This is a genomic window from Levilinea saccharolytica, assembly GCF_001306035.1.
Lineage (GTDB): Bacteria > Chloroflexota > Anaerolineae > Anaerolineales > Anaerolineaceae > Levilinea > Levilinea saccharolytica.
On the sequence record NZ_LGCM01000039.1, the window covers coordinates 115343 to 230685 of the forward strand.

Annotated in this window: 85 protein-coding genes and 1 tRNA gene (1 of these 86 cut by a window edge); 23 read left to right on the forward strand and 63 right to left on the reverse strand. The window is 61.0% G+C overall.

Features of this window, described 5'->3' with window-relative positions; translation table 11 throughout:
• From ADN01_RS11460 to ADN01_RS11470, 3 genes are all read right to left on the reverse strand, one after another.
• Positions 1–1190 carry the 5' portion of a C1 family peptidase gene (locus tag ADN01_RS11460; RefSeq protein WP_062417671.1) on the reverse strand. It extends 1690 nt beyond the left edge of the window, so 1190 of the gene's 2880 nt are visible here — the first part of the coding sequence; the start codon lies at positions 1188–1190; its stop codon lies off the left edge, out of view.
• A gap of 217 nt (positions 1191–1407) precedes the next feature.
• Positions 1408–4191 carry a S8 family peptidase gene (locus tag ADN01_RS11465; protein ID WP_062417670.1) on the reverse strand — a complete coding sequence of 928 codons (2784 nt, stop codon included), beginning with the start codon at positions 4189–4191 and terminating at the stop codon, positions 1408–1410.
• Positions 4192–4487: 296 nt separating this feature from the next.
• The gene (locus tag ADN01_RS11470; protein ID WP_062417669.1) at positions 4488–6842 is read right to left on the reverse strand and encodes a C1 family peptidase; all 2355 of its coding nucleotides are present in this window, start codon (positions 6840–6842) and stop codon (positions 4488–4490) included.
• A gap of 397 nt (positions 6843–7239) precedes the next feature.
• On the opposite strand from ADN01_RS11470, the gene ADN01_RS11475 reads away from it, so the two are divergent.
• From ADN01_RS11475 to ADN01_RS11505, 7 genes are all read left to right on the forward strand, one after another.
• Positions 7240–9066 carry an ABC transporter ATP-binding protein gene (locus ADN01_RS11475; RefSeq protein ID WP_062417668.1) on the forward strand — a complete coding sequence of 609 codons (1827 nt, stop codon included), beginning with the start codon at positions 7240–7242 and terminating at the stop codon, positions 9064–9066.
• Positions 9053–10891 carry an ABC transporter ATP-binding protein gene (locus ADN01_RS11480; RefSeq protein WP_082142689.1) on the forward strand — a complete coding sequence of 613 codons (1839 nt, stop codon included), beginning with the start codon at positions 9053–9055 and terminating at the stop codon, positions 10889–10891. The genes ADN01_RS11475 and ADN01_RS11480 overlap by 14 nt, the downstream gene beginning before the upstream one ends.
• 190 nt (positions 10892–11081) lie before the next feature.
• Entirely contained in the window at positions 11082–13292 is a 2211-nt protein-coding gene (locus ADN01_RS11485; RefSeq protein ID WP_062417667.1) for an AAA family ATPase, read from the forward strand.
• On the forward strand, positions 13289–16120 hold the full coding sequence (locus tag ADN01_RS11490; RefSeq protein WP_062417666.1) for a diguanylate cyclase: 2832 nt from the start codon (positions 13289–13291) through the stop codon (positions 16118–16120). The genes ADN01_RS11485 and ADN01_RS11490 overlap by 4 nt, the downstream gene beginning before the upstream one ends.
• Positions 16121–16129: 9 nt before the next feature.
• Complete coding sequence (locus ADN01_RS11495; RefSeq protein ID WP_062417665.1) at positions 16130–19306, forward strand: PAS domain-containing protein; 3177 nt, start codon at positions 16130–16132, stop codon at positions 19304–19306.
• A gap of 50 nt (positions 19307–19356) precedes the next feature.
• The gene (locus ADN01_RS11500; protein WP_082142687.1) at positions 19357–22074 is read left to right on the forward strand and encodes an HD domain-containing phosphohydrolase; all 2718 of its coding nucleotides are present in this window, start codon (positions 19357–19359) and stop codon (positions 22072–22074) included.
• Positions 22075–22353: 279 nt separating this feature from the next.
• Positions 22354–23742 (forward strand): sodium-dependent transporter, encoded by a 1389-nt coding sequence (locus ADN01_RS11505; RefSeq protein WP_062417663.1) that lies wholly within the window; start codon positions 22354–22356, stop codon positions 23740–23742.
• An 89-nt stretch (positions 23743–23831) separates the two neighbouring features.
• Here the strand turns inward: ADN01_RS11505 and ADN01_RS11510 are convergent, their stop codons facing one another.
• The gene (locus ADN01_RS11510; RefSeq protein ID WP_062417662.1) at positions 23832–25199 is read right to left on the reverse strand and encodes a UDP-glucose dehydrogenase family protein; all 1368 of its coding nucleotides are present in this window, start codon (positions 25197–25199) and stop codon (positions 23832–23834) included.
• A gap of 222 nt (positions 25200–25421) precedes the next feature.
• Between ADN01_RS11510 and ADN01_RS11515 the strand changes: the two genes are divergently transcribed.
• Entirely contained in the window at positions 25422–25880 is a 459-nt protein-coding gene (locus ADN01_RS11515; protein ID WP_062417661.1) for a GyrI-like domain-containing protein, read from the forward strand.
• Between the two features lie 74 nt (positions 25881–25954).
• Here ADN01_RS11515 and ADN01_RS11520 read toward each other — a convergent pair whose 3' ends face one another.
• The 6 genes from ADN01_RS11520 to ADN01_RS11550 all read right to left on the reverse strand — a co-directional run bounded on the left by ADN01_RS11520 (position 25955) and on the right by ADN01_RS11550 (position 37062).
• Entirely contained in the window at positions 25955–29530 is a 3576-nt protein-coding gene (locus ADN01_RS11520) for a glycoside hydrolase family 78 protein (protein ID WP_062417660.1), read from the reverse strand.
• A 287-nt stretch (positions 29531–29817) separates the two neighbouring features.
• Entirely contained in the window at positions 29818–32274 is a 2457-nt protein-coding gene (locus ADN01_RS11525; protein ID WP_062417659.1) for a GH36-type glycosyl hydrolase domain-containing protein, read from the reverse strand.
• Positions 32275–32450: 176 nt separating this feature from the next.
• Positions 32451–33293 (reverse strand): carbohydrate ABC transporter permease, encoded by an 843-nt coding sequence (locus ADN01_RS11530; protein ID WP_062417658.1) that lies wholly within the window; start codon positions 33291–33293, stop codon positions 32451–32453.
• A gap of 9 nt (positions 33294–33302) precedes the next feature.
• Positions 33303–34220: a carbohydrate ABC transporter permease gene (locus tag ADN01_RS11535; protein ID WP_062417657.1), complete on the reverse strand. Its 918-nt coding sequence runs from the start codon at positions 34218–34220 to the stop codon at positions 33303–33305.
• 67 nt (positions 34221–34287) lie between these two features.
• On the reverse strand, positions 34288–35766 hold the full coding sequence (locus tag ADN01_RS11540; protein WP_062417656.1) for an ABC transporter substrate-binding protein: 1479 nt from the start codon (positions 35764–35766) through the stop codon (positions 34288–34290).
• A 273-nt stretch (positions 35767–36039) separates the two neighbouring features.
• Positions 36040–37062, reverse strand: a complete 1023-nt coding sequence (locus tag ADN01_RS11550; RefSeq protein WP_062417655.1) for a LacI family DNA-binding transcriptional regulator — start codon at positions 37060–37062, stop codon at positions 36040–36042.
• 321 nt (positions 37063–37383) lie between these two features.
• On the opposite strand from ADN01_RS11550, the gene ADN01_RS11555 reads away from it, so the two are divergent.
• From ADN01_RS11555 to ADN01_RS11580, 6 genes are all read left to right on the forward strand, one after another.
• Positions 37384–37581 carry an HU family DNA-binding protein gene (locus ADN01_RS11555; protein ID WP_062417654.1) on the forward strand — a complete coding sequence of 66 codons (198 nt, stop codon included), beginning with the start codon at positions 37384–37386 and terminating at the stop codon, positions 37579–37581.
• A gap of 50 nt (positions 37582–37631) precedes the next feature.
• Positions 37632–38036: a DUF4332 domain-containing protein gene (locus tag ADN01_RS11560; protein ID WP_062417653.1), complete on the forward strand. Its 405-nt coding sequence runs from the start codon at positions 37632–37634 to the stop codon at positions 38034–38036.
• 101 nt (positions 38037–38137) lie between these two features.
• Entirely contained in the window at positions 38138–38572 is a 435-nt protein-coding gene (mscL, locus tag ADN01_RS11565) for a large conductance mechanosensitive channel protein MscL (protein WP_062417652.1), read from the forward strand.
• A gap of 109 nt (positions 38573–38681) precedes the next feature.
• Entirely contained in the window at positions 38682–39392 is a 711-nt protein-coding gene (locus ADN01_RS11570) for a class I SAM-dependent methyltransferase (RefSeq protein WP_062417651.1), read from the forward strand.
• Positions 39389–40276 (forward strand): DMT family transporter, encoded by an 888-nt coding sequence (locus tag ADN01_RS11575; protein ID WP_075071151.1) that lies wholly within the window; start codon positions 39389–39391, stop codon positions 40274–40276. Before ADN01_RS11570 ends, ADN01_RS11575 begins: the two co-directional genes overlap by 4 nt.
• A 226-nt stretch (positions 40277–40502) precedes the next feature.
• Complete coding sequence (locus ADN01_RS11580; protein ID WP_062417648.1) at positions 40503–41906, forward strand: ATP-binding protein; 1404 nt, start codon at positions 40503–40505, stop codon at positions 41904–41906.
• 30 nt (positions 41907–41936) lie between these two features.
• Here ADN01_RS11580 and ADN01_RS11585 read toward each other — a convergent pair whose 3' ends face one another.
• Entirely contained in the window at positions 41937–42911 is a 975-nt protein-coding gene (locus tag ADN01_RS11585; protein ID WP_201778675.1) for an alpha/beta fold hydrolase, read from the reverse strand.
• A complete protein-coding gene (locus tag ADN01_RS11590; protein ID WP_062417647.1) occupies positions 42908–43672 on the reverse strand; it encodes an alpha/beta fold hydrolase in 765 nt (254 codons plus the stop codon). Before ADN01_RS11590 ends, ADN01_RS11585 begins: the two co-directional genes overlap by 4 nt.
• Before the next feature lie 252 nt (positions 43673–43924).
• Here ADN01_RS11590 and ADN01_RS11595 point away from each other — a divergent pair, with 252 nt between their 5' ends.
• Positions 43925–44680: a class I SAM-dependent DNA methyltransferase gene (locus ADN01_RS11595; protein WP_062417646.1), complete on the forward strand. Its 756-nt coding sequence runs from the start codon at positions 43925–43927 to the stop codon at positions 44678–44680.
• A gap of 66 nt (positions 44681–44746) precedes the next feature.
• On the opposite strand, the gene ADN01_RS11600 is transcribed toward ADN01_RS11595, so the two are convergent.
• Both ADN01_RS11600 and ADN01_RS11605 read right to left on the reverse strand, forming a co-directional pair.
• A complete protein-coding gene (locus tag ADN01_RS11600; RefSeq protein WP_062417645.1) occupies positions 44747–45913 on the reverse strand; it encodes a DUF362 domain-containing protein in 1167 nt (388 codons plus the stop codon).
• Complete coding sequence (locus ADN01_RS11605) at positions 45903–46643, reverse strand: uracil-DNA glycosylase (RefSeq protein WP_062417644.1); 741 nt, start codon at positions 46641–46643, stop codon at positions 45903–45905. Before ADN01_RS11605 ends, ADN01_RS11600 begins: the two co-directional genes overlap by 11 nt.
• Before the next feature lie 124 nt (positions 46644–46767).
• Between ADN01_RS11605 and miaB the strand changes: the two genes are divergently transcribed.
• Positions 46768–48081: a tRNA (N6-isopentenyl adenosine(37)-C2)-methylthiotransferase MiaB gene (gene miaB, locus ADN01_RS11610; protein ID WP_062417643.1), complete on the forward strand. Its 1314-nt coding sequence runs from the start codon at positions 46768–46770 to the stop codon at positions 48079–48081.
• 14 nt (positions 48082–48095) lie between these two features.
• Here the strand turns inward: miaB and ADN01_RS11615 are convergent, their stop codons facing one another.
• Positions 48096–49991 (reverse strand): S9 family peptidase, encoded by a 1896-nt coding sequence (locus tag ADN01_RS11615; RefSeq protein WP_075071152.1) that lies wholly within the window; start codon positions 49989–49991, stop codon positions 48096–48098.
• 80 nt (positions 49992–50071) lie between these two features.
• Here ADN01_RS11615 and ADN01_RS11620 point away from each other — a divergent pair, with 80 nt between their 5' ends.
• Positions 50072–50875: a hypothetical protein gene (locus tag ADN01_RS11620; protein WP_062417641.1), complete on the forward strand. Its 804-nt coding sequence runs from the start codon at positions 50072–50074 to the stop codon at positions 50873–50875.
• A 14-nt stretch (positions 50876–50889) separates the two neighbouring features.
• Here ADN01_RS11620 and ADN01_RS11625 read toward each other — a convergent pair whose 3' ends face one another.
• Positions 50890–53106 (reverse strand): ArnT family glycosyltransferase, encoded by a 2217-nt coding sequence (locus tag ADN01_RS11625; RefSeq protein WP_062417640.1) that lies wholly within the window; start codon positions 53104–53106, stop codon positions 50890–50892.
• A 191-nt stretch (positions 53107–53297) separates the two neighbouring features.
• Here ADN01_RS11625 and ADN01_RS11630 point away from each other — a divergent pair, with 191 nt between their 5' ends.
• Both ADN01_RS11630 and pfkA read left to right on the forward strand, forming a co-directional pair.
• Entirely contained in the window at positions 53298–57158 is a 3861-nt protein-coding gene (locus ADN01_RS11630; RefSeq protein ID WP_075071153.1) for a DNA polymerase III subunit alpha, read from the forward strand.
• A gap of 45 nt (positions 57159–57203) precedes the next feature.
• The gene (gene pfkA / locus ADN01_RS11635; RefSeq protein WP_062417638.1) at positions 57204–58169 is read left to right on the forward strand and encodes a 6-phosphofructokinase; all 966 of its coding nucleotides are present in this window, start codon (positions 57204–57206) and stop codon (positions 58167–58169) included.
• An 82-nt stretch (positions 58170–58251) separates the two neighbouring features.
• On the opposite strand, the gene lysS is transcribed toward pfkA, so the two are convergent.
• Entirely contained in the window at positions 58252–59766 is a 1515-nt protein-coding gene (gene lysS / locus ADN01_RS11640) for a lysine--tRNA ligase (protein ID WP_062417637.1), read from the reverse strand.
• 86 nt (positions 59767–59852) lie between these two features.
• Positions 59853–60317 carry a transcription elongation factor GreA gene (gene greA / locus ADN01_RS11645; protein WP_062417636.1) on the reverse strand — a complete coding sequence of 155 codons (465 nt, stop codon included), beginning with the start codon at positions 60315–60317 and terminating at the stop codon, positions 59853–59855.
• A 315-nt stretch (positions 60318–60632) separates the two neighbouring features.
• On the opposite strand from greA, the gene ADN01_RS11650 reads away from it, so the two are divergent.
• Positions 60633–60704, forward strand: a tRNA-Met gene (locus tag ADN01_RS11650).
• A 6-nt stretch (positions 60705–60710) separates the two neighbouring features.
• Here ADN01_RS11650 and ADN01_RS11655 read toward each other — a convergent pair.
• Positions 60711–63083, reverse strand: coding sequence for a penicillin acylase family protein (locus ADN01_RS11655; RefSeq protein WP_062417635.1), 2373 nt, complete (start codon positions 63081–63083; stop codon positions 60711–60713).
• 221 nt (positions 63084–63304) lie between these two features.
• Between ADN01_RS11655 and ADN01_RS11660 the strand changes: the two genes are divergently transcribed.
• Both ADN01_RS11660 and ADN01_RS11665 read left to right on the forward strand, forming a co-directional pair.
• Positions 63305–64750: an ethanolamine ammonia-lyase reactivating factor EutA gene (locus ADN01_RS11660; RefSeq protein WP_075071154.1), complete on the forward strand. Its 1446-nt coding sequence runs from the start codon at positions 63305–63307 to the stop codon at positions 64748–64750.
• A gap of 7 nt (positions 64751–64757) precedes the next feature.
• Positions 64758–66125 (forward strand): ethanolamine ammonia-lyase subunit EutB, encoded by a 1368-nt coding sequence (locus ADN01_RS11665; protein WP_062417633.1) that lies wholly within the window; start codon positions 64758–64760, stop codon positions 66123–66125.
• A 376-nt stretch (positions 66126–66501) separates the two neighbouring features.
• Here ADN01_RS11665 and ADN01_RS11670 read toward each other — a convergent pair whose 3' ends face one another.
• The 36 genes from ADN01_RS11670 to ADN01_RS11845 form a co-directional block, all read right to left on the reverse strand.
• On the reverse strand, positions 66502–67689 hold the full coding sequence (locus ADN01_RS11670; RefSeq protein ID WP_147238936.1) for a glycosyltransferase: 1188 nt from the start codon (positions 67687–67689) through the stop codon (positions 66502–66504).
• 32 nt (positions 67690–67721) lie between these two features.
• Positions 67722–68822, reverse strand: coding sequence for a glycosyltransferase (locus ADN01_RS11675; RefSeq protein ID WP_062419835.1), 1101 nt, complete (start codon positions 68820–68822; stop codon positions 67722–67724).
• Between the two features lie 4 nt (positions 68823–68826).
• Positions 68827–70233: a polysaccharide deacetylase family protein gene (locus ADN01_RS11680; protein ID WP_062419836.1), complete on the reverse strand. Its 1407-nt coding sequence runs from the start codon at positions 70231–70233 to the stop codon at positions 68827–68829.
• 7 nt (positions 70234–70240) lie between these two features.
• Positions 70241–71041, reverse strand: a complete 801-nt coding sequence (locus ADN01_RS11685) for an ABC transporter ATP-binding protein (RefSeq protein WP_062419837.1) — start codon at positions 71039–71041, stop codon at positions 70241–70243.
• A gap of 13 nt (positions 71042–71054) precedes the next feature.
• Positions 71055–71873, reverse strand: a complete 819-nt coding sequence (locus ADN01_RS11690; protein ID WP_062419838.1) for an ABC transporter permease — start codon at positions 71871–71873, stop codon at positions 71055–71057.
• Positions 71874–71875: 2 nt separating this feature from the next.
• Entirely contained in the window at positions 71876–72661 is a 786-nt protein-coding gene (locus ADN01_RS11695; RefSeq protein WP_062419839.1) for an ABC transporter permease, read from the reverse strand.
• 6 nt (positions 72662–72667) lie between these two features.
• The gene (locus tag ADN01_RS11700; RefSeq protein ID WP_062419840.1) at positions 72668–73765 is read right to left on the reverse strand and encodes an ABC transporter substrate-binding protein; all 1098 of its coding nucleotides are present in this window, start codon (positions 73763–73765) and stop codon (positions 72668–72670) included.
• 183 nt (positions 73766–73948) lie between these two features.
• Positions 73949–74860: a selenium metabolism-associated LysR family transcriptional regulator gene (locus tag ADN01_RS11705; RefSeq protein WP_075071155.1), complete on the reverse strand. Its 912-nt coding sequence runs from the start codon at positions 74858–74860 to the stop codon at positions 73949–73951.
• Positions 74861–74893: 33 nt separating this feature from the next.
• Positions 74894–76138 carry a carboxylate--amine ligase gene (locus ADN01_RS11710; RefSeq protein ID WP_062419842.1) on the reverse strand — a complete coding sequence of 415 codons (1245 nt, stop codon included), beginning with the start codon at positions 76136–76138 and terminating at the stop codon, positions 74894–74896.
• Positions 76113–77333, reverse strand: coding sequence for a carboxylate--amine ligase (locus ADN01_RS11715; RefSeq protein WP_062419843.1), 1221 nt, complete (start codon positions 77331–77333; stop codon positions 76113–76115). Before ADN01_RS11715 ends, ADN01_RS11710 begins: the two co-directional genes overlap by 26 nt.
• 5 nt (positions 77334–77338) lie before the next feature.
• Positions 77339–78139, reverse strand: coding sequence for an ABC transporter ATP-binding protein (locus ADN01_RS11720; protein ID WP_062419844.1), 801 nt, complete (start codon positions 78137–78139; stop codon positions 77339–77341).
• A 2-nt stretch (positions 78140–78141) separates the two neighbouring features.
• Entirely contained in the window at positions 78142–78942 is an 801-nt protein-coding gene (locus ADN01_RS11725; protein WP_062419845.1) for an ABC transporter permease, read from the reverse strand.
• Positions 78943–79032: 90 nt separating this feature from the next.
• Positions 79033–80085: an ABC transporter substrate-binding protein gene (locus ADN01_RS11730; RefSeq protein WP_062419846.1), complete on the reverse strand. Its 1053-nt coding sequence runs from the start codon at positions 80083–80085 to the stop codon at positions 79033–79035.
• 183 nt (positions 80086–80268) lie between these two features.
• Positions 80269–81462: a carboxylate--amine ligase gene (locus ADN01_RS11735; protein ID WP_062419847.1), complete on the reverse strand. Its 1194-nt coding sequence runs from the start codon at positions 81460–81462 to the stop codon at positions 80269–80271.
• Positions 81463–81643: 181 nt separating this feature from the next.
• The gene (locus ADN01_RS11740; protein WP_062419848.1) at positions 81644–83017 is read right to left on the reverse strand and encodes a flippase; all 1374 of its coding nucleotides are present in this window, start codon (positions 83015–83017) and stop codon (positions 81644–81646) included.
• Positions 83018–83021: 4 nt separating this feature from the next.
• Positions 83022–84107 (reverse strand): hypothetical protein, encoded by a 1086-nt coding sequence (locus tag ADN01_RS11745; RefSeq protein WP_062419849.1) that lies wholly within the window; start codon positions 84105–84107, stop codon positions 83022–83024.
• Entirely contained in the window at positions 84104–85372 is a 1269-nt protein-coding gene (locus ADN01_RS11750) for a glycosyltransferase (RefSeq protein ID WP_082142986.1), read from the reverse strand. The genes ADN01_RS11745 and ADN01_RS11750 overlap by 4 nt, the downstream gene beginning before the upstream one ends.
• 259 nt (positions 85373–85631) lie before the next feature.
• Positions 85632–87212, reverse strand: coding sequence for a lipopolysaccharide biosynthesis protein (locus ADN01_RS11755; RefSeq protein WP_062419851.1), 1581 nt, complete (start codon positions 87210–87212; stop codon positions 85632–85634).
• An 11-nt stretch (positions 87213–87223) separates the two neighbouring features.
• A complete protein-coding gene (locus ADN01_RS11760; RefSeq protein WP_062419852.1) occupies positions 87224–88336 on the reverse strand; it encodes a glycosyltransferase in 1113 nt (370 codons plus the stop codon).
• Positions 88337–88345: 9 nt separating this feature from the next.
• Entirely contained in the window at positions 88346–89395 is a 1050-nt protein-coding gene (locus tag ADN01_RS11765; protein WP_062419853.1) for an ATP-grasp domain-containing protein, read from the reverse strand.
• 15 nt (positions 89396–89410) lie between these two features.
• Positions 89411–90424, reverse strand: a complete 1014-nt coding sequence (locus tag ADN01_RS11770) for an ATP-grasp domain-containing protein (protein WP_062419854.1) — start codon at positions 90422–90424, stop codon at positions 89411–89413.
• Between the two features lie 27 nt (positions 90425–90451).
• On the reverse strand, positions 90452–91216 hold the full coding sequence (locus ADN01_RS11775; protein ID WP_062419855.1) for a polysaccharide deacetylase family protein: 765 nt from the start codon (positions 91214–91216) through the stop codon (positions 90452–90454).
• Positions 91213–92313: an ATP-grasp domain-containing protein gene (locus ADN01_RS11780; RefSeq protein ID WP_062419856.1), complete on the reverse strand. Its 1101-nt coding sequence runs from the start codon at positions 92311–92313 to the stop codon at positions 91213–91215. Before ADN01_RS11780 ends, ADN01_RS11775 begins: the two co-directional genes overlap by 4 nt.
• Before the next feature lie 7 nt (positions 92314–92320).
• Positions 92321–93616, reverse strand: coding sequence for a carboxylate--amine ligase (locus tag ADN01_RS11785; protein WP_062419857.1), 1296 nt, complete (start codon positions 93614–93616; stop codon positions 92321–92323).
• The gene (locus tag ADN01_RS11790; protein WP_062419858.1) at positions 93613–94359 is read right to left on the reverse strand and encodes a polysaccharide deacetylase WbmS family protein; all 747 of its coding nucleotides are present in this window, start codon (positions 94357–94359) and stop codon (positions 93613–93615) included. The genes ADN01_RS11785 and ADN01_RS11790 overlap by 4 nt, the downstream gene beginning before the upstream one ends.
• Positions 94360–94369: 10 nt before the next feature.
• Positions 94370–95038, reverse strand: a complete 669-nt coding sequence (locus ADN01_RS11795; protein ID WP_075071156.1) for a NeuD/PglB/VioB family sugar acetyltransferase — start codon at positions 95036–95038, stop codon at positions 94370–94372.
• A complete protein-coding gene (locus ADN01_RS11800) occupies positions 95022–96158 on the reverse strand; it encodes a DegT/DnrJ/EryC1/StrS family aminotransferase (protein WP_062419860.1) in 1137 nt (378 codons plus the stop codon). Before ADN01_RS11800 ends, ADN01_RS11795 begins: the two co-directional genes overlap by 17 nt.
• 9 nt (positions 96159–96167) lie before the next feature.
• Positions 96168–97133 carry a dTDP-glucose 4,6-dehydratase gene (locus ADN01_RS11805; RefSeq protein WP_062419861.1) on the reverse strand — a complete coding sequence of 322 codons (966 nt, stop codon included), beginning with the start codon at positions 97131–97133 and terminating at the stop codon, positions 96168–96170.
• 18 nt (positions 97134–97151) lie between these two features.
• Positions 97152–98492 carry a nucleotide sugar dehydrogenase gene (locus ADN01_RS11810; RefSeq protein WP_062419862.1) on the reverse strand — a complete coding sequence of 447 codons (1341 nt, stop codon included), beginning with the start codon at positions 98490–98492 and terminating at the stop codon, positions 97152–97154.
• A gap of 124 nt (positions 98493–98616) precedes the next feature.
• The gene (locus ADN01_RS11815) at positions 98617–99615 is read right to left on the reverse strand and encodes a Gfo/Idh/MocA family protein (RefSeq protein WP_062419863.1); all 999 of its coding nucleotides are present in this window, start codon (positions 99613–99615) and stop codon (positions 98617–98619) included.
• Positions 99616–99618: 3 nt separating this feature from the next.
• The gene (locus tag ADN01_RS11820; RefSeq protein ID WP_062419864.1) at positions 99619–100698 is read right to left on the reverse strand and encodes a DegT/DnrJ/EryC1/StrS family aminotransferase; all 1080 of its coding nucleotides are present in this window, start codon (positions 100696–100698) and stop codon (positions 99619–99621) included.
• Positions 100695–101300: an acyltransferase gene (locus tag ADN01_RS11825; RefSeq protein WP_062419865.1), complete on the reverse strand. Its 606-nt coding sequence runs from the start codon at positions 101298–101300 to the stop codon at positions 100695–100697. Before ADN01_RS11825 ends, ADN01_RS11820 begins: the two co-directional genes overlap by 4 nt.
• Positions 101301–101424: 124 nt before the next feature.
• Complete coding sequence (locus ADN01_RS11830) at positions 101425–102558, reverse strand: glycosyltransferase family 4 protein (RefSeq protein WP_062419866.1); 1134 nt, start codon at positions 102556–102558, stop codon at positions 101425–101427.
• A gap of 6 nt (positions 102559–102564) precedes the next feature.
• Positions 102565–103524: a glycosyltransferase family 2 protein gene (locus ADN01_RS11835; protein ID WP_062419867.1), complete on the reverse strand. Its 960-nt coding sequence runs from the start codon at positions 103522–103524 to the stop codon at positions 102565–102567.
• Complete coding sequence (locus ADN01_RS11840; protein WP_062419868.1) at positions 103521–105395, reverse strand: glycosyltransferase family 39 protein; 1875 nt, start codon at positions 105393–105395, stop codon at positions 103521–103523. Before ADN01_RS11840 ends, ADN01_RS11835 begins: the two co-directional genes overlap by 4 nt.
• Positions 105373–106932, reverse strand: a complete 1560-nt coding sequence (locus ADN01_RS11845) for a hypothetical protein (protein WP_062419869.1) — start codon at positions 106930–106932, stop codon at positions 105373–105375. The genes ADN01_RS11840 and ADN01_RS11845 overlap by 23 nt, the downstream gene beginning before the upstream one ends.
• A gap of 230 nt (positions 106933–107162) precedes the next feature.
• Here ADN01_RS11845 and ADN01_RS11850 point away from each other — a divergent pair, with 230 nt between their 5' ends.
• Entirely contained in the window at positions 107163–110360 is a 3198-nt protein-coding gene (locus ADN01_RS11850) for a ligand-binding sensor domain-containing diguanylate cyclase (protein WP_062419870.1), read from the forward strand.
• A gap of 87 nt (positions 110361–110447) precedes the next feature.
• Here the strand turns inward: ADN01_RS11850 and ADN01_RS11855 are convergent, their stop codons facing one another.
• From ADN01_RS11855 to ADN01_RS11890, 8 genes are all read right to left on the reverse strand, one after another.
• On the reverse strand, positions 110448–110756 hold the full coding sequence (locus tag ADN01_RS11855) for a hypothetical protein (RefSeq protein WP_062419871.1): 309 nt from the start codon (positions 110754–110756) through the stop codon (positions 110448–110450).
• A gap of 52 nt (positions 110757–110808) precedes the next feature.
• Positions 110809–111246, reverse strand: coding sequence for a D-aminoacyl-tRNA deacylase (gene dtd, locus ADN01_RS11860; RefSeq protein ID WP_062419872.1), 438 nt, complete (start codon positions 111244–111246; stop codon positions 110809–110811).
• 4 nt (positions 111247–111250) lie between these two features.
• Complete coding sequence (locus ADN01_RS11865; protein WP_062419873.1) at positions 111251–112165, reverse strand: zinc ribbon domain-containing protein; 915 nt, start codon at positions 112163–112165, stop codon at positions 111251–111253.
• Between the two features lie 124 nt (positions 112166–112289).
• The gene (gene rimI / locus ADN01_RS11870) at positions 112290–112784 is read right to left on the reverse strand and encodes a ribosomal protein S18-alanine N-acetyltransferase (RefSeq protein ID WP_147238937.1); all 495 of its coding nucleotides are present in this window, start codon (positions 112782–112784) and stop codon (positions 112290–112292) included.
• A gap of 14 nt (positions 112785–112798) precedes the next feature.
• The gene (gene tsaB, locus ADN01_RS11875; RefSeq protein ID WP_062419875.1) at positions 112799–113467 is read right to left on the reverse strand and encodes a tRNA (adenosine(37)-N6)-threonylcarbamoyltransferase complex dimerization subunit type 1 TsaB; all 669 of its coding nucleotides are present in this window, start codon (positions 113465–113467) and stop codon (positions 112799–112801) included.
• 3 nt (positions 113468–113470) lie between these two features.
• Positions 113471–113965: a tRNA (adenosine(37)-N6)-threonylcarbamoyltransferase complex ATPase subunit type 1 TsaE gene (tsaE, locus tag ADN01_RS11880; RefSeq protein ID WP_062419876.1), complete on the reverse strand. Its 495-nt coding sequence runs from the start codon at positions 113963–113965 to the stop codon at positions 113471–113473.
• Positions 113952–115118 carry an MGDG synthase family glycosyltransferase gene (locus ADN01_RS11885; RefSeq protein ID WP_082142987.1) on the reverse strand — a complete coding sequence of 389 codons (1167 nt, stop codon included), beginning with the start codon at positions 115116–115118 and terminating at the stop codon, positions 113952–113954. The genes tsaE and ADN01_RS11885 overlap by 14 nt, the downstream gene beginning before the upstream one ends.
• Complete coding sequence (locus tag ADN01_RS11890; protein ID WP_201778676.1) at positions 115093–115305, reverse strand: DUF951 domain-containing protein; 213 nt, start codon at positions 115303–115305, stop codon at positions 115093–115095. The genes ADN01_RS11885 and ADN01_RS11890 overlap by 26 nt, the downstream gene beginning before the upstream one ends.
• Between the last annotated feature and the right edge of the window lie 38 nt (positions 115306–115343).

A 115343-nucleotide genomic window follows, 5' to 3' on the forward strand; every position in this document is an offset into this window, starting at 1 on the left:
GGCCCATAGCGGTAAATGGCTTCTTTAATTTGCTGCTGACTGGGCGTCACCGTCCAGTTGCCGCCCACGAAAAACCAGGCTGACTGCCGGTATGGGTGCGCATCCACTACCTTGCAGCTGCCGTTGCTGGCCGAATAAGGCATATTCGCCTCCAGCACCGCCCCCACGCTGCTTTGCTGGCGTCCTAATTCGTCCGTGTGATAGTCATGCGCGAACCAGTAGCCCCCGCCGCAGCCGTAACCGTCGCGGTTGCAGGAGATGAGGAACTGCTCCGAAAGGTCGGCTGCCGCCGCGCCCTTCTGCACCATCAGGGCCGATTCCATCACCCCCACCGTGCCAAAGGCCCAGCAGCTGCCGCAAGAGCCCTGGTCGCGCACCGGCGTAGTCTTGCCCAGCGCCAGCAGGCTGTAAGACGCGGGCAGTTGGGTGGCCTGCAGCGATCCTAAAACCGACTCGGGGGGCGGCACGTTCTCGCCCACTTCGGGGGTGGGCAGGGCTTCCAACGGGCTGCTCAAATCCACAGCTTCCATCCACTGCCCCATCTGCACGTTCAGCCGCGCCAACGGGGCCTGGCTCACCTCAAATGGGCGCTGGTACACCAGGCGCAGCACGGCTTCGCCGCTGACTGCCGCCTCCAGGTCAAAATGCACCTGGGCCGGCGCCCCTGGGTAACTGCCGCGGCTGGTCTGGTACGGCTCCGCCGTCAGGCGCAGGCCGCTTTCCTCCAGCCCCGCCAGAGTCCATTGGTATCCCGCCGCCGGGCGCGCTTCCAGGGTCAGGCTCAGGCGCTGACCCTGCTCGGCCCACCCGCTCAGTTGCACTTCCGCCGGGCCGCCCAGAAAATCAAAGCCGCCCGCTAAATCGGCAAACAACACTTCAGCCAGGACGGGGCCTTCCGGCGCTTCGCCCTGCGCGCTCACCTGTACCCACTCGCCCTGCGCGTCCGCCGCCCCCACCCCGGTGACAGCCGCTGCGCTGCCTTCCAGCCGTTCGGCCAGCGCCTGGCGCACAGCCTCTTGAGCGGTCTCATCCGCCTGCGGAACGCGCACCTGCATCTCCAGCTGCCAGCTCAGCCCCTGCGGGGCCTGGGCCTGTGCGGGCTGCCCGCCTCCCCAAAAGGAGAGGGCCAGTCCCAGGGCAGCTAGCCAATGAATTCCGCGGTGGAGTGCGCGTAGGGTTGATGATTTCATTCCAGTTCACCTCTAAGGTCGTGCTTTGAAAAAGTTGTGCAGCCAATGGCTACCATTTACCTCTACAATTGTAGCGGAAAAACGCCCCCTGCTCACCCCACCTTACAGAATTGTGGGCTTTGACGTAGGGCAGCGGCAGCCAAACGGGGCTGCCCGTTTGCTGCGGACAGCCCCGTCGTTTACTGGAAACAACTTTCAGCGCGTTAGGCGCGGGTGCTTACTTCACCGGGCAGTCTTCCTTGCCCGCCGCCTCACAAGCCGCCGCCTTCTGATCCCACAGCTCTTGAGTCATCGCCGGTTCCAGCGACATGCGCGCCTGGTACTCAGCCATGCTGATGAACGGCCCTGCCGGGCTGCCCGTCACCGAGGCCGGGTCGACCTCAACCGCTTGCGGCCAGAGCGCTTCGGCCCCCGCCCCACCAATGGGGATGGAGAGCGCTGCGCGGTCCACGTAGAAGTAATCATTGTAATCCCACCAATCCATCACAAACGAATGTACGCCGGTCACGCCGCTCTTGATGCCGTTTTGGGTTCCGGAGTACAGCAGCGTGCCGTTGATGTAGAAATTCATTACGCCGTTCACCCAGGTCACCCGTAGGGTGTTGTAACCCGTTGGATTGATGGCCGACGAATACGTCCAGCCCACCACCGGGCGCTCCGCGCCAGAAGCATAGCGCCAGATGGAGTAATACCCACCGTTGACGTAATTAAAGGCGTAGCCGCTGGACAAGCCGCCCCAGCGTTTGGCGTTCGTGGATCCGTGAATGAAGATCCCGTTGGAAGCATATGGATCCCCATTCCGATCCATGACGGCGGTGTAATCCAGATTGCCCTCAAAGGACGCGTGGTTGGCGCTGGCCCAGCTGTAATTCGGGCCGTACCAGGAGTAGAAATCCGTCGAACTCTGGAACCAGGCGCCGATGGAGGGCCTTCTCTCCAGCCAGCCGGTGTGATCGCCGTTGAACTCGGAGACGAAGCCGTTAAAGGCCACGTTGAAGGCCCCGTCCGCAGCCGGCCCATAGCCTAGCGGGTTCCACGGGGTAACGCGGTAGGTGTAGGAGCCCGCCAGGAAGGTCTTCGGCGCGGGGATGCTGCAGCCGCCCGGATTGCAGATCGCGGTGCGCAAATAGGTCTTGGTGAAGATCTTCGAGGTGCCTTTCCAGATCTCCAGCTTGTATTTGTCGCCCACTGGCGGTGCCGTGTAGCCCCAAATAAACTCCGGGCCCCAGTAGTTGTAATTCCCATTCGGGCTGATCAACCCCACGGCCGCGGGCAGGGTATTGGGTGTCGAGAAGGCTCCCGGAGCCGACTCTGGGCCAGACCCCGCCAGCGAAGCGGGCTTCACCGTCCAGGTGAAGCTGCCCGTGGGGAAAATCTTAGTGCCGTAATACCAGCACTGACCGCTCAATGGGTCGCACACATCGGAGGTGTTGACCGTCTTGCTGAAGACCGTCTTTGTGCCCTTCTTCACCGTGATTTTGTATTTGCTCGCCAAATCCACATGCGACCAGCCAAATTCGACCGCGGAATATTCCGTCATGATCCCACCCGTCGGCCAGTACAGCGTGGGCACCGCAGTCGGCTTCACAAATTTCCCAACCGCCCCGGCCAGATCTAAGCGCGGGGTTTTCTTGCCGTTGCGCCAGTCAGTAATCTTCTTACCCGTGCTGCGGAAGGCGCCCAGAGCTTCGCTGACCGAAGCCGAGGGGCGCGCCTGGCGGTACACCGCCCAGGCCCCCGCCACGTGCGGGGTGGCCATGGAGGTGCCGTCGTAGGAATCATAGGCGTTTCCGGGGACCGAGGAATAAATATCCACGCCCGGGGCCAGCAGCTTCAGCATCGAATCGTAATTGGAGAAACTCGCCACATAATCGAACTTATCCGTGGCGCCCACCGCCACCGCCGAGGAAATGCAAGAAGGCGAACCCATCCCATCCGTGAATCCATCATTGCCCGAGGCGATCACCGTGGCGATCTTGACCCCGCGCAGCTTGTCAATGGCGCGCTTCACCGCCGGTTTGGACGAATCGCAGTAGCTTTTATACTTTCCGCCGCCCAGGCTCATGTTCACCGAGGCGATGTTGTAGCTGGTGCGCAGCACGTACACACGCTCCAGACCCTTGACGTAGTCCGAATCCCAGGTGTAGGTTCCTCCATAATAATCCGAAAACACCTGGATAGCGATGATGCTGGCCCCAGGGGCCACGCCGTACAGCGGCAGGGAGGTATTCTTGCCCGCGGCGATGCCGGCCACGTGCGTCCCGTGGCTGCATTGGCCCATATAGCAGGGAACGCCGCTGCCTACCGCGGTGCTTTCCGGCACGCCCCCTGGGCACACCGAGGTGGCCACACCGTTAGCGCCCGAATAGCAGGCTTCCGAAACCACTTTGCCGCCCGCGAACATGGGGTGATTCTTGTCCACACCCGTGTCCAGGATCGCCACAGTCCAGCCCGTGCCGTCATAGCCCGCGCCCCAGGCTTCGGGCGCGCGCACGATCTTGGTGCTGTCGCTCAGGAAGGCTTCATTGATACCGTCTTCCTGCACCGCCGTCACCGCCGGGGAGGCCACCAGGGCGTCCAGCCCCGCAGCATCCACCGTCATGGCCATGAAGGGGAAGACTTCGAAGCGGGTCACATGCGTGGGGTTCTTATCCGCCAGCGCCTCCAACAGCAGGTCCTGGGCCTGAGCCACCACCTCGCGCTGAGCCGCCTCAGCGCTTACATCCCCTTCCTCGCCTTCCAAATCCGGCACGTCCAGCACCACCAACACGCGCACGGTGCCGTCCGCCGCAGCCTTGGCGGCCAGCGGGTCGTACCCATCCGCTACCTTGGCTTTAGCTTCTTTGCTCAAGCCCACACCGCGGGCGCTTTCGGCTTCCGCATTGGGCGGCTCGTCCTGGGCCTGCGCCGGGGACGCCGCAAAAAACAGACTGGACATCAGCACGCTGACCATCACCAGCGCGGAGACCATCCATTGCAGGGTCTTTCGTGGAACACTCATTTCTGCCTCCCTCAATTAGAAACTACTGTGGAAATGAAAGAAAAAACCTCACCCAAAGGGTGAGTGATGGCCCCCAAAAGCGGCCGTCGCCGGGAATTTCCCTTGGGGCAATAGGTATTACAATTTTGATCTACTTAATTTATTCTAATTTTATTATGGCATATTTTTAAACCATCAGCAACAAAATGTTGCACTATACAAGCATATTACAATGAAATTACAAGATAAATGCAACTTTTAAGAACAAAAAGGCGCTCCCCCTGAGGGGAGCGCCCAAAACAAAACCCTTGCGTCGTTTAGCGCGTGTAGGTCAGATTCCACATCATCAGGTACGGACCGCCGTAGGTCTGCGAGCCGAAGCCGATCCAATAGGTGCGTCCGCCCGTCAGGCCCCCTGGCCAGGTCTTGCCGGTCTCTGGGTCCGATTCGGGGACAACCTGAACCGTCTCGCCCGGCTCTACAACCCGCGGGAAGCCCGGCATCACCTGCCGTCCGCTGGTCACCCCGCTGGCATAATAGAACATGGTGATCTGCCAGGGATAAGTAGAGTTGTTGGTGATCGTCGCCGTACCCGACACATCTGGTTTGAATTTATACCACACGGTATGGTGCGGGTAGGTGGTCCACCAGCCGTTGTAATACCACTGGTAAAAGTCTTCGCGCGAGGTGGTCGCCTTGGAGATGTCCCAGAATTCCGTGTAACTGGTCACATCCGCCGGGATCTTGCGCGCAGCGCCGCGATTATTGTGCGGGGGGGCCTTGGGCTTAAAGTTCACCCGCGTGTACAGGTTTCCGCCACCCTCGTATTTGCTGGCCACTTCGATCCAATAGGTGGTGAGAGCCTTCACGCTGCGGGACATCTTGGAATACGTCTTCTTGCTGGAGACGTTATCGTGCAGGCCCATGCGCTTCAGCGTCCCATCCGGCATTTCTTTGTAAATCGCCAGCACGGTGTCGTAATCGCTGCCGATGGTGTCCACTTTCAGCACGCCGTTCACCCAGGGGGTCACCGTATACCACACGGTGTTGTACCCCTGGCCCAGCTTGGTGGAAAGGATCGGATCGTCCGCCGAAACGGTGGCCCCAGCGGTGGTTCCCGTCCAGGTGTAGTCTATTTGACCGCCCTGATCAGGAGGATAGTAGGCGGTGGCCATAGTGTCATTGGTCATAGCTTCCACCGGTTCAGAGAAGGCCGCATACGAAGCCCCCTGCCCCACCAGGTCGTAGCCGTAGCGGATGCGCATGTAGCCGCCTTCGCCCCAGGTGGGACCCCACGAGTTGCGCAGAATCCAGGAGCTGGTGGCGTCGTTCCAGCCCACCAGCACGATCTGATGGTTGGCCGCGCCGGAGCAGTAGGAAATACCCGCATCCACAGAATAGACGCCGCCGGTGTACGAGTACCAGCCCGGGTCCACGCACACGCCCGCCGTCACCGCACCGTATTTATAGATGGCGGCCTTAATTGCGTCCACGCTGGGCGCGCCGTAATCCCACCCGGAAACCAGATAGTTCCACTCCACCAGGGGTCCCTGCTGAATTTCGCGCGTGCAGGGCACATTGGTGCGCTTGGAGCTGCCGGTGTTGCCATCCATATAGGGCATGTCGCTTTCCAGCACTGGCCCCGGCATCAACTGGTTCTTGGCCTTGGTGTCGTAATAGTACTTGCTGGCGGTGAAGCCGCCCGTGCAGCCGTATTTGTCCTTATTGCAGGAGATCAGGAATTGCTCCGACAGGTCGCGGCTGTTGTTGTAGGACTTGGCAAAGTTAAATTCCGCCGCGCCTACCGTGCCAAACGCCCAGCAGGAACCGCAGTTTTCCTGGTCGCGAACGGCCGGTTCGGGCCAGGCTTCGGCGCGCGCGTCATACGAAGCGGGCAGTGCGCCCACCATTGGGGTTTCGCCCTCGCCCAGCGCCGCCACCGTGGGGGCTTGGGGCAGGCTCAAATCTTCCACATAGGGCTGAACCAGGCTGAACTCCGCCGGCATCTCCGCCGTGCTCAGGCGCACGGTATAGCGCGCCTCTTCCGCCTGCCAGGCTCGCCGGTAGGTCAGGCGCAGCTTGGCGTCGCCGCCCTGCAGGGCTTTGATCTGAAGGGTGTCCACCGAAGGCGCGCCCAGGGCTTTGCCCTTCTGCGCCACCATGTGCTCCACCACCTCAAAACGCCCATCGGGGTCGTCCAACTGCCAGCCGTAGCCGGTGGTCATGTTGCCGTCCAGCCGCACGGTCATCACAGCCTCCGCCGGCATGGCCGCCGCAATTTCCACGTCCATGGCCGCGCCCGCGAAGGGGAACAGGCCGCTCAAATTCTGGAAGACCACCTGCTGAAGCTGCTCCAGGCCGCCCGTGCCGCGCACCAGCACCTGAAAATTCGCAGCTTCCGCGCTCTGACCGGTAGGCTCCACCGCGAAGCTGGCGGCTTCGCCCAGCGCCTCGGTCAATTCGCCTTCCAAAGACGCACGGGCTGCTTCAGCCCCGCCCAGTGCGCTCACCTCACCCACCGGAACGCTGGTGACCAACACCAGCTCCCACTGGGTTTCCCCCGCCTGGGCCTTCACCGGCGTGGGGTTGACCATCACAAAAGCAGACAGAACCAGGCTGATCATCACCAGCGCAGATACTGCCCAGTGGACCGACTGACGCGTCGAAACCATAGGACCCTCCCTATTAAGTTTGGAGGCCCAGACCGTGAAGGTCTGAACCTTGAGAATAAAGTTGTCGGAACTCGAATTTCTAAATCCCCACCCGAAACGATAATGTAATCTGCGATGCTGCGTGAATTATGTCACGAATCCGGCCAATTCGCAAGAGGTCAGTCAGCCCGGCAGCCGCAGTCCTGGCCCTTTGACCAGGGGCAAAACTCCCCCGCAGGCCAGGCAAACTTACCCCATCCGCAGGTGAGATTTTGGTCGAATATCCGTTAAAGTAAGAGCATCGCCCTGGCTGTGCGCCAGAGCCTCTTTTTTTGTGCCCGGCGAGGCCTCCCAGAATCCGGGTTATAATGAAGTCCTTTGCCGTTACTGAAAGGCATGATTATCGAAGGAGCCCCCTTTGTCTGTCTCATCATCTGTGCTGAATTATGATCTAAAGAACGCCATCTCCAAGAACCGCCTCTTGGGTCTGTGGAGGTTGATGCACGGCTTTCAATGGAAATACATCATCGCCACCGTCTCCATCGGCTTTGCCGCTGTGGCCAAGACCTGCACCTACCTGCTGCTGCGCTACTTTGTGGATAACGCCTTCACCGAGGGCGGCACCAGCATCAACCTGCCCCTCATCGCCCTGGGATTCATCCTCCTGGCGGGGGCAGAGGGCGGTTTCACCTTCCTCAGCGGCCGTTTTGCCGCACAAACCGCCGAGGGCGTCACCCGCCGCCTGCGCAACTACCTCTTTGACCACATCCAGCACCTGTCCTTCACCTACCACTCGCAGACAGACACCGGCGAGCTGATCCAGCGCTCCACCTCCGACGTGGACGCCCTGCGCCGCTTTTATGCCGATCAGGCCATCGGCGCGGGCCGCATTTTCCTGCTCTTCGTGGTCAATTTCGTCGCCCTGCTCAGCCTCAACGTGACCCTGGGGTTGGTCTCGGTCATCATCGTGCCGTTGATGTTCTACGTCTCTATTCTCTTCTTCCGGCGCATTTCGAAGGCCTATGAATCCTATCAGGAACAGGAAGCCACCCTTTCCACCACCCTGCAGGAAAACCTCACCGGCGTGCGCGTGGTGAAGGCCTTCGCCCGCCAGCAGTTTGAGATGGATAAATTCGAGCGGGATAACTTTGAAAAATTTAACCGCGGCAAGAAACTGCTCACCATGCACTCCCTCTTTTGGCCCATCTCCGACACCCTGTGCGGTTTCCAGATGGTGGGCGGCTTCCTTCTGGCCTCCATCATGGCCGTCAATGGGCAGATCACCGTCGGTACCTATCTGGCGTACGTGGGCCTGGTGGTGTGGATCATTTTCCCCATCCGCGGTCTGGGGCGCATGATCGTGCAGATGTCCACCGGCATGGTCTCCTACAACCGCGTCATGGAAATCATCCGCCAGGAGCGCGAGCCGCTGGACGAAGGTGACTACACCCCCGCCGCGGGCACGCTGCGCGGTGACCTGGAATTCCAGAACGTGTCCTTCGCTTACGAAGACAACCCCACCCAAAAGGTGCTGGACGACATCACCTTCGCCTGCCAGCGCGGCCAGGTGGTGGCCCTGCTGGGTTCCACCGGCTCCGGCAAGACCTCGCTGGTGAATCTGCTGCCCCGCTTCTATGATTACACCGCCGGCAGTCTGCTCTTAGACGGAGTGGAGCTGCGCCGCTACACGCGCCGCTTCCTGCGCTCGCAGATCGGCATTGTGGAGCAGGAACCCTTCCTCTTCTCCCGCACCATCCGCGAGAACATCACCTACGGGGTGGGCCGCGAGGTCAGCGAAGAAGAAATTGTGGCTGCTGCCCAGGCTGCCGCCGTCCACGACGTGATCCTCACCTTCCCCCAGGCTTACAACACCCTGGTGGGCGAAAAGGGCGTCACCCTCTCCGGCGGTCAAAAGCAGCGTGTGGCCATCGCCCGCACCATCCTCAAGAACCCGCGCATCCTCATCCTGGATGATTCCACCTCCTCGGTGGACACCGAAACCGAAGGTGAAATTCGCCAGGCCCTGCAAAGCCTGATGCAGGACCGTACCACCTTTGTCATCGCCCACCGCATTCAGAGCATCATGAACGCCGATCTCATCCTGGTCATGGACGACGGCCGCATTGTGCAGCGCGGCCGCCACGAAGACCTGCTGGCCCAAGACGGCATCTACCGGCAAATCTTCAATATCCAGACGCGCATTGAAGACGAACTCGAAAAGGAGATCGCCAGTGTCAGTGAATAATTACTTCGAAGAAGAAGAGTTCAGCGCGCAGTTTAACGGCAAAACCCTGCGCCGCATTCTGGGCCTCACCGCCCCACATTGGAAGTGGGTGGCGGGATTCCTCATCAGCATCCTCATCGTCTCCGGCCTGGATGCCGTCTTCACCTACATCAGCAAGCTGGTGATTGATCAGGGCATCCTGGCGGCAGACCGCGCCCGCATTTACGAGCTTTTGGGTATGTACGCGGGCTTGCTGGTGGTTCAGGCCCTCTTCGTGCTGTGCTTCATTTATTTGGTCGGCATCCTCGGCGAGCGCATTCGCTACGACCTGCGCCAGAAGATGTTCAACCACCTGCAGAACCTGTCCCTATCTTATTTCAGCCGCACCCCTGTCGGCTGGATCATGTCGCGCGTCACCTCGGATTCGGACCGGGTGGCCGATCTGGTCACCTGGGGTATCCTCGACTCCACCTGGGCGGTCATGAACATCCTCACTTCGATGATCTTCATGTTCGTGATCAACTGGAAGCTGGCCCTCATCGTGCTCATCATCCTGCCCATCCTGCTGGTCATCGCTGTCGAATTCCGCAAGCGCATCCTGGTACAGTTCCGCAACGTGCGCAAGTTTAATTCCAAGATCACTGGCGCCTACAACGAGAATATCACCGGCGTGCGCGTGGTGAAGGCTCTGGGGCGCGAAGGCGAGAACATGCGCGAATTTGGCGGGCTGACCCAAGAAATGTACCGCTCCGGTTACCGCGCCGCCTGGCTCAGCGCTCTCTTCCTGCCCACCGTCCAGCTTGTTTCGGCCTTTGCGGTCGGCGCCGTCATCTGGTACGGCGGCCTGCAGGCCCAATTGGGCGGCATCTCCGCCGGCGGCATCCACGCCTTCGTTTCCTACATCACCTTCATGATGTGGCCCATTCAGGACCTGGCCCGCGTGTATGCCGAAATCCAGCACGCCATCGCCTCCGCCGAGCGCATGTTCTCGCTGATTGACACCGTGCCCGAAGTGGCCGACCGCGAGAACGCCGCCGACCCAGGCAGCATCTACGGCGATATTGAATTCGATCACGTCTCCTTCTGGTACGAGGATGAGAGCCAGCCGGTTCTCAAAGATTTCAGCCTCAAGGTCAAGCGCGGCGAAACTATCGCCCTGGTCGGCCCCACCGGCGGCGGCAAAACCACCACGGTGAACCTGCTGGCCCGCTTCTACGAACCGCGCAGCGGAGCCATCCGCATCGGCGGGCAGGATTACACCTCCTTCTCTCTGCACAGCATCCAATCGCGCATCGGCATCGTGCTGCAAACCCCGCACCTTTTCTCCGGCACCATCCGCGAGAACCTGCGCTACGGCCGCCTGGATTCCACCGACGCCGAGATCGAAGAGGCTGCCCGCCTGGTGGGCGCGCACGACTTCATTATGAAATACCCCAAGGGTTATGATGAACCCGTCGGTGAAAGCGGCAATCTGCTTTCCGTGGGTCAAAAACAGCTCATCAGCCTGGCGCGCGCCGTGTTGGCCCGGCCGGAGATCTTCATCATGGACGAAGCCACCTCCTCGGTGGATACCCTCACCGAAGCCCTCATCCAGCGCGGCATGCAGGCCATCATGCAGAAATGCACCAGCTTTGTGGTGGCGCACCGCCTGTCCACCATCAAGCGCGCCGACCGCATCCTGGTCATCGAGGACGGGCACATCTCTGAAATGGGCTCGCATAACGAGCTGCTGCGCCTGCGCGGCAAATATTACCAGCTTTACACCCGCCAATTCCGAGAGCAGATGACCCAGACTCTGGACGTCTTCCAAAGCAGCCCCGCCCAAGAGGCCCTGCCCGCCGACTGACCCTGAGGTTCACCGCCTTTCCACCGCCCTCCGCATTAACGCCGGGGGGCGGTTTCGTTGGGCGCCCAAGTGTTAACCTATAGCAAACTCAGAGTTCTTGACACACTCCAGAAACAAGGCATAATAAAAAAGGGTATCTTTTTTCTCCAACCCAATCGCCATTATCTGAATTCAGCTTTTTCGAGGCCCAATGACCGACACTCAACCGCAACCGCTTTCCGCCGCCGCCCAAAAATTTCAAGAAGCGGCCTTGAAAAAACAAAAAGAAAACCAGCACAGCCTGCTGGGCACACATCATTGGCTGTCTGTCCTCATGGACCGCTACCCCACCCTGATTGAGTCCCTGGTGCGCGGCCTGAAAATTTTTGATACCCGCAAACAGATCACCGAAAAGATGAAGCAGGGCGACCCCGGTGCTGCGCTGGATGGCGAGACGGTGGATCAACGCGCGTTGGAATACGCTGCAGCCCACGGCCAAAACCAGCCCTCCGAACGGGACGTCGCCGCCGCCATTCTGATCTCTGCCGGATACAGCCTGACCCAGCTCCCGGCCGATTCTCAGCCCCCGGCGGCTCCCCCGCAAACCGCGCCCGCCCAACCCGCCGAGTTGCAGCCCGGCGCCGCCGAGCCCAACCAGCCGGCCCTCAAAACCCTCACCACCCCCATGCTCAACCAGTTCGGCCGCGACCTGACCGAAGAGGCCAAAACCGGCAAGCTTTCTGCTCTGCTGGGGCGTGAAGCCGAAATTCAGCTCACCATCGAAACCCTCTGCCGCCGCACCAAGCGCAACCCCATCCTCGTGGGGCCAGCCGGCGTCGGTAAAACCGCCATTGTTGAAGGTCTGGCCCAGCGCATCGCCGCGGGGGATGTGCCCGCCATGCTCCAGGATCACCGCATCATCGCCCTGCAGCCCTCGGTGCTGGTGGCGGGTTCCTCCATGCACGGCCAGTTGGAGCAGCGCATTAAAGAAATCTTGCAGGAGGCGCGCCACCCCGGCATTTTGCTCTTCATTGATGAAATCCATTCCATCATGGGCGCGGGGGGCATGTTGGGCACCTCCGACCTGGCCTCCATCCTCAAGCCCGCCCTGGCCCGCGGCGACCTGGCCTGCATCGCCGCCACCACCGACGACGAATACCGCCGCTTCATCGAAACCGACGCCGCCCTCGAACGCCGCTTCCAGCCCATCCGCATCAACGAACTGACCCCCGCCCAGACTCTGCCCATCATGGAGAGCCTGGCGGAAGACCTCAGCCGCCACTACAATCTGACGGTGGATCCTAAGGTGCTGCCCTGGCTGGTGGATTTCGCCGACCGCTACCTGCGCAACCGCCACTTCCCCGATAAAGCTGTGGATTTGCTGGAACAGTGCTTCGCCCACGCCGCCACCCTCAACCAGACTGAAATCACCGAAGCAGATGCCAAAGAAGTGGCCCAGCGCCTCATCGGCATGCCCCTGGCCCTCGATCAGCGCATGAGTAACCTCACCGCCGCCCTGGATAAGCTCAACCTGTTCAACAAAGAAGACCGCGCCGCCCTCATCAACCGCCTGCAGGTCACCCTGCGCGGCCTGGATCTGCGCAACACGCGTCCCAACATGGTCGTGCTCCTGGGCGGTGATGCCGCGCGTCAATCTGACCTGCTGGCCGAAACCCTGGCCGAACATCTCTTTGGTGATCCCGACCGCGTCATCACCATTGACCTCTCGCGCATGCTCCACCCTGAAGATGTCAACCTGCTGGTGGGGGCTCCTCCCGGCTACGTGGGCTATTCCGACTCGCTGCCCCTGCACCGCCTGCTGCAATCCCCCTGGAGTGTGGTGCGCTTTGAAAATGTGGAAGCCTGCCACCCCTACATCCGCGAAGTTCTCGCTCAGGCTCTGGCCGACGGCTGGATCTTCGACGGCCGCGGCAAGCCCATCTATTTCAGCGACTCGGTCGTCCTGCTCACCGCCGAAATCGCCGCGCAGTCTCGCCGCCAGGCCGGATTCATGGGCGCGGCCGGGGCCGAAGAGCCGCTTTATCTCGAGCAGCTCCTCACCTCAGCCCTGGGCGACGCTATGGCCGCTCAGGTGGATCTGTTTGCCCTGGGGCTGCCCTCGGCCAACACCTCGCCGCAGGATTGGATTCAGGAGACCATCTTCTCCCGCCTGGATCAGCGCTACCTCTCGCTCGGCATCCGCCTGCGCTGGTCGCCCTCTGCCCTGGCCTGGCTGAGCGAACAGGCCCAGCAAACCCTCTCGCAGCACAGCTGGGAAGAATGGGCCGACCGCGTCCTGACCCCCAGCGTGCTGCAAGTGCTCAACAGCCAATCCCAGCCGCCCGCCGAGCTGGAAGTCCAGGTCATCGAGGGCAAGCTGAATATTCAGCCTGTCCCCACGGAGGCCCCTCCCACCCCATGACCACGCCCCCATCCGTACCGCCTCCCACTCGTCTTCTGGTGGTTGAAGATGAAGCCATCATCGGCCGCTATCTTCAACGCAGTCTGGATAACCTTGGGTTTCAGGTGGTTGGTCTGTGCATCACGGGGGAAGAAGCCGTCCGCTGCGCAGCAGAGCTGCAGCCAGATCTGATCCTGATGGACATCTCCTTGCAGAATGACCTCGACGGCATCGAAGTGGCGCGCCGCATTCAGGCCCAGAACCCCATCCCCATCATTTACCTCACCGCCTACACCGACCCCGAAACCCTGGATCGAGCGCGATCCACCAACCCCTACGGCTACATCCTCAAACCCTTTGACGACCGTTCCCTGCAGATCGCCGTCAACATGGCCCTGCATCGCTACGGCCTGGAAATGCGCCTGCGCAAAAGCGAGAACCTGTTCCGCATGGTGGTGGAACATCAAGGCGAAGGCGTGGTCATCGCCGATCTCGAAGAGAACCTGATCTTTGCCAACCCAGCGGCCGGTGAAATTTTCGGTGTTCCGGCAGAAGACCTGATCCAGATGAACATGCGCGACTTCACCAGCGAAGAGGTCTTCCAATTCATCCGCACTCAGGTTCCGGCCCGCCGCGCCGGGCAAAAATCCGTCTACGATATTCAGATCATCCGTCCCAACGGCGAAGCGCGCGATCTGGTGGTCACCGCCACACCCTGGTTCAACGAGCAGAACCACTTCTCCGGCTCATTTGGCATTTTCCACGATATCACCGAGCGCAACCGCGCTATCCGCGCTGAACGCGACCAGCGCGCCCTGGCCGAAGCCCTGCGCGATTCCGCCGCCGCCCTGAACAGCACCCTGGAGCTGAACAACGTCTTCGACCGCATCCTTGCCAATATTGATCGGGTGGTGCCGCACGAAGCCGCCAACATCATGCTCATCGAGGGGGATATGGCCTGTGTCAAGCGCTCGCGCGGCTACGCCGAACACAATGTGGCCGAGACCATCGCCGAGCTGGCCTACAATTTTCGCCAACTGTCCACCCTATTCGAAATGTACCGCACCTACAAGCCGGTTTTCATGCCCGACACGCGCGCCGCGGATAACTGGTCTGTGGACGGCTCCTCTGCCTGGATCCGCTCTTACGCCGGCGCGCCCATCATCGTGCAGGACCAGGTGGTGGGTTTTATCAATGTGGACAGCGCCCAGCCCAACTTCTTTACCGAAACTCACGCCGAACGCCTGAAAGCCTTCGCCGATCAGGCCGCCACCGCCATCCGCAACGCGCAGCTTTTCAGCGAGGTGGAACGTCATGTGCTGCGCCTCAGTCAGTTCAACACCCTCACCCACACCGCCCTGCGTGCCTCTAGCCTGGCGGAGCTGCTGGATGATATTGCCCTGCAGTTAAGCAAAATCTTTCAATCCACCGATGTGTATATCTACATCGCCGAAGGCCAGGACGACCAGCCCGCCTATGCCGCGCACACCCTGTGCACCCCGCCTACCCCTGCCCAGCAGGCGCAATACCAGCGCATGGCTGTGCAGGCCATGAACTTCCACAGCGCGCAAGTCATCAGCTCCCCGGCAGACATCCCCTGGAAAACCATTTTGGGCCTGCCGCTCATCCGCCTGGAAAACACCCTCGGCGCAGTTCTCATCGGCTATGCGCAGGTCACTCAATTTACTGCGGATCAGCTGCAGGAGTTGGAAGGTGAGGCCGCCCAGGTAGCCCTGGCCGTGGCCCGCGTGCGCCTGTTGGAAATGGAACACCAAAAATCGGACCAGCTGCTGCACGCCAACCACCTCATCACCGCCCTGGCGCATGTGGCCACCCGCATGGACGCCGCCGCCAGCCTGGAAAGCGTCTTCGACATCCTCGGTATCGAGATGGAACAGCTCGGCATTCACTGCTTGCTGGCCCTGGCCGTGCCCCCCAAAAATGCCTCCTTCCGTGTTCGTTATATCTCCATCCTCCAGCCGTCCGGTTACGGCCCAGCCCCCAACCTGCAAACCGATCCCATCTTCATCAACCTCAGCCACTCGCCCCTCTATGACGATCTGGTGCAGGCTCGTCAACCCGTCTTCCATACCGGCCCCATTGAAGAGGCCGCCTATTTGCTGCCCGGCATCAACGCCCTCTATCATGGCCAGCTGCCCGCCGTCATCTCCATGGACCCCACCACCCACAGCATGTTTCTGCCGTTGGTGGCAGGCAAAGGGCTCACCGGTCTGCTCATCCTGTGGGGCACAGCCCTCAAACCGCAGGACATCTCGGCCATGTCCGTTTTTGCCTCCCAGGTGGCCATCACCATCGAAAACACCCGCCTGTACAACGAAGTGCAGCGCCTGGCCATCACCGACGAACTCACCACGCTCTACAACCGCCGCGGCCTGTTTGAACTGGCCCGCCGCGAATTGGAAAGGGCGCGCCGCTTCAAACGCCCTCTGTCCGCCGTCATGCTGGATGCCGATCATTTTAAAGAAATCAACGACACTCACGGCCACCCGGTGGGCGATCAGGTGCTGCGCCAACTGGCCCTGCGGCTGAATGAAAACATCCGCGAAATTGACCTGATCGGCCGTTACGGAGGAGATGAATTTGTCATCGTGATGCCCGAAACCTCCCTGGAAGACGCCGCTGCCGCCGCTGAGCGTCTGCGGGAAAATCTGGTGGCGAAGCCCATCCACGTCGCCGGAACCGCCTTCCAATTGACGATCAGCCTGGGGGTCACCCACCTCCTGCCCACCGACACCAGTCTGGAAGCCACCCTCCAGCGCGCCGACCGTGCGCTGTATAAGGCCAAACAGAACGGCCGCAACCGAGTTGACACCATTGACAGGGAATAGAAGGTCTCTATGCAGACCCCTCTCAACCAACTGGTGATCCAAAGCATCCAGCGGTTCGGCGCCCAAGACCGGCAGCTGCGCCAGCGTCAACTGCTGAACATGTTCATCACCATCACGCTGCTCATCGGTGTGATCTACGTTACCGCCAACCCTATCTACATCTTCCTGAGCACCGGCCAATTTTCGCTGAATTTTTTGCTGGTTGATCTGCTCGCCCTGGGGGTGCTGGCGGTGCTGCGGCTGCTCAACCGCCGCGGTTACACCCGTTTGGCCGCCCTAGGCTACATATTTCTCCTGGTCCTGTTGCCCCACGCAGTCTTTGCCCCCAAGACGCAGGATTCTGTCCTTATTCTGTATACCCTGCCCATCGTTTTTTCCAGCTTCATTATTGCCCCCTACGCCTCGTGGATCGTATCCGGCGGCGCCACCATTGCTTATACGCTGGTGTTGGTACAGGCCGACCGCCTGAACGCATTTAACTTCACAGCTTTTCTCACCTTCTTCACCCTGGCGGCCCTTTCCTGGCTCATCGCCGCCAGCTTTGACCACCTGGTGGTTAAAATCGAAACCGACCGGCATCTGTATTCCACCCTGGTGGAACACAGCCCCAGCGTGGTGTACATCGCCGAAGGGGGGCGGGCGGGCCATTGGACTTACATCAGCCCCCAGGTGGAGCAGCTCCTCGGCTTCACCCCTCAGGAATGGCTGTCCGTGCCCAACCGCTGGCTGGAACAAATCCTCCCCGAAGACCGCCTGCGCATATTGGACGAAGACGCCCAAATTCACAGCCTCAAAACCACCCAGCGCTGTGAATACCGCGTCCGCAGCCGCAGCGGAGAAATTCGCTGGGTGCGCGACGACGCCAACCTGCTCCTCACCCCGCCCCTGGGCCGCATTCAGGGGGTCATCATGGATATTTCCGTGCGCAAGGAGATGGAATTCCGCCTGCGCGAATCGGAAGACCGCTACCGCACCCTCATCACCGCCTCGCCTGACGCCATCACCGTCACCGACCTGAATGGGGTCATCACCTATGCCTCCAAGCGCGCCCATGCCCTCTTTTTAACGGATGAAAGCCGCGGGGAAGGCCTGGGCACTTCCATTTTCGATTGGGTCGCACCCAGCGACCGTCCCCTGGCCCAACAGCAAGCCAGCCGCATCACCTCTGGCCGTGAAAGCATCCCCAATATCTACGAATTCGTCCGCAAAGACGGCGTCCACTTCTTTGGCGAAGTCTCATCCGCCGTCCTACGCGGCCTCAACGGCGAAATCACAGGCATCATCGCCACCATTCGCGATATCTCACGGCGCAAAAAAGACGAATCCCTCCAGGAAGCCCTTTACCAAATCTCCGAGGCGGCCTATTCCACCGATTCCCTCGAGGATCTCTATGCGCGCATCCATGCCATTTTGGGCACCTTAATGCATGCGGAAAATTTCTTCATCGCCAATTATGACTCCAAAACCGAAACGATTTATTTCCCCTACTTTGTGGACGCCTACGACGACAAACCTGCCCCGCGCAAACCCGGCCGAACCCTCACCGACTATGTCCTGCGCACTGGCCAGCCGATTTTGGCTTATCCCATGCATTTCGAGCACCTGCGCGAAACCGGCGAGGTCGTTTCGCAAGGCACGGCTTCGGTAGATTGGATGGGCGTCCCGTTGAAATACAAAGGCGAGTCCCTGGGCATTATGGCGGTGCAGTCTTATACCGAGGGTATTCGCTTTGACCAGGAAGACCTGCAAATTATGACCTTCGTGTCCAACCAGGTGGCCCTGGCCATCGCCCGCAAGCGCGCCGAAGAGGCTTTGCGCGAATCCAACCAGCTCAACCAGGAGGTCATCTCCGGGGCCAAGATTGGAATCTTCCTGCTGGATACCGATTTAAAGGTGCTCATCTGGAATCCGGTCATGGAAAATCTCACCAGTCTGCCCGCCCGCGAGGCCGTAGGCAGCCCAATTTTGGAACTCTTCCCTCGCCTGGACGAAATCGGCATCGGCGGTCAGCTTTTACAGGCTCTTTCCGGCAAAACCATCTTCCTGCCCGACCAATACGTACTTTTCTCCCGTACCCAACGGCCGGTGTGGATTTCCAGCATTTTTGCCCCCCACCGCAGCGCCCAGGGGCAAATTGCGGGCGTCATCGGCGTCATTTCCAACATCACCGAGCGCAAACAGTTTGAAGATGCGCTGCGCTTTTCCGAGAACTTGTATCACACCACCCTGGACGCCCTGCAAGAGTGGATTCACGTGGTCGACTCCGATCTTAATCTCATCCTGGCCAACCAATCTCTGCGCGCCCTGCTGCACCCGTCCAACGCCCATGCCGATATTTACGGCCAAAGCGTGGAAAAAGCCTTCCCCTTCCTCCCCGCCCAACACCACCTGGATGACCAAGAAATATTAAAGACAGGCCACGCTTTGTTTTCCACCGAGCGCATCGAAATTGACCAGCACCCCTATTTCACCGAAACGCTGAAAGTGCCGGTTCTGGAAGAAGGCCAGGTGGCCCGCGTCATCACCGTCATCCGCGACATCACCGCCCAAAAAGAGGCCGAAGAGCAAATTCGCACCGCCCTGCACGAGAAAGAAATCCTCCTGCAAGAGATTCACCATCGGGTCAAGAACAACCTTCAGGTCATGTCCAGCCTGTTGGGGCTGCAAACCGATTTCATCCAGGATCCCCGCGCCCTGGAGGTCATCCAGGCCACCCAATCGCGCATCCGCTCCATGGCCCTCATCCACGAAGAGCTGTACCAATCCAAAGACCTGGCCCACATCAACATGGTGGAGTACCTGCAAAAGCTGTCCTACAGCCTGGTGAACGCCTTTGCCTCGCACCCCGGCATTCATCTCCAGGTTGAGATCGAAGATATCTTCTTTGGGGTGGATACGGCCACCCCCTGCGGTCTGATCGTGAATGAATTGGTATCCAACGCCCTCAAATACGCCTTCCCCCACGGTCAAAAAGGCACGGTGCGCGTGGTGCTGCATGCCGACCCGGAACAGGCGGGGAAGCACGTGCTGGTCGTTGCGGATGACGGCGTGGGCCTGCCCGCGGGGCTGGATTTTCAAAACACCGATACCCTCGGTTTGCAGCTGGTGAATATCCTCAGCCAGCAGCTTAAAGGCAGCATTCACCTGCAAACCAGGCCAGGAACCATCTTTACGCTTCGCTTTTAATGGGTTGAAACACTTGCAGTATCGGCTTGAGGCAGTTAGAAAGGGGCATCATGGCAGCGAAAATAATGGTGGTTGAAGATGACGGCATCATCCGCGTCCATCTTCAAAATGTCCTCAAAAAAAACGGTTACGAAGTCTGCGGGATGGCCAGCAGCGGGCCGCAGGCTGTTGCCCTGGCGCTGGAAACCCGCCCCGACCTGATTCTGATGGATATCGTTCTCGACGGCCCCATGGACGGCATCGAAGCCGCGGCCGAGATCCACACCCAGGCCGATATTCCCATCATCTACCTGACCGCCTACGCGGACGCGCACATCATCGAACGCGCGCGCATCACCGACGCCTTTGGCTACCTGCTCAAGCCGTTCGAAGAGCGCAGCCTGCTGGCCACGTTGCAAATGTCGCTCAAGAAATTCGAGCTGGAGAACCAACTGCGACTTTCCGAGGCTCGCTTCCGCAATTACTTTGAACTCAGCCTGGTGGGAACCGCCATCACCGGTCTGGACGGCCATCTGATCAACGGCAATCAGCGCTTTGCCGAAATCATGGGCTATACCATTGACGAGATGCGCCAATTGAAATGGCAAGACATCACTCACCCCGATGACGTCGGCATCTCAGAATATTGGGCCGAGCGCATGCTCCAGGAAAACCTGGATCAATATTCGCTGGAAAAGCGCTATATCCGCAAAGACGGCCAAACCATCTACACCCGCATTCAGGTGCGCAGTCTGCGCGGCGCTGACGGAGAAACCAACTCCTTTTTATCCCACATCGAAGACATCACCGAAAGCAAGCTGGCCGAAGAAGCCCTGCGCCAGTCCGAAGCCACGCTGCGGGCCATCTTTGATTCCAGCCAGGAATCTTTCATCCTGTTGGACCGTCAGCGCATCATCCAGGCTTTCAACCGCGCGGCCAGCGAGCATTTTGAAACCATGACCGGCAAGAAGCTGCAAAAAGGTCTGGGGATTGAAATCTTCATTCCACAACCGAACCAGAAAAATTTCTTTCATAACATCCTCTCCGCTCTGCAAGGGCGCTACATCGAAGTACAGCGCGAATTTCGCGTCCCCAACGCCTCTCCGCGCTGGTTCCGCCTGGGGTATAACCCGGTCAAAGATGAGGAAGGCAAAATAATCGGAACCTGCCTGACCGCGATGGAGATCACCGAAAGCAAGCTGCACGCCCGCGAACAGCGCGCCATCGCCACCATCGCCTCGGCCCTGCGCGAAGCCACCCTGGCCAAAGATATGTACCGCATCATCCTGGATAACGCCGCCGACTTGATGGAAGCCTCCAGCGCCTTGCTGATCATCCAGGCTTCTTGCCCAGGGGAAGATCAATGCGTTGAGGCCGTGGGGCAATGGCAGGCGCTTTCAGGCGGCGCCCCCCCCTCAGAAGAAATTCACCAGGCGGTGCTGGCATCGCGCCAGCCGTACATCAACAACGATCTGCCCATCCCCTTGCCCAGCCCGCTGGCGGCCCTTTCGGGCGGCGGGACGCGTTCGCTCATCTGCGTGCCCCTCGTCACCCGCGACCTGGCTCTCGGCACGCTGTGGGTGGGCCGCAGCGTGCCCACCACCACCGCCGAAATTCGCGTGCTCACCGCGGTGGCAGATCTGGCCGCCAGCGCCATTCAGCGCGAAATCCTCTATGAGCAAACCCAGCGCCGCTTGCAGCAGGTGCAGACTCTGCGGCAGGTGGATGCCGCCATCAGCGCCAATCAGGACCTGGATCAGATTTTATCTCTGCTCACCCAGCACGCCGCCGCTCAACTGCAAGTCCCGGCCATTATCGTCCTGCGCTATGACCCTGCCGCCAACACCCTGCTGCCGCAGGCTCTGTACGGCCAGGTCACTTCTAACCCGCCCCCGCCGGTGCACATGCAGTTTGATCTGGCCGCCGAGGCGCTCTTTAAGCAAGCTACCTTGCAGCTCACCCGCCAAACCAGCCAGGTGACCACCGGCCGGCGCACCGCCTGGATGGCGGCCCACGGTTTTCATGATTATCTGGCCGTGCCCCTCATCGCCAAAGACGCCCCCAAAGGCGTTTTGGAGGTCTTCCTCGACCGTCCCCAACCCCTCGACCCGGATTGGTGGAACTTACTGGAAGCCATCGCCATCCAGGCTGCCATAGCCTTTGACAATTTCGAAATGGTGGATAATCTTCAGCGCAGCAACCAGGAGCTGATCCAGGCCTACGAGGCCACCCTGGCCGGTTGGGCGCGCGCCCTGAACCTGCGCGACCAGCCCACCGAAACCCATTCACAGAATGTCATCAACCTCACCCTGCGCCTGGCCAGGCAGGTGGGCATCCCCGAAGAACAGCTGCCCCACATCCGCCGCGGGGCTTTGCTGCACGACATCGGCAAATTGGGCGTCCCCGACCGCATCCTGCGCAAACAAGGTCCCCTCAGCGAGGACGAAGCCGCCATCATGCGCCAGCATCCCCAATACGCCTACGACATGCTCTACCCCATTGAGTTTCTGCGGCCCGCCCTCAACATCCCCTATGCCCACCACGAGCGCTGGGACGGCAGCGGCTATCCGCGCGGGCTGCGCGGCGAAGAAATTCCCCTGGAAGCGCGCATTTTCTCCATCGTGGATGTGTGGGATTCGCTCTGTTCCGACCGCCCCTACCGCAAAGCCTGGAGCCGCAAGCGCGCCTACGATCATATCCGCGCCCAGGCCGGCACCCAGTTTGACCCCCAGCTGGTGGAAGCTTTTCTGGCGATGGAGCCGTCCTTCCCCTGCGCGCAGGAAGAATGACCCTTTGCCCCGGTGCAATTGTGCCCTTTTTCACCTATTGACAGATAGGCCTCCCGCTGGTATAGTTGCCCCCATGCTTACCGCCAACCTCCACCTCCATTATTATATTTATATGGAGCACCGCATCGCACCCTGATGACCGGCGGAGGTTTTCGAACCACCTACCCGCCTAGCGGCAAAAGCAGATTTTTCAAGAAAACGCTCCCCGGTCAACCCCGGGGAGTTTTTTTGTGAATACCGGGATTTTCCCCGTATATCTTATTTTTAGGAGCAGGAACTATGCAGTCCGCACAACCCTCCCGTCTCTCCGCAGCAGCACGCGGAAGCTTCGCCACCGCCCTGGGGGCGCTGGTGGCCACTATTGGATCCGCAGTCGGCCTCGGCAACATCTGGAAATTCCCTTACCTGGTTGGCAACAACGGCGGCGCAGCATTTATCATCCTTTATTTGGTTTGCACCCTCCTGGTGGGTCTGCCGGTGATGATTGCAGAAATTATGATGGGCCGCAAAGCCCGCGCCAACGCCATCCAAACCATGCGCGCTCTTTCACCCAGCGCCCGTCAGCCCTGGTGGCTCATCGGCGCAGCCGGGGCATTGGCCGCCTTCCTGATCATGGCCTTCTACACCGAGGTGGCTGGATGGGTGTTTGCCTATGTCTTCAAAGCCATCTCCGGCGCCATCCTCTCCACCGATCCTCAAGTGACCTCGCAAGCCTTCACCGACCTGGTCACCAGTCCCTTCCAGTCTTTGCTCTGGCAGTGGATTGTGCTGGCCGTCATCAGCCTGATCATCGTCAACGGCGTGTCCAAAGGCATCGAGGCCACCACCAAACGCCTCATCCCCCTGCTCTTGGTCATGCTCATCATCATCGCCGTGCGCAGCCTGACCCTCCCCGGCGCAAGCCAGGGCCTCGCCTTCCTCTTCACCCCCGATTTCTCCAAAATCACCGGCGCCGCCGTGCTCACCGCGATGGGTCTGGCCTTCTTCAAGCTCTCCATCGGCATGGGCACCATGATCACTTACGGTTCCTACTGGAAAGAGGATCAAAACATCCCCACCGGAACCGCGCGGGTGATGTTGGCAGACCTCAGCGTTTCCGTCCTGGCGGGTCTGGCGGTGTTTCCCGCGGTGTTCGCCTTCGGCTTCGAACCGGCGGCTGGCCCCTCCCTGCTGTTCATCACCATCCCCTCCGTGTTCGCCTCCATGCCTTTCGGCGGTGTCTTCATGACCCTGTTCTTCATCCTGACCGCCTTTGCCGCCACGGGAGCCATGCTCTCCCTGCTGGAAGTGCCCATCGCTTACATGAACGAACGTTTTGCCATCTCACGCGTCAAAGCCACCCTCATCACCACCGGCCTGCTGGCCGTGGTAGGCGCCCCGGCAGCCCTCTCCAGCTCCACCTTGAGCGGGGTAAAGCTCTTTGGCATGAACTTCTTCGACCTGTATGATTTCGCCTCCTCAAATCTGCTCCTGCCCATCGGCGGCCTGTTCATCGCCATCTTCGTGGGCTGGTTCTGGGGCCGCAAGAACGTCTTTGAGGCGCTCACCAACAGCGGTGTCCTCAAGAACGAAGGTGTGGTGCGTGCCTTCTGGGTGATCGTGCGCTTCGTCACCCCCGTGCTGGTCATCCTTGTGCTGCTCAACGGTCTGGGGATCATCGGCGGGTAAGCGTTTTCTCCGCCTATCCCATAAAAAGGGCTGCCGGTGCAAACACCACCGGCAGCCCTTTGGTTTTCATCACACCTTGGGTTGGGAACCTACTTACCCACCCCCACGTAACGGTAGCCAAAAGCCTCCAGCTCTTCTTCCTTCAGGAAGTTGCGTCCATCCAGCACCAGAGCATTGCGCAGCTTGTGCTTGATCTCTTCCCAGGGCAGCTCGCGGTACTCCGGCCACTTGGTCACCAGGATGATGGCGTCGGCGTCTTGGATGGCCTCGTGCACATCATCGCAATAATTCACGCCCAGATCGGGGTAAAGCCTGCGGGCGTTGCCCAGCGCCACCGGGTCGTGTGCGTTCACGCGCACCCCGCGCTGAATCAGCAGGCGAGAAATGTCCAGCGAGGGCGCATCCCGCAAATCGTCCGTATTTTCTTTGAAAGAAAAGCCTAAAAGCGCCACCGTGCGGCCTTTGAGGATTTTCAGCTCTTCCTGCAATTTTTCCACCACCCACACGCGCTGGCGGTAGTTCACGTCCCGCGCCGACTGCACAATGGGCATTTCCAGATTATATTCATGCGCGGTGGAAACCAGGGCTGCCGTGTCTTTGCCAAAGCAGCTTCCGCCCCAACCGATGCCAGCTTCCAGGAAGCGCGGGCCAATGCGCGAATCCAGCCCCATGCCGCGCGCGATCTGGGTGATGTCTGCCCCTACCTTCGAGGCCAATTGAGCAATCTCATTCACATAGCTGATCTTCAGCGCCAGGAAAGAATTGGCCGCGTACTTGATCAATTCCGCCGAGGCCAGGTCGCAAGTTACCAAAGCCACCGCCCCAAAACGCTCCGGCCGCGGCAGGAAAGACGGCGCGGGGAAATCCTGGTTCAGCAAAGGCCGGTACAGATTGGCCAGCACATCAATGGCGCGGCTGTCCTCTGCCCCCACCACAATCCGGTCGGGGTACAGAGTGTCGTACAGGCCCGACCCCTGACGCAGGAATTCCGGGTTGGAAGCCACGGCAAAGTGACCGTTGGGCTTGTGGCCGTTCTGCCGTTCATAGGCGTCTCGCACCAAAGCCCCCACCCAGTTGCCCGAACCGATCGGCACAGTGGATTTGTTGACCACCACGGTGAAATGCTCGCCCAGGCGCTGACCCACGGCCTCGGCGGCCTGCTGCACATAGCGCAGATCGGCGCTGCCGTCAGGGTTAGAGGGCGTGCCCACGCTGATGAAGACCACATCCGTCTCGCCAATCTCAGCTTCATCATAATCGGTGGTGAATTTGAGATTCCCGCGCGCCAGGGCAATCAATTCGGGCAGCCCCGGCTCATAAATGGGGGTTTTCCCCGCCTTCAACGTGCGAATTTTCTCTTCGGAAACATCCAAACAAACCACATGGTGCCCCAAATACCCCAGAGCCACCCCAGTGGTCAGACCAACATACCCCGTACCGACGACGAGAACTTTCATAAGCCTCAAAAGCCCCTTTTGGATTAGAATACGCCCCCCTGCGGCTGAGAACCAAATGACAACCTCGCGCAAAAGTATACTACATTCTGCCCATTCCCGACAACCCGCCCCAACAGGATTTTAACGGCGTACGGCTTTTCTTCTCTGGGTTCCCTTGACAATATAGAATATATGTTCTATAATCTGGTTACTTGATGATGTTCCTCAGGAGGGAACCCAACCATGACGTACGCCTGTCAAATTGTCCATCAGCTTCCGCGGCCTGTCCTGGCCGTGCGGACGCGCACCCCGGTAGATAACCTGCCGGTCGTTTTAGACGCCGCCTACAAAGCCATCGAAGAGCATCTGGCCGCCCTGGGTGAAGAACCCGCCGGGCCGCCCTTTGTGGGCTACTTCAACATGGATATGGCCGACCTCGATCTGCAAATCGGCTTCCCGGTGGCCCGCCCCCTGCCCGGCAGCGGCGATGTTCAGCCCGACATTCTGCCGGAATGTCATTTGGCCACCTGCCTGCACACCGGCCCCTACCCCGAAATGGCCGCCGCCTATCAGGCCCTGACCGGATTTTTGGAACAGGCCAACCGTACGCCTTCGGGTGTCGTGTACGAGACCTACCTGAACAACCCCGTCGACACCCCAGCCGAACAGCTCAGTACGCGCATTGACTTCATCCTGAAATAATCCTCCCCCACGCAGCGCCGTCCGGTGATGACTCACCGGACGGCGGATTTTGTTCTATTCGATTGAGGCTGGGCTTACGGAGTAAAAAACGTGCCCGTCTCGCTCCACAGGCTGGGGCCGTTCTTGCCCGTGGCCCGCACCCGCCACCATAACTGTGTGCCCGAGGGCAGCGCCGTAGGTGGGGTGTATTCCGAAACACCGTTCACCACTGTCACCCCGCGCACCAGCGAGGCAAATTGGTCGCTGCGCGAAATCTCCACACGGTAGCCCAGTGCCCCTTCGCTGTCCTGCCAATCCAGAAGCGGCTGCAGGCTGGCGGTCACCTCCCCCGGCCCCGGCGACAGCAGCACCGGCTGGGCCAGCGCCGTGCGGAAGCTGCGCGTTTTCGACCACGCGCTGAAGTCATCGTCCCCATCCTCTGCGATCCCGTTCACGCCCGCGTTCCAGGCCCGCACCCGCCAGTAATAGGTGCGGTTGGGTTCCAAATCCACCTCCAGCGTGTATTCCGAGGCAGCCATCTGGTTCACGTGCGCCCGCAGCGGGGCCGAAAAAGCCGCGTCCTGATCCAATTCCAACTGGTAATAGCCAAAGGTCGTCCCCGGCAGCAGCACCACCGTGCTCCAATCCAGCCGCGGGCGCACCTCGCGCACCAGCGCCCCCGCCGCCGGTGATTTCAGCGCCGGCACGCTGGGCGGCTGACCGGTGGTAAAGCTGCGCACCGCCGAAAACAGGCTGGGGCCGTTCGCGCCGTTAGCGCGCACCCGCCAGAAGAAAGTGCCGTTGGCAGGCAGATCGCTGCCCGGCGTAAACCAGTTCTGGGCTGTCTTCAGTGTGTAACTGGACATCACCTTGGCAAAATCATCCGTCTTGCTCACCTGCACGGTGTAGCCTGCGGCCCCATCCACCGGCAGCCATTCAAACATCGGCCGCCGCGTGTGCGTATCGGCCCCATCCGCGGGTTTGCTCAGCTCCGGCGCGGTCATGGCCGCTCGGAAGGAGCGCACGGCTGACCATACGCTGCTCTCCCCGGCCGTGTTCCAGGCTCTCACCCGCCAGTAGTAGCGCGTGTTGGGCTGCAAATCTTCGCTCAGCACTGTTTCCGAAGGCCCCAGTCCGGCCGTCTCCAGGGTCACTGCGCCGGTGAAGGCGGCATTGTCAGCATACTGCACCTCATACTTGAGAAACTCCGTCCCCAGCGGCACGCGGCTGTCGCGCCAGTCCAGGCGCGGGCGCAGCTCGGTGATCAACTGATTGTTCTTGGGCACCTGCAGCACGGGTGTGCTGGGCGGGTTAGCGGTGACAAATTCCGCCGCCGCCGACCACGGCCCCGCCCCGGCCGCTGTGCGCGCCCGCACACGCCAATACAGATGCTGGTTGGCGGGCAGACTGGCCTTGGGGATCAGAGCAGAAACGGCCGGTATCACCCGTTTGCTCATCAGCAGCTTTTTGAAATTGGCGCTGCGCGAAATCTGCACGTCATACCCCAGCGCGCCGTCAAAATCGCTCCAATCCAGTTCCGGGCGGTTGTTCTGCAGGGTGATCCCGTCCCGCGGCCAAAGGATGAAGGGGCGGCTGCGCACAATCTCATAAGGCTCGCCGTCCTCATAGGGCAGCCCGCTCAATGCGTTGCCCGCCAAATCGCTGATCTGGGCGCTGGTCGGGATATCCAGACGCAGTGTACCATCGCCGCTGGTGCAATCCACAGTTACCTCATAGCTGCTGCCGCTGCCCGTCACGCCGCTGACCGCCGCCGCCAGGGTGTCCGTGGTCATCACCGAGAAATCGGCGGCGCCCACATCTTTCACCGGCTCTGAGAACTGCACAGCAAAGCGAGCCGTTGGGGTCAGATTGGGGTTGGCGTCCAGGCGGGTGATGCCTTCCACCGTGGGGGCGGTGAAGTCTTCCACCACGTCCTCCACCGTAATACTCAGCGCTTCGCTGTCATCTGGGCTGGCGGCGGTGGTGGGGTCATCCACATTCACCTGCACATCCAGCACCGGGTTGGTCTCATAATCCAGAATTGCGCCCGCCTTGAGGAACACTTCTTCCCCCGACAGGCTGAACATAGCCGCGTCCTCCCCGCTGAGGGATAACGATTGGATGCCAATACCGTCATCTGTGATCACCGCCCGCGCCACTTTCAACGGTGAGTCAATCGAGGTTTCTTCTACCAGGCTAGTTACCGTGTTGTCCAGATCTACAACAGGCGCCAGGTTGTCCAGCTCAAAGGCCCCGATGTCGCAGTCCGCCACCCCATCATTCGTCCCCTCCTGCGGCCGCGGGTGTCCGCGCTGATCGTTATCCCCGCAGAACGTAGACGAACCCCGATCCAGAGCCGAGGAACCTGGCAAAATGGACAGGGTTTGGGTGCTGCCGCCGTGGTTACCAAAGGTTCCCACCAAGGGGTCGTCTGTGTAGATGAACAATCCTCCCGGAAAGTCGTCCTGCACTACACTAAATTGCACCGATATAGAGCCGTTAGGCTCATAGATCTGCGCCCCCAATGGGCTGGTGTTCCCCCAGATCAGGCTGTTCCTCACATTGGGACTGGAGTTTTGGGTGAAGATACCCCCACCGGCCGCAGCGGCCGAATTATTCCAGAGGGTGACATGTCTTAATGAGCCACCAGGGCTGGACTCAAAAACGATCCCGCCCCCCATGCCGTTACCCCCGGAACCCACCGCCCGGTTCTGCACCAGGGTCACATTCTCCATAGCAATATTCGCCGTACTCAAATAAAGCCCGCCCCCATTGGCATTCGATTGGTTACCATAAAAGGTTACACCAGACAGCGTGCTGTAGTTTTTCTTACTGTACATACCTCCCCCAGAGCCAATATTGTTTTGTTCGACATCAGAAACATTGGCTTGAAAGGTCACATTTTGTAATTGTATGGTTGTGATCTCGCTGTACAGCCCACCCCCATCCCCGCTGGTCTGATTCATGTAAAACAAAACGTTGTATAGGCCAGTGGAGCCCCCCCAAATGGTATACATGCCCCCACCTGCGTTCTGGGCATAATTATCTTCAAAGGTCACATGGTTCAAGGTCGGACCGCTGTTGTTTCCGCTGTACAGGCCTCCGCCCGTATTTGCCCAGTTGCCGCGGATGACCAGATTTTGCAAGGTTAGGCTGGCATTATCGAGATAAACCCCCCCGCCGCTACCAGTGGGGTGAGCTCCGACAGCATTCCCACCCGTGATGGTAAACCCGTCCAATAGAGTGCTGATTCCCACCGAGGAGGCTGTTACCACGTGCAGGCAGTTATCCGCACTAAGGCCAACTATACCAATGTCGCAGCTCAGCGTGGTCCGGTTTGCGGCCACATTACGCTGGTTGAGGCTGGTTTCATTCCCAGCAAACCCGCCGTACACCCCCACGCCGTCTTTGAGGGTAAAGGTGCTGCTCGCAGAATTGCCAGGATAATGCACACCCGCGGCGGCCCACACTTGCTGGCCGGGCAGCGCCCCGTTTAAAGCCGTTTGCAGTGTGCAGGCGTTGGCCCACGAGCTGCAGTCGCCGCTGCCAGCCGCGCTGGTTTTGGCGTAACGCACCGGGTCGGTAGGCCCCTGTGCCTGGACCGTGCGCGTGGGAATCAGCCCCGCCAGGATCCACGCGCAGCACAAACAAACCACCCAAAAGCGTTTCATGATTTTTTCTCCTCTGCTGTTGCTGCTCAGCCCCTTGTTGCTGAAGCTTCTAGGGCATTCGTTCTCCGGAGGCTCCAAGCTTCCCTCCCAGCCTGGGGCCGCACCTAAGATACTATCCAGTTTAGCATAGAAGTTATAAAAAACAAATTCGGATGAAGCCTTATCTTAAAACAGTGCGCGGGATGCCGGCAAACCGCCAGACATCCCGCGCTGTCACCCAACCGCGCCCAAAGGTTCTCAGCGGTCTCGCCAAAGGCCGCCCAAAAACCCCCGCGCTGGAAATTGTCTCAGGCCGTGCCCAAATATGCGCGCACGCGCACTTCCGTCTGGCCGCCGCTGGGAATCCCCACCACATCCCCTTCCACCGGCGCCCCTTCCACCTCCAGCCGCACGGCGTTACCCGCCCCCACCCGCTCCACGTGGATGAAGTAGCGCACCCCGCGGAAAGTACGCTGCACGTCAAAGGCCGTCCAATCCTCCGGCACCACCGGGGCGATCTTCAGCCCGTCAAAAGTCGGACGAATCCCCAAAATCCACTGCGTCACGGCCACATAGCTCCAGGCCGCCGTGCCGGTCAGCCAGGAATTTTTGGCCTCACCGGGTTTGACCGCCTCTTTGCCCGCGATCATTTGAGCATAGGCATACGGCTCACAGCGGTGCACCTCGCTGATCTCTTCGCGCGCCGATGGGTTGATGCGCAGATAATAATCCAGCGCCCGCTCCCCACGCCCCAGGCGCGCCTCGGCGATCTGGATCCAGGGGTTGGTGTGGCAGAAGACGCTGCCGTTCTCTTTGTACCCTGGGGGGTAGGAAGAAATCTCGCCGATGTGCAGATAGTACTGCTTAAAAGCGGGCCACAGCACCACCACACCGTGCGGTGTGCCCAAATGTTCGCGCACCGCGTTCAGCGCGGATTCTGCACGGCCGTCTTCCAGCCCCACGCCCGCCATCACACACATGCCCTGAGGCTCCACGAAGATCTGGCCCTCTGTGCATTCCTGCGAGCCCAGCGGGTTCCCAAAATGGTCATAAGCCCGCCGGAACCAGCTGCCGTCCCAGCCGGCCGTATTCAGCACAGCCCGCATGTTCACCCGCTGCGCCGCCAGCTCGGCAGCTTTGGCCGTCAGGCCCAGGCGGTCGTACACCGCTTCCATCTCCGCGGCCGCCAAAACGAACAGCCCGCCGATGAAAACGCTCTCGGCCACTTTGCCTTCGCGGTTGGTGGTGGTCTGAAAAGACTGCCCAGGTTTATCCGAAAAACAGTTCAGGTTCAGGCAGTCGTTCCAATCCGCCCGGCCAATCAAAGGCAAACCGTGCGGCCCCAGGCGCTCCTGGGTATAGTTCAGGCTGCGCTCCATATGCGCCAGCAGGCTGTCCTCCGAGCCGTGTTCAAGATCAAAGGGAACCTGCTCCTGCAAGATGCTCCAATCGCCGCTTTCCTTCAAATATGCCGTCACTGCCAACACCAGCCACAGGGGGTCGTCGTTAAAATTGCTGCCCACGTCGTGATTGCCGCGCTTGGTCAGCGGCTGATACTGGTGATAGGCCCCCCCGCTGGCCATCTGCGTGGCCGCCAGGTCCAAAATGCGCTGGCGCGCCCGCTGTGCGTCTAACTGCACAAAACCCAGCAAATCCTGAGCCGAATCGCGGAAACCCATCCCGCGGCCCACCCCTGACTCAAAATAGGACGAGGAACGCGAGAAATTGAAGGTGACCATCAACTGGTACACATTCCAGATATTGATCATGCGGTTGGCGTGCTCATTGGGCGTATCCACCTGCATCCCTTGCAGCAAATTGCGCCAATACTGCTGGATATCAGCCAGCGCCTGGCTCACCACATCGGGCTGCAAAAAACGCCGGATGACTGGCAGCACCGTCTTTTTGTTGATGGTCTGCGTTCCCGCCGGGTCAAATTTGTCGTTTTCCGGGTTTTCGTGATAGCCCAACACAAAAATCACCCGTTTGCTTTCGCCCGGTTCCAGGTGCAGGCGCACATGGTGTGAACCCATCGGCTGCCAGCCCAGGGCCAGCGATTGCCGTGCTTTCCCTTCCTCCACCGCCGCGGGCGCGTCCCAGCCGCGGTATGGGCCCAAGAAATCCTCACGCTGGGTGTCATACCCCGCCAACGGCTCCGAGCAGGCAAAATAGGCAAAATGGTCGCGCCGTTCGCGGTACTCTGATTTGTGGTAAATGACCCCATCCACCACTTCCACTTCGCCGATGGAGTAATTGCGCTGAAAATTATTTGCGTCGTCAAATGCGTCCCACAGGCAAAATTCCACCGCCGAAAACAGCGAAAGGTTGGCCGCCGTACCGCGCTGGTTGGTCAGGTGCACATCCCAAACTTCCAGGTCTTGCCCCAGGGGCACGAAATAGGTCGTCTCACAGGTAATCCCCTTGCGCTGCGAGGCGATGCGGGTGTACCCCAGGCCGTGGCGGCAAGTGTAAGCATCCAGCGGGGTGCGCGTGGGCTGCCAGGTGGGCGACCAGAAATCCGGCTGAGCGGCGTCGTCATCGCGCAAGTACACATAGCGCCCGTTACCGTCCAAAGGCGCATTGTTGTACCGAAAACGGATCAGCCGCCGCAGGCGCGCATCTTTATAAAATGAATAGCCCCCCGCTGTGTTGGAGATAATGCCAAAATAGGACTCGGTGCCCAGGTAATTGATCCAGGGCAAGGGTGTATCCGGTCGGGTAATCACATATTCCAGATGGAGATCATCGAAAAAACCGAAGCGCATGACCACTCCTTCAAAAAAACCAAAAGCATTGATTAAGCTCGCGGCACTTGCCTCCGCGGCCTGGGTGCAGCCCGCCCCCAATGACACTCAGCGGATCGCAGCCGTGCAATATGGATCAGAGGATAGAGGAAGGAGGCCGTTCCCCCGAGGCCTCCTTCCGACTTGTTTCCTTGCCCTTACTCTTTGACGGCGCCCATCGAGATGCCGTTCACAATATAGCGAGAGAACAGGAAGTAGATGATGATGATCGGGATCACCGAGGCTGCCAGACCCAGGTAAATGGCACCGTATTCTGGGCGGTACACATCCCCACGCAGGGTTTGGATCAGCATGGGCAGGGTATACTTTTGCCGCGAGGTGATTAAGATGAAGGCGTTGAAGAAGTTGTTCCAGGCGCCCACGAAAGCAAAGATACCCATCGTGAAAGCTCCCGGCGCCGCAATCGGCAGCATGATGCGGTGGAAAATGCCCAGCTCACTGGCGCCGTCAATGCGGCCCGCATCAATCAAGTCTTGCAGCACTACCGATTCCAGATACTGCTTGCCAAAGAACACCGCACCGGCTGAAGCGATGCTGGGTAAGATCAGCGACCAATACGAGTCCGCCAGACCGAGCTTGGACATGTACTGGTAGAAGCCGATGATCGAAAGCTGCATGGGGATCATCACCAGCACCAAAATGCCGTTGTAGAGCAGCTTGCGCCCTCTGAACTTATACACCACCAAACCGTAGGCCGTCATCAGCGAGAAGTACACGCTTACGACAGTGGTCATAGCGGAGATATAGAAGCTGTTAAAGAAGCCCCGCGGCAGATCCAGACCCTTGCTGAGCAGGATCTTATAATTGGTGACCATGTACTTGCTCGGTATCAAGCTGATGCCGTTTTGAATTTCCACCGTGGAACGCGTCCCGTTCACGATCAGCAGCCAGATGGGCAGGATGACGATGATCAGCAGGATCGTCAGGAAAAGATAAATGAAGAAACGCTGGATATTGGTAGAAACGCGGTAGTTTTTCATCTTTTCCTCCTAATCCTCTGCCTCTTCGAGATTAGCATCTTTATCGCGAAGCAAATAGAAGATGAGCAGAGAACAGATCGTCGTCATGATGAACACCAACACGCCCACCGAAGCCGCCGCGCCGATATGTCCCTTGCTGCTGCGGAACTTCATATACATCAAAATGTTGTTGGTCAAAATGGAGTTCGCCGGACTGCCGCGCCCATCGGTCAACAGCATGGGGATGTCAAACATCTGCATACCGCCCACCAGCGAGGTAACCAGAATGTAAATAGTCACCGGCTTGATCAGCGGCAGGGTGATGTAGCGGAACATTTGGAAGGAGGTGGCGCCGTCCACCAGGGCTGCTTCGTACACCTGCACCGAAATAGAGGTCATCCCCGCCATCAAAATGATCGTTGTTTGGCCAAACCACATCCACCATTGGATGAAAACCACCAAAGCGCGGGCCACTGTGGGATTGCGCAGATAATCAATCGCCTCAGGGATGAAGCCAGCGCGCACCATAAACTGGTTCACCGGCCCGTAGAACGAGAACAGACTAAAAAACAGGGCCGCGATGGCCGCTGGCATGAGCAAATTGGGCAAATAGAACAGCATACGCCAGACACCCACGGCTTTTAACTTCAGTCGGGTGCTGGTGAACCACACGGATAAAAGCATGGCAATACCAAGCTGCGGGATAAAGTTCAATACCCACAGCAGCCAGGTGTTCTTGACCGCAGTCATGAACACAGAGTCCGCAAATAAACGCTTGAAATTGGCCAATCCGACAAAATTGGATTTAGCCGACATCAGGGTGGTATCGGTAAAGCTCAGGGCGATGGTGTTGTAAACGGGGTAGAGGCCAAACAGCAAAAACCCTACGACAAATGGTGCAACAAAATAGTACCCATAATTAAAGCGGCTCTTCTTCGGACGGTTCATCGTGCCTCCCGGTGTAGACTGAGTCAGTGCATTGCTGCACTGACTCAGTCTTAGTGAAACGTTCAGATTATTCGGGGATAATCAGTTCGGGGAACTCGTTGCGGACCGCGTCTTTCCAGAGTTTCCACATCTCTTCCAGGGTGACTTTGCCATCCAGGTAAGAGTTCAACGGGTCGTTCAGAGCGCGCTGAATAGCGTCGTCGGAGCCTTGCATCAGTTTGGCGCTGACGGTGGGGGCCGCCTCGGCGAAACCGCCGTAGGAGTTCTGGCCGCCCAGGAACTTGCTCATTTCGGAGTCATCGAAGGAAGCGGTGATGGCCTTCACAACGTTCCTGCTGGACACGAAGTCGCCAGCGGCCTGTTTCTGATCGTCCGGAACGGTGGGATCAATGGCTTTGAGGTATTCATTGGTGTACACGCCCGTGGCCCAATTGGTGAGGTTTTCCTCATCCAGGGTGCAGAAGCGCACGAACTCGGTGGCCAGATCCATCTTCTTGGTTTCTTTCATCACACCCAACCACGTGCCGCCCCACTGGTAGGGGAGCGGGCCAGTGATGACCGCCCAGTCGCCGGTGGTGTCTTTGGTGCCGTCAGCCGATTTGGCATGGGGGGCCAACACGTAGGGCAGACCCCAGGTGGGCAGGAAGTAGGAGAAGATCTGCTTGGGGGCGCCGTTGGCATCCACCAGGGTGTCATTCATACCAGCGAACCAACCCTCTTGCCACTGGGTGGCTTTGGCTTCGTAACCATTGTCGCGGAACAGTTTGGCGGTCGCAACCATCTTTTCGACCATCGGGTCAACCGTCAGGGTGTCGTCCACAACCCAGGGCTGCTCGCGGTTGGCATAGAACAGGTTCATGAAATCGCCGTTGGAGGCAACCATGTAGGTGTTGCCGCCGGATTTCTCTTTGACCACAGCGGCCGCGGCAGTGTACTTGTCCATGTCGCCCAGGATTTCCTGGATCTTGGCGGGGTCATCGGTGCCGAAATATTCTTTGGCCAGGCTGCGGCGATAGAAGAGCGCGCCGGGGGTCGCCTGATAAGCATAGGCCTTGGTCACGCCGTCCGCCGTACCGACGTCGGTCACGAAGGGATAGGTATCCGCAGCTTTGGCTTCGTCGAGCAGACTGCCGAGGTCAGCCAGGAAATCGCTTTCCACGTAGCTCTTCACGAAGGCGGCTTCCAGAGCCACAACATCGGGAACCTGATCGGTGCCGAGGGTGGCCATGAGCTTGGTCTGGTATTCGCCGTTGGTCATGGGGATCATGGTGTAGACCACGTCGACTTCGGGGTGCTTGGCTTCGAAGGCGATGGCCATGGTGAGGATTTCATTGGTGAAAGACCACACATTCAGGACGGTCTTTTCGGTCGCAGCCGGGGCAGCCGGTTCGGCGGGGGCCGCAGGTTCGGCAGGAGCCGCGGGTTCAGCCGGGGCAGCCGGTTCGGCAGGGGCCGCCGGGGCGGGGGTCGCCGCGGGGGCGCAGGCAGCCAGCATCATGCTGACCAGGATCAAAATGGACATCAACTTCAGGGCAGACTTACGCATTGCATTTCTCCTTATGGAAATTGAGTTTGAGTTGGGGCTGCTGAAGTGGTCCTTTGCTTGACATACCCGAAAAAAAAAGGTATGTTAACTTCAGGCAGCTCCTTGAGTGACGCACTCAACGGTTCTGCGGGGCGGTTTGCGGGCGGCAGACCGCTCCTCCTTTTAAACGCCAACTTCAGGCGTTCTGGATGGGGATGAGGGTGTTTTCGCTTCTGCGCTCCTCCTGTCTAAGGTTCCTGGTCTGTCGTGATATGCGCCTGGGCAGGAGGCACATTAATGAAAGAGGCCCAGGCTGGTGCCGCACGATTCGCGCACCATAAGCTCCGCCGGAAGCACCAGGTGACAAACTTCCGGCGTGGGATTTTCGATACGATCAATCAGTGTTTCCACAGCCAGCGCGCCCATGCGTTGCGTGGGTTGGCGCACGGTGGTCAGCGGGGGCGCGGTGTGTGCCGCGGCGGGGATGTCGTCAAAACCCACCAGCGAAACATCCTGCGGAACGCGCAGCCCGGCTTCGGTCAGGGCGCGCAGCGCGCCGATGGCCATCATGTCCGAGGCGGCAAACACAGCGTCCGGGCGGGCGCGCAGCAGTTGGCGCATGGCGATGTAGCCGCCCATCTCGGTGAAGTCGCCCTCAGCCACCAGCTCCGGTAAAATCGGCAGTCCGCGCTCGCGCAGAGCCGTCTGGTAACCTTGCAGGCGGTCAATACCGCCAATCATGTTCTGCGGGCCGGTGATGGTGGCCACGCGGCGGCGTCCCAAGCGCAGCAGATGCAGCACAGCCTGGCGTGAGGATTGGGCGTTGTCCACATCCACATAGCAGGTCTGCTCGCGCGAGGGATTGCGGCCGATCAGCACGAAGGGCAGCCGCCCCTCCCCTAACGCCTCGATGATCGGGTCATCGGTCAGCATGGAGGCCACAATCACGCCGTCCAGCAGGCCGTTGTAGAAAATTTTGGAAATGGTGCGGCGCTCAAATTCCGGCTCGGCCAGCCACAGCATCACCGAGTAGTCGCAGGCGTTGCAGGCGCTGGAGACGCCTTGAATGAGCATGGGGAAAAAGGGATCCGTGAAGATGGTCGACACACCCATCGGGATCACCAGCCCCAAAACCCGCGTGTGCCCGGCAGCCAAACCGCGTGCCGCCAAATTGGGCTGAAAATTGAGCGATTGCAGCACCGTCATCACCCGTTCCCGCGTCGTCTCCCGCACCGCGTGATCGCCGTTGATGACGCGCGACACGGTGGAGCGGGAGGTGCCGGATAAAGCGGCAATATCTTCGAGGGTGAGGGGCATGAACGGGGTTTCTCCTGAGAGCGCTCCCAATTCAGTGGGTGGTGTAAGCCGTTTTGAGTGGACTGCAGTGACCAATTGAAAATTTTGGGAGTTTTTGGGAGCGCTCTCATACTATAGCGCGTTTCAAAGCGAATGTCAAGCGGTTTATCTTAAAATTTGTTGCGCGGCGCAACATTCCCTCCCCCCTCTCGCCTAAAGCTGCCCGCCTGCCCAACCCAACCTGAAAAACACTTTGACTTTTCCCTGGTTTTATGACTATAATGGGATTTAAGATTGAATGGATCTTATATCACTCATCTCTAACTACCCAAGGAGGGCTGCATGGACGAACTGGTCAAATTGGTCAGCAAGAAAACGGGCATCCCCGAAGCTCAGGCCAAAATCGCTGTCGAAACGGTCATGGACTTCCTGAAGAAAAAACTGCCGGCCCCAATCGCCGCGCAGTTGGATGCCGTCATCACCGGCGGCGGCGCCCAGAACTTGATGGACGGCCTGGGGGGCATGTTAAACAAACGCTAAGCCCCAGCTCTTACGTACGCTCAACCCAAACGCAAACGGAGGAAATTAGAATGACGAAACTGCTGGATATCGAAGGAATTGGCCCTGCATACGCGAAGAAATTGGAAGAGGCCGGAATCGGCAGCCTCGAAGCCCTGCTGAGCGCCGGCAAAAAGCCCGCCGGGCGCAAAGCCCTCGCCGAAAAAACGGGCATCGCCGATAAGTTGATCCTCGAATGGGTCAACCACGCCGACCTGTTCCGCATCAAAGGCGTTGGTTCCGAATATGCCGACCTGTTGGAAGAAGCCGGGGTCGATACCGTCCCCGAACTGGCCAAGCGCGTTCCGGCCAACCTGCTCAAGAAAATGGAAGAAGTCAACGCCCAAAAGAAACTCGTGCGGCGCCTGCCGACTGAGGACATGGTCAAAGACTGGGTCGCCCAGGCGGCTGCCCTCCCGCGAGAAATCGAATATTAGTTTTTGCCGTTCTCAACAGCTAATCCTCGGGCCGCCCAGGCGCTCCGGTCATCCGGTCAGCCTGTGCGGCTCGTTCCCATGCAGCCTAAGGAGAAATCAGTATGCTCAAAGAGTTTAAGGCTTTCATCCTGCGCGGCAACGTGCTCGACCTGGCTGTGGCCGTCATCATCGGCGGCGCCTTTGGCAAGATCATCACCTCCCTGGTCAACGACATCCTCATGCCCCCCATCGGCATGCTCCTCGGCAAAATGGATTTCACCAACCTCTTCTGGGCCATGGACGGCGGCAGCTACGCCAGCCTGAAAGCCGCTGAAGAAGCCGGTGCACCTCTCCTGAAATACGGCCTGTTCATCAACAACATCATTGATTTTCTGCTCGTCGCCCTGGTCATCTTCCTGGTCATCCGCGCAGCCAATGCCCTCATCCCCAAAAAGGCCGAAGAAGCCCCCGCCCCCACCACCAAAGAATGCCCCCACTGCCTCAGCACCATCCCCCTCAAGGCCACCCGCTGCCCGCACTGCACCTCGCAGCTTTAGCTTTTTTCTGATCCTCACTGAAAAAGCTCCTTGCGGCCCTTGCAGCCCAGGGAGTTTTTGGTTTTCGGGTAAAATGAAGACACCATCCCATCCCCCCGCGAGGTAACCTATGGACCCCACCTGGGTACAGTATTACGACGCATTCTATTCTTTCAAAGATTACGCCGCAGAGGCTCAAACCCTCGTCCAGCTTGTTCAGCCCCACCTGCACAGCAGCGGCAAACGCTGGCTGGATGTGGCCTGCGGCACGGGCAAACACATCCAATACCTGGCCGATGATTTCACCTGCTCCGGCCTCGACCTGGAAGAAGGCCTGCTGGCCGCCGCCCGCCAACGCTGCCCTGGGCTGTCGTTTTATCAGGGCGATATGCGCACCTTCAGCCTGCCCGAAAGCTTTGATGTCGTCTCCTGCCTGTTCAGCGCCATCGGCCACATGCTCACCCAGGAAGATCTGGAGAAAGCCGTGGCCAATATGGCCCGCCACCTGCGCCCCGGCGGGGTCTTGGCGGTGGAGCCCTGGTTCCGCCCTGCCGATTGGCACCCCGGCCGCGCCCACATGGTCACCGCCGAGCTGGGCGAAGCCAAACTGGTGCGCATGAACACCAGCCTGCCCCCGGTCAACGAGCGCATCACCGTGCTGGATTTCCATTACCTCATCGCCACCCCCCAGGAAACCCAGTACCGCCGCGAGGCGCTGGAACTGCGCCTGACCGAAGAAGCCGAAATGCGCGCCGCCTTTGAAAAGGCCGGCCTGACAGCCGCCTTCGAGCCGCAGGGCATCACCGGCCGCGGGTTGTGGCTGGGACAGAAGCCGCTATGAAGATCAGTACCCGCCTGAAAGCTGATCTGATTCTGCTGCTGGTGGCCGCTGTGTGGGGCGGAGGCTTCTCTGCCCAGCGGATGGCCAGCGAACATCTCGGCCCCTTTATGTTCAACGCCGCCCGGTTAGCTTTGGGGGCGCTGCTGCTGCTGCCCTTCGCCTTGCGAGCGGGCGGGCTGCGCAAAAGCCAATGGGGGCTCACCGCCGCCGCCGGGACTATGCTGTTTGCCGCCAGCGCCTTTCAGCAGGCGGGCGTTTCCACCACCACCGCTGGGAACGCCGGTTTTCTCACCGGCCTGTACGTGGTCTTCACCCCCATGCTGCTCAGCCTGGTGTGGCGCCGCCGCATTGCACCGGCGGTGTGGGCCGCCGCGGGTCTCTCGGTGGTGGGCATCTATCTGCTCAGCACCGCCGGACGTTTCGTCCCCAATGCGGGGGATGCGCTGGTGCTGGTGGGGGCTGTTTTCTGGGCCTTACACGTGATCATAGTCGGGCGGGCGGCCGAATCCCTGCCGGTGATCCCCTTTGCCGTGGGGCAGTACGGCGTGGCCGCCGCCCTCAACCTGGTCATCAGCCTGTTCATCGAACGCGGTCAGTTGGGCGGCCTCCTCCCTGCCTTTGGCCCCATCCTCTACACGGGCATCTTCTCCATCGCCGTCGGCTTCACCCTGCAGGTCATGGCCCAGCGCCATGCCCCGCCCACGGATGCCGCCATCATCCTCAGCACCGAAGCCGTCTTCGCCGCCCTGTTTGGCTTCCTCATTCTTAGCGAACGGCTGACCCCCTTCCAGTTGGTCGGCTGCGTCTTCATCATGGGCGCCATCCTCCTGGCGCAGGTGGGCAGCCCCACCCCCGCCCCCGCCGAAAGCACTCCACCCGCTTAAAACCCACCGGCACAGGCAGAAGCACAGCCCGTGCCGGTTTCTTTTTAATCGCAATCCCGTTTCCGTCCCGCGAAGATCAGGGAAGGCACACCCCCGGTGAATCGCTGCTTTTTAATAAATTGGGCTGAAGGAATGGAAGCGGTATGTGCTATAATCCATAAGATAATTATGATTATCATAATTTAGATTTCTTTATGAGGGTTTCACCTTTGGAATGGAGGCATCCATGTTTGTGAACCGCGTTTCAGAACTCGAATTATTAAAAAAACGCTATGCCTCCGGGAAAGCTGAGTTCTTTGTCCTCTACGGCCGCCGACGGGTTGGCAAAACTGAATTGCTGGCCCGTTTTTGCGAGGATAAACGGGCGATATTCTTCGTCTCAGACCTGGGCTCAGAGATCTCCCTTCGGACGGCGCTGTCTGCTGCGGTCAATACAGTCTTATTTGGCCCCAACCAGATGAATGCCGTGTACGCCACCTGGGAAGATTTGTTCCATGCCCTCGCCCAGGCCGCACAAAACGAGCGGCTGGTGGTGGTCTTGGATGAATTCCCATACCTGGCGACGGCCCACCCCCCGCTTGCCACCATTCTCCAGCGGGTATGGGACCAGACCTTGAAAAACAGCCAGATCATGCTGATTCTTTGCGGCTCTTACATTGGCATGATGGAAGCCACCGTTTTGGGATATCAGTCGCCCCTGTACGGCAGAAGGACGGCACAGTACCTGCTGGAACCGTTGCAGTTCCAAGATGCCCGCCTATTTTTCCCATCCTTCGATGCCGCCGATCAAGTGCGCGCCTATGCGGTGTACGGCGGCACCCCCGCCTATCTGCACACCCTTCAACCGCATCAGTCGTTGAGCGATAATATCCTGGACGGCATCCTCAGCCGGGGGTCGTTTCTGTATGACGAAGTGCGCTTCGTGCTCCAACAGGAACTGCGGGAGCCGCGCAATTACTTCGCCATTCTGCAGGCCGTCGCAGCGGGGAAAACCCGCTTGAATGAGATCAAACAGGCCACGGGCATTGAAGGCGCAACCGCCTATTTGGATACCCTGCAGCAGCTTCACCTGGTGGAGCGCACGGTTCCGGTGACGGAAAGTCAGCCGCATAAGAGCCGGCGGGGGATTTACCGCCTGAAAGATCATTACCTGCGGTTTTGGTTTCGCTATGTTCACCCAAACCGCTCACAGCTTGAACGCGGCGGGGCGCAAATTGTTCTGGAAAACCAGGTGATCCCGGAAATTGACCACTTCTCCAGCCTGACCTTTGAGGAGGTTTGCCAGCAAACGTTCTGGCAAGCCGGATTATCCGGGAAACTGCCCTTTGTCCCCACAAAAGTCGGCAGTTGGTGGAATGCCAACGAAGAGGTTGATCTTGTCATATTGGGGGAGAAGGATGCCGTCCTGGTGGAATGCAAATGGACGAGCAAACCAGCCGGGATGGATATTCTGGCAGAGCTGGAACGAAAATCCACCCTGGTCCGACCGGAATTGGAAAACCGTCCAATCCGTTTTGCCCTGTGCTCCCGATCTGGATATACCCCTCAGCTGATGAAAACCGCCGAGGCGCGGACGGATGTAATGCTCTTCGAGTTAGCCGATCTGGTCAGATCAGAAACCCAAACCTGATCGGTGAAACCCCAGAGGCACAGGCTCGGTCTATTGAGATCGCAACGAATCCACAAAAGGCTGCACCGCCTCTAAAAACGCCTGCGGACATTCCTCCTGGGGCACATGCCCGCAGGCCGGGAACACCGCCAACCCCGCCCCAGGGATTTCCTCCGCCAGCCGCAGACTATCGGCCGTGGGGATAATCTGGTCGTCATCGCCCGTCACCACCAGCACGGGCAGGCTCAGCTCACTTAGGCGCCCCGCCAACCCGTGCGGGCCGTTGGCCTTGGTCAGCTCCCACAGCGCCCGATCCCAATTTTCCGCGCGCAGAGGCTTGCGGTAGCCCTCCAAAATCTCCGGTGTCAGAAGGCTGGGGTCGTGCCAGGCGCTGCGGATAAAGACATCCCCAGGCTCACCCGCGATAGAGCGGGCAAACACTGGCCCCCAGCGGTTGAGCTGCGGTGAGTTCAACAGCGGCCCCAACCGGCCAAAGCGGCTGCCCTCGCTGTACACGGCCGCATCCACCAACACCAGCCCCGCCACACGCTGCGGCGCGCTTAAAGCCGTCTGCATCGCCACAGTTCCACCCGCCGAATTGCCCACCAGCACGGCCTTTTCCACCCCCAATGCGTCCATCAGGCCGGTGAGCAGGCTCACCTGCGCCGTCAGGCTGTAGGGCGATTCTCCGCTCCACTCACCGGGCATCGGCCGCTGGGTCAGGCCAAAGGCCGGGCGGTCATAGGCGATCACCCGCGCCCCCTCGCCCAGCGGGGCCAGCACCTCACGCCACGAGAACACGCTGGCCCCAAAGCCGTGCAGCAAAATCACCACCGGCTGCCCCTGGCCGGCCTCTTTGTAATGCACCTGAATGCCGTTCACGTTCACAAAGCGGCTGTCCGCCTCCGCCAGCTCAGCCGCGGGTTGGGTATCTTCCAAGGGCGGCAGCGGAATCAGCATGGGCAGCACCAGCACCACCAGCGCCAGGGCCGCCAACACCCCGCCAAGGATTTTCAAAGCTTTCACGGTTGTCCTCCAATCTCCGCCAGCAGGTCAATCACCGCCTGGGCGGCCTGTTCCTGCTGCGCCTCTGCCGAAATCTGCGCCGTGCCGTCCCCCGACTGAACGCCGTAGCTGCCAAATTGGGCGTGGTTCCCGCCCACAATCTCCACCCAGCGCGTGCTCTGCGGCAGGCGCGCCGCCGATCCCAACACCGTCTGCGGGTCGGCCAGTCCGTCCTCCGAGGCGTACACCGAAAGCACCCGCCCGCCCCAATCCGCCAGCGAGCTGGATTCCGCCGGATACGCCGCCCAGAACACCAAGCCGCGCACCCGCAGCGGGTTTTGCAGCACATATTCGGCCGCCATCGCCCCGCCCAGCGAATGCCCGCCGATCACCCATTGGCCCACCTCGGGGTAAGCCGGGAAGACGGCGTCCGCGCGGTTGGGGGCCGTCACCGCCAGCGACAGGGGCATGCGCACCAGCACGGTGGGGTAGCCCGCCGCGGCGATGCGGCGCAGCACCGGCGCATAGGAGCGGTAATCCACGCGCCCGCCAGGGTAAAAGATAAAGCCCACGGGTTGAGGGTTACTTTCAGGGGCAAAGAGGAGCCAGTTGGCCCCCTCGTTTACGCGCACCCCCGCCCCGCTTTGCAGCGCGGCCTCGGCCTGGGAATCGGGGCCCAGGGGCGTAGCCGCCCAAAAAGCAAAACCCAACACCCCCACCAGCAGCCCTAACCCCAGCACCCTTCCGAAAATGCGCAGCAGCCCGCGAAGTTTTCCATTCATGATCGCAGCATCCTTTCCAAAAAGATGATCTGATTCTAGGAGAATCTGCCCCATTCCACAAGCGCACAACCCCCCATAGCCTATACGGGCGGAGGTAGGCGAACTCGCGGATATCAGCTTGGAAGGCTGATGCCTACAGGTCGATACGCGCGCAGGCATTGGACTTGCCGCCGTTTTGTTGTACAATACGGAACAAAGGGGGCAAGCGCGCAGCCAAATGCGGTCGAGTGCGGTCATCAGGAGGTGAAACCCATGAGCCTGTACCAACAATTTGCCAAAGTGTATGCCAGCGGCTACCGCGGCTATTCGCAAAACATGGCAGAGCTTCTTCCGGCTGTCATCACGCATTATCACCTTGCCCCAGGCGGCCGCCTGCTGGATATCGCCTGCGGAGAGGGCAGTTTCGCTGTGGCCGCAGCCCAGCAAGGTTGGCAGGTGGTGGGGGTGGATCAATCCTGCGACATGCTCGATCTGGCCCGCGCCCACGCCCTGGAAGCCGGCGTCAGCGCCGAATTTTCCTGCATGGACATGCGCGAGCTGGATTTTTCCGGTCAATTTGACCTGGCCACCTGCTGGTACGACAGCCTGAACTATCTGTTGACCGCGGAAGACCTCGGCAAAGCTTTTCAGGGCGTGGCGCGAGCGCTGAAACCCGGCGGGCATTTCCTCTTCGACATGAACACCGTCTACGGCCTGGCGGTCAGTTGGCCGCGCCAGCCCAGCGCCGTGCGTCAGGATACCCCCGACCTGATGGAAATCCACCAGACCCGCTACGACCACGAGGCACAGATCGCCTCGGTGCGCATTGTAGCCTTCCTGCGCAAAGGCGAGCAGTGGGAGCGCATGGAAGAGGTGCACCAGGAAAAGGCTTATCCCGTCAGCACGGTGCAGGCCTTGCTGGAGGCCGCCGGCTTTGAAGTGGCCGCCACCCTGGGCAACCTGCGCGAATTCATCCCTCTGCAGCTCGACAGCCCGCGTATGTGGTGGTTGGCGCGCAAAATCGCCTGAGCCTGCTCCTTAAAACCAAAGCCCAGAGGTCTTCGCGGCCTCTGGGCTTTTTTTGCGTTTTATACCCTACGAACGGGCGTGGATGTAGGCCATCGGCGCGAATTTCTTCTCTTCCACCGGCAGCACGTCCACCAGTTCATACTGGCGCGAGCCCAACCCCAGGGCCTCGCCGTATTCCACCACCTTATACGGGTCTTTCATCGGCCCGTGCATCCAGGTGAAGGGGTGGCCGTCGTTGGGGATGACTTCCATGCTGGTGGGCACGTTCTCGGTGATCAGGCGCGACTGGGCGATCACATCCAGCGTGGCCTGATCCAGGGCCACAATGTCGTCTGAGCCGAAAATTCCCGCATCCGGCAGGATGGGCATGCTGGTGAAGCCAAAGCAGTCGCACACCGGCGTCATGTGGGTGGCCAGGTTGAGGTGAACGGCCTTGCCGGGGTCAAAGGTGCCCAGCACAATGCTGGTGGAAATCGCCATAGCCTCCTGGAAGGTCCAGAAGTTGGCCGGGTTAATCTTCCAACTGCCCTCCGGGGCCACCTTCAAACACCGTCCGCACTGATTGCAGGGTTCATAGTGCAAATGCAGATTCCCCGGCGCATGGCGGTCTTCCACAATCGCCCCGTGCGGGCAGGAGTCGATGATGCGTTGGCGCGTTTCGGCGTCGGGGCACAGCTCGGGGAACCAGTACGGATCCACGTGGTGGGTGTCGTGCATCAGGCCGCGCGTGCCGCCCACCATGCAGCCCAGGGCCAGATTCTTAAACGCCGCCCCAAAGGAGCAGCTGGGATGACCCTTGACATGCGCAAAGTTGACCAGGAAAGAGGCATCCTGAATCATGCCGCCCAGCTTCCATTCCTTCATGTTCTTGTACTCATGGAAATAGGAGACGTAATAATTATCCTTCAGCCCGCCCACGGGGTACACCGGGCAGCCGATCGTCTCGCTGGCGTAGCCGCGCTTTTCGGCGCCGGAGGCGTCCCAATCCACATCCACCACAAAAGGCTTGCCGCCCCCATCTTTAATCGCCTGCACCACCTTGCGCACAAACACCGGATGGATCACCGAATAACTCAAATTATTGCCCACGTGCATCTTAATCGCCACCAGCTCATCTTTCACCCGGTCGCGTAAATGCAGCGCGTCCAGGATGAGGTCCAGCTTGGCGGGCAGAGTCTCTGCGGCGTCTAAGCGCGCCTGGCGAGGCGAACCCCAATATACGTTACTGGTCATCTTTTTTCTCCTGAATAGTTTCAACCGGCGGTGGTTCTGGCAGCAGCGCACGGGCGCGCAGCCAAATAGAATCAAACATATCGCGGGTCAAGCGCCCCGTCTGCGTGTTCTGTCGGCTGGGGTGATACGAAGCCAGCAGCCAGGGGAACCCAGCAGGCGCATCATAAAATACCCCGTGGCCAAACGCCGCTCCTGAGAGCGGCAGCCCATCCTGGCGCAGCATATCCACCACATGATCAAAGGCGATCTTGCCCAGGGCCACAATCCCGCACACCCGGCGCAGCAGCCCCATCTCTGCCCGCAGATAGGGCAGACAGGTGCGGATCTCTTCGGGGGTGGGCTTGTTATCCGGCGGCGCACAGCGCGCCACCGCGGTGATGAAAGCCCCGCGCAGCGTAAGCCCGTCCCCGCGGCCCAGCGAAGTGGGCTGGTTGGCAAGGCCCGCCCGGTGCAAGGCCCCGTAGAGAAACTCACCCGAGGCGTCCCCGGTGAACATGCGCCCGGTGCGGTTGGAGCCGTGCGCCCCTGGGGCCAGCCCTACAATCAGCAGCTGCGCCTGCGGGTCGCCAAAGCCGGGCACCCCCCGCCCCCAATAGGCTTCCTCGCGAAAGGCGCGCCGCTTCACCCGCGCCACTTCCTCGCGCCAACTCACCAGGCGCGGGCACAGGCGGCAAGCTTCAATTTCGGCTTCCAGGGCGGCCAGAGAGGATGTGGGAGGGGCTGCGTTCAAGCGTTGATTGCTCCATCGGAGGGATAAGACCTATTTTACCAGATTTTCTGCGCCCGCTTCGGGCGCGTCAATTCAGACTATTTCAGGGTGAATAGATCCAAAAATTCCTGATATAATCGGGGGCATGAAATACCACATCTGGACCGAAGGTTGTCAAATGAACGTGGCCGACTCCCAACGGGTCGGCTCTGCGCTGGAGCACATGGGCTACCAGATGACCGAGCGCGCGGCAGAAGCCGACGTGATCATCCTCAACACCTGCGTGGTGCGCCAGAGCGCCGAGGATAAGGCCTACGGCCGCCTCAGCTCCCTCCAGCCGCTGAAAAAACGCAATCCCCATCTGGTGATCAACCTGATGGGCTGCCTGGTGGGCGTGCGCAGCACCGAGCGCCTGCAAAAGCGCTTCCCCTATGTAGACGTGTTTTCACCGCCCTCCGACCCCCGCCCCCTGGTGGCCTTCTTAAACCAGCGCGACGGGCGCGAGGAAAGTCTGGCCGAGGTGGAAGGCCGCTTTGCCTTACAGGACGAAGAACTGACCCTGCCGGTGCATGAGCGCGGGCAGTTGGTTTCGGCCTATATCCCCGTGGTGTACGGCTGCTCCCACGCCTGCACCTACTGCATCATCCCCTACCGCCGCGGGGTGGAAAAATCCCGCCCGCCCGAAGAAATCATCGGCGAGGCGCGCGCCCTGACGGCCCAGGGTGTGCGCGAAATCACCCTGCTGGGGCAAATTGTGGACCGCTACGGCAAAGATGAACCCGCCTACCCCACCCTGGCGGGCATGCTCACCCGCCTCAGCGCCCTGGACGGGCTGGAGCGCATCCGTTTTCTCACCTCGCACCCCAACTGGATGAATGACGCCCTGCTGGACGCGGTGGCCTCCCTGCCCAAGGTCATGCCCCACATTGAAGTGCCCTGTCAGGCCGGGGATGATGAGGTTCTGGCCAACATGAAGCGCGGCTACAGCGTGGAAGCCTACCGCCGCCTGGTGGAAAACATCCGCGCGCGCATTCCGGGCGTGTCCATCGCCACAGACATCATCGTCGGCTTCCCCGGCGAAACCGAGGCGCAATTCCAGAACACCTACGACCTGCTGGCCGATCTGAAGCTGGATGTCGCCCACCTGGCGCGCTATTCCCCGCGTGAAGGCACGGTTTCGGCGCGGCGCATGGCCGATGACGTGCCCGACGAAGAGAAATGGCGGCGCTTCCGCGCCCTGGAAAATTTGCAGGAAGGCATCGCCGCCGAAATCCACGCCCGCTATCTGGGCACGGAAACGCCGGTCTTGTTTGAAGAAAAAGTGAAAAAACGCTGGCGCGGGCGCACCCCCACCAACAAACTGGTCTTTGTGGAAACCGATGAAGATTTGCGCGCCCAGGTGCGGCCGGTGAAGATTAACTGGACGGGCCCCTGGTCGATGATCGGCGAGCTGGCCTGAGCCGCCCCCCTGCCCTACCCGTTCTCGCCCGCTGGATCGTTATTTTCCAGCGGGTTTTTGCTTCCCTCCCCCAGCGCCTGATCAAAGAATGCCGCCAGCCGCTCAGCCAGGATGCGCAGATTGGCGGGTTTGTAAATGCCGTGGCCCTCATCCGCAAATTCCAACACTTCAAACGGCACGCCGCAGGCCCGCAGCCGCCCCGTCACCTGGCGCACATGCTCCGGCGGCACATTCGGATCGTGCGCCCCCTGTACAATCAGGAGCGGCACGCGGATGCGCTCGACAAAATGGATCGGGGAACGTTCCGCATAGCGCTGGGGCACTTGCTCCGGCGTGCCGCCCATCATCTCAGCCGTCAGCGGGCGCAGATCCGGGCGGGTGGTTTCGTAATCCACCACCAGATCGGTCATCCCGCAGATGGGCGCCGCCGCCCCAATCACCTCAGGGCCGTAGTGGGTCGCCAGATGCCAGGCCGAATAGCCGCCAAAGGAGGTGCCCGTCACACCCACCCGCCCCGGCTCGGCCAGCCCCGCGGCCATCAGCGCCCGCGCCGCGCAGGCCAGATCCTCCTGCTCCCGCCCCCCCCAACCGTCCTCTTTAATGCGGTCGCGAAAGTCCACCCCAAAGCCGGTGCTGCCGCGGTAATTGACCGCCAGCACGTTGAAGCCGCAGCGGGCGTAATATTGCAGCTCGGCCGTCAGCCGGTCTTCCATGTACATCGAAGGCCCGCCGTGCACGCGCAGAATAGCCCGGCGGCGGTTAGGCGCCGCCCGCAGCAGCCAGCCCTGAATCTCCAGGCCGTCGCTGGAGGCAAAGCGAAAATCTTCGGCGCGGGTCAGCTCCGCGCTGCGCAGGGCGCTGCGCTCCCACGGGTCGCTCAGCGGCGCGGCCCGCGGCGGCTGGCCCGGCGTTTCGCAAAGCTGCACCAGTTGATCCGGCAGGTGGGCCGCGTACTGCACCCCCACCCAGGCCCCGTGCGCCGCCCGCCCCAAAGCCAGCCAGTTGCCTTCCAGCCGCGGCAGGGTCTGTTCCTCCCCGCTGTCCAGATCCAAAAACGAAGGGCAGCGCACCGACTGGCGCACATCGTTGATCACCACCAGCCCGTCCGGCGAAGCCCAGGCGCTTTCGATGTTACGCTGCGGATCGTCCACCCACCAACGCAGTTCCTCGGTCTGCAGGTCCCAGACCGCCAGGCGCGTATAGCGCCGGGGATCCCCAGGGCGAGCCTCAGATTGGATCAAAATCCGCCGCCCATCGGGCATCCAGCGTGCAAAGGTCTTCACATCCTCGCCGAAGTTGGCAACCTCGCGCACCTCGCCGGAACGCAGATCGTGAAGCATAAACTGGCGCCCGGCCACATGCCGCTCGCGCAGCGGGTAGAGCACATGCGTGCCCTGGGCGTTGGGGGTCGGCTCGATCCACATGGCGCGGTGCGGGCGCGCCAGAACTTCACGTTTGCCGGTGTGCAGGTCGTGGCGAAACACCCAGGCCCTGTCCAGAGCTTCTTCTCGCTCAAAATCGTAATTGGCCGAATAAAACAAATAGCGTCCGTCCGCGCTCAACGCCCCGCCGCGTAGAAAATACGGCGGGTGCGGCTCGGTCAGCGGCTCCAGGCGCTGCGGCTTGTTTAAATACACGCGGTACAGGCTGCGGCGTTCATCCCCCGCCCGGTCTTCGGCCACCAGCACCGCCCGCGAATCGGGGCTCCAACTGGCCAGCAGGGTGGCCTCCGGCGTATGCGTCAGCGGGCGCGGCGGCTGGCTGCCGTCCGCCGCAACCACAAACACATCCTGGTTTTCATGCCGCCGCAGCCATTCAAAAGCCACCCAACGCCCGTCCGGCGACAGCAGAGCGCGCCGGATAGACGGAAGGGCTAACACTTGTGAGAGATAGTCCGAAAATATGTGCATCAGAACCCCCGCCGATTGTATCAGCTTTCCCTTCTTCCGGTACAATGGTAGCAAAGTAAGTCAAAACCCTGGAGGTCATCATGCGCAAAACTGTATACCGCATCACCGGCGTCGCCCTCATCATCGCCACCATCCTGGGCCTGGCGGTCAGCCTGACCGGGCTGGTGGGGCTGTGGCGGGTGCAGCCCAAAGTCACCGCGCAGCTGCAAAGCAGTGTGGATCTGCTGCAGCGCAGCGCCCAGGCCACCGCCGAACTGCTGGTGGTGGTGGACGGCTCACTGGAGCAGGTGGAGAAAAACGTGGTGCTGATGAAATCCGCTGTGGATAACGTGGCCGACTCGCTGGAAGGCACGGCCGCCGTCACCCGCACGGTGGGCACCACCGTGGGCGTGGATCTGGTGCAGGTCATCCGCGACACGCAAAGTTCCCTGCTGGCGGTGGGGGCGGGCGCGCGCCTGGTGGATGACACCCTGGCCGTGGTTTCGGCCTTCCCCCTCATCGGCGCGCGTTACAAGCCCGAACAGCCTCTGCAGGCCAGCATTCAGGACGTCTCCGCCAGCCTGGAACCCATGCCCACCTCCCTGCAGAACGTGCAGAAAGGCTTCGAAAACACCGCCGTGAGCTTTGAAAGCCTGAAAAGCAACGTGTCAGAATTGGGCAAAAGTGTGGAAGGGATCGAAGCCAGCCTGAACAGCGCTCAGGGTGTGGTGGCGCAGTATCAAAGCATCGTCAGCGACACGCAGAAACAGCTCGATGAGCTGCAAACCGCCCTGCCCGGCGGCGTGCGTGCCGTCACCTGGGTGCTCACCGGCCTGCTGGTCTGGCTGTTCATCGCCCAGGCGGGCCTGCTGACTCAGGGCATTGAACTGCTGCGGCGCGAATAGCCCCCTGCTCGGCTCTACGGCAAAAACTCCACCTCCCACAGGTGGACATTGGACACCTCGGCGGCGTCCACGTCGTTCAGCGCCAGATCCAGGCGCTCGGCCAGGATGCCGCCGGGGAATTCCAGCGTGAGGCTCTTGTTGCCGTCCGTCTGCGCCCCGTCCACCGCAAAGCTTAGCGCCTCGCCCCCCGCCGCGGGGTACACCGCCGCGCTCAGGTTCACGCGCTCAGCCCCCACCGCCAGCCGCACCCCGCTCAGGCGGCGCGGTGTGCTGAAGTGAATTTGCAGCACCAACGGGTTGGCCCCGCCGGTCTTGGTCAGCGTATTCACATCCCCGTCAAACACATTCCCCAGCGGTTCCAACAGCGGCGGGTGGGTGATCTCCAGCGTCTGCCCGCCCACCGTCAGCGATTCGCTCACCGGCTCAAACAGCGCGTAGCGCCGCGCAGCCATCACCGCCTCAATATCCGCGCGGTAGCTCCAGCGCGCCAGCACAAAGCCGGGCGAACCGTCGGGGTAATCCAGGCGGGCGGCCACCTGCGGCTCGTTGAACAGTTGGCTTTCGCGCAGGGTCTCAAATTCGGCCGCGGTGCTCACCCACAGCGTTTCGCCCAGGGCGGGCTCAATGCGCTGCGTGCCCCATTCCGGCCCGGCAATACGCACCTCAACCTCCGGCTGATCCAGGAAAAACTGGCTGAGCACATCCACCTGCGCGGCCCACTGCGGGGATATGGTCAAACTGCGGCTGGCGGTGGCGCGCTGTGCCTCAGCCACCAGAGGGAAAAGCTGGCGCGCGCCGTACTGCAGGCCGCCCAGGCCGTAATCGCGGAACCACAGCGGCCCGCGGGTCACCGCGTCCGAAAGCATCACCGTTCCGCTGGCGGTCAAAATGACCGCCGTCAGCGCCGCCAACAGCGGGCGGTTAAACGGACGGTAGCGTTCCAAAAAGTCAAAGGTCATCCCCAGGCCCAGCGCGGTGACGCCCACGCCCGCCGCCGCTGCCGGCAGCAGCGCGCCCACAGATGCCCCCGTCACCCAGGCCGCCCCCGGGCTGGCCAACAGCGCCGCAGCCGCCAACCCGCGCTCGGCCGTCCACGGGCCGCGCAGCAAACGACCCGCCCCCAGCAGGAAAAACGGCAGGAACGCCAGCGGCACGGGCGCATACCCCAACATTCTTTGCAGCAGCGGGCCGCTTTGGGTGGGCGAGAACCAGAACCAGGGGTTCAGCCCGCTCAGCACGGCCGCCCCCAGCCCCTCCAGCCGCCCGCCCAGGCTCAGCTCAGGGTCCAGCCAAAAAGAGGCCAACTGCAGCGGCTGCAAGGCTTCATCCGGGTGGGCGAGGGCAAAGCGCACATAGGGCAGCGCCATGGCCGCCGCCAGTCCGGCCCCCACCGCCAGAGTCAGCCCGCGCCGCGGCAGGCGCCGCGCCGCCAGCAGGGTCACGGCTGCGGCCAGCAGTCCCAACGGCACCACCGCTGGAGGGTAGGCGTACACCCCCAGCCCGGCCGCCGCCAGCGCACCCCAGTAGGCCCAGCGTCCCCCGTTCAGGGCGCGCATCCCGGCCCACAAGACCAGGCCAAAGGCCGAGGCTGCCAGCGCGTAGGGCCAGGCCGCCCGCGAATGCAGGAACCAGGCCGGGGTCACCGCCAGCAGCCAGGGGATCAGCCACCAGGTGCGCACATGCAGCGCATCCCGCCAGGCCCAGCTCAGCGCCGCCGCCCCTGCCAGGCTCACCAGCGCGGTCAACGCGCGCGCCAGAAACACCGATTTTCCCAACAAAAAGACCGCCAGGAACTGTAAATAGGCCCCCAACCCCAGCGTGTACTGCCCGTCCACACGGAAGAAGGCCGGCAAAAAATCTCCCTCCGGTCCGCGCAGGCCCGATTTTAACAGATACTCCGCCGAAAGGCTGGGCAAAGCCTCCACGGCGGTGAAACTGACCGGAAAACTGGGCAAAAACAGCAGCAGCATCAGGGCGCAGAACCCCAGCCCCAGGCGAAAGAGCGCTTTCTCACGGTAGGGCAGGCGGTACACATTCCAGCGTGCCCAGGCTGCCCGCAACCCAGCCAGCCGCCCGGCGGTGCGCGCCGCCTGGCGGCGAATGCGCACGCTGTTGGGGCCGGGTTCAGGACCCACCAGAATCTCCACCCGTTCCCCCGCGGCGATCTCCACCTCCACCTGCAACGGTTCGGCGTTCTCGGGCACATCGGCGCGGGGAGGTTCAAGGCTCATGCGCTTAATTATACGCGAACCCTTAAAAGATGCGGATTTCTGCACGGCCCAGGCCGCACCCAAACCGAAGATTAAAAAACGAGCCTGAGGGGGCCGCCCATGCTATAATGATTCTGGCCATTTTTTGATTCTCCGCCGGGTTTGAAGTACAATAGGGCCGTTTAACGTTTTGGGAATGGAACCGCGCGCATATGTCCTTTGTCCACCTGCATGTGCATTCTGAATACTCGCTGCTGGACGGCTTCAGCAAACTGAAGCATCTGGTCAGCCATGCCAAAGAATTGGGCATGCCCGCTGTGGCCCTCACCGATCACGGCACCATGTTCGGCGTGGTCGAGTTCTTCAACGCCGCCAAAGCCGCCGGGATCAAGCCCATCATCGGGGTGGAATCTTACATGGCCGCGCGCGGCATGGCAGACCGCGACTACCGCCTGGATAAAACCTCTTCCCATTTGCTGCTGCTGGCCCAAAACCAAACCGGCTACCTGAACCTGCTCCAAATTGCCAGCGCGGCCCAGTTGGAAGGCTACTACTTCCACCCGCGCATTGACCACGACTTTCTGGCCGCCCACAGCGAAGGGATCATCGCCACCAGCGGCTGCATGTCCGCCGAGGTGCCGCGCGCCATCCGCGAAGGCGATCTGGAAAAAGCCCAGCGCATGTTGGACTGGTACTATGAGGTCTTCGGCCCCGAGCGCTTCTTCCTGGAGCTTCAGGAGCACAACATCCCCGAGCTGCGCCAGATCAACCGCACCCTGCTGGATTGGCGCAGCCGCTATAACGCCCGCTATCTGGCCACCAACGACGCCCATTACGTGCGGCGTGAAGACGCCCGCCTGCAGGATATCCTCCTGGCCATCCAGACCGGCGCACTCCTCTCCGATCCCAACCGCATGCGCATGAACGACGATTCGTACTACCTGCGCTCGCCGGAGGAGATGCGTTCGCTCTTTCACGAAGTGCCCGATGCCATCAGCAACACCCTTCTGGTGGCCGAACAGTGCAATGTGGACTTGAGCAAAACCGGCTACCACCTGCCCATGTTTGACGTGCCGGAAGAATACGGCAGCGCCGAGACCTACCTGCGCCGCCTGTGCGAAGAGGGCGTGCAGCGCCGCTACGGCGAGCATGCTCAGGACCCCCGCGTGCGCGAACGCCTGGAGTACGAGCTGGGCGTCATCCATCAGATGGGCTTTGACGCCTACTTCCTCATCGTGTGGGATCTTTGCCGCCACGCGCGCGAAACGGGCATCTGGTATAACGCCCGCGGTTCCGCCGCCGGTTCCCTGGTGGCCTACGCCCTGGATATCACCCTGGTGGAGCCGCTGGAACACAAGCTGATTTTCGAACGCTTCTTGAACCCCGGCCGTATCTCCATGCCGGATATTGACCTGGATTTTCAAGATGACAAGCGCGCCCAGATGATGGAATACTGCGCCCGCCGCTACGGTGACGACAAGGTCGCCCAAATCATCACCTTCAGCACCCTGGGGGCGCGCGCCGCCATCCGCGACGTGGGCCGGGTGATGGATGTGCCCCTCTCTGAGGTGGACCGCATCGCCAAGATGCTGCCCAACATCCCCAGCAAGGCCATGAAAATCAGCGAGGCCGTCGAGCAGATCCCCGAGCTGAAGGCCGCCTGCGAGCAGGCCGAATACATCCGCGAGCTGGTCAGCACCGCCGCCCTGATGGAAGGGGTGGTGCGCAACGCCGGCACCCACGCCGCCGGGGTGATCATCACCGACAAGCCCATCACCGCCTACGCCCCCCTGCACCGCCCCACCAGCGGCTCCGAAGACAGCCCCATCAAATCCGTGGCGCAGTTTGAAATGAACATCGTGGACTACCTGGGCCTGCTCAAGGTGGACTTCTTAGGCCTGGCTTCGCTCACCATCATGCAGCGCGCCTGCGACCTGATCGCCGCCCGCCACAATGTGCGCTTCAACCTGGATAATATCCCCATTGACGACGCCGACACCTTCGCCTTCTTAAGCCAGGGGCACACCGCGGGCGTCTTCCAACTGGAAAGCACCGGCATGACCCGCAACGTGGTGCAGATGCAGCCCAAGAACCTGGCGCATGTCATCGCCATGGTGGCCCTCTTCCGCCCGGGGCCTATGGATTTCATCCCCAGCTACATCCGCCGCATGCACGGCGAGGAGCAGGTGAAGTACCTCCACCCAGCCCTGCAGGCCATCTTCGAAGAAACCTACGGCATCCCCATTTACCAGGAACAAATCATGTTCGCGGCCATGGATCTGGCCGGGTACACCGCCTCCGAAGCCGACGAACTGCGCAAAGCCATTTCCAAGAAAAAAGCCGACGTGCTCATGCAGCACCGCGAGAAGTTCATCGCCGGAGCCCAGGAGCGCGGCATCTCGGCCGAGAAGGCCAAAGAGATTTTTGAAGAGTGGGAAAACTTCGCCCGCTACGGCTTTAACAAATCCCACGCCGCCGATTACGGCGTCATCGCCGTGCAGACCGGTTATCTCAAGACGCATTACACCGTCGAATACATGACCGCCCTGCTCTCGGCCTCCAAAAACGACACCGACAAGGTGGCTTTCTACATCACCGACTGCCGTTCTATGGGTCTGGAGGTTCTGCCGCCGGACCTGAACGCCAGCGATTGGGATTTCAGCATTGAAGACCGCAGCGACCAGCCCCCCGCCATCCGTTTTGGTTTGGGGGCGGTCAAGAACGTCGGCCAGGCAGCAGTCGAACTGATCCTCGCGGCCCGCCGCGAAAAAGGCCACTTCCGCGATCTGAACGACCTGGCCAAACGCGTAGATCTGCACGCCGTGGGACGGCGGGCCCTGGAATTTCTCATCAAAGTGGGCGCCCTCGACCACTTCGGTCAACGCCGCACCCTGCTGGACAACCTGGATCAAATCATCGCCATCAGCGCCAGCCATTTCCGCGCCGCCCAAAGCGGCCAACTGAGCTTCTTTGGCGCCGAAACCGGCATCGAAGAAGAGATCCACCTGAAAGAAGCCGCGGTGGTCAACCGACGCGAGCAATTGGAATGGGAGCGAGAGCTGATCGGCCTGTATGTCAGCGACCACCCTCTCAACCCCTACATGCCCACCTTACAGCGCAAGATCACCCACCTCAGCAGCCAGCTGAGCGAGGCTGAAGACAACGATAACGTCATCGTGGCCGGCATGATCACCCGTTTCCGCCGCCATCAAGACCGCAAAGGCAAGCCGATGGGTTTCATCACCATCGAAGACACCCAGGGCAGCGTGGAACTGGTGCTGTTTGCCAAACCCTGGGAGTCGTTTGGCCGCCTGGCGGTGATTGATCAGGTGGTGGTGGTCAAAGGCCGTGTGGATCACCAGAGCGGCGACCCCAAAGTGATCGTGAACGAGATGGCCGCTGAAATCCTCAGCGCGGATCAGGCCGTGGAGGCCCAGCCTTTCACCTTCTTCCCCAACGGGTGGAGCGCGGATTTTGACGACGAGGACAGCGGCGGCGCGCTGAACGAATCCCCGGCCCCCTATCAGGCTGCACCCCCGCGAGCATCCGCGCCCGCGCCTGCCGCCCCACCGCCCGCAGATGAGGATTGGGACGTGCCGCCCCCGCCCGAACCGGACGACTGGCACCTGCTGGAACCGGCCGCTTTCCAGGCCGCAGCCCCCCAAGTACCCCCACCCCCACCCGCCGAGGAGCCTGCGCCGCCGGTCAAGCCCGCCGCGGCCCCGCTGCCGGTGGCGGCTGCCCCGGCCTATATCCCCCCGCCGGCCTCTCTGGCCCCCATCCCCCGCCCAACGGAAAAGCCCGCCAGCGACCAGCCCCCGCAGATGGTCACCCTGGTGATGCGCCCCTGCGGCAGCAAAGACCGCGACGTGCGCCGCCTGAAAGTGCTTTACGGCTTGCTGCGCTCCTATGCCGGAAAAGACCGCTTCGCCTTCATGGTGTTTGAAGGCAGCCATTATTACGTCATAGAATTCCCCAATGAATCGACTTGCCTCACGCCCGAACTCTTATCCAAACTCCGCGCCAAGATCGGCGATGAGAACGTGCGCGTCGAGACGATTAAAATCCAATAAAAGATCTTATAGAATGTGAGTGTGTGTATGGTTCAACAAAGCAGAATTAAAACAATCGGGGTCCTGACTTCCGGCGGCGACGCGCCGGGCATGAACCCCTGTATCCGCGCCGTCGTGCGTTCCGCCCTGGCTCAAAATGTCAATGTGCTGGGGGTGGAGGACGGCTACGAAGGTCTCATCCGCGGCAATTTCCACAGCATGGGCGCCCGCGACGTGGGCGGTATTTTGCAGCGCGGCGGCACCATCCTGCGCACCGCCCGCTCCGAAGAGTTCCGCACCCCCCGCGGCCAGCGCGAAGCCATCCGCCAGATGAACAATGCCGGCATGGACGCCCTGGTGGTCATCGGTGGGGACGGCTCGCTCAACGGGGCCATGCGCCTGGTGGAACAGGGCGTGCCGGTGGTGGGCGTGCCGGGCAGCATTGATAACGACATCTACGGAACCGATATGTGCATCGGCGTGGATACCGCCCTCAACACCATCGTGGACGCCATTGACAAGATCCGCGACACAGCCTCTTCCCACAGCCGCGCCTTCATCGTGGAAACCATGGGACGCATGTCCGGTTATCTGGCCGTCCAGGCGGGCATCGTCACCGGCGCCGAAATGGTGCTCATCCCCGAAGTGCCGGTGAATGTGGAAGAGGTGGCCAAGAACGTGGATGAGGCCTACCGCCGCGGCAAAACCCACTGCATCATCGTGGTGGCCGAAGGGGCCGACCCCGGCACCACCGAGATCGCCAAAGAAATTGACGCCATGGATTTGGGCTTCACCACCCGCGTCACCATCCTGGGCCACATCCAGCGCGGCGGCAAACCCAGCGCCTTCGACCGGCTGATCGCCTCGCGCTTTGGGCACAAGGCCGTGGAATTCCTCATGCAGGGTCAAACCGGCGTGATGGTGGGTCTCAACGGGCGTGAGATGGAGCCTGTGCCCATTTCCGTGGTCACCTCAAAAGTCAAAACCCTCTCGCCCGAATACGTCGAGATGGCGCGCATCCTGGCCCGCTAATCCGAGCTTACTTCAAAAAACAAACAGCCGGAGGGTTTTTCAACCCGTTCCGGCTGTTCTATTTTTATTTCAGCGTGCGCACTTACTCGTCTTCGCGCTCGCGCAGATGGGGGAAAAGCAGCACTTCACGGATCGAGCGCTGGCCGGTGAGCAGCATCACCAGGCGGTCAATGCCCATGCCGAAGCCGCCGCAGGGCGGCATGCCGTAGCGCATGGCCCGCAGGTAATCTTCATCCAGCGGGTTGCTCTCTTCGTCCTCCGCGTCATACGCGCGGCCCATCTCCAAAAAGCGCGCTTCCTGATCCAGCGGATCGTTCAGCTCGGTAAAAGCGTTGCACAGCTCCATGCCGCCCACAAAGCCCTCAAAGCGCTCCACCGTCTGCGGGTCGCCCGGCATGGATTTGGCCAGCGGGGAGATGTCGCGCGGGTAGTTGTACAAAAAGGTCGGCTGGATGAAATTCGGCTCCAAAAAGTCGCCGATCATCTGGTCAATCAGCTTGCCGCGCGGCGCGCCGGGTTTGGGTTTTAGGCCTTTGGCGTCCATCGCCGCGAACAGAGCTTCGTCCGTGCGGTGCTCCTGAATATCAATCCCGCAGGCCTCGATCAGCCCCTGGCGCAGCTCCACCCGCCGCCACGGGGGGGTGAAGTCAATCTCGTGGCCGTTAAAGGTCGTCTTGCGGCTGCCCAGCACCTGATCGCAGATGTAGGCCACCATGTTCTCGGTCAGTTCCATCACCTTCAGGTAATCCAGGTAGGCCGCATAAAATTCCATCTGGGTGAACTCAGGATTGTGCTTGAAGGAGATGCCCTCGTTGCGGAAATCGCGGCCAATCTCGTACACGCGGTCGAACATGCCCACCAGCAGGCGTTTGAGGTACAGCTCGAAGGAAATGCGCAGGAACAAATCCTGTTTCAGCTGGTTGTGATGGGTGATGAAGGGCCGCGCCGCTGCCCCGCCGTAAATGGGCTGCAGGATGGGGGTCTCCACTTCCAAAAAGCCCTCCCCATCCAAAAATTCGCGCATGGCGCGCGTGATCCCCGCGCGGGTGCGGAAAATCTGGCGCACATCCGGGTTCACCGCCAGATCGGCGTAGCGCTGGCGGTAGCGGGTTTCGGGGTCGTTGAGCGTGGCGTGGCGCACCACTTCCCCATCCACCACCTCATCTTTGGCCGCCGGAAGCGGGGTGATGGCCTTGGCCAGCATACGGAAAGCCGTCACTTGCAGCGAAATTTCGCCCGTGCGGGTGCGCATCATCGTGCCTTCGGCCTCGATGAAATCACCCAGGTCGTAATGCTCTTTGAGGGTGTTCATGGCCTCTTCACCCAGCTCGTTGATGCGGAAGAAAAGCTGAACGCGCCCGCTGCCGTCTTCTGCATGGGCAAAGCCCAGCTTGCCCATCAAACGCATGGAGCGCACCCGTCCGGCCAGAATCACCTTCGCAGGAGCAGTCCCTTCCTTCTCAGCAGCCTCAAACTGCTTCACCGCCTCAGCGATGGTGTGCGTGTTGTGGACACGGGTCGGGTACGGCTCGATACCGGCAGCGCGCATGCGCTCCAGTTTTTCCAGACGAATACGTTCCAAATCATTCAGCTCCATGCGATCACCTTCCTATTATTCAAACGAAATTCAACAAAAAGCCCCGCCCTTTGAACGCGGGCGGGGCCTGTTTTATTGGCCCTGAATTACACGATCTTTAAAATCCGAACGGTAAAGGCCCCAGCCGGCGCGTCCACTTGGACAATGTCGCCCACCTTGCGGTTGAGCAGGGCCTTACCCAGGGGAGACTCGTTGGACACACGGCCAATGGCGGGGTCGGCTTCCGCCGCGCCCACAATGGTGTAGTCCTCCGGCTCCCCATCACCTTCTTGAATGGTCACAGTATCGCCCACCTGAGCGGTCTCCGAAGCCGGAGCGTCCAGGCTGATGACGCGCGCTGTGGCCAGGATGAGTTCCAGTTCTTTGATGCGGCCCTCCACAAAGGCCTGTTCGTTTTTCGCGGCCTCATACTCGGCGTTTTCAATCAGCTCTCCGCCTTCCATAGCCTCATGCAAACGCTCAGCAATTTCCTGCCGTTTAATTGTGCGCAGAAATTCGAGTTCTTCCTGTAGTTTCTGGAACCCTTCTTGGGTCAGGAACGTGGTTGCCATAGCATTCCTTCGTGATCTTATGATGTGGATAGTGGAAAAACCGAGGACACAGCCCCCATTTTTATCCGCTTAAAATAAGAAAAACCACTCCGGTTGGAGCGATTCACCGCGTGGAATGAGCGATATACTCATTCTGTGGCCTCGCGGTTAATATACCACAGAATCACCCGCCTGACAAGCCGCAGTTCACCTGCACACCGGCCAGGCGGGTTCGCCGCTCTGAGTTGTCTTCTGCCCTCGTCAATTTCACCCCATTTCCACGCGCATTCGTTGACAAAACCAAAAACCCGTAGTAAACTTTCACCCGCATGAGCTGGCGAGGTAGCTCAGTGGTAGAGCAGGGGACTCATAAGCCCTTGGTCGTGGGTTCAACCCCCACTCTCGCCACTCTTTTTATTTAACCGCATCCCCCGATCGCAAAATCAACCGTCCTTCCAATTCGCCTTCCACCTGACTGCGCGTCCACAGCATGGGCACAAACTGCCCGCCCAACCAGCGCGGCAGCATGTCGTCATAATGCGGGCTGCCCAGCTGCCCCGACTGCCCAATGGGCAGCACCAGTTGGCAGCGGGTCAGGTCGCCCATGTCAAACAGGTGGCGCATGGAGGGCGCCCACAGCTTGTTTTCGTAAGGCTCTCCCGGCGCCCAGGCCGCCTGCCAGGGCGTATCCGTATCCCCGCCCACCGGCAGCGGCCCGCGGTTAAACACCTCGTCCAGCGGCTTCTGAATGCCCATAGCGTGCGCAAAGGTGATGGTATGAAGCCTGCCCCAGCGCCACTCGGCCGGGTCTGGCCCCAGCTCCGCGCGCAGATAGGCCGCCCCCTCGCGCAGCGCGCGCTCGATGAGGGCTTGCTTGCCGCCCGCCTGGGCCAGCCACCAAGACTGAGGATCGTCCAGAATGCGCAGCACCGCCTGCATATCGTTGCCGTAAAATTCATGGTCAGGGAAGAGCACAGGGTTAAAGCCCTTGCCCAGCAGGTCCGCGCTCAGCTCAGCGCCCAGCACCGGCTCCAGCAGCCCCTTCACCAGGTGCGCCCGCGCCGCCTCGTACACCGCCGCCGCGGTCGAATCCGCCGCCAGCACCGCGTCCCAGCCTTCCAGCAGTTGCAGCATCTGGCGCACATCCGCATCCTGGCTTTCGCAGCCGCGCAAATGCGGCAGCAGCAAGCGTGCCGGAACACAGGTGACATCCGTCTGCATGGCCGCGCAGTCTTCCAGGCTCAGGCGCGGGCGGCTGGCAAAAAACTCCTCCAGGCGCGCCAGCCGATAGCCGTTCATCCAATGATCGCCCAGGTAGTGCGGGTACGTGTCTGGCACGATTTTGTTGTTGCAGGTGGCAATGTAGCCTTTGGCCGGGTTCAGGGCGTGGGGCATTTCCTCAAAGGGGATTTCCCCCACCCATTCATGCGTGCCCGTCCAACCCGGGGCAGGGATTTTACCCGTCCCCTGGGCGCGCACGGGCGTGCGTCCCGTCACCCAATAACCGATGTTGCCCTGCGTGTCCGCATAAACCACGTTCAGCTGCGGGGCCTCCACGCAGCGCGCCGCCTCCACAAAATCATCCCAGCCAGCCGCCTTGTTCAGCCGGTACCAACCCTCCAACGCCAGGCAGGGGCGCAGGGCCATAGACTGCACCGCCAGGCGCTGCTGCTTTTCGCCCACCGCATCCGAAATCACCGGCCCGTGGTCGGTCAGCACCACCTTTTCCACATGCTCCGCCTGCCCCTTGACCGCGATGCGCTCCTCCAGCACCTGGGCCGTCTTCCACTCGCCCGCGAACTGGTAACGGGTGGGGTCCGCAGGGTCAAACTGCTCCACATACACATCTTCGCAGTCGGTAAACGCCAGGGTGATGCCCCAGCTGATGTCGGCGTTGTGCCCCGCCAGCACCAGCGGCGCGCAGGGGATGCTCACCCCGCTCACCTGGGTGGTGGGCGAAACCAGATGGTTTTCGTACCACAAATTGGGCAGGCTAAGGATCAGGTGCATGTCGTTGCACAGCAGGGCCGTGCCCGATTGGCTGCGCTCACCCGACACGCTCCAGGCGTTGCTGCCCAGCCCGCGCTGCAAAAACGGCCCGCGCACCGCGCTGAGGCCGCCTTTGGGGTCCAGCGCGTTCATCTCCACCCCCTCCGGCAGGGTCAGCGGGTTGCCCTGCGGGTACGACAGGTCAAATTCCGCCGCGTGTTCGGCCCCCACCCGCTCCACCAGGCGCGCACGGGTCAATTCGGAATACCAGGCGTGCGAAAGCTGCCAGATCATCAGGCGCGAAAACGCCAGGGTGTCCTCCACCGTCCACGGACGCGCTTTTTGGCCCAGCAGGGTGAATTCCAGGGGCAGCTTGTTGGGATAGGCGCTCAAATAGGCGTTCACGCCCGCGGTGTAAGCCCGCAGCGCCTCTTGCAGCTCCGGGCAAAAGCGCGCAAAATCCGCCCGGCCCACGCGCGCAAAACCAAAGGTGCGCGCCGCCCGATCCGTATCCAAGGCCAGCGGGCCAAACCATTCGCTCAGGGTTCCGTTGGCCGTGCGCCGGTTCAATTCCATCTGCCAGAAGCGCTCCTGCGCGTGCACCAGACCCTGCGCAAAGAACAAATCATGGTCGTCCTGGGCGTAAATGTGGGCGATGCCGTAACGGTCGCGCAGCACCTCTACCGACTGGTGCAGCCCCGCCACATCCAGCGAGCCCTCAATTTTGGCCAGTTTTTGCTTGCCCATCCAGGTCAGCCCTGCGCGCGCAATTTTCCCCAGCAGTGTGCTCTTACCCATCGCTACCCTCCAGAAGATGATGTCAACTCAGGCTCCCCTGCGAATCATTATACCCCCGCGCCGCGCCAGGGGCTGCCCAGCGCCAGGGGGTAAAACCGGGCACAAAGCCGAACAAACAGCGATTGTTTGATACAATAGATGCAGCCGCGCTCTCCGCCTCTTGCGGGGCGGCGTTGGCATTTTTGCGCTTCCCGTGCGATAATCACAGCAGAGGTTGGAGCATGAACTCACCCGCACGACAAATGATCAGCGTTGGCATTGACATCGGTACCACCACCACCCAGGTGATCTTCAGCGAATTGACTCTGGTCAACGTGGCGCGCGCAGGCCAGATCCCGCGCGTAGATATTGCCGCGCGCCGGGTGATTTACGAAAGTGAAATCGTCTTCACCCCCCTGCTGGACAGCGAAACCATCGACGCCCAGCGACTGGCGGCCGTCATTCAGGGCGAATATCAAAAAGCCGGGGTGTCCCCTGCCCAGGTGGAAACCGGCGCGGTGATCATCACCGGTGAGACCGCCCGCAAGAAGAACGCCGACCCCATCCTTTCGGCGGTGGCTGGGCTGGCGGGTGACTTTGTGGTCACCGTGGCCGGGCCCAACGTGGAAGGCATGATCGCGGGCCGCGGCTCAGGGGCTGCCAGCTACAGCCGTCAGCATTTCACCACCGTCACCAATGTGGATATCGGCGGCGGCAGCGCCAACAGCGCCGTCTTCCGCCAGGGGCACGCCGCCGCATCCGCCGCCATGAATTTTGGCGGGCGCGTGGTGGAAATTGACCCCGCCAGCGGTCAGGTCACGCACATCACCCCCGCGGGTGCGCGCATCGCCGCCGCGGCCGGGGTGCGGCTGGCGGTGGGCGACCGGCCTGCCCTCTCCGATCTGCGCCGCCTCACCGACCAGATGGCCGAGCTGACCCTGCATCTGATCCAGGGAACCACCAGCCCGCTGGCCGACCAGTTGTATCAAACCCCGCCTCTGGAAGTGACCGGGCGCGACAAGCCGGTGATGTTCTCCGGCGGGGTGGGTTATTACTACTACCAGCCCCCGCGCCTGACCAGTGTGGCGGATGTGGCCCGTCACGGTGATATCGGCCCGTTGGTGGCCGAAAGCCTGCGCGAATCACCCGCCCTCAGCAGCTGCACGGTGGTGCGCCCGGCCGAAACCCTGCGCGCCACGGTCTTGGGGGCCAGCGCCCAAACCGTCACCCTCTCCGGCTCCACCATCTGGGCCGAAGAGTCCATCCTGCCCCTCAAGAATGTGCCCGTGGTGCGCGTGGATCTGCGCGGCCAGCCCCTGCAGGCCGCGGTCATCGCCCCCGCCATTGAAAGTGCTCTCACCCGCTGGGACCTCAACCTGGCCGCGGATCCCTTTGCCGTGGCCTTAGAGCTGGATGGACGCCTGGATTATCCCTTGCTGGTAGCCCTGGCCGACGGCGTAGCCGCCTTTGAACGCAGCCTGCCCGCCGGACGCCCGCTGATTGTCATCATCCGCCACGATTACGCCCAGGCCCTGGGGCAAACCGTCAAATCCAAAACGGGCAGCCGCCCCCTGCTGGTCATTGATCAGGTCGGCCTGGAAGAAGGCGATTACATGGATATCGGTGCGCCGCTCATGGATGGGCGCGTGGTGCCGCTGGTGGTCAAGACTCTGGTTTTTTATCATTAGAGGCCGCATGATCTTAAGAACCAAACTGTTTGGTAAAACCTACGAATTCCCAGACCTGCGCGTCCTGATGGGCAAGGCCAACGAGGAGAAATCCGGCGATCAGTTGGCCGGGGTGGCCGCCGCCACCACCGCCGAGCGGGCCGCCGCCAAGCACGTCCTGGCCGCCGTGCCCCTGTGGGCGCTGCGAGAGAACCCGGTGGCCCCCTACGATCAGGATGAGGTCACCCGCCTGATTCACGACGCCCTCAACGAGACCGTCTATAACGAAATCAAAGATTGGACGGTGGGCGAGCTGCGCGAATGGATTCTGGACGACGAACACGAAAGCAATGATTTGCAGCGCCTGTCCAGCGGCCTGACCGCCGAGATGATCGCCGCGGTCACCAAGCTCATGTCCAACATGGATCTGATCTATGCCGCCAGCAAAATCCGCGTGGTGCGCCACTGCAACAATACCATCGGCCTAGGCGGAACCCTTTCCAGCCGCCTGCAGCCCAACCACCCCACGGATTCACCCGAAGGCATCCGCGCCGAGATCTACGAAGGCCTGTCCTACGGCTCCGGCGACTCGGTCATCGGCATCAACCCCGTGGACGACAGCTACGCCTCGGTGGCGCGCCTGCTGGATATGACCTACGATATCGTGCAGACCTGGAAAATTCCCACCCAAACCTGCGTCCTGGCGCACGTCACCACCCAGATGCGCTGCATGCAGAACGGCTCCCCCGTGGGGCTGGTGTTTCAATCCATCTGCGGCACGCAGAAAGGCAACGAGTCCTTCGGCATCTCCGTGGGTATGTTGGACGAGGCCTACGCCCTGGCGCGCAAATACTGCTACCCCACCGGCCCCAATTACATGTATTTTGAGACCGGTCAGGGATCGGCCCTGTCGGCCAATGCCCATCACGGCTGGGACCAGCTCACCCTGGAGGCGCGCAATTACGGCCTGGCCAAACGCTATGCCCCCTTCCAGGTGAACACTGTGGTCGGCTTCATCGGCCCCGAATATCTCTATAACAGCGAGCAGATTCAGCGCGCTGGGCTGGAAGACCATTTCATGGGCAAGCTCACCGGCATCTCGATGGGCTGCGACGTGTGCTACACCAACCACGCCCGCACCGACCAGAACAACAGCGAGAATCTGGCTGTGCTGCTCACCGCCGCGGGCTGCAATTTCTTCATGGGCGTGCCCATGGCCGATGACTCGATGCTTTCCTACCAGTCCACCTCCTATCACGACACCGCCGCCCTGCGCCGGATTTTTAAACTGCGCCCAGCCCCCGAATTTGAACGCTGGATGGAAGAATTGGGGCTGCTCAAAGACGGCCGCCTGACCCGCAAGGCGGGCGACCCCACCTTGTTCCTGTCGCGTTGAGGCCGGGGAGAGAAAAAATGTCAGAAGACCCGCAGAAAGACCCCATCGAAGCCCTGATCCAAAACGTGCTGAAAGAGCTGCAAGCCGCCGGACTGGCCCAAAAGCCCGCCCCGGCCGCCCATCCCCCGCCGCCCACAGCAGCGCCAACGGCAGGCTCGCACGCAAGCGCAGCGCCCATGCCAGCCAGCCCGGCTTCCACAGCAGCACCGCACCCAAAAGGGCTGCCCCCACAGCAAAGGCTGCGCTCACCAAAAACGAGCGCGGCATGCCCCCCGCCTCAAAAAACGGGCGGAAACGCGTGTCAAAATCGCTCGCCACCCCCACCATTAATGCCGTCAGCAGTCCGCTGGTGGCCCACCTCAGCAGCCGCTCGCGGTTACGCTGCATCCAAGTCATCGTTACCCTCCTGAAAAGCAGGGATCAGCCAGCGGGCGTACTGCGTGCACATGGTATCCACCGTGTACTGCGCGCGCACGCAGGCCTGGCCAGCTCGGCTGAGCTTGCCGCGCAGCTCTGCGTCTTCCAGCAGCCGCAGCAGCGCCTCGGCCAGGCCCGCCGCATCCTCCGGCGTGATCAGCAAGCCGTTCTCCCCATCCGTAATGACTTCATCCACACCTTCCACCCGCGTAGCCGCCACCGCCGCGCCCATACCCAGGGCTTCCAGCAGCACCATCGGCAGCCCTTCCCAGCGGGACGGCAGGGCGAACACATCCGCCGCCGCCATGCACTGCGGCACATCCCCGCGAATGCCGGGCATGCGCACCTGGGCGGCAATCCCCAGGGCGCGCGCTTCGGCTTCCAGCTCGGCGCGCAGCGGGCCGTCGCCCACAATGGCAAACACCGTGCGGGGGAAGCGCGCCAACACCGGCACAGCGGCCTGCAGCAAAAAGGTGTGAGCTTTTTGGGCGGTCATGCGCCCCACCGCCAGCACCAGCGCATCTTCCGCGCCCAGGCCCCATTCGGCGCGCACCCGCTGCACAGCCGCCGGGTCTGCCGCGGGCAAATTGACCCCGTTGGGGATCACCGTCACCTTCTCGGCGCGCACTCCTTCGCGCACGGCCTCGCCCAGCACCCGCCGCGAAACCGCCACCAGACGGGTGGTCAGGCGGCTGTTCATGAGAGCTGCGTGCAGGCGTTCCAACCCGCGCGGGAAACCCAGAATATGCCCGTGGTGCGAGGCCACCCGCACGGGCACGCCCGCCAGCCAGGCCAAAGGGATGCCGATCAGGTTGGCGTGATGGGTAAAGGTCTCCACCGCCGAAAAAGGTTGGCTGCGCAGCAAGCGGAACAGGCGAAGCAGCCCCCCCGCCAGGCGAAAAGCGGAACGCAGTCCGCCCTCGCCGCGCTGACGGGCCTGCAAATTGACAATGGGGAAATCGGCGCGCGCCTGCCAGTCTGCATGCAGGCCTTCTTTATCGTACAGGAACACCGCCGTCACGGGTATGCCGCGGGCGTGGAACCAGGCGGCCTGATCCAGCAGCACGCGCTGCGCGCCGCCAGTTTCCATCTGGCTGCCCAGGAAGAGCAGGGCCGGTCTTTGAGGGGACGGCTGGGAGGGTTTCACGGGTTGAATTTTACCAGAATTCAGGCAGGGGTTCAGCGCGCGATGGACTCCAGAAAGGCCAGCCGCTGTTCCTCTTTGGCGCGTTGATCCAGCAAAGGCCGCAGCGCCTCACGGTCGGCACGCTGACCGCGCATGCGCGCCGCAAAGGCGGCGATCTCGGCGGCGTGGGTTTCCACCCCGTCGGGGCGATTGGGAATTTGCAGAATGAAGGGGAAATCCCGGCCGCTCAGGTCGGTGTCTTCATACCCCAACACCACCGGAATGCCGTACCCCAGGGCTTCGCGCACTTTGAGAGGCGAGGCTTCTTCCATATTCTTGCGGTACAGCCCCAGCGTGCCGCAGGCCGCATCCGCCTGGGCCAACACCTGGAGCAGGGGCTCGCCGCGCAGAAAGCCGTGCAGGCGCACATTTGCCGGCAGCTCCCCGGGCACATCCTGCGGCCCGTAGCCCACCACATCCACGTGCAGTTCCGGGCGCAGCTGCGCCAGGCGCAGGAGATGATCCACCCCGTGCCAGTCGTAGCCCGGCGTGGCCACCATTACCAGGTGCGGCTGGGCATGGTTGGGCGCGGGCAGCGGCTCGAAGGCCGAAAAATCAATACCGTTGGCCAGCACCAGTCCCGGTTTACCCCAGCGGCGATTGGCCGCCAACTGCCCGATCTCACGGCTCAAATACACCAGCCCCGCCGCCGGTCCCAGCGTCCAACGCCGCGACTCACGGTTCAGGTAGTAATAAAACGACCCGCGGTAGCGGTATTCGTCCACATCGTTGGTGTTGATCTCCACCACCGTGGGGGCGGTACGCAGCAAACGCGGCAGCGGCCAGGTGAACAGGCCGTAGCGCAGGTAAATGACATCCGGCTGATAAGCCGCCGCCGCCGCGATCAGCTCAGCCAAAGCCCGGCTGCGGGAGGCCTCACGGCGCAGGGTACGCACGCCCGGCGGTCCCCCAGCGCGCAAGTCGTAGCGAAAACGGGTGATCTCTGGGTCGTCCACGACGTCGGGGGTGTGCAGGAACAGGCGCGCCTCGTGCCCCAGCGCGCGCCATAAGCGGCATTGGGTGCGCAGCTTTTGCCCCACCCCGCCGGAGATGATTTCCTGTCCCAAATGAATGGCTACCGAAGCGATGCGCACCGGTCTAAGCCCTCCCCGCCTGCAAATCGGCCAGACGGAGGATCAGCTCACGGTAGGCCGCGCTCCAGGCCGCCCATTCCTCAATCAGCGAGGTGTTGTGCCACAGCAGCACAAAGTCGCCTTCCACGCGCCGGCAGCGTTCGGCCATCTCCAGCGCCAGGGCACAGCCCGCCTGCGGGGTGCGCCCCCCTGCGGCCAGGGCCGCGTCCATCACGATCAGCGGGCGTTCCACCAGGGTCATCTCCGCGTCGCGCTCCAGGTCAAAGGGGCGGTAGGGGTGGCAGGTACTGGCACGAAAACCCACCAGGCTGGAGGATCCCAGGCTGGAATCGTGGGTGAAACCCGCCTCTTGGAAATGACGCCAGGTGTCGGGCACGCGAAAGCGCAGGAAATGGGCACGCACCTCGCGCAACGGCTCGCCCGCGGCGGCCTCCAGGCGGGTTTTCTCCTCGGCCAGGCGCTGCGGGTCCAAGAAAGCCTCGTAGCCCGGGTGCAGCCCCAGGGTGAAGCCCTGCGCCTGTGCAGTGCGGATCAGCGCGCGCGCCGCCGGGTGAGCCGGGTCATAGCCGCCCTGATAGCGTCCCGGACGCGCCGCCATGAAGTAATACGTGCCGCCCAAACCGGCGCGGGTAGAAAGCTCCATCAGTTCGCCCACGGCGCGGACCGCCGCGGTGCTGCCCAGGGCGCCGGCCTGTTCGCGCAGTTGGGCGGCGGTGTGCGCCGCCTGGCGCAAACTGCGCCGCCGCAGTACATCCGCCCCCAACACCAGCAGTCCCCGCGAAAGTGAGACAAACGGGCGCAGGTGGTCAATGTCATGCGTCAGCCGCACCGAAAAAGCGCGCCGCTTGGGCTGCCAGCCCGGCTGTATATGCTGAAGCCAGGCGCGCAGCACCAGGGCAGTTTCATCCACCAGCGGACGGTCCAAAAAACCGTGGCGGGCCGCCGCGCTTTTTTCCATCGGGAAGCGCCCATGCACATCGAAGGCGCTGGCGTCCGTCTCTTCCCAGCGTGAAAGCAGGAAGACGGTTGACGCCAGAATGTCGGCGTAGAACACCAGACACCCGTCCGCGCGCACCTCGGCGAAGGGCCGGGTGCCGTCCGCGGCGCACTGCCCCCACAGCAGCACCGGCATGCGTTCCGTGTGGGCCGCGGCCTCGCGCGGGGGGAAAACCCGCTGCGGCAGCAGCCAGTCCAGGCTGTGGGCGCTGCGCTGCACCAGGGTATCCCAGGCCTGCGGCGCACAGGGGGCCACCACCACCGCCGGGCGGTCGGGGCGCACCGTGTCCGGCGAAGCATACACCAGAGTCATGCCCAATGCCTCCAGGCGGTCGTGCTCCAATCCGGCGCGGCGGGTGAGCTGGCGCCAGGCATAAGCCGCGGCTTGGGGGGTGAGAGGCAAGGGGGTATGCATGGTAGGTCTACATCCCGTCCATTTCCAGTTCTTTTTCGACTTCTTCGCTCAGCAGGCTCAGCACCGCCTCGCGGATATCCAGGTAAGAATCGTCCGTGTATTCGCGCGGGCGCGGCAGGTTCACGTCAATGATGCCCTTGACCATACCGGGGCGGGCGGTGAGCACCACAATGCGGTCCGCCAAAAACACAGCTTCGATCACGCTGTGGGTCACAAACACCACCGTCTTGTTGGTCTGCATCAGAATGCGCTGAAGCTCCTGCTGCATGTGCTTGCGGGTCTGCGAATCCAGCGCGCCAAAAGGCTCATCCATCAGCAGAACCCGCGGGTTATAGGCCAAAGCGCGGGCAATGGCCACGCGCTGCTTCATGCCGCCCGAAAGGGTGTGCGGGAAGGCGTTTTCAAAGCCGTTCAGCTTGACCATGGCGATATATTCGCGCGCCTTGGCGTCCGCGTCGGCCTTGCTCCAGCCGTTGCTGCGCAGCCCAAAAGTGATGTTGCCCAACACCGTGCGCCAGGGGAACAAGGCGTAATCCTGAAACACAAAACCGCGGTCGGGGCCGGGCTTTTCCACCGGCTTGCCGTCCAGCAGCAAACTGCCGCGGGTGGGTTTTTCAAAGCCCGCCAGCAAATAGAGCAGGGTGGATTTTCCGCAGCCCGATGGGCCAATCAGCACCGTGAATTTGCCTTCCTCAATATCCAGGTTGATGTCGCGCAGCGCCTCAACCGTGTTCTTGGATTGGGGGTCAAATTCTTTGGCGAGATCGCGAATTTGAATTAAAGCCGGAGCGTTTTCATTTTGCAGCATACCGTTCTCACTTTCAGCGTCGGCGCACCATGCCCCAGCGCTCCACCGTGGCCATCTCCAGCCAGCGCAGGAAGGTGCGGTCCAGCAGATAGCCCGAAAGGCCAATCAGCAAGATGCCGACAAACATAATCGAAACATTGTTAAAGAAGCGCGCCTGAAACACCATCTTGCCGATGCCCCATTCAATCATGGCCGCCAGCATTTCGCCGCCCACCAACGCGCGCCAGGCATAGCCGATCCCCAGGCGCAGGCCGGTGATCAGCGAGACCAACGAGCCGGGCAGCAGCACCGCAAAGAACAAGTGCGCCCCGTTCACGCCCATCTCGCGCGCCGCCAGAATCTGGTTGCGCGGGACCATCTCGATACCGCGCATGGTGTTGTAGGTGATGGCGAAGAAGCCGCCCAGGAAGACCGTGGTGATCACCGTTCGGTCGCCCAGTCCCATAGTGATCAGCAGCACCGGCAGCCAGGCGATGGTGGGCACAGACACCAACAGGCTCAGCACGGGTTCAAACAGGCCGCGCAGCAGCGGGCTGAGCGAAAGCAGCGCACCCACCGTCACGCCAATGCCCACCGCCAGGAAATAGCCCACCGCCAGGCGGTAAAAACTGGCGCTGAAATGCTCCCACAAAACACCCTGGGTCACCGCCAGACGCCAAAATTCAGCGGCGATCTGCGAAGGCGCGGGCAGAGAAACGCTCTGCACCCACCCCAAGCGCAGTGCCGTTTCCCAGATCAAAGCCACCACCACAAAGGGATACACAAACCGCACCACCCCCCACACCGAGCGGGCGGCCGTCTGCTGCGTTACAACCGGTTCTTGGGTCAGCATGGTTAAGCCTGCCGGATCATCCCCCAGCGAGCGATGGTGCGGCTCTCCAGGCGGTTGATCAACGCTTTCTCAAGGATAAAGTAAATCACAATCAGCAGCAAAATGCCGCCGTAGACCACATCGGCGCGCAAATTCTCCGCGGCGTTCCAGATCATGTAGCCCATGCCCCAGTTGCTGGCGGCCACAAACTCCACCGCGATGATGGTCATCCAGCAGCGTGCCAGGCCCAGCTTGACCCCGTTGAACACATAGGTGGCCGCCCAGGGCAAATACACGTTCAGCACCACGCCTATCGGGCGGGAACCCATCATCTGCGCCGCCCGCACCAACTGGGGATCCACGCTGCGCACCCCCGCCACGGTGGTGTACACCACCGGGAAGAAGGCCGAAAGCACTCCCAACGAAACGATGGTCTGGTTGCCAAAACCCATCCACACAATGAACAGGGGGGCCAGGGCGATACCGGGGATGGGCATCAGCACAGTAATGAGCGGGTCGAAAAAGGAGTACACTGCGCGGTTCAGGCCCATGGCCACGCCCACGATCACCCCGGCCACAATGCCCAACACCACCGAAAGCAGCACCCGCCACAGGGTCATGCCCACATGCATGAGCAAGGCTGATTGGGCGGGCATGCCCTTCATAAACAAATTGCCCAGCTCCATCAGAATGGTCGTGGGCGGCGGGAATAAATACGGATTGAGGAGGCTCCCTCGTGAGAGAGCCTCCCAACCCAACAGAAAAATGACAATTGGAATGGCTGCCAGAGCAGCTTTTCGCTTCAGCACGCGCGCTTACTTCCCTTCTACCAGCTTGCGCGCCTCCTCCAGGTAACTGGCATCCCATTTGAGCGTGGGCACTTCTTTGATCTCGCCGGTCGAGACCAGGAAGTTCGCAGTGTCCTGCAAGGCGGCGATGACGGTTTCATCCAGGTCGAGCGAGAAATCCACGCGGGTGAAAATCTTCTCAAAAGCAGCCGGGTCCACGGTGGCGCCCTGGGCCGAAGCGGCCTGCGCGGCCAATTCAGCGGATTTCTTGGGGTCGCTCTTGATCATTTCGGCTTTGGCCAGGTGCGCAGCCAGGAAATGCACGATCTCCGCGCGGTGGCTTTCGGCGTATTTGACCGTGGTGTTCAGCAGCACGGGGGTCAGGGCGATGTCGCCGTAGCTCATCATCACCTTACCCGCGCCCTGCGCCTCGGCGATAGCGGGGGTGGGTTCCCAGGCGGTGAAGGCTTCAATGCTGCCGCTGGTCAGGGCGGCGATGCTGTCTTCCACCTTCAAGTTGACCCACTGGAAATCTTCCCACTTCAGATCGCCCACTTTTTCAAAGTAGCGCCGCACCACCTGCTCTGCACCGGTGCCCATGCGAATGCCGACCTGTTTACCCTTCAAATCATACCATGAAGTGTAACTGGAGTCGGGGCGAACCAGCGTGGAATAGCGGTCGCCGCGCTGCACCACACCGATGATGACTACCTGATCGGGCATGGCGCTGAAGAGGGCCACGGTCTTGCTGTCGGAGGCCACGTTGATGTCCACCGCGCCCGAAATGAGGGCCTGGTTGCCTTCGGTGGCCGAGCTGAACAAGGTGTGTTCCACCTGTAAACCGGCATCGCTGAACAGCGCCGGGGCGCCCTTCAACAGGTATTCTTCGGGATACAACTGTCCGCCGTAGCGAACAGGGCTCAGTTCCACAACCGGCTCAGCGGTGGGGGCCTCGGTGGCGGCGGGCGCAGCGGGGGCCGCGGGGGCGTCGGTGGGTTGCACTTCCACAGGCGCGGGCTGAGCGGTGGGCGCAGGCGCAGCCGCGGGCTGACAGGCAGTCAGCAGCAGGCTGGTCAAAAGCACGCTAACGAACAACAAATAAACGGGTTTGTACTGGAATTTCATGGTGTCTCCCTTTGGGTGTTTGATCCTACAAATTCTACTGGTGCGCCTTGACCGCGCGCAAATAAGAAATTCTTATAAACCGCCGCTTTTTCGGGCATAATCCAGTTTTGGGCAAACAAAAACGCCGCTTTTGTGCAAAAGCAGCGCCGATCCCCCACGTTTCTCCACCTCAAGACGTCCCTGTCACCCGCCCGATGCGCCCCCTTTGGCCTGGTTGGCAAAATCCAAAAAAGTCTGGGCCAGCGATGACAGCGGCGCCGAGCGGTTGTAACACACGTAAATCTGGCGGCGCAGGGCAAAACCCTCCACATCAATTTCCACCAGTTTACCGGTCTCCAGCTCTTCGCGCACACCCAGACGCGAAATGAGAGTGACGCCAAAGCCCGCCTGCACGGCCGCCTTGGCCGATTCCTGCAAGCCCAATTCCATCACCACGTTCAGCTCGCGCAGGCTGAGGCCTTGCTCGCGCAGCGCGTCCTGCAGCACGGAAGTGGCCCCCGAACCCTGCTGCTGCAAGATCAACGGGGCGGTCAGCAGCTCTTCGTAGGGGATGGTGCGCACTCTGGCCCAGGGGTGGCTGGCGGGAGCCACCAAAACCAGCTGGTCGTTCAAGAACGGCTCAAAGGTCAAATGCCGGTCGCGCCGCAGCCGCCCCACAAAGCCCAGTTCCAGTTGACGGCTGAATACCGCTTCCAGAATCTCACGCGAATCACCCACGCGCAGGCCCACGCGGATGGCGGGATGTTCCTGCTTGAATTTGCCCAACAGCACCGGCAGCAGCCCTTCGCCCGGCCCAGAGCTTGCCCCAATCCACAAACTGCCCGCCAGCCGCCCGCTGAGCGACTGCACCTGCTGCTGCGACTCTTCGTACAGACGCAGAATCTGGCAGGCGTATTCATACACCAGGCGGCCAACTTCGGTGGGCAAAATCTCAAAGCCGCTGCGGTGCAGCAGTTCCGCCCCATAAGCCTCTTCCAGGGCCTTGATCTGCATGCTCACCGCCGGTTGAGTCAGGCCCAGGGTTTCCGCGGCGCGCGAAAAGCTCTTGGCCTCAATCACCCGACAGAGCGTGGTCAATTCATCCATACGTGACATAGGCTTATCTTAACACAAACTCAATCATCTGATTCAATCCTGGACGGGCGGCAGAACCGCGGGCACGGCCGGCAGCCGCGTTAACGCCTGGGTGCGCAGTTCAAAATGTGCCGGCAGCACACGTTCACGGTGCAATCCCATGGTTTTGATCGTATAGGCCAGCCGGTCCACATTGGGCATAGGGTCGCCCCAATCCATATCGTCCCACACCTGCGGCCCGCCCTTTCCCACCACTTCACGCCAGCGCGTGCCGCGGGGTGCGCCCCAATAGGCAAACCATAAATCCGGCAGAATCCAGCGGTAGGTCAAATCGCGGGTGTAATCAAAGTGCGGGGCCACATCGCCCTGCACCGCCATTTCGCAGGCCAGGGCGGCAAAATCCACCCCGGCGCGCAGCGAACAGGCCAGCGTGCCCCAGAATTTGGGGTTGATCTCCATCAGCTTAAACTGCCCGTCGCGCTCGTCGCGCATAAACTCCACCTGGGCCGGGCCGTGCCATCCCAGCGCGTCCAAAAGCCGCCCGCCCAATTCCAGCAGCTCTGGGGCCTCTATGGTGCGGTTGCGCGCGCCCGTCCCCCCCGAAAGCGGGTAGGTGACCTCGCGCACCTGGGCCACCGCCGCCCGCCGCTGCCCGTGATTGTACAAAAACAGGGCGTCGTAGAGCGTGCCGGGGATGTATTCTTGAATCATCGGACGGGAAAAATCGTTGACCGGCGGGTTGCTCACCTGGGCGCTGACTGCCTGGTAGCCCGCCAAAAGCTCTTTTGGCGTGCGCGCAAAACGGATGGTCGTGCCGATGCCGCAGCCCTGGCGCGCCTTCACCAGGCAGGGGTAGGGTATCTCCCCCAGGCTTTTGGCTAACGCCTGTTCATCTTCCGGCCAAAAGGTGGCCGGGATGGGCACGCCCACTTGTTGGGCCAGGCGCATACTTTCCAGCTTGTCATGCGCCCGCCGCAGCACAGCGTAATTAGGGAAAGGGATGGCCGTCCAGCGCGCCAGGCGCTCATACGCATAGGACACCGGCAGCACCGCCGCATGGCTGAAAGGCAGCAGCACGTCAAACTTCTCACGCTGCAGCACATCCTCCAGCGCGTCCACATAGGCTTCCGGCGAGATGTACGGCGATGGGATTACCACCTTTCCCCGTGCCCATCGGGTGAGAAACGGGTCTGGCTGGGTACTCTTAACCCCCAGGGTGACATCATGCCCTGCGCGCCCCAAACTGCGCACTGCGGCCACCACGTTGCGTTCTTTAGACTGCGGAATGAGAATCTTCATGATGTTTGCGGCGAAGGAAGGATTGAGCTTTGTTTTGCAGATAGCGGAAGAAAGGCCGCGGGTCGCGCCAGCTCCACAGCCCGTGCATCACCGGCGGGCGCAGGAAGGGCAGCATGCGGCGCAGGCGGTTATCGCGGTTGCCCATCAAGCGCTGTACCGCCGCCTCCGAAAAGGCCACCCAACGCACCCCGTTGCGCTGCGGCACCTTGGGCAGCGGCGGCAGGCCCGCCATATCCAGGTAGGCCGCGGCGGCAATATTGACCCCGCAGGGCACCCCCAGGGCGTGCCATTTCCAGAAGCGGCCGTTGATTTCGATCAGCTTATACTGCCCGTCGCGCGGATCGCGTTTAAACTCCACCTGGGCAACCCCGTGAAAGTGAAAGGCGCGCAGCAGGTCCACACCGTAGGGGATGATTTCGTCACAGGCCAGGCTCTCCCCCACGCTGCACGTGCCCGAAAACGGCGGAATCTGAATCAGCTTGCGGCCGGTGAAGACCGCCGGTTCTATATCGGGATCAGGGCTGACGTAGCATCCCAGGGTATACAGTTCGTCATCCCCGCCGGGGATCAGCTCCTGCACCAGGGCATCCAGGCCCGTGCATTGACTCAGCACCGCCTCCAGGGCGGCGCGGTCCTTCACCACGATGGTCTGTTTGCCAAACACATGGAAGAATTGCTTGCCGCTCAGCCCCTTCACCAGGGCTGGAAAAGCCTCCGGCGGCCACTCTGCCCCCGTCTGGCCGCAGCGCACCTGCAGCGAACGCGGAACGGGAACCCCCAGCCGCAGAGCCGCCTCGTACTGGTTTTGCTTGTCCATCATAAACGCCAGCGTTTCGGCATCCGGAAAGGTGAAGCGGAAATAGGGGGCCAGGCGCTCGCGCCCGCGCGCCAGGGTCATCAGATAGGTGTCATCGGTGATCAGCAAAATCCCCGGGCGCGGCAGGCGCTGACCCACCTCCACCAGGCGCGACACCAGCCCCTCTGGGTCGTCCCACGGGCTGGGAGCCGTCAGCCCCACCGCGTAGCGTGAGGCCAAGCCCACGCCATCGGGCTTGGAGTGAATCACCACCGACTTGAGGCCCAGCTCCGCCAGGGAACGGACGATGCCCAGGCTGTTGATCCAGCCGCCGTCCAATACCACAGGGATTGGGTCCGTGCCCCCGGCCCAATGGGCGTCAAAGTTTTTTGGAAACATGGGTGCTAATCTTTCCCTGAGACCAGCGACTCCACCTTGCCGTTTTCGCCGAAGCGGTGTACTTCCAACTGGCTGTAGAGTTCATGCCACAAAGCCATAAACTCCGGCGTCTCCGGCAGGCGCGGGCGCGGCAGCGGCACCGGTACGATCTTTTTGATCGTCCCAGGGCGCGTGCCCATCACAATCACCCGATCGCCCAGCAAAATTGCTTCCTGGATGTTATGTGTGATGAATATGATAGTGGAACCCACATCTTGCCAGATGCGCACCAGTTCTGCCTGCAAAATGGCGCGCGTCTGCGCGTCCAGGCTGCCAAAGGGCTCATCCATCAGCAAAATTTCTGGGTTCAAGGCCAGCGACCGCGCAATGGCCCCGCGCTGCTTCATGCCGCCCGAAAGCTGGTGCGGAAAGGCCTTTTCAAAGCCCTCCAGCCCCACCATGCGGATAAAGCGGCGGGCGGTTTCTTCGCGCTCCGCTTTGGCCACGCCTTTCACCTTCAGCGCATAGGTCAAATTGCCCAGCACCGTGCGCCAGGGGAAAAGCTGGTCAAATTCCTGAAAGACCATCAGCCGGTCTGGCCCCGGATCAGACACTTCGCGCTCACCCACCAAAATGCGCCCTTTCTCCGGCTTCTGAAAGCCCGCGATCGAGCGGATGAGGGTGCTCTTGCCGCAGCCCGAAGGCCCCAACACGGTGATAAATTCTCCCGGCTCCACGCTGAAATCAATATCTTCCAGCGCCTGCACCTCGCCGTGCTCCCCCGTAAAACGTACCCATAAATGTTCCACCTTCATGCGTCCGGCCATGTTTAGCTCCTCGTCACCACCATGCCCCAACGCTGCACGGTGCGCTTTTCTAACTGGGTGAACAAACCGCTTTCCACGACGATACCGATCAGGATGATCACGCCCAGGGCTGCAAACACGCCGGGTGTATCCAGGAAGAAGCGCCGCTGATAGATGAGCCAGCCCAGGCCGCCGTCCTTGCCAGAAGCGCCGAAGATCATCTCCGCCGCCACCAGCGAACGCCAGGCGCGCGCCCATGAAATTTTGAGGCCAGTGAAGATGTAGGGGAAGGCCGCCGGAACCATGACCGAAGTCACCAGCCGCAGCCCGCGCAGACCGATATTGCGCCCCACTTCCAACTGAGTGCGCGAGACCGAACGGAAGCCCGCATAGGTGTTCAGCATCATCGGCCAGACCACCGAGTGCACCAGCACAAAGATGATGCCCCATTCGCCGGAGCCAAACCACAGCAGGGTGATGGGCAGCAAGGCCACACCTGGCAGCGGGTGGTTAATCGCCACCATGGCTTCCATGAAGTCGGCAAAGATATCCGAAACCATCGCCAGCGCCACCATCACAAATGAGATGAGCAGCCCAATGCCTAGCCCCATCAGGATCAGGTACAGCGAATACCAGGTACGCTGCACCATCTCACCGCTGGCGGTGGATTCTACCAGGGCTTTAAGGATGGAGACTAAATCGGGGAACAGCAAAGGCGGGTATATCTTGCTCAGGGCCACGATTTCCCAGATGGCCAGAAAGGCCAGCACAAACAGCACCTGGCGAAAGGTGTGGTTCTTCCACAGTGAAGGCTTTTTCTTCATCGTTCTGTCCCGGCTCACATAAACAGAGCCACGCACAACCTGGCGTGGCATCTGCTTATGTCAGTCTTTAGGTTAAGATACCAGCAGCGGTTACGGGCGATACTGCAATTTCTCCAAAGCGGAGGGGGTTTCACCCTGCATTTCACCGACCGTCGAAACGACATTATACCACGCAATATCGCTCACGGACTTGGGAGCATTCTTGATGTATCCGGCGTTGACCATGAAATCGGAGAAGCCCATCAAGCCGTAGGGGGTGGTGGTGTAGTTCATGCCCGGCCAGGTGAGGTATTTCAGGGTGGTGGCTTCATCCAGCTTGAAGCTAGGGGCCAGAATCTTGGCCGCGGCTTCGGGCTGTTCGTTGATGAAGGCCGCCGCGTCGCTCAGGCCCAAGACGAAAGCCGCGTACACCTGAGGGTTCTTTTCGTACAGGTCTTTGGAGGCCACCGCCACCAGGAAGCTGAAGTCAGAACCAAAGGCCTGGGTGCCGTCCACAATCTGGCGGATGCCCGGGGCGCTCAGTTCCTGGAAGTTGTAGGGGGGCGAAGTGAAGTGCGCAGAAATATCCTTCTGGCTGATCAAAGCCGCGGCCGCATCCGGGTGGGCCATGGCCACGCCGAAATCATCCAGCGCGGTGGGGCTGCCCAGTTCTTTTTCGGCTGCCATCGAGAGCAAAATGTGCTGGATGGAGCCAGGGGCCGGGTAGGCGATCTTATCGCCTTCTTTGAAATCTTTCAGGCTCTGGATATCGTCTTTGTAGGTCTGCAAGCCCAGGGGCATCACGCACACGCCCGAAGCCACTTTCCACGGAATGCCCTTATCCCAACCGATCAGGAAGGGGGGAATACCCATGATGGCCGCGTCCACCTGACCGGCCACAAAGGCTTCGTTGATCGCGCCGCCCGAACCGTAGGTCTGCCATTCCACCTGCAAACCCGGCAGGTATTTTTCAAACATCTTCTGTTCGCGCGCCACCGTCAGCATGGCGTAGCCCAAACCAAACTGTTCCGCAATACGCAGCTTGGGCGCATCCGCCGCGGGGGCAGGGGCCGCATCCGACGCCGCCGGAGCCGCCGCCGGGGCGCAGGCCGTCAACAGGATGGCCGCCAGAACCAAAGACGCCAATAACCGATACAACTTCATATGCTTCTCTCCTCAGACATCGAATTTTTCCGGTCAGATACCCGCCAGAGTTTTCCGGATAATTATACAGATGACCAGTAACCGCAAGCAAATAAATTTTTTTGATACAGGGAGATGTTTTCCCCCCGCCCAGGTGAGTCAGCCGCACAGGGTTCTTTCGCTTGCGGAGCGAAAATCGTCACCCTACTTGCGGTGAAGAACCGTTTGGGCCTTGTTTCCCAGGTAGCGGAAGAAAGGCAGCGGGTCACGCCAATTCCACAGCCCGTGCGTCACCGGCGGGCGCAGGAAAGGCAGCATGCGGCCCAGATGGATGTCGGCATCACCCATCATGCGCTGCACGACCGCTTCTGAAAAAGCCGCCCAGCGTACCCCGTTGCGCTGCGGCACTTTGGGCAGCGGCGGCAGCCCCGCCATATCCAGGTAGGCCGCGGCGGCGATGTTGACCCCACAGGGCGTCCCCAGGGCGTGCGATTTCCAGAAACGGGCATTGATCTCAATCAGCTTATACAGGCCGTCGCGCGGGTCTCGTTTGAATTCCACGTGGGCAGCGCCGTGAAAGCGGAAGGCGCGCAGCAACTCAAGCCCTTGAAGAGCGGCCGGCTCGCAAGGCAGGCTCTCCCCCACACTGCACGTGCCAAAGAAGGGCGGGATCTGGATCAGCTTACGGCTGGTGAAGTACACCGGCTCTTTATGGGGGTCGGGGCTGACGTAGCACCCCAGGGCATACAGCTCGTCATCTCCGCCGGGGATGATCTCCTGAACCAGAGCGTCAATGCTGGTGCAGCGGGCCAACACCGCTTCCAGGGCGGCGCGGTTATCCACAAGGATCGTCTGCTTGCCGAACAGGTGAAAAAACTGCTTGCCGCTCAACCCCTTCACCAGGGCAGGAAAAGCCTGCTCCGGCCACTCCGCCGCCGTCTCCCCACAGCGCACCGGCAGCGAGCGCGGGGCGGGGATGCCCAACCGCAGCGCCGTCTCATACTGATGGGTTTTGTCCATCAGGTACGCCAGCGTTTCGGCGTCTGGAAACGTGAAGCGGAAATAGGGGGCCAGGCGCTCACGCCCGCGCGCCAGTACCATCAGATAGGTGTCATCGGTGATAAACAGAATCCCCGGGCGCGGTAAACGCCGGCCCACTTCCTCCAACCGCGAAATCAGCCCTTGGGGGTCGTCCCACGGGCTGGGGGCCGTCAGCCCCACCGCATAGCGCGAGGCCAGGCCAATTCCGTTTGCGTTGAAATGAATCACCAGCGATTTCAGGCCCAGCTTCGCCAGCGAGCGGACAATGCCCAGGCTGTTCACCCAGGCGCCGTCCAACACCACAGGGATTGGGTCCGTTCTCCCGGCCCATTGGGCATCAAAGTTTTTTGGAAACATAAGGCTGTGCTTTCTCCAGGGTCGTTGTTTTTCCGCAGCAGCTTCACCCAAGCGCCGCTCTTCTCAGCGGCAGCGGCGATCCTGCTGCCTAGCCGTCACCAGAACGGCCGTCCGAGATTTCCGGCCCATTATATAGAGGTCCGGCAGCGGCAAGCAAATAAGTTCTTTTGATATTCGGAGATTATTTTCGGCCCCAGCCCAGTCGCGCCCAAAACGCCCCAAAAACATTTTTCCAAAAAAGCCAATCCGACTGCGTGAGAATAAAAAGACTCCCCCAACTTGCACCCGTCATCCTTGAAAAGATGATCACCCGCAGCACCAGGGTCAGCGTGTAGGATAGCGACGAGGACAGTGAGGCACCTGCCACCCCCAGGCGGGGGATGAAATACAGGTTGGCCGCCAGATTGATGACCAGACTGATCGCGGCAGCAATGGTGTTGATCTCTGGGCGGCCGCGCCCCGCCGTATCCGCAGAAAGCAGCCGCGAAGCGCTCAGGCTGATGATTCCCGGCAGCAGCCACTGGATGGCCAACGAGGCTTGCCCATAGGCTTTACCATACACAATCAGCACAAACGGATTAGCCAACGGCCAAATCAGCAAACAGACAACACAGGAGGCCCAGAACACGTTGCGCACCATAAAGGTGGTTAATTTCAGGCGTTCCGCATCGCTCTCCTGCAGGGAGCTGACTTGCGGAAGCAATACAGTCGATACTGAGCGTGAAATCATCCACACCCGTTCCGACATCTGCACCGCAACATCATAAATGCCCAGAGATGCTGCCCCGGCCAGATAATTTAAGATATATTTATCGGCGCGCAGGTTAAAGAACGAGATCACGTTGGAAAGGTAGGCCTGAAGGCCGTATTTCCACATCTTGCGCGCAATCTCCACATCCAGGAGAAACTCACCGCGCGGAATGGGGCCGGTGATTTGCAGCAGGCGGCGCAGAATCAGCCATGCACCCAAAAGATTGCCCACCAGATAGGCAAGCAAAGCCCCTTCCACCCCCATTCCCAACTGCCAAATAAAAAGCAGCACGGCGGCCATTTGGAAAACCAGGGGATATAACTGGGCGATATTATAGGTTTTAAAATCCTGGAAGCCCTGCAGCATCGAAAGCAGGTTGTCGCGCATAAAGATCACCGGGATGATCAGCAGCCCTAAGCCCAAAATCCAACCGGTGACGCCCGGAAACAAAACCTTTCCAGCATAGGCAGCCGCCAACAAACCGACCGCGATACTCACTACACTTAACAGGCTGACCAAGATGATATTGGTGCTGATCATCCGGCGCGTGTCAAAGTCACCGCGCGCCACGTAATAGATATTGGCCCCTGAGATGCCAAAACTGGTAAACGTGGTGATGGTAAACGGGACCAGCAAAGCCAGGGAATACAAGCCCTGGTTGTGTACACCCAAACCGCGCGCGATGAGCGCAGAAATGGCTAAGCCGAACACCAAAGCTGCAATTTGACGGGCAAAATTGTAATAGCTGTCCTTGAGGAATTGTTTCAGGTTGAGGCTGCTCTGCCCAACTGGGTCGTGATTCATGGAATTATTCCAGCAGCAGCGGCATCAGCTGTTGACGCAGCTGCGTGATTGTAAAATGGAACGGAATCTCGATCACCCTGCAGTTCACCTGTTCAAAAGCTTGCAAAAGCGTGGCGTGCAAATTCGCAAACACGGCAGCGCTGAGCGGAGGTTTACTGCCCAGCACAGAGCGGTTGAAGGTCTGCCAGTGGAGACTGGTGATTAAATTCTTGTATTCTCCCTGAATCATGGCAAGGTTCATCTCAGCAGCCTGACGGGCCGTGATGCTCACCGTGCGGATCCGTTCCGTCTGCCGGCGAAATAACATGTTGAGCTGTCCCAGTTTTGCGCCCGTGCCCACCCGCTCCGCGCCAAAAAATGTATTCAGGTCAGCGCGCCGGCGCACCGTTTCTAACCCGCGCAGTTTGGTCAGCTCCCACCAAAAACGATCCGCTAACCCGCGCTGTTGAAACAAACGGCGGTACACATCGGGGGAGTTCTGCACATTGTAAGCATAAATCTTTGGGAAAGCGTAGTTTGGCCACACAGTTCCCTGTGCGTCTACAAAAGATAAGTCGTCGGCCAAAAACCGAAACCCATGATCCAGAATCAGCGCAATTTCTGAAGAGGTTTTTCCAATCCCCCCCGAACCGCCGATGATCATCGCCTCACCCGTGTGGGGATTCTGCACAGCAGAGCCGTGGATAACAGCCACTTTTTGACTAAAAAACATCAGCAGAGTCGGGACAAGCACCGATTCATGAAACACCTGGGAAATTTCTTCGTAGGGATGGGTGAACTGCATGCCCAACAGTTTGTGCCGCCATGACTTCCGGTCGTCAGGAAAGCAGAAATCCACCGTTAAAGGGTCGGCCGATTCGTGCCAGGCTGCTTGATACCGCTGTCCGCGGAAAGCGAAACCGTCCGCCGTTTCCAGGTAGGTCGAAGGGTTTGCAGACACAGCCTCCGGCAGTGCATCCACCAACCGTATTCTGCAGTCGCTGGGAGCATCCGATTGGGGATAGTAACGCAGTTCGCGTTCAAAAACCTCAGCGCATGGGTGATCCCCCCATTGAAATTCGACCGTCTGTCCAGCAATGGTATATTTCATGATGCCAACTTTTGTGAAAGTTGCGTTTTGAGAAATTGACAAAACGCAGGATATTGTACCGCCGCATTCACTCGCTGCTGCCAAAGCTGATGGGCAGCATGGGCCATCTCTCGGCGCTGGGTTGGAGAAAGTTTTGCCGCCTCTCGCAGCACATCGGCAATTTGCTGCGGACTGGGGTTGGCCGGCAGCCGCCAGCCGCTGCGCGGGGAGACGATTTCATTCACGCCGCCCACGGACGTGGCGGCGATGGGAATGCCGTAACTGGCAGCTTCCATCAGCGTCACCGGCAGGCCCTCGCTGGAACTGACGTTCAAAAAAAGGTCAACCGGGTTCTCACGATAATACTGCAATAAGGTGGGGTTATCAACATAGCCCTTCAGTTCCACCTGCACATGCGCAGGCAGGGCTGCGGTCTTACGTTCCACGGCGGTGCTCCGGTGATCGCGGCCAAAGTGGGTCCAATGCACCGGGAAATTGCACAACGCGAGCGCATCTGCAATCAAATCAACCCGTTTCACCGGCCTCAGCTTTGAACAGGAAACAACGCGCAGCACGGGATCCGGCGAAGGTCTCGAACCCATTCGGCCGTCTTCTACCCCCAGTCGAAATAGTTGCAGTCGCTGCCTTAGCTGTGGGTAGAGATTGGCGAGCGTATTCACGCCGTCTTGTGAAATCGGGCAGACCCAGTCCAATCGAGAAATCATCTGTGCATGAAACGGCAAATAGGGCGGATTGCGGCGCTCTAGATACAGATCAAAGCCATGCGCCCGGCTCACCCGCAGCGTATGCGGCAGGTCCAGCATCGCGGCGCCTAACGCAGCGTGGTGCATCCAGTACGAGTACAGGATCAACGGCTGCGAATACTCCGCGCACATCTGTGCCAGCACCTGCCAGATGGAATACCCCTGCTGGGCGGATGTCAACATGCGCAGGACAGTCCGCATGCCAAAGCGCGCCGCCAGGGGCAGTTCACGGCAGATCAGGGCGCGGAACCTGGCATCTCGGAAAACAGCGGCCAGACCGGCGGGTCGGTTAACCTGGCGGGTTAACCGCCGGATGGATTCAAAAAGGTCCAGCCGTAAATTTGCATTGGGCGGCATCGGTAAATCGGGGCGCGTCTTCGCGGGGATATTCGCCGCGGCGTTCCCCACGGGAATCACATCCACCCGTTCAAACGCCTGACAGAGATACCCTAACTCGGTGCGAATAAACGTATCTCCAGGCAAATAGGGGTAACTATGGGTTAGAAAAACAAGAGTTGTCATCACGTATCTGCATGCAATCCAGAGCGCCTACGTTCCGCGGCAAATCAGCCGAAACCGCGGCCGCAGCCGCCGTCGGATGCCGTAACGCAAACCCTCTATTGAACAGTCTTCAGAGTCAAATGGCCTTCAGCCGAACCCATGTCATCTGCACCTCACCTGTGACATTGGTTTCTTCCGGCTGCTGCCCACCAGCGATTACCGGCCCATTATATAAATGCCCGGCAGCTGCAAGCAAATAAGTTATCTTGATATCAGGAGATTATTTTTTGCGGAAACCCAGGCGCGCCAGCATGGGCGTCAGCGCGCTTCGCAGGGTGGGGTCGCGCCACAGCGCCCAGACGTAATAAGCCGCCCCCATCACCGCGCTGATTGCCAGCAGCAAAAGTCCCTGCAGCGGAACTTGCAAGACCGTCAGGCTGGCCTGCGGCAGCGGGATGACCCACTTAAACAAAGCCACTACCCCCAGGAACGGCGCGCTGGAAAGCATCCCGTCAAAAAACATGCGCAGCGTTTCGCGCAGCGGCACACCCGAAATGCGTGTGGCCCACAAGCAGTACACCGCGTAGGTCACCACGCCACTGGCCGAAAACAGGATCAGCGCCAGGCGGGCATCCTGCAGCCAGCCGCCGACGGCCAGCGAAGCCACACGGGTGACGAACACCACCAGATTCAGCACCAGGCTGACTTCATTACGGCCCAAAACGTTGGTCAGCCCGCTGAGGGGCGCCACCAGGAACACAAAGAAAGTCCACAGACTTAAGATCTGCGAATAGACCCCCGCCTCGGCCCATTCCGGGCCAAAGAGCACCACAAACAGTTCTTTGCCAATGAGGGTCACCAACAGCATGGGGAACAGGCCAAACACCACCAGGCGGTTAAACGTCTCGGCCACCAGGCGCGTGAGACTGCCTTCGTAATAGGCCCGCGAGGCGCGCTGATAAAACACCTGACCAATGGAATTGCTGATCAAGGTCACCGGCAGGCGCAGCATGCGGTATCCCAGTGAGTAAAAGCCGGTGACGGTGGGCGAGAACAAAGCAGAAAGCATGAAAGTGGGCATTTGCAGCGAGGCGTTGCTCAACAATGCCGCCCAAATGTTATACAGCGGGAATTTTTTGTACTGGCGGATACCCGCCATCATCTCGCGCCAGCGCAGGCTGGAGCGGATAAAAGCCCCGTCGTCGCGCCAGATCTGCCAGCCCAATACCCCCGTGGAAACCACCTGCCCCACCACATTGGCAGCGATCAACGAGCCGCCGCTTTTGAACCCACCAAACCCCAGGCTCAGCTTGGTCGCGTCTGCCACCACTTCGCTGCTCACTTGCGCCGCGGACAGGCGCAAATATTTACGGTTGCGCGAATTCCAATTGCGCAGCGCCGCAAACACGCTGGTCACCGCCACGGAAAGCGGCGCCAGCCACAGGTAACCCGCCAGCTCTGGGGAACGCAGCAGCTGGGCAATCGGTTCGCGTCCAAACCACAGGATGGGCGTGAGGATCAGGAAACTGATCCCCGTGAACATCAAGCTCACCGCCAGTTGATTGGCAGAGCCTTCGCGCGCCTTAGGCAGCATGATGGTCACTTCGTAACGTAAGGCGGCCAACACCGCCAGCACCGCCACGATGGACGAAAAGTTTTGGGAAATTCCAAAGGCTTCCGGCAAAAACAGGCGTCCCAGAATGGGGGATACGATCAGGCTCAAGATTTGAATAAAGCCCGTTCCCGACACCAGCTTGAGGACGTCGGTGAGAAAACCAACGTCTTTACGCGCCTGTTCCTGCTGCGCCTGTGCCGAAGGAGCCGCGTTTTCTTCCGGCTGTTCTGCTTGCAAATCGTCCATGCCGCTCGTCTCTATTCGTCCTCGCCCGCGGGTTTGGCCGCGCGGACGGGGGCATCCGGCAGTTCATCGGGAAGCCCCAGCAGCTCCAGGTACAAATCCCACACCGCCTGGTAATTTTTCTCCCGGTCGTAATGCGCCTCGGCAAATGCCCGCCCGGCCCGCCCCAGCCGCACCCGTTCTTCCGGATGCTCCATCAGCCAGACCAACTGCTGCTTGATGGTTTCAATAGTGCACTGCACGATGGGCAAATCCGGCAGGCTTTCGCGCAGCTCCGGCAGCACAAAACCGCACACCGGTTTGCCGTAGCACATGGCCTCCATCGCCAGCGTGCCGAAGCCCCCGCTCAAGAGCTGATCCACGATGATATCGGCCTCTTCGCGGTAGATGCGGCGCGCTTCCAGGTTGGGCACTTTGTGCAGCTTGCGGTATTCAAAGGCGTAACCTTCGGCCTTCAGCTCCTCCAGCGCCTGCTCAATATAGGGCGTGCCTTTGGTGATGGGGTTGGTGGGTGCATGCACGATCACCGGCACCGACTTGGTTTCGTAATTGGGCACGAACTCCTCCAGGTTCATGGCGGTGTTGGCCCAGATGTGCCGCACGATCTTTTTTTCAGGGATGACCGCGCGGGCATATTCATACAGGTTGCGGCTGGCCAGGCAGCGGTCAAACCACAGGCTTTGCCAGCGCATCATGCGTTTTTTGCGCCCGTCCAGGCGCGGATGCTGCCGCCCGACCTTGCGCAGCTCGTGATAGGGGTTGCGGTGGCGGTCCACCTCGTACAGGCGAATGTCGCTGCCCACATAGGAGAAGACCATCTTCTTGCCAAACAATTTCAAGATGGGCAAATCCAACCCAAAGGGCAGGAAAGTTTTGCCAAAGTAAAAGTGGAACAGGTCGTAGCGGAACAGGCAGGCCCAAAAGAAATGCCACTGGGCCCACCAGCGGTTCCAGCCGTTCAGCCGCTCCAAATGCAAATTGACATGGCTGTTCTGGCGGTTGGTCTCATCATGATAGACCATAAAATCCGCCACAGCTTTTTTGCGTTCGCGCTGCCAATCGGCCAGATAGCGCCCGATGCCCCCAATGTTTTCAGTGCCGTGAAAAATTCGCACTGCTTTTCCCATTCGGCTTTTCTATGCCTCCGCCACAGGCGTATTTTTCAGCTCATCCCGGTAATAGGTGATGGTTTCATAATAGCGCTGGTAGGTGCGACCCTCAAAGGTGGCCAGGTCCTGCGGGTCCACCGTGATCGGCTCGCCCGTCCACACCTGAATACCCATCAAATATTCGTTAATGCTGCCGTGCAGCACGCAGGTGGACCAGCGCGGGTTGATTTCGATGATCTTATTGCCAATATACTGCGCCGTGATCAGGCCGGTGGTATCCAGGGCGTGGGCAATGCGCCGGTTGTATTCGACAATCTCGTCATTGTGCAGGATGACTCCGGCGGTGCTCAGGCCCTCTTTCATGTTCTCGCGGGTGTGAACGCTGCCAAACAGCAGTTCGCCGTTCTTGCACACCATATTGGCGTTCACGTTTAAGCCCTCGCCCAAAAATTCCATCAGGATCATCTTGGGCACTACCCCCGCTTCAAACGCCCGCCGCACATAGTCCGGCGTCACCGTCAGATATTCCACACGGGTGTTAAAGACCTTTTTCGGGTCCATGCCGCCTTCGTCAATCATCACAAAACCGCGCGAACCGGAGGTCTTAGCGGGCTTCATGCACAGCCGCAGGCCTTTCAGCTTGTCTAAACCAGCCTCAAAGGACTCCAGACTGTCCACAGTGTGAAAGGCCGGCAGAGGGATATCCACCTCACGGGCGAAGAACTCAAACAGGGTGCATTTATCCACAGCCATTTCCAGGGTTTTCAGGTTAGCCGCGGTTGGGGTACACCCCAGTTCGAGGAACTTATCGCGCATACGCGCCACCGCCAGGGCCTCGGCTTCGCCCGCCGGAGCGTAGATGTCCACTTTTTCCTTGCGGATGATGTCAAAGATCACGTCAAAATAATTCGGTTCGCGCTGCCAGGGCAGGCGGTAAAAGGCGTCGGCGTAAAACCGCCCCACCGCCTCGGGGCTGGCGTCACCAGCCACCACTCGAAAGCCCAGGCGCTGAAATTCGCGAATTTTATAAACCGTGCCCCCCGCATTGGAAACGGATGTGAAAATGGTTCGCTTCAAACCCCACCTCGTCAATCAGTCTTTATACGTGATGATATCCCAAAACCGCACCATCTTCAGGCCGGGATAGTCCTGCACATCGCTCGGGTCCACCGTGATCGGCTCGCCCGTGAAAATCTGCACCCCCATCAGGTATTCATTGATGCTGCCGTGCACCAGCGACGTGGACCAGCGCGGGTTGATCTCGATGATTTTGTTGCCAATGTACTGAATCGCCACCAGGCCGGTGGTGCCCAGCGCGCCGATGATCTTCTGGTTGATGGTGTTGATTTCCGGGTGTTCCAGAATATGGCCGTGGGTGATCGTGCCAATTTTGGCCTCGTCGCGCGTTTTCACGCTTTGGAAGAGGATTTGGCCGTTTCTGCACACCATATTGGAATCAAAGTTGGTGTCCTCCAGATATTCCATCAGCACCAGCTTGGGAATATCGGTGCTGTTGGCCAGGATAGAGCGCATCTCATCAATCGTCATCTCCAAAAAGGACATCTTCTTGGTGAAAAGCTCGCGCGCCTTCATAGGCTCGTCCCGAAGGATCACAAACCCGCGCGACCCCGACCCGCGGGCGGGCTTGATGCACACCTTGCAGCCGCGCATCTTCTCCAGCCCCACCTCAAAATCGGCCAGGCTGTGCACCGCGTGGTAGCGCATCAAAGGCACGTCGGTGTGCTCGGCCAAAAAGTCAAACAGCGTCACCTTATCCAGGGCGATTTCCAGGGTATGCGCGTCGGTGGCCACCAGGGTGCAGCCCAGGGCTTCAAAGCGGTCGCGAATGGCCAGAGCGCGCAGGCTTTCGCCCTCCCCGGCCACAAACAGGTCCACCTTTTCCTGCTCCACCACGCGCAGCACGGCGTCCATATAGCCCGGGTCTTTCTGCATGGGCAGCACATGAAAAGCGTCTGCAAAATGCCGCCCCACCGCGTCCGGGTTGGCGTCGCCCGCCACCAGGCGGTAGCCTAGCTTGCGGAACTGCTTGAACTTATATACCGTGCCGGGAACGTTTGCAACCGAAAAGAAAATGGTCTTCGCCATGATTCATCTCCTACTTGGAATGATAAATTACTCAACGATCTTGCGTTTATTGCGCAGCGCTGCTTCTTGATAGCGCCGCAGAGTATTGGCGGCCCGCCCCTCCACTGCGCGTACAAAGCGCACGTAAGGGCTGGTGACATCTTCCGTCCAACACACAGGATGGGTCAAAATGTGAATTTTCTCGGCAGCCGCCTGCTCCAATACTTCCACCAGGCGCCGGTAGCGCCAGTAACAAAAGGAATCAGAGCAGTAATCATATTGGCTCTGAAGCTCCGCCCCGTAGGCGTTCACCATCCCGGCCAGGGTTTCCTGGTCAAAACGCAGAGAATTATTGACCGAGGGGTTGTGAAAGGAGAAGGAGCGGATTTCCGTTTGGAAGGTTTCCTCCAGCAAATGGCGCTCCAGGGCCAAAAAATGCTCCAGATCCGCCGCAGATTGGATGCGCTCGCCATAGAACTGCGGGTCAAAATGCAGCCCCAGGTCGTGACCCAGCCCCAGGATGGCCTTCAGCCGGTCATACACATCTTTTTCCAGCGGGTGATAGCGGTCGCTGTGCAGCAGCACAAAGAAGGTGGAAACCACCCCCTCCTCGGCTTCAATCTGCGCCAGGCGCAGGCCGCGGTGCGGGGAGGTGTCAATGTCGTGCCGCCACAGGCACACCCGCCCCTCCGTGCGGTATTCTGGAAAACGCACAAAGCGGTAATTCTGCCGCGCCAGCTGCAGGCAGTGGCGGTAGTGCGCCTCGGTGAAATCGTCAAAATGGTACAAACTGCGGTTATCGCTCTCGCTCATTCGCCTTCATCCACCAAAGAGATATAACTGGATTCCAACGCGCTGCGGCTGATGACCCCGGGTTCGTTGTCAATGCCGCGGATCAGGTAGGTCTCTTCGCTGCCGATGTCGTCGTAGCGTTCGCTGGCAGGGATCTCCACCGGCTGGTTAAAGGCCAGCTTCAGATACGTCTCGGCCATATTGTGGTGGCCCACGGCGTTGAACACGATGGTGATCATGAAGAAGCGCCCGATGTTGATCTCGGTGATGCAGGGCAGGCCGCTGCGGTCTTCTTTCAGATCAATGCTGAACATGCCCGTGGCGTGGGGGTCAATGCTCTGCACGGCGCGGGTGCAGATGTCGTTGACCACTGGGTTATTCACCAGCCGCCCGATTTGGGGGGTGGAGGAGGTGCCGGAAGGCATCAACCGCGCAAACAGATAGGCCACGCGTTCGCAGGTTTTGGCCAGCACCAGTTGGCCGTCCTTCCACACGCTTTGGAAGGCGTAGTCCCGCCCGGGGAGGTATTCGCTGAGCAGGAACATATTCTCCGGCACACCGCGCATCTCCTGCCAATATTTCACCCAAAAGCGCACCTGCTCCGGCTTGCTCACCGGCAGAGACCCGGCCGAGCCAGACCCCTTGCGCATGCGGCACCACAGCCGTTCCTGATCGGGGAACTGGGCGAAGGCCTCTTCCACACGGTCCAAATCCTGAATCGAGACCGTCTTGGCCATGCGGAAACCGTGCGCTTCCAGATGGGAGCTGAGCGTGAATTTGTCCTGGCACATTTCGATGGTGGCGTGGGAGGGCAGGAAAACCGGCGCATCCAGCCGGTCGCGCACCGCCGAAATGCCGCGCACCTCGGTGTCGTTGTTGGCCACGATCAAATCCAGTTTTTCCGCCGCCGCAACCCGGTTGAGCGCCTCGGCGTAGCCCTTGCCCGAATCGCCGCGCGGCAGCAAATAGTTGCGTTCCGCCAGCGAGCGCGAAAGGATAAATCGGTCGGCGTTGCTGCCCACCAGCCGCACGGGATAGCTGCTGCGTTGGATGGAGCGGATCAGATTATTGCTTCCGCCGCCGCCAGCCCCTGTGATCAATACAGTTTTTTTGCTCATACACTCCTCAATCCATCATCCAGCCAAACCCAAAGAAATTGACCAGCGCCGGAAGAGGATCATCCCACGAACCAACGCCGTCCACGAAATCAAAACTGATCTCGCGCAAATAATCGTCCAAATTGACTTCCCCGGCCTTCACCTGCTTCATCACGCTCCACAGGTCCATCCAGGGCAGCCACCAGCGCACGCCGTTCACCTGCTGGGGCAGCTCGGTTGGGGCCTGGCCGATGGCGTCCAGGTACTGCAAATAGGGCAGGTTCACCCCGCAGGCCGCGGTCAGGCTGTGCCATTTCCACAGGCGGTTGTTGATCTCCAGGAATTTCAGGCGTCCGTCGCGCGGGTCGCGCTTGAACTCCACCTGCGAAGCCCCATGATAGCCCGCCTGGCGCAAAAACGCCATGCCCTGTGCCGCCACCTCCGGCGCCTCACAGCTGATCCCCAGGGCGCAGGTTCCGTATTTATGATTGCCGCGCAGTTTATAGCCGGTGAACAGGCCCAACGGGCGCGTGTGGGCGTCCACATAGCTGCCCAGGGTGAACAGCTCGGTGTCTTCGCCGGGGATTTCTTCCTGGAACATCAGTTTAAAATCCTGAGCGCGTTCAAAGGCCTCACGGGCCTCGTCGGGAGTGGTCACGCGCATCACCTGACAATGAAAGCGGCTGTAAAACTCTTTACCGCCGCGCGGTTTCATCAGACATGGATACACCAGCTCCGGCAGGCTGCGTTCGAAATCCTCGCGCGAGTCCACATACACCGTATGCGGAACATCCACGCCCGCCTGCTGGGCCACCCGGTACTGCTCGCGCTTATCTTCCAGGCGCAGTTGGGTCTCGTAATTGGAAGTCAGCAAGAAAACCCGTTTCAGTTCCGCCTGATGGCGCACGAACATGGCCAGCAGCCGCTCGGCCGCCAGCATAAACAGCACCGGCGTGCGCCCTGTGCTGCGAATGCGTTCGCCCAGCCCGCACAATTCCTCAATGAAGGCCGCTTCGCCTTCCGGCGTCTGCTTTAAGAAGGGTTTGCATTGGTAAGGAATGGCATAGCGAGAGTAGAAACTGAGCGCCTTGGGGTTCGGGTCAGCCACCACCGCCTGAATGCCGTTGCGGCCCAGCGCGCGCAAATGCCCCAGCCCGTTGATCCAGGCCTCCGGCACCAGCACCGGCACAAAGGCCGTCTCTAACTGGCTGACCGCCTGCTGCACTTCGTCGCCCGTTAAGGGCCGCATGTCCCGATAAGCCTGGCTCAATTGGGTAAGCTCGCGGCCTAAAGCGGCCAACACCGGATATTCCTGCTGCATCATGCCGAAAATTCCTCCCGCCAGCGTTCCCCATGTTCGCGGATGGTGCCCACGCGCGCGTCTCCGGCCAAACGCTCCAGCAAGTCCAAAAAAGCCGTGCGCGTGCCGGGGGCATGCTGCGCCAGGCGGTCCACATCCTGCACCTGGGCCTGATCCAGGCGGGGAACCTGCCGCTTGAGAGCCTCATAGGCCCCCACATTCCCCGAATTCAAAGCAATATGGATGGGATGGAAGGCAAACACTTTCAGCCCAGGCATCTCCAGCCAGCCATCGGCCACACGCCAGTCCGGCTGCGGCTGGCTCATCTCCTGCGCGTCGCTCCAAAAACAGGGCAGGCGGCACAGCACCCCGCCCCCCACCCGAAAGGCCGCCGGGCGCAAATGGGGCACATAGGGCAGGAACAGCGATACATCATTCACCCAGGGGGTTTGCTGCACCACACGGGCAAACAAAGGGGTGGACTGCACCAGTGCGTGGGTACGCAGGCTGACCGCCTCCGGCACCAGCGCGCACATGTGCGCCAAAACCGCGTCGGGGGTATCGCCGTGGGTTGAGCCCGCCATCAAGTTGGGATGCACACCCAGCTCAAACAGATCAGGGCGCTGGCGCAGACGATCCACCGCCGGGCTGGCGTGGGTCACAAACCAGGTGGCGGGAACCTGGGCCGCCGCCAGCAAACCGGCCACATGATCAATGACAAAATCGGGCGCCCAATCAATATCCAGCGTAATCGCTACCGCTTCCATGCTTTATACCCTACCCTTCCGCCGTTCGTAATCGCCGCGCCGGGTTGCCCGCCCACACTTCCCCAGGCGGAATATCAGCCAGCACCACCGCGCCCATGCCCACCGTGCTGAACGCGCCGATCTGCAGACCGACTCTCACGCTAACATTGGCTCCTAAATAAGCCCCTGTCTGAATGTGCACGTTGCCGGTCAGCGAAACGCTGTTGGCGCAGCAGGCGTAGCGCTCCAGATGACAATCGTGGGCCACGTACGAATTGCCCAGAATGCACACATGATCTTCCAGCACCACCTGCGGCTGGACAATGACCCCCGGCCCCACGTATACCCCTCGGCCCACCTGGGCCCGCGGGGAAAGCACCGCGTTGGGGTCCACCACCGTGGCCCAGCGTTCGGCGGGGATGCCCAGGGAATGCACGATGTCGCGGTAGACGCGCATCTTTTTGGCCGTGTACAGGCTGTTCAAAAAGAGCACGTCCTCGGGCAGCGTGCGCCAATCCTGCAGACTTCCCAAAACCGGCAGGTCAAAGCGGCTGCCCTGGGCGGCGTAGGCGTCATCCAAAAAACCCGCCAGCCGGGCTCCCGGCAGCCGTTCCACGCTTTCAGCTATTTGTATACCACTTCCCGCAGCACCTAAAACAACAATGGTCTGCGGTTTCGGTGATTCAGGAAAGGTCTTCATTTTTTCGTCCTTTTGACCGCTGCGCCGCCACAACCTGCGCCAGCCCAGCCGCCAATTGATCTAAATCGCGCTCTTCCATCTGCGGATAGAGGGGCAGCGTCAGAGACTGCCGGAAAGCGCGGTGTGAATTGGGCAAATCGCCGCTGCGGTAGCCGAACAGCCGCTGGAAAATGGGCTGGTCGTGCATGGCGTAGGTGCCCAGGGTGGATTCAATGTCCATCGCACGCAGATCCGCCACCATCCGGTCGCGGTCCAGACTGTCGTCCAGCAGGGTCACGAAGGATTGGTAAATGTGCCCGCCCCAGGCAGGCTCCACGGGCAGCTGCACCCCCGGAATATGCGCCATACGTTGGCGCAGCTCGCCAGCCAGGGCGCGCTTGCGCTCGATGAGCCAATCCAGCTTTTCCATCTGAGCCACACCCATCGCGCCCAAAATATCGCTGAGGCGGTAGTTATAGCCGGCCTCTTCGTACTCAAACCAGTAGCCGGTGCGCTTGCCGCCGTGGCTGCGCAGCAGTTGAATGCGCTCGGCCAGGTCGCTGTCATCCGTGGTGATCATGCCGCCTTCGCCGGTGGTGATGACCTTGCGCGGGTGGAAGCTGTAGGCTCCCATCGTGCCCATCGCGCCGCAGAAGCGGCCCTTGTAGGTCGTGCCGATGGCGCAGGCCGCATCTTCCAACACGGCCAGATTGTGGCGTTTGGCAATCTCCAAAATGGGATCCATATCCGCCGAGCAGCCGAAGGCATGCACCGGCAGGATCACCTTGCTGCGCGGGGTGATGCGCCGCTCCAGATCCGCCGGATCCATGGTGAAGGTGTCCAGGCAAATATCCACCATCACCGGCACAGCCCCCAACTGCACCACCACATTGGCCGTGGCCGGGAAGGTGAAATCGGCCACCAAAACCTCATCTCCAGGGCCAACCCCCCAGGCTGCCAGGGCCAGGTGCAGTGCGGTGGTGCAGGAGCTGGTCGCAAAGGCGTAGCGCGCACCCACATACGCCGCCAGCATTTTTTCAAATTCCACCACCTTGGGGCCCTGGGTGAAATAGCCAGTTTGCAGCACCTTGGCAATTTCTTCCAGCTCGCGGTGGTCGGTGTAGGGAATGTTCAGTCTCACAGGCGCCTCTTAAGAAAACCGCTTCAGGTAATAATCCACCGTCTCGCGCAGATCCGCCTCGCTGATCACCGGCGGTTCAAAGCCGATCAGCTCATGGGCCAGGCGGATGTCGCCGCAGTGCCGCCGCACGTCGCCGGGGCGCTGCTGCGAGTGGATCACCGGATAATCCGGCACACCCATCACCTCCAGCAGGCGCGCCACCAACTGATTCATGGTGATTTCCTGGCCGGTGGCGATGTTGAGGACTTTACCGCGCGTGGCGGCTTCTTCATATACGTGCACGAAGGCGTTGGCCGTGTCGCGCACAAAGATGTAATCGCGGGTCTGCTCGCCGTCCCCGTGAATTTCAATCGGCTGTTTGTGCAGCACGCGCTGCACCACAATGGGGATGATCCCGGCAAACGTTCCCGGGTTCTGGCGCGGGCCAAAGTTGTTGAAAGGCCGCACGATGGACACGTCCATGCTGAAGGTGCGCCAGTAGGACTGCACCAGTTGATCCCCAGCCGATTTGCTGGCCGCATAGGGTGTTCGCGGGTGCAGGGGGTGGCCTTCGTCCATGGGCACATACTGCGCCGAACCGTACGCCTCGGAGGAGGAACTGTGAATCAGGGTGCCAATCGCCCCCCAGCGCGCCAGTTCGCAAAAGGTCAGGGCGATGTTGACGTTGGTGGTCACAGTCCAGGCCGGATACTTCAGCGAGGTGGGCAGGGGGATCACGGCCAGGTTAAAGACCACATCCACCTTCTCCGCCTCCACCAGGTCGCGCATGGCAGCCAGATCGGCCGCGTCCAGGCGGAACACCTTCAGCCCCGGGTTCGCCTTGACGGCGTCTTCCAGGTTTTCCTCGCGCCCCAGGTAAAAATTATCCACCACAACCAGATTGGACGGGTTTTCTTGCAGCACCCGGTCCACCAGGTGGCTGCCGATAAAGCCGGCGCCGCCCGTGATCAACACGCTCTTACCCGTTAGTTTCATGCTCACATCTCCACAAATTTACGATGCTGCGGCCGGTGAGGCCGCGCCAACCACCCAATAGAGAAAACCCAGTTCCCGCGCCCGGCGGCCGTCCACGGCCTTGCGCCCGTCCACCAGCACGGGGGTGCGCATGGCGGCCCGCAGCTGCGGCAGATCCAGGGCGTTGTAGGCCTGGTGGCGCACCATCAGCACCACCGCGTCGGCGCCCTGCGCCGCTTCCACCACATCCCCCTGCATACCTTCCACATAGGGATCGTGGATGCGCACATCCGCGCCCAGGGATTCCAGCAGCCGCACCAGCACCGCCGAGGGGCTGTTGCGGGTATCGTCCGAATTTTCCAGGTAGGCATAGCCCAACACCAACACGCGCGCCCCCGCCAAAGAAACCCCGGCCTGCGCCAGCGCCTTCGAGAGCAGGTCCACCATGTGGGCCGGCATGCCGTCGTTAATCGCCCGCGCCGTGGGAACCATGCGCAGGGGCACGTCCATGCCCTGAATGCCGTGCGCCAGCAGCCACGGGTCTTTGGGGATGCAGTGGCCGCCCACGCCCGCCCCCGGCAGGTGCATGTGGCGCTGGGGGCTTTTGTTCACCAGTTCCCGCACCGTCCACACATCCCCGCCCAGCGCCTCGCAGATCAGCCCAACCTCGTTGGCAAAAGCGATCTGCACGTCGCGGTAGGCGTTTTCCACCGTCTTCACCAGCTCGGCAGTGATCCAATCCGCCGCGTCCAAATCGGCCTGCACGATCAGCCGGTACAGGGCGATCATGGCCTGGGCGGTTTCGGGGGTGCCGCCGCCCACCACGCGGCTGAGGCTGCTCAAATTGGTCAGCAGCCGCCCGGGCATCACGCGCTCAGGGCAGTTGCCCAGGTAAAAGTCGCGGTTCACGCGCATGCCGCTGCCTTCTTCCAGCAAGGGCCGCACCACCGTGTCCATTGTGCGCGGGGCGATGGTGGATTCCACAATCACCAGTGCGCCGCGCTTGAGCACGGGGGCCAACTGCGTCAGAGCGGCCCGCAAGGCCTCATAGCGAGGAATATGCTGGTCGTCCACCGGCGTTTCCACATCAATCAAAATCACGTCCCGCTCGCGCAGGGTCTCGTAATCTGCCGCGGCGCGCAGCCGCCCCTGGGTCACCTGTTCGGCCAGCAGCTGCGCCAAACCCGGCTCTTCGCCTTCAATCGGCGACAAACCGGCGTTGATTTTGTCCACCCGCTCCTGCTTGATCTCGACCCCCAGCACATCAAAACCCGCCTTGGCAAACAGCGCCGCCACCGGAAGGCCCACATAGCCCAGGCCGATGACCGCCAGTTTGGCTTCTCGTCGGGTGATTTTCTCTGTCAGATCGTTGAGCGACATAGAATACCCTCACTCCTCTGCCCCGCCCGGCGCGTCTCAAACCGACCTGGCGGGGATGACAACACAGACACAGAGGCCGGAAATATCAAAACCGCAGCGCCCTGTGTCTGTGTTGATAAGCAGCTTAGACTTCGACCACCTGGTGTTTCAGGCCCGATTCAACCAGGGCCAACGCCAGACGCAGCGCCTTCAGCCCGTCCTCGCCCGTCACCGCCACAGGGGCCTCGCCCCGCACGGCCTTCAGGAAGGCCTGCAGCTCGGCTTTGAGCGGTTCGTAGCGCTGGAGCGAATAGCGCACCATGCTGCCTTCGCTGACGCCCTTCAGCACCCGCAGCGCCGGGTAGTTATCCGCGGCGGCCTGCGCGTTTTCAAAGAAATACAAATCCTGCACCAGATCATCCACCCGGAACAAACCGCGTTCGCCCAGCACCAGCACTTCGCGCACCTTGGTGGGGGTCAGCCAGTTGATTTCCAGCGCGCCGGTGATGCCTTCGGGGAAGCGCAGCATGCCGAAGAGCAGGTCTTCGTGATCGGTGTGAATGCGCTGCTCGGTTTCGGCGTACACCCGTTCGGGGTCCATGCCAGTCAGGAAGCGCATGATGTCCACGTCGTGGGGGGCCAAATCCACCACCACGCCCACATCGCGGATGCGCGCCGGGAAAGGCCCCGCCCGGCGGCAGAAGATCTGGAAAATGCGTCCCAGTTCGCCCCCCTGCAGCTTCTGTTTCAGGGCCTGCAGCGCCGGGTTAAAGCGCACGATATGCCCCACCATCAGCTTGCGGTTCAATTCCCGCGCGCGTTCAATGATGTGCTGGCCTTCTTCCAAGGTGGCCGCGATGGGCTTTTCCACCAACACATCCGCGCCCGCCTCCAACGCCGCCAAAGCCACCTCTTCGTGCATGGCGGTGGGCACGGCGATGGTCACGGCTTCGGGCTTCACCTGCGCCAGCAGTTCGCGGTAATCGGTGAAGGCCGCCGTGCCAAACTGGGCACCGATGGCCTGCGCCACCGTGGGGTTCGCGTCCGAAACCGCCACCAGCTCGGCCTCAGGCAGTTCGTTGTACACTCGCGCGTGGTTCTTGCCCATCGAACCCACGCCGATCACGGCCACACGCGTCGCCATGGTTTAGGCTCCCATGAAGGTGTTAATGGCCTTCACCACCGTTTCCAGATCGGCCTGCGAAAGCGAGGGGTGCACGGGCAGCGACAGCACTTCCAAAGCCGCTTTTTCGGTTTCGGGCAGGGTCTGGTTGTAGCCCAATTCCTGGGTATAGAGCTTCTGCTTGTGGATCGGCACGGGGTAATACACCTCAGAGCCGATGCCCTGTTCCTTCAAATAGTCGCGCAGCGTGTCGCGTTTGCCGTCCGGCACGCGCACGGTGTACTGGTGGTACACGTGGCCGTAGCCTTCAGGCACAAACGGCGTGGTCACGCCCTTCAGGTGGGCGTTATAAAAGGCGGCGTTTTCCTGGCGTTTGCGGTTGAAGAGATCCAGCTTGCCAATCTGCGCCAGGCCGATGGCGGCGTGAATATCCGTCATGCGGAAGTTGAAGCCCAACTCATCGTGGTAGTAACGCACGCGCATGCCGTGGTTGCGGATCACGCGGCAGGCCTCGTTGACGGCGTCGTCATTGGTGGTGATCATGCCGCCTTCGCCGGAGGTGATATTCTTGGTGGGGTACAGCGAGAACGCGCCCGTGCCAAAGGCACCGGCTTTCGTGCCGCGGTAGGTGGCGCCGTGGCTCTGGCAGGCGTCTTCAATCACCGCCAGGTTGTACTTTTCGGCCAGCTTCATGATGGGATCCATGTCGCTCACCAGGCCGAACAGATGCACGGGCATGATGGCTTTGGTGCGGGGGGTGATGGCGGCTTCGATCTGGCTCACATCCAGGTTGAAGGTGCGCGGGTCAATATCCACAAACACCGGCCGCGCGCCCACATACAGCACTGAATTGGCCGAGGCGATGAAGGTGAAAGCCGAGGTGATGACCTCGTCCCCGGCGCCAATTTTGTGAGCCAGCAGGGCCACGTGCAGCGCGGTCGTCCCCGAAGAGGTGGCAATCGCGTGGCGTGCAGCGCACATCTGCGCAAAGGCATCTTCAAAAGCTTTCGTGCGCGGCCCCTGGGCAATGATGCCCGAATCCAAAACTTCTAAAACCGCCTGTTTTTCCTCAGGCCCCATTACGGGTTTTGCCATGTTAATCATCGAACACTCTCCCAAACTTGAGCAGGAATTTTCACCAACGTATCACATTCCTCGCAGCGGGCCACGACCAGGTCGCCTTCGCGGTGGTCGCTGTGCAAAGATGCGCCGCAGGCGCAAACAAACGCGCGCAGCCGCGCCGGGTTGCCAAACACCAGCCCGTGCGCGGGCACGTCGCGGGTGACGACGCTGCCAGAACCGACCATAGCCCATTCCCCAATGGTGATGCCGCAGCGGATGGTGCTGTTGGCCCCCAGGGCCGCGCCGCGCTGAATGCGCGTTTCGCTCAGCACCCAATCATCTGCGCTCTTGGGTGAGCCGTCCGGGTTGACGGCCCGCGGGCGCATGTCATTGGTAAAACACACGTGCGGCCCAATGAAAACGCCGTCCTCGACCGTCACGCCGTGATAGACCGAGACATAATTTTGAATTTTGACGTTATCGCCAATTTGCACACCAGCATCCACATAAACGCCTTTGCCGATGTTGCAATTTTGGCCCAGGCGCACACCGGGTCGGATCTGACACTGATGCCAGATGCTGGTGCCCTCACCGATGGTGGCCTGATCAGAGACTTCCGCAGTAGGATGGATACGAACCGCCATGCCTGCTCTCCAGTTTTCCCAACTTGGTAAAAGATCAGCGCAGAACGCGCTGTAAAACGCAATTTAACCCTGCCCTCAGACAAAAATTCAGCGCGTTTTCAGGCGCGCCGGGGGTGTACGGAATCTACGCCGGTTGCCGGACGTCTTCCAGAATTTTCGCGTAGGATTCTACCACACTCTCCAGATCGAATCTCCGCGCCGATTCTCGGCTGGCTTTGCGCACCTCCAGCAGATGCTGCGGGTCGCGGATCAGGGCTCGCAGTTTTTCGGCAAAACCGGCCTCGTCCCGCGGGTCGTGGCAAAAGCCGTTCACACCCTCCTGCACCAGCTCCACGTTGCCGCCCGCACGGCTGAGCGCCAGCGCCAGGCCCATCGCCATGCCCTGCACGCCCACCACGGGCAGCCCCTCAGAAAAGGACGGCAGCAGCAGCACGTCGCTGCGCCCAAACCAGCCTAAAACCTGCCGCGGCGTCAGCCACCCCGGCAGAGTGATGCGCTCGCCCAGGCCCAGCCGGGCAATTTCTGCCTCCACCTCAGCGCGCAGCGGCCCGTCGCCAATCAGCGCGCACTTCCAGGGCAGGTCGGTGATCTGGCTCAAAATGCGCACCAGACCCAGGGGGTTTTTCTGTTCCATAAAGCGCCCCGCAAAAACGATGCGCGGCGGATCGTTGATTTCCAAATCGCCGGGGTCCAGTTCTTCCAGATCCACGCCGTTGGGGATCACCGCCACCGGCACGGGGTAATGCTTCAGCGCCAGGCCGCGGGTGAATTCACTGACCGCCACCACCCGCCGCGCCCGCCGCCAGATAAGGCGGCTGAAGGGCAGCACCCAGCGGAACCATTTGCCCGTTTTTTCGGGCGTGCCCCCGGGCACATCCCCCAGATGGGCGGTGAGCAGGTAGGGCGTGCCCGTCAGCACCGAGAGCGCCCAGGCGCTGGCCCCCGCCGGAACCGCAAAATGCACGTGGATCACATCCGGTTTCCAGGTGCGGATGGTGCGCAGACCTTCCCAAAAGCTGGCCCACACATAACCCACCATCGCACGCAGATCGGCTCGAAAACTTTCGCGCCGCAGGGATTTCAGCCGGTGCACATGCACCCCCAGGACTTCGCGGTGTTCCGGAAGATCCCCCCAACTCGCCGTTAACACGCGCACTTCGTGCCCGCGTTTGGCCAGGCCCGTGCACAAATCTTCGGCCACGCGGCCGCCGCCGCCGCCCACCGGTGGGTATTCATGGATCAGGGTGAGAATACGCATGAGGGATCAGTCGTTCTTGCTGGGGTCGGTGTTGATGCGTTTCCGCACCGTGTAGGTGGGTTTTCCCTGAGATTCATGGTAGGTGCGCACTTGCAGCTCAGCGATCAGGCCCATCAGCATGCTTTGGAAGCCCATAATCGCCACCATCGTGGCCACCTGGAAGAGGGGTGAAGCCAACACCGACACCCCAAAGCCCACCCGCCGCACAAACAGGTAGAGCAGCACCGCAGCGCTGAGGGCAATCAACCCCAGGCCTGTGCCGCCGAACAAATAGATCGGCTTGTTGCCGAAGCTGCTCAGGAATTTGACCGTGAACAGGTCCAAAATCACCTTGACCGTGCGCTCCAGCCCGTACTTGGTCTTGCCAAATTTGCGCGGGTTGTGATTCACCGGCAGTTCGATGATGCGCGCGCCGTAGGAGCTGGCGTACACGGGGATAAAGCGGTGCATCTCGCCGTACAGGCGGAAGCCGGTGATCACCTCGCGCCGGTAGGCCTTCAGCGTGCAGCCGTAATCGTGCAGATGCACGCCCGTCACCCACGAAATCAGCCCATTGGCCAGGTTCGAAGGCAGCGTGCGGGTGATATAAGCGTCTTTGCGCTTGGCGCGCCAGCCGCTGACCACGTCGTAGCCTTCTTCAATCTTTTGCAGCAGCATGGGGATGTCCGCGGGGTCGTTCTGCAGGTCCGCATCCATGAGCACAATCACTTCGCCGTCCGAATGATCAATCCCCGCCGCAATCGCCGCGGTCTGCCCAAAATTGCGCCGCAGCGAAACCACCCGCAAACGCTGATCCTTGGCGGCCAACTGCTCCAGCACTTTCAGGCTGCCGTCGCGGCTGCCGTCGTCCACCAGGATCACATCCCAGGCAACTGCAAGGGGTTCCAGGGCTTTCAGCAGGGCTTCATACAGCATGGGCAGGTTTTCCTGCTCGTTATATACCGGGATAATCACGGACAGATTCATGGATTTCTCCGAAAAATATGGATAGCTGAATCCGGGCGGCACCCCACCACCGGTTCAGACGGGGCCAACTCATCAAAAGCGCGCGCGTTGTCAGCGTTTTTGGTGAAGTTGACCACATATTTATCCTCAATCAAGGCGTAGTCGGTTTCGCGCAGCCATTCCGCGCCGATTTCTTTGCTCCAGAAGCCGTTTTTCAGCAGATTGTCGCGCTTACCGCCTTCGCGGTAAGTGTACCAGTGATTCAATTGTCCGGGGAAGATTCGCACATCCGGGATATACAGCAGGGGCAGCGGCGTGGTGTCGTTCAGCCAATAGACCAGCGACCCCGCCGGGATGATGCTGGCCAGGTGCGCCCCGGCAGCCTCGTGCGAAGCAATCACATCCTGGGCGCACAGATTGGTGCGAAACCGTCCGCCGCCCAGAGCCGGCGTGGGCGAAAGCAGTGCACCCAAACCCCAAAACAAGGCCAGCGCCGCCAGCCCAAAGTTCACCCGCCGCGCGCGCCGCCGCGAGGCCAGCGCCCAAACCGCCGCCAGCACCGTCAGAGCCAGCCCTACCCCCAGCCCCGCCAGGGCTGGAAGCAGCAGCCGCAGGGTTTCGGGCGAAAGGGCGAACTTATTGGCAAACAGCCGCCACAGCTCGGTCGTCCCCGGCAGCAAGCGCCCACCGGCCACGCGCGGCACGGTCAAATCCATCACCGCATAGCCGATATCGCGCCAGGCCCCGTAGCCCAGCCCAGCCGCCCCCAGTACCACCGTCAGAGCCAAAAGCCCCTGGCGCAGCGCGCCCGGCCGCCGCACCCAGGCCGGAAAGGTGACCGCCACCAGCAAGATCGCCGCCGGGATGAAAAAGGTCAGATAGCCGGAATAGCAGAACAGGCAGTAATCTTTGGCCACCGACACCCAGTAATGCGCCGCGGCCATCAACACCACAAACACGCTCAAGCATACCCCCGCGCGAAAGCGCCAGGCTTCTGCCCAGCTGCGCCGCGGCGGCCACAAGATCCACGCAAAGACCGCCCCAAACAGGGCCAAAAAGTTGTAGCGCATGCCTTCCCAAAACACGCTCAACTGGGTCAGCCCGTCAAAAGAGGGCGCATACACGGCTTTGCCGCCCGCCAGACTGAGGTTCAAAAAATCAAACAAGTCGCGGAAGCCGTCCGGCATCCACGGCAGCCAGATTTTCATGATGTTGGGCCAATAGGGGATGTGCCCGGCCGCAAACAGACCCGCCATCACCCCGCCGCTCAGCCAGGCGGCACGCCTGCCGTGCTGCCAGGCGATGTACACCCACAGCAAGGCCATCAGCGGGGCCATATTCTGGCGGGTAAAGACCACCGCCACGGCCAGCGCCGAGCTGAGAGCCAGTTCCCAGCCTTTGCGCCCAGGGCCCAGCGCTAGCACCAGGCTCCAGGTGAGCAGACAGGCCACCTGCACCTGGGTGAGGGCCTGCGAATAGATAAAGAGGTTGGCCGGGCTGACCACCATCATCAGCACCGCCAGAGTCCCCCACCAGCGCCCGCCCAGCCGTCTGCCGCCCAGGTACAGGCCCGCCAGCATGACCGCGCCCAAAAACACGGCAAAGTAGCGTCCCGTGCGCAGCCCCGGCGAAAAGAGCATTTGCGGCAGACCCGGCAGCAAAAAAGCCAGGGGCATCTTGTTGGTGTTGGGGCCGTAATCCTGGAAGGGGCGGTAATCTCCCTGAAGGTAGAGCAGCCCCTTCATCAGATAGGTACCCTCATCCATGGTGACGTCTTGGTAATGGGCGTACACCAGTCCCTGGCCGATATAGACCAGGCCCGCCAACAGCGCCGCCGCCAGCGGCAGCCAGGGACGGCCAGCCAGCCGTCTAATCCGCTCGCGGATGGCCATGCTCTTTCTCCCGCAGCCGCCGGTACAGCCCCTTGCCCGCGTCCCACAGCAGGCCGCTGCCCAGCACCACTGCGCTCAGCACGCTGATCATCAACACGTTCTGCCAGAAGGGCAGGCGTTTCCACAGGTGGAAATAGCGGCTGAAATACCAGTTGGTAAAGTAGCCCAGAAAGATGATTTCCACCAGCAGCCAGCGCACCAACCACCAATCGCGCCGATCCCAGGCGCGCAGCACCCCCCAACCCGCCAGCAGGGCCATGAAGGGGATGAAGGTCACGCGGTAGCGCGGGTTATCCCACAAATCGCCACCCGCGCGGATGGAGCTGATCAGCAGCCACACCAGCACAAAGCCCGCCGTCCACAGCAAAATGCGTTTTTCCTCCGGCGCGGCTTTCCACACCGTGAAGAAGGCATACAGCAGCAGCGGCGCCAACGCATACCAGCCCGCCGCGCGGAAAATGGCGATGACCTTCCAGATGAGGATGGCGTCATCCGCGATGGCCGCCGGAAGCACCGGCTGGGCCAGCCCATAGGCCGCCAGAATGGGCAGGCGGAACTGCTCCCCGGCCTCTTGAATGATCTTGACCACCCAACCCTGAGCCGCCTCGGTGCGGTTGGCGTCCCATAAGAAAGCGTCGCGCAGCCAATCCCAGCCAAAATAAGCCACGCCCACCCCGCCCACCAGCAAGGCCAACGCCCCGCCCCAGGCCCAGGCGCGCGAGCGCGGCGCCAGGTGTTCGGCCCAGAACCACACCACCAACACCCCCGCCACCGCCACCGCCACGCGCGAAGATACCAACAGCATCCCCGCCAGGCTGAGCACCAGCCCCGCCCGCGCCGCCCACTTATCCTTAAAATAGGCCAGCACCCCCCACAAGGCGATGCCCGTCAGGCCGATCAAGAAGGGCTCGCGCATTTGTGAGCTGCCAAAGAGGATGCTGTCGGGGTACAGCACCATGATCCAGCCCGCCAGCGTGGCCAGGCGTTCGTTAAAGCGGAAGCGCACCCCGCGCCAGAAAAAGGCCGTCCCCAAGGCCGTGGTGAAAGCGCCCAAGATCAGGATCAAAAACGGGCGCTGCACATCCGGGCTGAGGTAGCGGTACACAAAAGCGCTCGTTGCCAGCAAGCCGCCGTATTGATCGGTCTTGAATTCTTCCGCAAAGGATTTAAGCAGCGGCTCCTGAGCCTTAACAATATCCCAGGCCTGGTTATCGCGCCGAAAAGCATCGTAAAACAAATAGCCGCGGTTTTGGGTGAGGGTGTCGTAGCCGTACTCCGGCAGCAGCTCCATCACCAGCACGCCCACGCCCAAACGAAGGAAGAAAGCCAGCGCCACCATCCAGGCCAGCGTGCGGCCGGCGCCCGCTTTTTGCCAGGCAAAGATCAACCCCCAAAGACTCAAGCTTAATAACAGCGTTGAAGACAGCCACCCGATCCAGAAATTCCCGGCAGGCCCCAACGCCGTGAGCACCGCGCCCAAAACGGCCCCGCCGCCCAGCGCAGAAAAAAGACGTGTCCGCCCGTTCATCGCGTTCATCACCACCTGTGTGGGGGCCGGCAGTTGGCTTGCACCGGCCCGCGTCTGTATGGAATGTGGATAATTGTACCAGACGAAGCGCCCCACACACGGTGCACCCGCGGCTTGCCTCTAAAATTATTATTTTCAAACCAATTTGCAAATCAATTTAATAATGCAATCTCTTGCAAGATCCTATACAATAGAGATGGTTAACCGTTTCTTTTTGGTTTTTCACCAGGAAGTTAAAAATGAAAATGATCCGCGCGTTTGCCTTAGCCCTTTTGGGAGTCTTGACCGTATTAACCGGCAGCATGAGTGAACGCGTGCAGGCTGCCAGTGCACCCACCAACCCTTACCATCAAAATGTGCGCTTTGAACGCCTGACCGTGGAAGACGGCCTGCCCAACTCCACCGTCTTGTCTGTCCTTCAGGATCAGCAAGGATTCATGTGGTTCGCCACCGCCGACGGCGCCGCCCGCTACGACGGCTACACCTTCACCACCTTCCGCCACGACCCCACCAACAAAAACAGCCTGAGCAACAACAACACCTTTGCCCTCCTTGAAACTCAAGATGGGCTGATCTGGATCGGCACCGACCCCGGCGGGCTGAACGTGTATGACCCCGAAACCGGCCAGTTCCGCCTGTACCTAAACGAACCCTCCAACCCGAACAGCCTGATCAACGACAGCATCTGGTCGCTGATGGAAGCCCAGGACGGCAGTGTGTGGATCGGCACGCGCGGCGGCCTCAGCCGCTTGGACCGCAGCACCGAAACCTTCACCAATTTTGCCCCCGACCCCGAAAACCCGCGCGCCCTGGCCGGGGCCGTGGTGTACCGCATCTATCAAGACAGCGCCGGGACGATTTGGGTCGCCACCCGCAACGGCCTGCAGCGCTACCACCCCGAAAGCGGTGATTTCACCTTGTATGCCCACGACGACAAGGACCCCGACAGCCTGAGCAGCAGCAATGTGTGGGCCATGCTCGAAGACAGCCAGGGCAATTTTTGGGTGGGAACCCGCGGCGGCGGCCTGAACCTCTTGGACCGCGCCACCGGCAAGGCCGCTGCCTTCAAACACGATCCCAACGACCCCACCAGCCTCAGCGATAACAACCTGTGGAATATCTTTGAAGATTCGCACGGCAACCTGTGGGTCACCACTGAAAACGGCGGCATCAACCTGTTTGACCCGCAAACCGGAACGTCCCGCGCCTTTAAAAACAACCCCAACGACCCCTCTACCCTGAGCAACAACGACGTGTTTTGGGTCACCGAAGACCGCTCCGGTGTTTTGTGGTTCACCAACCGCTACGGCGGGGTTAACAAGCTCTATCCCTCCCTGTGGCGTTTCGGCCTGTACCGCACCATCCCCGGCGACCCCAACACACTGAATTCCAACAATATCTACAGCATTCTGGCCGAAGAGGACGGCGTGATCTGGATTGGCACGTTTGGCGGCGGCCTCAACCGCTTTGACCGAAAAACCGGCACGATGACCGTCTATCAAAACGACCCCAACGACCCCACCAGCCTGAGCAACAACAAAATCTATTACATCTTCCGGGATGAACAGGGGGTGCTGTGGGTGTCCACCTCGGGCGGCGGGCTGAACCGTATGGATCCGCAGACCGGCCAGTTCACCGCCTTTAAGTACTCCGCTGACAAGCCCAACGTCATCGGCAGCAGCTTTACCACCACGATTGAATCGGCGGGCAGCGGCCGCCTGTGGGTGGGAACCCTGGGCTACGGCCTGGACCTCTTTAACACCCGCACGGGCGAGATGGATAAGGAATACTTCCACGATCCTGAAAACCCCAACAGCCTGAGCGAAGACACGGTCTACGATCTGGCGGTGGATTCTGAGGGGAATGTGTGGATCGCCACCGCCCGCGGGGGCGTGAATTGGCTCAACCCCAAAACCGACACCTTCGGCCACTACCGCCACAACGCCGATGACCCCACCAGCCTGCTCAGCGACACCGTGTATTCGCTGTATCTGGACGAAACCAACGGCGTGCTGTGGGCTGGAACCACGGACGGCCTGAGCGGCCTGGACCTTGCCGAGCACACCTGGCAGAATTACACCACCCGCGACGGCCTGCCCAGCGATTCGATCATGGCGATTGAACCCGGGGTGGAAGGCGAGTTGTGGATCAGCACGGGCAAAGGCATCAGCCGGTTTAAGATGGCCGAAAAGAGCTTCACCAATTACGATTCGCGCGACGGCCTGCAAGGCGACCAGTTTGAGATCGCCAGCTCGCGGCGCGGCCCCGACGGTGAGCTTTTCTTCGGCGGTCCCAACGGCGTCACCTTTTTCTACCCGGATCAAATCCAAACCAACCCCTACCTGCCGCCGGTGGTGTTCACCGATTTTCAGTTATTCAACCAATCGGTGCCCGCGGGAAGCAAGATGCTGGCCAAGCCCATCGAACGCACCGACCAGATCCAGCTCACCTACGACCAGTCCGTGTTCACCCTCAAATTTGCCGCGCTCAGCTATCAGCATTCCGCCAAGAACCTGTACCAATACAAAATGGAGGGCTTCGATAAAGACTGGTCGCCGCCGCGCAGTAAGCAGGATGTCACCTACACCAACCTGCCCCCTGGAACCTATACCTTTCGCGTGCGCGCCGCCAACAGCGACGGCCTGTGGAATCAGGACGCCGCCAGCATCCTCGTCATCAAAATCCTGCCGCCGTGGTGGTCCACCTGGTGGTTCCGCATTCTGGCCCTGCTGCTCATCGGCCTGATCGTTTTCGGCGGCATCCAAATGCGCATCAACCGCATCCGCAGCATTAACCGCGAGTTGGAACAGCGCGTGGTGGAGCGCACCCAAGAATTGGAGCAAGCCCAGACGCAGTTGTATCAGGTCAACGAGGAACTCAAAACCCAGTTGGCCGCCGTGACCCTGCTGGAAAAGAACGTGCGCGAGTTGGCTATTCATGATTCGCTGACCGGCCTGTACAACCGTCATCACCTGAGCGAACGTCTGGAGATTGAATACAGCCGCGCTCACCGCGAAAACCATCCCATCGCCTTCCTGCTGATGGATATTGACCACTTTAAGGATGTCAACGACACCTTCGGCCATCAGGCCGGAGACCAGGCGCTCAAAGCGGTGGCCGATGTGATCACCCACCACACCCGCCCCACCGACATCGCCTGCCGTTACGGCGGCGAGGAGTTCATGGTCATCCTGCCGGGTGTAGACCTGGAAGCTGCCCTGCACCGCGCCGAGGAACTGCGCGAAAGCATTCAGAACCTGGAAATTCGCTACCAGGATCAGATCATCCGCGTCACCCTGTCCATTGGCGTGGCGGTGTACCCGCAGCACGGCCCCAGCAGTGACGAAATCCTCTCGCATGTGGATGCCGCTCTGTACCAAGCCAAGCATGTGGGCCGCAACAGCGTCATCGCCTACGCGCCCACGCCCGCGGATTGAGCCGCAGGGGATCTGTACCTGCTTAAACGCGAAGCGGCTGCCGGAAATCGTTCGGCAGCCGCTGTTGTTGTTTTGTCAGCAAGAGGATCAGCTTTTCTTCTGATTCCAAACCACCGGCTCCGTGGACAGATCAATAGCAGCCTGAAGGGCTTCCTCCAGGCTGCCGCACACCCAATCATTCTCAACCTGCCATTCGATATCGCAGGAAAATTTGTAGAACTGGTTTTCCCCTGGGTAGCGGCAAATTGCAAACCCATGAATGGGTTTATAGGGCGTTCCGCCGCTGTATTCCATGATAAAAAACGGCTTTTGGGGATCAAACGCCCACAAAAGCACCTCCGCCCCGTCCAGTTCGTCGGGCGGCTCGAGGGTGCCGTGGTTGGGTAAAGTCGTCATAGGGCCAACTTCTTTCAGGGATTAACGATTTTCTGTTCTCTCTACGCCCCTGCTACATCTCCAACCAGATGGTCACCGGCCCGTCGTTGGCCAGCTCCACCTGCATGTGCGCCCCAAACACCCCTGTGGGCGCGCGCACGCCCATCTCGCGCAGCAAATCCGCAAAAAAATCCACCAGCGGGCGGGCCTGATCGGGCAGCGCCGCGCCGGTGAAGGACGGCCGGTTGCCTTTGCGCGTGTCAGCGTACAGGGTGAACTGCGAAACCACCAGCGCCTCACCGCCCGTATCCAGCAGGGAGCGGTTAATCTTGCCCTGGTCGTCTTCAAAAATGCGCAGCATGGCGATTTTTCGCGCCATCTGCCGGGCGGTCTCCTGGGTGTCCTGGGGGCCGACCCCCAGCAAAATCACCAGGCCAGGGCCAATCTTGCCCACCACCTGCCCATCCACGCTCACCTGCCCCCAGCGGGCCCGTTGAATCACCGCGCGCATCGCCCTAGCCCTCCATGCGCAGCCGCGAACCGCAGGTGCGGCAGAAGGCGTCGCCGGGTTTGGCCTGCTTGCCGCATTGGTGGCAGTATACCGGTTCTTCTCCAGGGGCAGCCTCACGCCGCGCATGGCGCAGCCGCCGCCCCTGGCGCGCCGCGGAGGTGCGCCCCGCCACCCAATACCAGGCCAGCCCGCCGACAATGAGCACCCCACCGGCCGCCGCCAACACCCAGGGTAAGGCCTGCGTCAGGCCGGTTTTGCCCTCGGTGTTCTGGTTAATGGGCGCCACAGGCATGACCAGCTGCAAATTGGCGCTCAATTGCTTGTCCGTTTTGTTGTATTGCGAAGACACGCGAAAAGGATTGCCCGCCTGCACCTTGCCCACCACAGAAGTGTAATAGGTCAGCCCGTCCTGTCCCTGGCGGCCGCTGCCCATCTCTGGCTGAAGGCGCATCTCAGTGGCGTTCACCGGCTGCTGAATCTGCACTGTGAGGGTGCGCACGGTGTAATCAGCCGGCCATTCAAAGGTGAAAGCGTGTTCCACCTCGCCGCGCGTCAGGCGCGGGTCGTAATATTCCAGCTGTACTTCCTGCGAAGCGGTGGTAAAGCTCACCCAGGTCCACTCGCCGTCTGGGCGGGTTTCAAAATCCAGGGTGTAGAGCACGCCGTCCATATCCTGGCTGGCAACATTGAAGGGTTCGCCCGCCTCACGGGGGATGCGCAGGGATACGCGCGCGGGCAGGCTGGCTTCGGGGGAGAGGGTCATGCGGTAGATGACCAACAGGCTGGGGCGGTCGTATTCGGGCCAAAGATCGATCAGCACGCGGTCCATTTCCAGCTCCGCCTGGGCCGCGCTGTGAACGGCGCTTTGGGGAACGATCAACCATACAACCAGCAGAAGCCACCCAATCCAGCGTTTCATGCCGCCTTCCTCCTCCATCCTCATGCCCGCCGCGCGGGTGTGTGGGATGAATCTTACCATAATTGTCATCGAAACAAAAACCGCCCGTGTGGGGCGGCAGGGTAAAGCGCATTGAAAACTGAGGTCACTCTTCCAGCAGGCGCTGCAAAGCGGCGGGATCCAGGCGGTAGAGTGACATTTGCAGGGCGTCTTCCTGGTTATCCTTATAGTAGCGGCGGCGCACCCCTTCTACGATGTAACCAAAGCGCTGGTACAGGGTCTGGGCGGCGGTGTTGCTGGCGCGCACCTCCAAAAACGAACGCGTCACCCCCTCTTGAGCCGCCGAAAGCAAGGCAGCAGCCAGCAGCTTGCGTCCCACCCCCAGCCGCCGGTAGGCCTCCGACACAGCCACGGTGGCGATGTGGCCCTCATCCAGAATTTTCCACAGCACCAGCAGCCCGGCGATGGCGGGCTGGCCCGCCGCATCGGTCACTTCGGCCACCCACAGGCGGCTGTTGGGGTTCTCGTTCAGCTCAAATTGAAATGAACGCGCCGGCCAGGGCAGGCTGAAGGAAGCCTGATCAATGGCCACCACCGCCTGCAAATCCTCGGCGCGCATCCGGCGAAGGGTCACGTTCACAGGCCGCGCTCCACCTAGCTCAGCCCCACGCCCGCCACATGCAGGTAAATGGGGGAAAGCCCCACCACCTCGTCCGTCTGGCCGCTCTGCCAGCGGTTCCAGGCCAGCTCGGCCAGGTACGAGGGGCGGCGCAGACCCTGGGCAGGGGAGGCCAATGTCACCTGCTTGTGACGGCGCAGCGCCTGGCGAGTTTCGGCGGTCAGCTCGCCGCATACCGTCACCGTCTGCTCATCCAGCTCGGCTTCCAGCTCGGCCAGGGTGGCGCCGTGGGCTTCGCCCTGCGCCTCCCAGCGCGCACCGCCAGGGGTATACCAGCCCACCGCCATGCGGCTGCGCCCGGCCTGCAGCACGCACACCAGGGGTGAGCGCGCCAGGGGTTGAGCCGCGGCCAGCACGTCCAGGGTGGGGACGCCCACCACGGGCAAATGCAGCCCCAGGGCCATACCCTTCACCAACGCCAGGCCGATGCGCAGGCTGGTGAAAGAGCCCGGCCCCAAAGCCACGCCCAACGCGCTCAACGCGTCGCTGGCGAGGCCGCAGCGCTTCAGCAGGCTGTCCACCGCCGGGGCCAGTTCCACCGTGTGGTGGTTGCGCGTCTGCCAGACCATTTCGCCCAAGACGCGGTCGCCGTCATATAACGCCAACCCCATCATCTGGGTGGAAGTATCCACTGCCATCAGCATAATTTAACCTCCAAAAGCGCGGCGGCGAAATTCGGACACCAGCCGCACGTAATGTTCACCCTCCGGCCGAAAAAGCATGGAACGCTGCTCATCGGCCACATACTGCATTTCCACCCGCAGGCGCTCGCGCGGCAGGGCGGAATCGATCCGCTCCGGCCATTCCACAATCAGCGCGCCCTGCTCCTGCATGATCTCCAGATCTAAATCTTCGGCTTCCAGCGCGCTTTGCAGCCGGTACGCATCCAGGTGATAAATGTGCTCCCCGGTCGGGCGGTGATACACATTCACCAGCACAAAGGTGGGGCTGGAAACCGCGTTCAAAGAACCCCAGCCCTGGGCGATGCCCTGCACCAGGGTGGTCTTGCCCGCGCCCAGATCCCCCGACAGGCAGACTACATCCCCCACTTGCAGCAGCGATCCCAGGCGAATGCCCAGGCGGCGGGTCTGTTCGGGGCTGCGGCTGGTGAATTCCAGACTGTTGGGTTCAAGAATGGGCATGTTCATCTCCTGAGGTCAGTCCCACGCGCTGCGCCAACAAGCGGGCAATCTGGCGGGCGGCCTGGGGACGCGCCAACCGGCGGCAGGTGGCGGCGGCATCCAGGCGTTCTTGGGGATGCTCCAGCCAGCGCCGCAGCGCGTTCACCACCGAATCGGGTTCCGGCGCCCACACCCCCGCCCCCTCATCCACCACAAAAGACACGTTGCCGTCCTCCTGCCCAGGCATGCGGCTGTAGAGGATAATGGGCAGCTCAGCGATAAAGGCCTCACAAATCGTGCCGGGGCCGGCTTTGGTCACCAAAATATCCGCCGCGCGCATAAAATCGGGCATTTCACGCACAAACCCATACACGCGCACGGGCATATTCCATTCGGTGCGCTCCAACTGCTCTTTCAGCTTGCGGTTGCGCCCGGCGATGATCACCAGAGTGGCGGGCAAATGCGCGGCGTTGATCGCCTCGGCCACGGCGCGCAGCGGCCCCATACCCTCACCCCCGCCCACCAGCAGCACGGCCGGGCCGTCCTGCGGCCAGCCTAACCCCGCGCGCAAAGCCGCGCGTTCCCCCACCGGGCGGCAGAAACGGTCTGCCACCGGCAGGCCCACCACCGCCAGCTTGTTGGGTTCAATGCCCAGCTTCAGCCCGCGTTGGCGGGCGGCCTCGGTGGCTACCACAATTTTTTCAGCGTGGCGGTCAAACCAGGCGGCGTGGGTGGAGACCATATCCGTGACCACGGTGTAAAAGGGGGTTTTACTGTTGGCCAGCCGCCGCCCCAGCGGGCCGTTGAACAGGGGATGCACCGAAACCAGCAGATCAGCAGGGTTCTCGCGCACCAGGCGGCTGATGGACAGGCGCACGTAAGGCCACAGGGCGTCATTTAACATGCGCGTGCGCTGCTTGCCGTCGCTGACCCGATACCCCAACCCCCACACATCCGGCACGCGCGACAGCGGCGGGTAAATATCCGGCGCCAGGTCTAACGGCTTGGGCGCATAGGCGCGGAACAAGTCAATCATATCGGCGCGCACCTGCCCAGGGAACTCCAGGTTCAGGGCTTCGATGATGGCTTCCGAAGCGCTGCGGTGACCGCCTCCGGTATCTGAGAATAAAAAGATGATTCGGGGAGTTTTACGAATCGGGTCCACCAGGCGCATCCTCTCGCGGCAGAATGGATTTCAGACGGCGGGCCAGTTCTCGGCGCGGCAGCAGAACTTTTCGGCCGCATTGGCAGCATTCCAGGCCAATATCAGCTCCCAACCGCACCACGCGCCACTCAAAGCCGCCGCACGGGTGCGGTTTCCGTAAAAGCACGTGATCGTCCTGGCGGAGTTCGGGCAGCACTTCGTGATTATACCACCCATGTTATAATCATGAACATC

Bases quoted from the DNA above. Each gene is read 5' to 3' on its own strand.
- ADN01_RS11615 (WP_075071152.1), bottom strand. From the start codon at position 49,991: ATGCACATATTTTCGGACTATCTCTCACAAGTGTTAGCCCTTCCGTCT.
- tsaB (WP_062419875.1), bottom strand. From the start codon at position 113,467: ATGCTGATGGCAGTGGATACTTCCACCCAGATGATGGGGTTGGCGTTA.
- ADN01_RS11815 (WP_062419863.1), bottom strand. From the start codon at position 99,615: ATGGCGACGCGTGTGGCCGTGATCGGCGTGGGTTCGATGGGCAAGAAC.
- ADN01_RS11470 (WP_062417669.1), bottom strand. From the start codon at position 6,842: ATGGTTTCGACGCGTCAGTCGGTCCACTGGGCAGTATCTGCGCTGGTG.
- ADN01_RS11560 (WP_062417653.1), top strand. From the start codon at position 37,632: ATGACGAAACTGCTGGATATCGAAGGAATTGGCCCTGCATACGCGAAG.
- ADN01_RS11770 (WP_062419854.1), bottom strand. From the start codon at position 90,424: ATGGCGAAGACCATTTTCTTTTCGGTTGCAAACGTTCCCGGCACGGTA.
- ADN01_RS11465 (WP_062417670.1), bottom strand. From the start codon at position 4,191: ATGAGTGTTCCACGAAAGACCCTGCAATGGATGGTCTCCGCGCTGGTG.
- ADN01_RS11835 (WP_062419867.1), bottom strand. From the start codon at position 103,524: ATGAATCTGTCCGTGATTATCCCGGTATATAACGAGCAGGAAAACCTG.
- ADN01_RS11530 (WP_062417658.1), bottom strand. From the start codon at position 33,293: ATGAAAAACTACCGCGTTTCTACCAATATCCAGCGTTTCTTCATTTAT.
- ADN01_RS11485 (WP_062417667.1), top strand. From the start codon at position 11,082: ATGACCGACACTCAACCGCAACCGCTTTCCGCCGCCGCCCAAAAATTT.
- ADN01_RS11775 (WP_062419855.1), bottom strand. From the start codon at position 91,216: ATGAGCGAGAGCGATAACCGCAGTTTGTACCATTTTGACGATTTCACC.
- ADN01_RS11705 (WP_075071155.1), bottom strand. From the start codon at position 74,860: ATGTCACGTATGGATGAATTGACCACGCTCTGTCGGGTGATTGAGGCC.
- ADN01_RS11825 (WP_062419865.1), bottom strand. From the start codon at position 101,300: ATGGCGGTTCGTATCCATCCTACTGCGGAAGTCTCTGATCAGGCCACC.
- ADN01_RS11785 (WP_062419857.1), bottom strand. From the start codon at position 93,616: ATGATGCAGCAGGAATATCCGGTGTTGGCCGCTTTAGGCCGCGAGCTT.
- dtd (WP_062419872.1), bottom strand. From the start codon at position 111,246: ATGCGCGCGGTGATTCAACGGGCCCGCTGGGGGCAGGTGAGCGTGGAT.
- ADN01_RS11820 (WP_062419864.1), bottom strand. From the start codon at position 100,698: ATGATTAACATGGCAAAACCCGTAATGGGGCCTGAGGAAAAACAGGCG.
- greA (WP_062417636.1), bottom strand. From the start codon at position 60,317: ATGGCAACCACGTTCCTGACCCAAGAAGGGTTCCAGAAACTACAGGAA.
- ADN01_RS11535 (WP_062417657.1), bottom strand. From the start codon at position 34,220: ATGAACCGTCCGAAGAAGAGCCGCTTTAATTATGGGTACTATTTTGTT.
- ADN01_RS11575 (WP_075071151.1), top strand. From the start codon at position 39,389: ATGAAGATCAGTACCCGCCTGAAAGCTGATCTGATTCTGCTGCTGGTG.
- miaB (WP_062417643.1), top strand. From the start codon at position 46,768: ATGAAATACCACATCTGGACCGAAGGTTGTCAAATGAACGTGGCCGAC.
- ADN01_RS11510 (WP_062417662.1), bottom strand. From the start codon at position 25,199: ATGAAAGTTCTCGTCGTCGGTACGGGGTATGTTGGTCTGACCACTGGG.
- ADN01_RS11730 (WP_062419846.1), bottom strand. From the start codon at position 80,085: ATGAAGTTGTATCGGTTATTGGCGTCTTTGGTTCTGGCGGCCATCCTG.
- ADN01_RS11805 (WP_062419861.1), bottom strand. From the start codon at position 97,133: ATGAAACTAACGGGTAAGAGCGTGTTGATCACGGGCGGCGCCGGCTTT.
- ADN01_RS11505 (WP_062417663.1), top strand. From the start codon at position 22,354: ATGCAGTCCGCACAACCCTCCCGTCTCTCCGCAGCAGCACGCGGAAGC.
- ADN01_RS11595 (WP_062417646.1), top strand. From the start codon at position 43,925: ATGAGCCTGTACCAACAATTTGCCAAAGTGTATGCCAGCGGCTACCGC.
- ADN01_RS11555 (WP_062417654.1), top strand. From the start codon at position 37,384: ATGGACGAACTGGTCAAATTGGTCAGCAAGAAAACGGGCATCCCCGAA.
- ADN01_RS11740 (WP_062419848.1), bottom strand. From the start codon at position 83,017: ATGAATCACGACCCAGTTGGGCAGAGCAGCCTCAACCTGAAACAATTC.
- ADN01_RS11885 (WP_082142987.1), bottom strand. From the start codon at position 115,118: ATGCGCCTGGTGGACCCGATTCGTAAAACTCCCCGAATCATCTTTTTA.
- ADN01_RS11810 (WP_062419862.1), bottom strand. From the start codon at position 98,492: ATGTCGCTCAACGATCTGACAGAGAAAATCACCCGACGAGAAGCCAAA.
- ADN01_RS11580 (WP_062417648.1), top strand. From the start codon at position 40,503: ATGTTTGTGAACCGCGTTTCAGAACTCGAATTATTAAAAAAACGCTAT.
- ADN01_RS11725 (WP_062419845.1), bottom strand. From the start codon at position 78,942: ATGAAGAAAAAGCCTTCACTGTGGAAGAACCACACCTTTCGCCAGGTG.
- ADN01_RS11655 (WP_062417635.1), bottom strand. From the start codon at position 63,083: ATGGGTAAGAGCACACTGCTGGGGAAAATTGCGCGCGCAGGGCTGACC.
- ADN01_RS11690 (WP_062419838.1), bottom strand. From the start codon at position 71,873: ATGCTGACCCAAGAACCGGTTGTAACGCAGCAGACGGCCGCCCGCTCG.
- ADN01_RS11680 (WP_062419836.1), bottom strand. From the start codon at position 70,233: ATGCATACCCCCTTGCCTCTCACCCCCCAAGCCGCGGCTTATGCCTGG.
- tsaE (WP_062419876.1), bottom strand. From the start codon at position 113,965: ATGCCCATTCTTGAACCCAACAGTCTGGAATTCACCAGCCGCAGCCCC.
- ADN01_RS11495 (WP_062417665.1), top strand. From the start codon at position 16,130: ATGCAGACCCCTCTCAACCAACTGGTGATCCAAAGCATCCAGCGGTTC.
- ADN01_RS11540 (WP_062417656.1), bottom strand. From the start codon at position 35,766: ATGCGTAAGTCTGCCCTGAAGTTGATGTCCATTTTGATCCTGGTCAGC.
- ADN01_RS11620 (WP_062417641.1), top strand. From the start codon at position 50,072: ATGCGCAAAACTGTATACCGCATCACCGGCGTCGCCCTCATCATCGCC.
- ADN01_RS11845 (WP_062419869.1), bottom strand. From the start codon at position 106,932: ATGAACGCGATGAACGGGCGGACACGTCTTTTTTCTGCGCTGGGCGGC.
- ADN01_RS11515 (WP_062417661.1), top strand. From the start codon at position 25,422: ATGACGTACGCCTGTCAAATTGTCCATCAGCTTCCGCGGCCTGTCCTG.
- ADN01_RS11750 (WP_082142986.1), bottom strand. From the start codon at position 85,372: ATGACAACTCTTGTTTTTCTAACCCATAGTTACCCCTATTTGCCTGGA.
- ADN01_RS11865 (WP_062419873.1), bottom strand. From the start codon at position 112,165: ATGAAACGCTGGATTGGGTGGCTTCTGCTGGTTGTATGGTTGATCGTT.
- ADN01_RS11715 (WP_062419843.1), bottom strand. From the start codon at position 77,333: ATGTTTCCAAAAAACTTTGACGCCCATTGGGCCGGGGGCACGGACCCA.
- ADN01_RS11795 (WP_075071156.1), bottom strand. From the start codon at position 95,038: ATGAAGACCTTTCCTGAATCACCGAAACCGCAGACCATTGTTGTTTTA.
- ADN01_RS11685 (WP_062419837.1), bottom strand. From the start codon at position 71,041: ATGCTGCAAAATGAAAACGCTCCGGCTTTAATTCAAATTCGCGATCTC.
- ADN01_RS11735 (WP_062419847.1), bottom strand. From the start codon at position 81,462: ATGTTTCCAAAAAACTTTGATGCCCAATGGGCCGGGAGAACGGACCCA.
- ADN01_RS11720 (WP_062419844.1), bottom strand. From the start codon at position 78,139: ATGGCCGGACGCATGAAGGTGGAACATTTATGGGTACGTTTTACGGGG.
- ADN01_RS11850 (WP_062419870.1), top strand. From the start codon at position 107,163: ATGAAAATGATCCGCGCGTTTGCCTTAGCCCTTTTGGGAGTCTTGACC.
- ADN01_RS11855 (WP_062419871.1), bottom strand. From the start codon at position 110,756: ATGACGACTTTACCCAACCACGGCACCCTCGAGCCGCCCGACGAACTG.
- mscL (WP_062417652.1), top strand. From the start codon at position 38,138: ATGCTCAAAGAGTTTAAGGCTTTCATCCTGCGCGGCAACGTGCTCGAC.
- ADN01_RS11590 (WP_062417647.1), bottom strand. From the start codon at position 43,672: ATGAATGGAAAACTTCGCGGGCTGCTGCGCATTTTCGGAAGGGTGCTG.
- ADN01_RS11755 (WP_062419851.1), bottom strand. From the start codon at position 87,212: ATGGACGATTTGCAAGCAGAACAGCCGGAAGAAAACGCGGCTCCTTCG.
- ADN01_RS11700 (WP_062419840.1), bottom strand. From the start codon at position 73,765: ATGAAATTCCAGTACAAACCCGTTTATTTGTTGTTCGTTAGCGTGCTT.
- ADN01_RS11760 (WP_062419852.1), bottom strand. From the start codon at position 88,336: ATGGGAAAAGCAGTGCGAATTTTTCACGGCACTGAAAACATTGGGGGC.
- ADN01_RS11840 (WP_062419868.1), bottom strand. From the start codon at position 105,395: ATGGCCATCCGCGAGCGGATTAGACGGCTGGCTGGCCGTCCCTGGCTG.
- ADN01_RS11600 (WP_062417645.1), bottom strand. From the start codon at position 45,913: ATGACCAGTAACGTATATTGGGGTTCGCCTCGCCAGGCGCGCTTAGAC.
- ADN01_RS11525 (WP_062417659.1), bottom strand. From the start codon at position 32,274: ATGCGCTTCGGTTTTTTCGATGATCTCCATCTGGAATATGTGATTACC.
- ADN01_RS11630 (WP_075071153.1), top strand. From the start codon at position 53,298: ATGTCCTTTGTCCACCTGCATGTGCATTCTGAATACTCGCTGCTGGAC.
- ADN01_RS11710 (WP_062419842.1), bottom strand. From the start codon at position 76,138: ATGAAGATTCTCATTCCGCAGTCTAAAGAACGCAACGTGGTGGCCGCA.
- lysS (WP_062417637.1), bottom strand. From the start codon at position 59,766: ATGGAGCTGAATGATTTGGAACGTATTCGTCTGGAAAAACTGGAGCGC.
- ADN01_RS11490 (WP_062417666.1), top strand. From the start codon at position 13,289: ATGACCACGCCCCCATCCGTACCGCCTCCCACTCGTCTTCTGGTGGTT.
- ADN01_RS11790 (WP_062419858.1), bottom strand. From the start codon at position 94,359: ATGGAAGCGGTAGCGATTACGCTGGATATTGATTGGGCGCCCGATTTT.
- ADN01_RS11520 (WP_062417660.1), bottom strand. From the start codon at position 29,530: ATGAAACGCTTTTGGGTGGTTTGTTTGTGCTGCGCGTGGATCCTGGCG.
- ADN01_RS11665 (WP_062417633.1), top strand. From the start codon at position 64,758: ATGATCTTAAGAACCAAACTGTTTGGTAAAACCTACGAATTCCCAGAC.
- ADN01_RS11830 (WP_062419866.1), bottom strand. From the start codon at position 102,558: ATGCGTATTCTCACCCTGATCCATGAATACCCACCGGTGGGCGGCGGC.
- ADN01_RS11500 (WP_082142687.1), top strand. From the start codon at position 19,357: ATGGCAGCGAAAATAATGGTGGTTGAAGATGACGGCATCATCCGCGTC.
- ADN01_RS11570 (WP_062417651.1), top strand. From the start codon at position 38,682: ATGGACCCCACCTGGGTACAGTATTACGACGCATTCTATTCTTTCAAA.
- ADN01_RS11550 (WP_062417655.1), bottom strand. From the start codon at position 37,062: ATGCCCCTCACCCTCGAAGATATTGCCGCTTTATCCGGCACCTCCCGC.
- ADN01_RS11745 (WP_062419849.1), bottom strand. From the start codon at position 84,107: ATGAAATATACCATTGCTGGACAGACGGTCGAATTTCAATGGGGGGAT.
- ADN01_RS11625 (WP_062417640.1), bottom strand. From the start codon at position 53,106: ATGAGCCTTGAACCTCCCCGCGCCGATGTGCCCGAGAACGCCGAACCG.
- ADN01_RS11660 (WP_075071154.1), top strand. From the start codon at position 63,305: ATGAACTCACCCGCACGACAAATGATCAGCGTTGGCATTGACATCGGT.
- ADN01_RS11780 (WP_062419856.1), bottom strand. From the start codon at position 92,313: ATGAGCAAAAAAACTGTATTGATCACAGGGGCTGGCGGCGGCGGAAGC.